The following is a 101,537-nucleotide window of genomic DNA, read 5'->3' as shown; positions in this document are numbered from 1 at the left end:
TTGGTTGCAAGCCATAAATACTTTATCACAAAGTGGTGTCCTCTTTTCATTTAATCCGAATAAAATTTTACGCTAGCACTACATAAGAGCATACAGCAAGGAGGCTTATCTTACAAACATAGGATAAGTCCCTTTTTGTATAATAATTGCTATGGTGTCTGAGGGAAGGAGGATGTAAAGAAAAAGGAGGTGGGTTGATGAAGATTGGAGCGGTTACAATCGGGCAATCACCTAGGGTGGATGTAACACCTGATATCCTGCCGATATTCGGCGAGGGGGTGGAATTGCTGCAGGCAGGTGCACTGGACGGGCTGACAAAGGAACAGATCCGGTCTATGGCACCTCTGGAAACAGATTATGTTCTTGTTTCACGTTTAAATGATGGTACGTTTGCCAAATTCGGAGAAAGTTTTATACTGGAAAGGATGCAGACCTGCATCTCAAGGCTGGAAGAGCAGGGGGCGGTTCTCATCATGCTGTTTTGTGCAGGAACTTTTCCGGACATATTTGAAGCAAAGGTACCGCTTGTGTATCCGGCAAAGATTTTGAATGGTTTGGCTCGGGCATTGAGCAAAAACTCCAACATCATAGTGATAACACCTGATGAACAACAGGTGCAGCAGGCATATGACCAGTGGGGGCCGATCATGGAGAAAGTTACTCCCATACCGGCAAACCCCTATGGAGATATGGCTGAAGTGCGGAAAGCTGCGGAAAAAGCAAGGGATATTGACGCGGATCTGATTGTGATGGATTGTATTGGTTTTACAAAAGAGGCGAAAAGCATTGTTTCATCCATCGCGAAGAAGCCTGTTCTGCTCTGCAGGACAACTCTGGCAAGGACCGTCAGCGAAATGTTAGACATTTAAGCAACACAGGTTTACAACTAACAGAGTTTAACACAAAGGAGGCGTTTTAATGAACGAACAAAATAACGGGACACAGGGACAGAAGCATCCGTTAGCGTTAAGTCCGGCGATCTTGATCCTGAACATTATACTTGCAGTTCTGGGTGCGATCATCGGGATGGAGCTGATCGTACGTGTCGGTATCAGCACGAATACGTCTATCGTAGGTGCACTTTTTGCAATTATCCTCTCCAGGATACCGCTTGCAATATTTAAAAAGTATAAGAATATCCATGCGCAGAACCTGGTGCAGACATCGATTTCAGGTGCAACTTTTTCTGCGGCTAACAGCCTGATCCTTCCCATTGGTATTCCATACCTGATGGGGGAAATGCAGCTGGTGGTTCCTATGCTGGTGGGTGTGCTTTTAGCAACCATTATTGATGCAACCATACTTTATAAGACCTTTGATACTCCGATGTTCCCTGCAGATGAGCCATGGCCGCCTGGAATTGCGGCTGCAGAGACCATTCTGGCGGTAGTCAATAAGGGCAAAAAAGCAATGCTGCTTATTGTAGGTATGGGCATCGGTATTGTCGGAAAAGCACTGGGAATTCCGACCGACCTTCTCGGCGTTACATGGATCGGTGATATGTGGGCGCTTGGTGCATTTGGAGTGGGTGCTCTTGTAATAGGTATCAGTAACGACAATCAGTTTAATATGTCCCAATACTATGTGCCTCACGGCATCATGATCGGTGCAGGCCTTGTAGCTTTGATCCAGGTTGGGATTATGCTGTTCAAAAAGGAAGATGGCAAGAATAGCGTTGCCGGCAGGTTTACAAGCAGTATTGCCGATATGAGAGGGGCTCTTGCCAAAGGCTATATTGCATATGTTGTAGTTGCGATCGGTCTTGCGGTGGTATCTGGCATGTATGCTGAGATGTCCGTTCCGAAACTGATTATCTGGGTAATATTTGCAGCGTTCTCTGCAATCGCATCAGAATTGATCGTAGGGATGTCGGCGATGCATTCGGGATGGTTCCCCGGATTTGCCACGGCCCTGATCTTCCTGCTTGTGGGTATGATGATAGGATTTCCGAAGATTCCGCTGGGAATACTGGCAGGTTATACGGCGGCCACAGGACCGGCATTCTCTGATATGGCGTATGACTTAAAGTGCGGATATATTCTCCGTGGAAACGGTGCGGATCCTGAGTTTGAGCGTGCGGGAAGAAAACAGCAGTATATCGCGGAAATTATTTCATTCTGTGTAGCGTTTGTTGTTGTTCTTGCGATGTTTAATACATACTTCGAACAGGACATGTTTGCACCGGTTTCTCGTACCTTCGTAACAACAATTGATGCTGGTTCTAGTCCTGAGATTGCGAAATGGCTGCTGATCTTTGCGATACCGGGTGCGATTATCCAGTTTATCGGCGGTCCGAAGAAGCAGCTGGGTGTCCTGTTTGCAACAGGTCTTCTTGTTGGTACCACAATTACGGGTATCACGGTTATCGTAGCCCTGATCTTCAGAATCATCGTTGTTAAGATGAAGGGGGAAGAAGGACAGAGTATCCTGTACATTCTTGGTGCAGGTTCCATTGCAGGTTCAGCCCTATATAGTTTCTTTACGTCCACCCTGCAGCTGGGAAAAGCGAAAAAATAGCCGGCAGACAGACGGCGTGAAAAAGAAACGGTCAGTTTTCTTCAGGAGGGCGAAGAAAACTGACCGTTATTTTGAAAAATGGAAGAATTCAGGACTTCTCTGCATACTTCCAGGAATTGCATGTTGCCGGGGGTAAAAAAGCTGTTTTTCATCCATGCAAAGTTGAACATGGAATGTGACGAAAAGTTGCGTATATGTATCTGGCTTAGAAGGCCTTTTTCCAGGTTCTCCTGCACGACAAAGCGGTAGATAAAAGAGATTCCAACGTTTTCCATGACCATTTTCTGCACAGTATTGATCGTGCCGATCTCAACATAAGAACGGAAGCTGTCGATATCCTGGTTGTGTGCATGGAGAATCTTCATCAGGTTCCGGTGGGAGTTGGTGTCATTTTCTCGGAAAATCAGCCGGTAACTATTGAGATCCTTGAAATCGACGGTCTTGCCGGCAAGCGGGTGCTCCGGTGAACAGACACAGATTGTGTCGGCTTCAAAGAGTTCGCAGCTCTCATATTCCAGAGGCGGACAATAGGTGTCTATAATACAGAACTGAATGCGGCCCGATTTGAGCTGCTGCAGAAGTGCATCCGCCTCCCCCAGATACATGTTGACCTTTTTGTCAGGGTACTTTTTCAGGTATTGGGCAACCATATGCGGAACAAGGGATTCCCCGGTCGTAGTCAGTGTTCCAAGTTTGAGTTCATCAGGCTGTTCGGGCTGATTTTTGAGCTTTCGTTCTATAATCCGGGAGTCTGATTTGATCGTCTGGGCGTAGGAGCGGAGCAGTTTCCCATGCTCGGTCAGGTGGAGCAGGCGCTTTTCATCGTAATACAGAAGTTTGGTCTTGTAATATCCTTCCAGAAATTTAATGTGCTGAGTGACAGCGGGCTGTGTAATATTCAGCCTGTTTGCCGTCTGAGTATAGTTCCTGGTCTCGCACAGGATGAGGAATGTGTCCAGTTTTTGATCTAACATTTTGCATAAATCCTTTCTGAATTTTCTGGTAATTAACCATATAATCGGAACTTATTAGGTCATAAAATTATGTGATTTCATTTTATACAAAAATTGTGGTAATATCAATATAAATGAAAGCCATCGTAAAAAATATTTTAAGATGGGGAAAGGAAGTGAGATATTGCTGAAACTGGGGATTGTGCAGATGGCAGTTTTGGAGGGAAAGGTTGAAGATAACCGCAGAAAGATTAGAAAGGCTGTAGAAAGCCATGCGGCCGGGGATATTGACCTGCTCTGTTTCCCGGAACTGTGCATCAGTGGTTATGATTTCGAAAGCGCTGTATTGTCTGACAGAGAGGCAGCATTTTTTTCAGAACTTGCAGCAGAGTATGGAATTGCGATTTTGGCGGGAATCCATGTGCCGGAGGGCGATAAACATTATGATACAGCCTGCATCTGGAATGAAAAGGGAGAACTGCTGGGAGAATACCGCAAGATCCACCTCTGGGACACAGAAAATGACTTTTTTGAGAAAGGGGATGAGCTTGTTACAGTGCCGTTCAAGGGCTGGAATATCGGTCTGCTGATCTGTGCGGATCAGGGATTTCCGGAGGTTTCCACACCGCTGGCGCAGAAGGAAGATGCGGATGTCATAATTTATCCGAGCGCATGGGGCGTTGGGTGGGAAGATTTATTTACCACGTGCAGCAAGATGAGGGCAGCGGAGAATCAGGTATATACAGTTTCTTTGAACCGGGCATCGGGAGATGCGCAGTACTGCGGCAATTCGACCGTGTCCAATCCGGACGGGAGTACACTGATGAGGCTTTGTACCACTGATGAGGCTTATGCGAGGGTCGTTTTGGAAAAAGAAAAACTTGAGCAGGCAAGGAAAGGTATTCCCTGGAGGAATATGAAGAGGTATGAAGTTTACAGCAAACTATAAAGAATGAGGGACTTAGGAGGATACTAGAATATGGGCAAGAAAAAAGAAGATAAGGCAGCAATCGTGGACGAGCCGATGACACCTGTGCCGCTGGATCAGCGGCAGAACTGGGTTACACCGGCGGTTATATTCGGCGGACTCGAGTTCTGTGTTCCGATTCTGATGATTGGTGCAACGCTGATCGGGGCGTTTGGAATCAAGGGTATGGTTCCGGTTGTACTGTTTACATTTTTAATACTTACTTGGGGCGGCAATACATTGAGCGGGTACATAGGAGCAAAGACAGGGCTGTCTTCTTCTGTAATTGCACGACAGGGATTTGGTGACAAGCAGGCGAAATTCATCATAGCGCTTGTAATCGGAGTCATCAGCATGGGCTGGTGGGCGATCCAGACATCGGTTACAGGAAATGCACTCTGTGTTATACTGGGGATAGATTATACAACGAACAGAATTGCATGGGCGATTGTTACGATTATCGTTGGATTTCTGTTTGCTATACCGTCTATTATCGGATATTCTTCCATGAAATGGACGGATTATCTCGCAGTACCCTGTGGATTGCTGTTATGCGTGGCAGGTATTTATCTGGCACTGAAGAATGTGGGCTGGTCCAACATTATGAACTATCAGGGCAGCGGGGATATTTCTTTTGCGGCAGGTGTTACTATGTTGCTGGGCATGAATGTTTCCCAGTTTGTAATCGCAGCGGACTATACCAGATATGCAAAACCAAAGTGGAAAGACAACATCCTGATTCCTCTCGGAATTATTGCAATCGGCATCCCGCTTGTATTTATCGGCGCTATTATGGCAGCAGGAAACGGAACTGCCGATATCGTGGCAGTCATGCAGAATCTGGGATTCCCGGTATGGGGATTCATCGTGCTGTGGCTTGCATCATGGACCAGCCAGCTGGTGAACAACTATACAATGGGTCTTTCTTTTTCAAACATTTTAAATGTGACGTCTAATAAAGGAAGAGCGACTGTAACACTGGTCGGTACCGTATTATCAATTATCCTCTCTCTGTGGGGAATCCTGGAGCACTTCCAGGACCTGCTGAGCCTGGCAGCACTGCTGTATCCGGGAATTGCAGGAGTTATGTTTGTGGATTTCTTTGCAAGAAAACAAAACTGGGTAGACAAACTTGGATGGAACTTTATGGCCACATTGGCTATGGTGGTTGGAACGGCAGTGGGTTATGTGACAACTTATGTAGTGAAGATCGGCATTCCGCCGCTTCAGTCCCTGCTGATCACCGGTATTGTTTACTATGCGGCAATGAAAATTAAGGCAAAAACTGCTCCGGATAAATTTACCGAGGGTATGTTTGAGTAAAAAAACAATTTAAAAGAAGGAGTGATGGAAATGGAATATCCAATCGGCGTTGAAATGACAGATTCGTATCAGTCTTATGAGGTGCAGCGTGCGGCCATGAAACTTGTGAAAGATGTCATGCTTGTAAAAGCGGGGGAATCCGTCGTGGTTACAGCGGACACTTCGACTGATATGAGAGTGGTCGATGCGGTGATGAGCGCAGCATACACCATCGGAGCCAATCCGGTCATGATCAAATACCCGACAACAGGCAAGGCGTTTGAAGAGCCATTCCTGCCAATTGCGAATGCGGTGGCTGTAGCAGATGTATGGATCGAGTTTGCATATTATTGTGTTATGCATACACCGTGCTTCCAGAAAGCTATAGCAAATGGGGCAAGGTATACCTGCCTCTGCGGTATGGATACGATCATGCTGGTAAACACTGTAGGTAGAGTAAAATACGATGTAGTGGTTGAGTTTGGCGAGTACCTGACGCAGAAGGTGCAGGCATCTAACGAGATCATTGTGCGTGATGCAAACGGAACAAATCTGAAGGCTTATAACCAGGGAAGAAAAGTAAAACATTCCGGACAGCTCGCAACAAAGAAGGGCTATCCTGTGATGCTCGGCGGACAGGTAAGCTGGTGCCCGGTGGAGGAGACGATCGAGGGTACGCTGGTATTTGACGCAGCGCTGTTCCCGCCGAGTGAGATTGGGCTTTTGAAAGATCCGGTAAGGCTCGAATTCAAGGAAGGCCGCGTGACAGAGATTACAGGCGGTGCACAGGCTGAGATTTTTAAGAAGTGGCTGGCATCGTTTAACGACCCGAATATGTACCGCCTGGCACATTATTCAATCGGATTTAACCCGGGTGTGCGCAAGGCCACAGGAAGAATTGTGGAAGACGAGAGAATCTTTGGATGCATAGAATTCGGCATCGGAAGCCAGGGGGCCAGCCTGATGGGGGCATTCTGGGATGCAGCATCCCACACGGACGGAGTGGTATCTAAGCCTACCATCATCCTGGATGGGGAAGTTCTTGAAGAGAACGGCATATACAAAGAAGAAACCTGTATATCATACTGCAAAAAGCTTGGCATTGCAGAGTATGAATAAAAAACCCGTGTATTCAGTTTAAAGGAGGACAAATAATATGGAATATCCAATTGGAATCGAAATGGCGCCGGAGTATTTATCTTATGAGGTTAGTAAAGCGGCTTATAAATTAGTAAAAGAAGTCATGCTGGTTGAACCCGGCGAGAACGTAGTTGTAACGGGTGATACATCCACGGATAAGAGAGTGCTGGATGCGATTATGAACGCAGCATATATTGTAGGAGCTAATCCTGTGCTTGTTTACGTTCCGACGAATGAGAATGCATACGCAGAGCCAATTGCTCCGCTTGGCAATGCTGTGGCAGTGGCAGATGTATGGATCGAGTTATCTTACTCCTCCATTATGCTGTGTGAGTCCTGGAGAAAGGCAATCGATTTCGGATGCCGCTATATCAACCTGACTGGTATGGATGTAACCATGATTGTTAACTGTATCGGCAAAGTGGATGTGGCGCGTGTTGTTGAACTCGGGGAAGCGCTCAAGGCAAAGATGGAAGCGGGCAATGAAATCATCATCAAGGATGAAAACGGAACCTATCTTACAGCCAGAAATGAAGGCAGAAAGGTCCGCCATTCCGGCCAGCTGGCTACATTTAAAGGATATCCGTTCATGATGTGCGGACAGATCAGCTGGTGCCCGATCGAAGAGACAATCAACGGCAAACTGGTCTTTGACGCAGCTATCTTCCCGCCAACAGATATGGGGATTTTGTCAGACAATGTAGAGCTGACACTGGAAAATGGAATCGTGACAAAGATTGAAGGCGGCAAAGACGCAGAGCGTTTCAGTTCATGGCTGCACTCATTTGACGATCCGAATATGTTCCGTCTGGCTCACTATTCACTTGGTTTCAATCCGGGAGTATCAAAGGCTACGGGACGTATCGTAGAGGACGAAAGAATCTTTGGCTGCATGGAATTCGGTATCGGAAGCCAGGGCAAGATGATACGCGGTAGTTACTGGACAGCTGCATCTCACACGGATGGTGTAGTTTCCAAACCATCCATTATTCTGGATGGAGTTGCAATCGAAGAAAACGGCAAATATGTAGATCCTGAGCTTGCTGAAATCTGCAAAAAAATGGGAGTGGCAGGTTACTAAAAGTAAAACAGGTCTGAAGTAAATGGGGACACCCGGCAGGCTTGTGCCAGGGTGTCCTCCTGTTATATAAAAAAAGAAGGGAATGCAGCGAATGGACATAGAAAAAGTAATTTATTATTTTAAAAAAGTCTGCTCGATACCAAGAGCATCGGGAGATGAGAAGGCGATCAGCGATTATATTGCTGATTTTGCGAGGGAGAGAGGGCTGGAGGCAGTACAGGATTCTCATTATAATATCATAATCCGTAAACCCGCCACAGTACCTCATGCCGGGGAGCCCGTGATTCTCCAGGGACATCTGGATATGGTATATGTAAAGGAAAATGACAGCGGCCATGTATACGCCGACGGGATCGAGGTGAAGGAAGACGACGAATACTTTTATGCGGACGGAACTTCTCTTGGGTCTGATAATGGCATTGCAATCGCGTATTGCCTGGCTCTTCTCGACAGTGATGATATCGCGCATCCCGATCTGGAAGTCGTGTTTACTGTACAGGAAGAAGTAGGTTTGATCGGCGCTGATGTGATTGACATTTCTTCTCTGAAGGGGACGCGGTTTATTAATCTGGATTCTGAGGAGGAGGGCGTATTCTACACTAGCTGTGCAGGCGGTCTGAGATGCCGTATGGCCTGGGATGTGGAGACAGAAACGCTAAAGGAGGCAAGAGTGCCTCTCAAAGTGGCCTTCCAGGGTCTTGCGGGCGGCCATTCAGGCATCAATATCGGAATGGGGCTGGGGAATTCTATTGTGCTGCTCGGAAGGCTCCTGTATGCCCTCAGAGATATGCAGATACGGATCAATGATCTGGATGCCCCCGGAAAGGCGAACGCCATTGCCAGCAATGGTGCGGTATGTTTCTATATAAAGCCGGAGGATCTGGATTCCGTAAAAGCAAAAATACGGGAAGCGGAAAAAACATTCCAGGCAGAACTTCAGTACACGGATTCTATTTCCTTCCAATTAGATGAGGGAAGTCTGCTGGAAGGTGCTGTTGTCTATACGGAAATGTATCAAAAGAAGATTATGAACAGCCTGATGCTTCTGCCCTACGGTGTAGCAGGATATTCTTTTGCGATAGAAGGCCTTATAGAGACTTCTATGAATATGGGGGCGCTGACAATGGAAGACGGAAGGCTTACCCTGCTGATGTCCCTGCGCAGTTCCGTGGAATCACAGAAATATATGCTGAGGGATAAAATCCAGATTATAGCGGATGAGTACTGCGATACCTGTATCTTTGAGAACGATTATCCGGGCTGGCAGTACAGGAAAGAGTCACCTCTTCGGGAGAAGGCAATTGCACTGTACGAAAAATTGTTTGATAAAAAAGCTGAGGTGGCTGCAATCCATGCGGGGCTTGAGTGCGGGTACTGGGATAACAAAAAACCGGGGCTGGATATTATCTCGACGGGGCCAAACCTTTACGATGTGCATTCCACAAAAGAAAAAGTATCAAAAGAATCTATCGCGCATATGTGGAGTTATCTGACTGAGCTGCTGAAAGAATTGGCGTAGTATCTTGGGGATGGGACGCGAAATGAAGGGATAGCCGCCAGCCTCCTAAGGGCACATATGCCGTTGCGAATTGCGGACACAGACCTAAGAAATTCTAAGAAGGAGCCAGCCGCGAAAGTGGGGCACGGGATGGCACAGCACAAGAAATCCGATGATTTCTCGCGCTGGGCCATCCGCATTTATGATTCGGAATCATAAATGCTCCCCACTTTCGCGGCTGGCTCCTTCTAAGAATTTCTAAGGGCTGCTTTAGCAGTTCACAACGGCATATGTGCCCTTAGGAGGCTGGCGGCTATCCCTTCATTTCGCTGGGGGCATCCAATCGGAAGGTGAGAGGCGTTTGTCAGGGGGCGCCAAACGGGGGGAGCGTATTGATTCGCTTGGGGGAACAGGATCGCTCCATACGTTCACAAGGCTGAAGCTTGTAAACTACCTTCGGATTAATTAGATTGGATGGGATGTGGGAAGTGCCCCTTAGGAATTTCTTAGAAAAATTTAAGGTTCTTCTACTTGGAATGAAAAGAGGTTTGTGTTATCCTAAGTGAAAGGCGTTTATTTGATAAGGTAGTGAGGATCCGATTACCTGTATGGGGGCGGATGAATCATGAAGCGCGGATTGAAACAAAAATGCAGATAGATGTCATGCATAAGTAGGAGGAGATAGACAATAATGACACGGATGGAATTCCTTCAGCAGCTGCGCCAGGCGCTTGAAAACGATTTGAGCGGCAGTGTGGTACAGGAGAATGTAGATTTTTATAATCAGTATATATCGGATGAAGTGAGAAAGGGAAAGAGCGAGGAAGAAGTACTTCAGATGCTGGGAGATCCCTGGATCCTGGCCAGAACTGTTATTGATGCCGTGGACGGAACCGACCGTTCCACAGTTTATGAGGCCGGCGGAAGCACTTACGATGACTTCGAGAAGGGGAGAAGCACCCAACAGGAGAATGGGGGACAAAAGATGCGAGGTTTTGGATTTGATACCTGGTGGAAGAAACTGCTGGCAGTTCTGGCAGTCATTATGGTAATTGTTGTTATATTTTCAATCGTAACCGGTCTTGTACGGCTGCTGGCTCCGATACTTATACCGATCATCGTTATTCTGATCATCATTCAGCTTATTAGTGGGCGGCGAAGGTGAGGTTTGGCTGGTATGGGGGCGCCTGTGGATGCGGAAAGACAGGAGTGGCTGGAAACGGGTTATGGTCTGTAAGCCGGAGTAGAGTAAAATAGAAGAAAAACCAGGGCAACCTGGCCACATCACGAGAAGCATGGATGGCTTCTCGCGCTGGGGCCAGGGAGTTTTTTTTGCTTATAAAAGTAAAAGACCGATGGGGGAGCCATCGGTCTTTTGAGGGGAGTATAAATAATTAATAAGGGGTTGTAGAAAGTAACCTTTCTACATTGATAAGTATAATATACAAAACTGGAAAAAGCAAGCAAAAATAAAAAAAATATTAAATAAAAAGATTTATCCGATTTTGTAAAATATGAATAAAAAAGTAGTTTGGCAGGAACAATATGTGTGTACCAAATAAATTTCTCAGGAGGAATACTCATGTCAAACAATTACAGTAACACAAACAACTCAAATAACTCTAACAACTCATCAAAGAACACAAACAGCAATTCATATTCATCTTATTCTGATGAACAGAGCAAGAACAAGAATTCTAACAAGAATTCTTCAAACAACTCTTCTTCTAACAGCAACAAGAATAACAACAACAATAACAACAACAAGAATTCTAACAGCCAGAGCAACAACTACTAATTAGAGCTCCTTTATGCAGGTCAAATTGTAAACTTATGTGACTGTTCACGGGTCTGAACAGTTATAAACTCATTTTGGTACAGGGAAGAAATATTTTGGGACGTGGTAAAGTTAAACTTTACTACGTCCCAAAATTGTATTTAAGAATTTGGAAATGAAAAGTGAAATGAAAGAAATGACGCAAACGGTCATTATTTGTATGCATTGGCTAAAAAAACAGCCAAAAATAGCGGAAATGTAGAAAAATACATATGAAAATTGTAAATAATGGAGATTGATTGTGAACGATTATGAAAGTATAATGATGCTAAGTTCATTGGAAGGGGGTGAAGGAATGATATATACGGTTACATTAAGTGCCTCTTTAGACTATATTGTTTCGGTTCATAATTTTGAACTGGGAGTGACCAATCGGACCACTTCAGAAATGATCCTTCCGGGAGGGAAGGGAATTAATGTCTCCATGATTCTGCAGTCACTGGGAATTGAAAACAAGGCGCTGGGATTTATCGCAGGATTTGTAGGTGAAGAGATCAGGAAGAGGGTCATAGAGATGGGATGCCAGCAGGATTTCATTTTCCTGCCGTCAGGAGTTTCCAGAATTAACATAAAGTTAAAGTCTATAGAAGGAACAGAAATCAACGGACAGGGGCCATATATTTCTACAGAGTACATAGAAAAACTATTTAAACAGTTAGACTCATTGAACGAGAATGACATTCTTGTATTAGCAGGCAGCGTGCCGTATTCTGTGCCGGATTCTATCTACAAGGTTATCATGAACCGTTTAAGCGATAAAAAGGTCTTGATTGTTGTTGATGCATCCAACGATTTGTTGGTTAATGTCCTGGAAAACCATCCGTTTTTGATTAAGCCAAATAGTTTTGAGTTAGGTGAAATATTCGGAAAAGATATCCATGACAGAAAAGATATTATGAAACATGCGAAATTGCTGCAGCAAATGGGCGCCCGTAACGTTCTTGTATCCATGGCGGGAGACGGAGCCATATTAGCAGCGGAAAACGGCCGGATATATGATGCACCTGCACCAAAAGGCAAGTTAAAAAATGGGGGGGGGGCAGGAGACTCTATGGTCGCCGGGTTCCTGGCTGGCTGGCTGGAAGCGGGCGATTATGAAAAAGCCTTTCGGATGGGAGTAGCATCCGGAAGTGCCAGTGCATTTTCAGAGCATCTTGCAACAAAGGAAGAAATATATAAAGTGTTAGAGCAATTTGATGAAAAGCAGTTATGAAAGGGGCGCATATGAGAGAGTTATTAAAACCGGATTACATTTTTGTGAACCAAAGGCCAAAGTCAGCCAGCTTAGACGCCGCATTAGAGCTAATAAGTGAAAAATGCAGTGAATATGCAGGGGTAAGGGCCTCGGAACTGAAGAAAATGTTTTTAAAAAGAGAAAAGATGGATTCTACGGGGTTTGGCGAACAGTTAGCAATCCCACATGCAAAAGTAAAAAGATTAAAAAATCCTATGATTGCAGTATTTCGCTTTGAGGATGGAATAGACTGGAAGTCTATGGATGGACAGCCTGTAAGGGTGGCAATCGCCCTGATTATGCCTGCCGGCGATGAGAATAATACCCATTTACAGGTGCTGGCAAAACTATCAAGAAAACTGGTGCATCAGGAATTTATGGAGATGCTGTTAAAGATTGAAGACAAGATGGAACTGTATAATTACATCATAGAAGAAATGGGGGATTTGGGATGAAATTTGTAGGAGTTACAGCCTGCCCTACAGGTATTGCACATACCTATATGGCAGCAGAAAAGCTGGCGGAAGAAGCAAAAAAAATGTCCATAGGCATCAAAGTGGAGACAAGAGGTTCTGTTGGAATAGAAAATAAACTGACGGAACAGGAGATTAGGGAAGCAGACGTGGTTATACTGGGGGTTGGTGTTTCGGTTGATAAATCCATGTTTAACGGGAAAAAGATCGTAGAGGCTACAGTTTCTGATACGATACATAATACGGATACCGTAATTAAAAGGGCCATTGAAGCAGCGAAAGACGAGAATTACCCGCTGTACACAGGGGGAGGCACAAAAGAAAAGGCAAGTGAAGAACAGGAAGCAGACACGTTTCTTAACTTGCTCAAGAGGATACCAAAGCATTTAATGACGGGCGTGTCCTACATGATTCCTTTTGTTGCGGCGGGCGGAATCATGATTGCCATCTCGTTTATGTTCGGCATTGATGCATCCGGAGTGGAGGGATCCCTTCCATTTTATCTGAATAAGATAGGCGGCATTGCATTCAGCGTTATGATACCGATTATGGCAGGGTTTATTGCATACTCCATGGCGGACAGGCCGGGTATTGCGCCGGGTATGGTAGCAGGCCTGATTGTTACGCAGCTGGATCCCAGCCCGGGATTTATCGGAGGCATCATCGGGGGTCTGCTGGCGGGTATCATAGCATGGGCAATTAAAAAGATTAAAATGCCTAAAGCGCTGGCAGGTTTAAAACCCGTTTTAATTATTCCTCTTTTTTCCACCTTTATCGTAGGCTTACTGATGTATTTTGTGGTTGCACCGCCTTGCGTTATGCTTCAGAGCGCGATGACAAACTGGCTGACCAATATGTCAAACAGCAGCGGCATATTACTGGGGGCCGTAATTGGAGCTATGCTGGCATTTGACCTGGGCGGCCCGGTGAATAAGGTTGCGTACATGTTTGGCGTGGGGCTGCTTGCAGAAGGTGTATATGGCCCCCAGGCAGCAAGTATGGCATCCGGTATGGTGCCATCTCTGGCGATGGCTCTGGCAACTGTCCTGAACAAAAATCTCTATACTCCGGCAGAAAGGGAGAGCGGAAAGACAGCATGGCTTTTAGGCGCATCATTTATAGCAGAAGGGGCAATTCCATTTGCCGGTGCGGATCCGCTTCGGGTTATCCCGTCTCTGATGGTCGGCTCTGCAGTGGCAGGAGGCATGGCAATGGCATTCAACCTTACATTGCAGGCGCCTCACGGCGGTATCTTTGTAATGGGGCTTGTGAATAAACCGTTTTTATTCCTGCTCTGTACAGCGGTTGGCATGGTTATATCTGCGCTAATGGTCAATTTCCTAAAAGGAATGAAGGTTAAGAAAAACAAAAAATAAGAAGGGAAAATTTTATGACATCAAAAGAAAGAGTATTATGTGCGGTGAATCATAAGCCTGTGGACAGGATCCCCCTGGATTTGGGGGGGACTGCCTGCAGCATGGTAGACAAGGCTTACTTTAAGGTCAAGGACTTTTTGGAGATAGAAGGAGAGATTGAGCCGTACAGAAAAGGATCCAATGTATGTTATTATGACGAACGGATTCTGGACAGATTTGATATTGATATCCGGAGAGTTTTTGCAAAGCAGTCGGAGGAATATCCCAAATATCACGATGACGGTACTTTTTCCAATGAATGGGGACTTGTTCAGAGGGACACCGGTTTATATGTAGAGACCGTAAAAAACCCGCTGGAAGATGCGGAACTGGAAGATTTGGATACCTATCCATGGCCGCAGCCGGAAGAGATGCTGGATGTAACAGGAATGAAGGAGAGGGCAAAGAAGCTGCATGAGGAGAACGAATATGCAATATCTCTTCGAATGCCCTGCAATGGCATATTTGAAATCGCCTGTTGGCTGAGGGGGATGGAGAATTTCATGGTAGATACGATAACAGATCCCGAATTTGCCCATGCCCTGATAGAAAAAATATTAACAGTTCAGATAGAGATGTATGGATATCTCCTGGATCAGGTTGGGGAATATATTGATATTGTAGAATCAGGAGACGATTACGGCAGCCAGCAAAGCCTGCTTATATCACCGGATGCATACAGGGAGTTTATCTTCCCGGCCAGAAAGAAGCTGAATCAGGCAATCAGGCAGAAGGCGCCGCAGGCGAAGATTTATCTGCACAGCTGCGGAGCTATTGCTGATATTATTGAAGATTTGATCGACTGTGGTGTTGATATACTAAATCCCGTTCAGACCTCTGCTGTAGGAATGGATCCGGTTACCTTAAAAGATAAATTTGGGGACAGGATTTGTTTCCATGGAGCGGTAGATACGCAGAAAGCTATGACAGGTTCGGTTGAACAGGTGGAGGATGAAGTAAAAAGGCTGATTGATATATTGGGCAGGGACGGAGGATTTATACTGAGTTCATGTAACCATATCCAATCAGATATACCGCCGGAGAATGTGGCCAGAATGTTTGAGTATGCAAAGGAATACTCAAAGCAGTAATTATGCAAATATATGCTTTAAGATTGAATTAGAAGATTCCTAATTGTATAATAAGTGGAAAGCGATAAGCAGGCAATTTGCAGGAGGTGGAGCCGAATGCTGCTCAGAAAAAGGCATCAGGAGATATTAAGGCTGTTGGAAAATAGAAAAAGTGTAACCCTCCAGGAACTGATGGAAGAGTTTTCAGCATCTGAATCTACGATCAGGCGGGATCTTACTGCCCTGCACAAAGAGGGGAAGCTGGTTAAAGTCTTTGGGGGCGCCGTATTGGCTGGGGATACGTTCCATACAAAGGACGAGAAGGTTTCCAACAGAGAAGAGGTTAACCGGACTGAGAAAATCAAGATTGCCAGGTATGCCGCCTCTATGATAAAAAAAGACGATTTTGTATATTTGGATGCGGGTACAACTACCGGGTACATGATAGACTATATCCAGGAGAGGAGTGCTACCTATGTAACTAATGGAGTCTCCCATGCACGGCGGCTTGCAGCCATGGGGTTTAAAACCATGATTATAGGCGGTGAACTGAAAGAGTCTACGGAAGCGGTGGTCGGAGGGGAAGCCCTGAACAGCCTGGAGAAGTTTCATTTTACAATCGGCTTTTTTGGGGCAAACGGGATTACGAAAAAGAACGGATATACTACCCCTGATGTCAGTGAGGCGCTGGTTAAGCAAAAAGCGATGGAAAAATCACAGAAGAAATATATGCTGTGCGATGCGGCCAAATTTGGAAATGTATGTTCGGTTACATTTGGAGAATTTTCAAGTGCCATTATATTGACTAATTATGTTCCTAAAAATATATATGAAAATTCAAGTAATCTTATTGCTATTCGCTAAAAGGACGTATGAAAATTCATTTTATTTTTCATTACTCCGGATAAGGCGTGGCAAAGATATAATTTTATAAATAATGAATAATAAGGCAAAATTCATCTAAAATAGACAATAAACAGGTTTGGGACGTAGTAAAGTTCAACTTTACTACGTCCCAAATTTATAGTAATATGTATACATATATTGAAAAATAAAGATATATTGATATTGTCCGATTGGAGGATTTGATGAATAATAAGCTTGAATTGATCGCACCTTGCCATTTTGGCCTTGAGGCGGTTCTGAAGAGAGAAATTCAGGATCTGGGGTATGAGATTGCACAGGTGGAAGACGGAAGAGTAACTTTTTATGGCGATGAGAAGGCGATCTGCAGGGCAAATATATTTTTGCGTACAGCGGAACGTATTTTGTTGAAAGTGGGGTATTTCAAGGCAGAGACATTTGACGAATTGTTTGAGAATACGAAGGCGATTCCATGGGAGACATTAATCCCGAAGGATGGGAAGTTCTGGGTGGCTAAGGCGGCCTCTGTCAAGAGCAAGCTTTTCAGCCCGTCCGATATACAGTCGATTATGAAAAAAGCCATGGTAGAGCGGATGAAAGTGCATTACCATATGAAATGGTTTGAGGAGAACGGCGCGTCGTATCCGGTCCGTGTATTTTTGATGAAGGATATGGTAACAGTGGGGATCGATACATCGGGCGTATCCCTTCATAAGAGAGGATACCGCCAGCTGTCCAGCAAGGCTCCTATTACAGAAACCCTGGCAGCAGCTCTGATTATGCTGACACCCTGGAGCAGGGAACGGATCCTGGTGGATCCATTCTGCGGCAGCGGCACGTTTCCTATAGAAGCGGCTATGATGGCTGCAAATATTGCGCCGGGCATGAACCGGTCGTTTCTCGCGGAGGACTGGACAAACCTGATATCCCGTCATGCCTGGTATGAGGCCGTCGATGAGGCGAATGATTTGATTGAGGATGACGTGGAAGTTGATATTCAGGGGTATGACTTAGATGCAGACGTGGTGAAGGCGGCAAGACAGAATGCGCAGGATGCCGGAGTGGATCACATGATTCATTTCCAGCAGCGTGATGTCAGGGATTTGAGACATCCTAAGAAATACGGATTTATCATTACCAACCCTCCATATGGAGAAAGACTGGAAGAAAAACAGGCATTGGCATCCCTTTACAGTGAATTTGGCGAGAGCTTCCGCAATCTGGACAGTTGGTCAGCCTATATGATTACCAGTTATGAGGATGCGGAGCGGTATTTTGGACGTACTGCGGATAAGAACCGCAAGATATACAACGGAATGATCAAGACATATTTTTATCAGTTTTTGGGGCCGAAGCCGCCAAAACCAAAAGAATAGAGGAATACGGTTATGGATAAGAGAATCATTTTCGCAACAGGCAATGAGCATAAGATGGAAGAGATCCGAATGATCCTGGATGATATTGGAATTCCGGTATACTCCATGAAAGAAGCCGGGATAGATATTGATATCGTGGAGGACGGGACGACTTTTGAAGAAAATGCGATGATCAAGGCGAAAGCAATCTCGGAGCTGCTGCCGCATGATGTGATCCTCGCAGATGATTCCGGACTGGAGATTGATTATCTGGACAAGGCGCCGGGGATTTATTCGGCAAGGTATGCCGGAGTTGACACTTCCTATGACATCAAAAACCAGATGCTTCTGGATCAGCTGGAGCATGTGCCTGATGAGCAGCGCACAGCGCGATTTGTCTGTGCCATAGCGGCTGTCTTTCCGGATGGGACTGCAGAGACTGTCAGAGGGACTATAGAAGGCATCATCGGGCATGAGATCATAGGGGACAATGGTTTTGGCTATGACCCTATCTTTTACGTACCCGAATATGGCTGTACGACAGCACAGATGGACCCGGAGAAGAAGAATGAGCTCAGCCACAGAGGGAACGCTCTGCGGGCGATGCGTGAGATTATGAAAAAGAAGTATACCCGCAGGGGCACCCCGTAATGTATGCCCCTGCGGGACAGATTTTGAGCTAAAGCTAAAAAATAAGGTATAATTAAAGGGCATCTCATAGTGTATGCCCTTAATAGCAGGAACGCAGCCTTCGGTATAGACATACGCATGAGTTGTCCCGCTGCATATCCTGCAGGCAGATTTTCGGCGGAGCTGTAAATAGTATATAAAAAAGAACAAGGATGAATGGAATGAAAGTATTGATAGTTAGCGATACGCATGGAAACCACTATAACCTGGACCGTATTCTGGATCAGGCCGGTACAGTGGATATGTTTATCCACCTCGGCGATGTAGAAGGCGGAGAGGAGTATCTTGATGCGGTAGTGGACTGTGAAAAACATATGGTAAAGGGAAATAACGACTTTTTTTCTGACCTTCCCAAAGAAGAAGAGTTCAGTATTGGGAATTATAAAGTCTTTATCACACACGGACACGGCTACTATGTATCGCTGGATCCGGAATATATAAAAGAAGAAGGAAAGGCCCGCAATGCTGATATTGTGATGTATGGACATACGCACCGTCCATACCTGGATCAGGGGAAGGAGATTACAGTCCTGAATCCCGGCAGTGTCTCATATCCGAGACAGGAGGGAAGGAAGGGGAGCTACATGATCATGGAGCTGAACGAGAATGAAAAGCCCTGTTTTCATCAGTATTATCTGGATTGAAGGTTTGAAATCAGGCATTTACTGGCCAAATTGGCTGCCTGCGAAAAAAATGTAAAAAAATAAAAAATTATTGTTGACATAAGCTGTGCCTTATTATATAATAACTATTGCGTCACGGGAAAAAGTGACAAGCACAACTACATCGGGGTGTGGCTCAGCTTGGCTAGAGCGCCTGGTTTGGGACCAGGAGGTCGCAGGTTCGAATCCTGTCACCCCGATAGTGCGGGTGTAGTTCAATGGTAGAACACCAGCCTTCCAAGCTGGATACGTGGGTTCGATTCCCATCACCCGCTTTCTTACAGCATCATGTTGTAAGGAGCCGTAAACAGGGGATAATTTCATAAGAGTCTGTAGCTCAGCTGGATAGAGCAACGGCCTTCTAAGCCGTAGGTCGAGGGTTCGAATCCCCCCAGGCTCGTTGTGGTGGGTGTGGTGCAGTTGGTTAGCGCGCCAGATTGTGGTTCTGGATATCGTGGGTTCGAGTCCCATCACCCACCCTTGTTTTATTAGTACTGGCAACGCAGTGTCAGATATAAGTCTTTATTGGGCTATCGCCAAGCGGTAAGGCACAGGACTTTGACTCCTGCATTCGCTGGTTCGAATCCAGCTAGCCCAGTTTGCCTGGGTGCAGGCGGGAATAGTTGAATAGTATGAGGGCGTGTAGCTCAGGTGGTAGAGCACTTGACTTTTAATCAAGTTGTCCGGGGTTCGAATCCCCGCACGCTCATTGAAAAAAATGCCGTAAACTCAGTATTAACTGAGGGTACGGCATTTTTAGTGTGCCTGACGAGCGTCGTTGTCCCAAGGGTATCCATCGTGTATTTGTTGCTTAAAAATGGTGTAAGAAGGAAGATATGATATTTTTAACATGGAGCCGAGACATATGGTGTCACTGTAACTGGTATGCTCAGGGCGGTGAAGAACACCCCTGCCGTCCTGCTTGCCAACGGGCTGTCAGGACACTATCCCTATGAAAATATTTTCATAGTTGTTTTATTTTATCTATTAATTAAAATAGAACCATAATATTGTACATAAATAAAACTGCCCATGACATGATTGAGTGCTACAGAAATAGACGGAACTGCTCTTAAAACTAATAACAAAATATCTGGATTCTGCCTGTTTTCCGGTATTTGAAGATCTGTCCGGACTGCAAAGGTTCCAGATATATTCCCTGCCCACCGTGTGGGGAAACCGGTTCGGTGCAGTGCCAGCAATGTGAGGGAAACGTCGGTACAATATGTGATTTCTGTGGCGGCGCAGGAGAACTGAACTGTGCATCATGTGATGGCATGGGAGAGAGTGACTGTGCAGCCTGCAATGGTAGCGGTGTGTTTGGTGACATGTATACCGGTGTGCGTTCTGAATGCAGCTTTTGCGGCGGAGACGGCCGTGATACCTGTGCGTATTGTGAGGGAACCGGGAAGAAAGAATGCATGTGTGGCGGGAAAGCCTACTGTGACAACTGTCAGGGGAAGGGATATAAGGACTGCGCCACTTGTACCGGTCAGGGTAAAATCTTGTGTAAGACCTGTGGCGGATCGGGCAGCAGACCAGACAATAATTCAACGGCACCGGCAGATACGGCACCCGGCAGTGCATCACCTGACAGCACGCCGCCTGATGGTACTGCAGCTGCGGCTGCTGATGAAGGAATCCATCCCTGCCCCAACTGTGAGGGGGAAGGCCGGGTAGGCAAATGCTTGAATTGTGACGGGAAAGGATATGATAAAAAGACACAGCGGATTTGTCTGGAATGTATCAATACCGGTAAAAACCTTTGTGAAACTTGCGAAGGATATGGTATGCTTGACAGTAATGGCAATGGCGTCAGCGCAGATACCCCTTCGGCTGCACATCATAGCGGCCATACGGATAGTTTGCATGGTTCATCCGGCAGAACACTTGGGAGGAAATGTACGAATTATAAGTGTGAGGGAGGACGCTGTAAATGCGATGTTTGTAAAGGCGGCGGACAGGTGAAACGTATACAAAATGGGCCGTATTATGGCGGACGTAAGACAAAGGCTGCTACAACTTTTGAAAGATGCAGCGGATGCGGCGGGCAAGGGTATTATGACTGCAGCGTATGTGGAGGAGATGGCCGGATGGACAATTAAATTTTGTCTGATTATCATTGTTTTTCTAAGTATTTATAATAGAGACATATATTATTTGACAAAAACCAGCAGATGTATTAAAATACATTTGCTGGTATGCGGATATGGCGGAATTGGCAGACGCGCTAGACTTAGGATCTAGTGGGGTACCCCGTGCAGGTTCAAGTCCTGTTATCCGCATTTGGGAGCCGTAACTCTTTAAATATAAGGGGCTGCGGCTTTTTCATGTTCAGAAATTTAATACGGGCAGCCCCTTAGAGAATATACATTACTTGCAAATGCAGACATTCACACGAATACTGCGGTTGTTATTCAGGATTTTCCTGATTGTGCGTCCGCTGTAGGCGTTCCGCAAAGACTAGGATGGATTATGCCGCTTTTTCAGAATAATTATTATTGCTGTCATTGCGGAAGCCGCTGCTAAAAGGAAGAAAATTTCCAGCGAAGTATCATCCCCGGTTCTTGTTTTATTAAGTGGCAGATATGAAGCGTTTTGTTGATCCGATGCGTCATTCGGGATACCCGGTTTGTCAGGAGTATCCGGTGAATCATCCGGGATGTCCGGTCTGTCAGGAGTATCCGGTACATCTGGGTCATCAGGACCAGATGGGTCCGGTACCTCTTCCTTCTTCTTATATTCAAAGACTGCGAATGTGGACAGACCTTCGGAATCGGCAATATAGGTATTGTTCTCTTCCGTCCAGTTCAGTGTCTCGTATTCCCCGGCCCGTATTCTGTGGAGGACCGCTATTTTGCTGCTGTTCCACTTTCTGTCTGATGGCAGATGGAGCCGAATTATATGCTCTGTGTCAGAGCTGTAGCCGTCCTGGAACATGTAATTGATGTTCCAGGCTCTTCTTAACACCGCGCCGTCTTTTTTGGCCTTTTCCTGCATTTCCTTGTACCTGCCGCTGTCCGGATCAAGTTCAGTGACACGAAGTTCAGATGCCGGATGAACCTTAAGCGTTTGAACGCTGATGCCTTCGGAAGTGGAAGTGTCCGCCGCTAAAATATTACTTAAGATACGCGGATATCCGTCATTTTTTACATTCAACTGTTCCCATATATTATAGCCTGCACTTTGGGCTTCTGTGTTTAAGAGGTCTTCAAAGCCCTTTGACTTCATCTCTGAGCCTTTCTTGTACTGGGCGTCCACCGTCTGTCCGGGGATGGGTTCCAGGGAAGAATCATTGTAATAACATGCCCGTACCGAACCGTCTGTTCCCTGGGAGGCGATGGCTCCCTTTTCCATGCCTGACACGGCGCCGCTGTTGTATAGATTTGCCAGCTTACCGTTTTCATTACTGCCAGCGATTCCTGCCGCCTTTCCCTGGGGTGCATCCACCCTGCCTGTGTTGTAGCCATTTTCGATACTGCCTGTATTTTTTCCTGTGATTCTGCCTGCCTGGCCCTGCACTTCCTCTGTTCTGACAAGTGCGTTGGAATGGCTGTTACGGATGCTGCCTGTATTTTCGCCTGCTACACCGCCTGCCAGACTTTTTGCATTGATTCTATTATTATATTCCTCTGTGTCCTCAATTTCATTGCCGTGAATAAATGGCGATGTGCCCACATTAAGGCCGCTGCCGCATTTATCTATGGCGCCCTGGTTTACTGCGGCGATCCCCCCTGCTTTGAGAGCATTTCCATCGGTGCTTAAGTTGATGGTCTGAAGGTTTTTCACTTCTCCTTCTTCTTTGATTACCCCGAAGATTCCCTGGTATGGGCTGCCTGTCATGACAAGCCCGTCTATGGTATAATCATAACCCTCGAACCTTCCGGCAAATGGGGTCTGATCTGTTCCGATAGGGGCATTCCAGGCGGCCCCTTCTCCATAGATATTGGAGCAAAGCAGATAATGGTCTGCGGCATAGGTTCCCTGGCCGCTGTTGACCAGATCCCGCATCAGCTCGAACTCCTGCAGATTATGAATGAGCCAGACGCCGTCTTTGTCTTTTTCGAAAGGCTCCATCTCCTTCTGGCCAGCCCAGCGGGCATATAGTGTGAGATTCCCGGCGCTTCCTTTGGAAATGGTATCTGACTTATCTGCATCTGCAAACGAGGCGTTTCTATACCATCCTGCAAATTGTGCCCCGTCTTTTGCCGGGTCTTTTAGTGTAATGTTCTCATCCTGGGAAGTATAGGCATCCGGGTTCTCCGGGTGGTTCGTTCCGCCATTTAAAATATATGTGATGGTATACGTCAAAGGCTCCCACTTCGCATATACGGTAACGGCATCCGGAGCCATCGGATTATGATTCGCATCGTAGAGGGGAAGCGCTGTGATCTGGTCTGTGTATTGTTCCTGCGCATACCACCCCTGGAACTGGTATCCGGCTCTTTCGGGATTCTTTAGTATTACCGTGTCATAGACGGTATAAGTATCCGGGTTCTCCGGATGGTTCGTTCCGCCGTCCAGCTCATATAGAATCGGATATGTGGTATCTGCCCATTTTGCATAAAGTGTCAGGTGATGGTTCTCATCACTCAGGGCATTCAGCGCAGCTGCGTCAAGGATGGTGATGGGCCCTTCCGTAAAATGCGGGTCCGAATACCACCCATCGAATATGGAATAGGATTTAAAGGGGTCTTTTAGTGTAACCGGCTGCGGCGCCATTCCCATTGCCGACGGGTTGGCCGGATGGTTGCTGCCGCCATTCATCTCATAGTCAATGCTGTAGTAATCCTTCTGCTCAATGCCTGCATGGAGGACGGATGCCGGAGACTGTCCGGACCGGAAAGTGTCGTTCCCATCAAACTCTGCTACGACTGTATAAGTGCCCACAGCTTCTGCTATAAATTCGACAAGATCTATCCTCCCGTTATCGAAAGGCATCTCACCTAGCGAGATTTGAGTACCGTCTTTCATATAGTAGAATTTTATGTTCCCGTATGCTACGTTGTGACCTGCCGAATCAAGTACGTTTGTCAAAATCTGCACCGTTGTTCCGGCTGCAATATAGTACTCGCCCATATAGTTAGGAAGAGAACTGCCCTTAGTATCTATTAATGTAAGCTCGATATTTGCTGCCTGCTTTGTCCCTTGCGCATCTACATATAAGGACGCGGTTCTGGATATTAGGGTCTCTTTTACTTCGGAGCTGCCGCCAGGCATCTGTTCCTTAATATCAACTCTTACCCGGTATCTTGACACATCCTGTCCCGGATCTTCTATCTGCACCTCGTATGTATCGCTATTGGCGTTTTCTATATCTTCCCAGGTCCCAGTATAGCCGTCTGCACCTATCTGTAATTTCTGCCAATAATATTCCACTTCTAGTCCTGCCGGCGGATTAATTATCCCTGTTGTAAATGTTACGGTGTCCCCGACCCTTCCGCTCTGATCCTGAGGCTGGATTAAGAAGTAGATGTTCGTATCCGGACGGGTTTTGACGGATACGGGGGCTGCCTTCTCGCCCTCAATATTATGTTTGATTCCGGCAAACTGAAACGCATATTCTGTGTCAGGATTAAGGCCGGTGACCAAAAAGTGCTGCTGCCCGGCCTCTACAGGGGCATCTTTATTCAGCGCATTTGTCTCATTTTTCTTGTAGATCAGATAGGAATCTGCACTGCGGGGGTTATCGGGATCCGGGGCATCCCACGCAAGCATCACCCAATCTTGTCCGGCTTCATATACGTATGGCCGAAATGGGGGGAGCGGAATCTCTTCATTTTCTCCGTGTACGATGAAGCCCATCGCGGCGGGGACATTTGTATATGTGGCCCAGGTGGCCATCTGTGCCTCGAATCCATAGTTAGGATTATTCGTTTCCGGAGTGTTGACGGTGGCACCCATTTTTCCTGATGTCCCTAATGAAAGTTCTACACCTGTTTCTCCAACAGTTCCCACATGAACGCCTGCCTGCCCGTCGGGGTCTGCCTGCGCAATCAGGCCGAGCTGGATGCTTCCTTTTGCATACCGGCTTTCGCTGTATTCTAATCCAACAGACACACCGCCGGCTTTTGTTTCTTCCTGTAGTCTGTCAAAGGAAACCGTCTGTCCTGTTCCCGGGGTAACAGGCGCCATCTTAGAAAGCTGTGCCAGAGACGCGCTCCCGTCTGGGTTCCAGGTCTTAATGGAAGCTTCATCTTTTGGATAGGTAAGCGGGTCACCGCTCTTGTACTCATAGAACAGTTCCTTCATATCTGCCTTTACAGCCTTTTGGTCCTTGTACTTTTCATAGAGGCGGGAATAGGTATCCATATCCATCATCGTAAAGGCGCCGGTGCACTGTTTGGTAAGGAAATAGTCATACCAGCCCTCTTCAATGACATCCCCTGCCGCTAATTTTGTGCCGTCATTTCTTGCCGGCTGCTGTCCGGTCTGTGATTCATAGCTGTCAATCATCTGCTGTGTGACGTTTATTTTTGGTACGTATTTTTTATAATGATATACAATGGAAGGTTTGGCGTAGACGAATACCTGCTCTGTGCTGCCGACTGCTTCTACAGTTACCTCTCTGGCTGCGCCCTGGCCGAATCCGCCCTTTAAAGCAGCGTTAAGCCCTGCATCGATACCTCCTTTTGCACCGAGCTTTCCTTCTTCCCGGAAGATTTCCATCCCGGTTTCCATAGACAGGTCCAAATTGACCCCGGCTTTTAAGGACACCTGGGCATTTCCATTCTGGGAAAATGTTTCTGCGAATCCAAACCGGATTCTTCCCGGTTCACCGGAATAATAACCAAGTTCGTTGTAATAAGGAACGGCGGCAGATGCAACAATTGGAGCCGGCATGGACCAGCCGTAATTCTTGCCCTGATAGTCATAATAATCTGCCGTCCCCGTATTTGATACGGGACAGAGGATGACAGAGGTTCCGCAGGAATTGACGTCTCTCTGTTTCACATATTCTGGATTGGTGGACTGCTGTGCCACATTGCCGCCTTCCATCCAGAGCCAGTTGATGCTTAGGGATATTTCATTGTGGTTAGCGGAAGCCGCAGGGCAGTCTGCAAGTACAAGGGCAATCTGCTCTCCGGATTCGGACCCTGCTGCAAAGCGCCCTGAGACAGCCTGAACGATGTAGCTTCCGCCTCCCTGCTTATCCGAATTGTTGGAAGATACCTCTTTTTTTATCTCAAAGCTTCCTGACCGGAGCTCCGCGTATTTATCCCTGGGATTAGCGTCTGTCTGGGTATCCTTCGGTTTGAATGCAAGGACAGCGTTTTCTAACAGCAGATAGTCTTTATCTGATGCGGCGCTTAATCTGGCACCTGTAAGTGCAGCGGGCCCGGTCATGGCAAATTGTTCACGGGCTGTCTTACCCGGCATATTTCCGGAACTGAAAAAGAACGGTGTATTATAAAGCAGATGGTAGCTGTCGTTCTCCCAGATAATAAAATTCAATGCATAATCTGATAGCTGGCCGGCGGATACATCCGCATTATAGCCGCCTAATGCCAGTTCCTTTGTTCCGTTGCCGTCGGCATCCACTTCCTGTGCAGATACATACCGCATACAAAGAGCTGCCCCGGAGGTTTCATCCGCATACTCCAAATGGGTAAGAAACTGGTTTTCGGATACTTGTTCTGCGGAAAGACGTTGGCAAAAAGAAATAAGCTGTGTCAGAGCTTCTTTCTGTGCTGGAGCTGATGCAGCCCTATGGCTTTGTAAGGGTGATTGCTGATGAGGGTGCTTCCATCCTTCCTGTGCTTAAGAGAGTGGCTTCCTATGTAAGCAGTGCAGATTACAAAGGTGCACTCTCTCAAAAATATCTGAATGACATTCTGCTTGCAGCTCACGCGGCGGCAAAGCAGTATAAAGGTGTTACGGCCAATTTTACATGCACTGACAAGCCGGTGAAGCTGTCAAAGCAGCAGGTGAGGATGGTTGAGCTATTGTCCCAGGGCTATAGAAACGCACAAATTGCAGAGATTACAGGGCTTGCAATACCGACAATCAAAACCCATACTTCCCTTGCATATCAGAAATTAGGTGTCAATAACGCACTGGATGCAGTATTACGTGCAAAGGAGCTTGGAATTATTCAGTAAAGTTTTTTAGCTTTGCGTAAGGGTAAAAGTCCCATTGCCTTGCCGTATAAAGCTCATTACCGGCATAAGGAATAAGAGTGTCCTGATACCCTTTGGTTTTATCCTGAATGGCAGCCTCCTGATAATTATCAAAGATCTTGCCGCTGCTGAACGGCCCCATTACGGCAATAAATTCTCCATGCTGTACCTCCATATCGACTCCCTGCTAAACAGGATAAGTATTTCCTTTTGTAATATAGGATTTTTTTAAGTCCGCGACAGTTAAGATCCTTTTTCTCATTCTGATATCTCCAATTAAAATAATTCTTTTGCTGAGCTTTTACTGGTCTTGCTTATAAATGGATCTCAACGCCAGACCCAGGCTAAAGCTTTTTCTGTAATGTAAAGTGAGTTCTGCGTAACAAAAAAGTATACGAAATAATACCGCCGGTTGATCCGGCGGTATATATTTTGGGGTGATTTAAATTGATTATAAATGGTTTCTCTACTATATTAAATGTTTTTTCAAAGGTATCCCTTTTTAAGAGCGTATCTTAGATACCCACCGTGTCTTCAATAGCCTGGTTAATGACTGCCATCTCATCCTTGGACAGTGACCAGTCGAATGCAGAACAATTTTCCAGCGCCTCTTTTGGATTTCTGACTCCGGTGAGTGAAGCGCCTATGTATGAATGCTGAGTCGTCCAGTTGACTGCTACCTGCGCTACAGGGACCTGATGTGATTCTGCGATCTGATCCAGTGTCTTCAGAAGTTCCATTACCTTAGAGAATTTCGGTTCCTCAAAGAAATCATAGAATCCAAGTCTTGCATCTCCGGCTTCGAACTTCGGCAGTTCGCGAATCGCGCCTGTAAGTATCCCGGCGCCTAAGCCGCCGTATCCCATTGTATACACGCCCTTTTGCGCGTATCTCTTCAGGACTTCTTCTTTAGAACGATTGACCATAGAATAAGCGAACTGTACCACATCAATTGCGCCCAGGTCATAAAGCTTGGAGAGGTCATCATCTTCAAAATTAGAAATTCCTGTATAAAGGATCTTTCCCTGCTGTTTTAGCGCATTTAAAGCCTCAACGGTTTCTTCAAACGGAGTATTCACATCCGGCCAGTGTATCAGATAGATGTCGATGTGGTCGGTATTCAGTCTGGTCAGTGATTCTTCACACTGCTTAATGATCGCAGCCTTGCTGCTGTCACGAATGGGCTGAGAAGAGCCGTATTTAGCTTCTTCGGGCCAGCGGATTCCGCATTTGGTCAGCAGAGTGACCTGATCCCGGCAGGAAGCGATTGCTTTTCCGACCACTTCCTCGGAATGGCCGCGTCCATAGCTCGGGGCGGTATCGATTAGATTGACGCCCTGTTCTACCATAGTAAGGATTGCATCGATGGAATCTTTTTCGTTAACATCTCCCCAGCCAGTGCCTCCGATGGCCCATGTCCCAACTGCCAGCTCAGACAGCCTTAAATCTGTGTTTCCAAATTGTTTGTAGCGCATAATATCATCCTTTCTTTGTTTGCTAGATTGTTTTCACATTTGTATTGTATACTTATTGTATTATTATTGTCAAGTGTTAACAGATAAAATAAATAACAAAAACAATACAATATTATTGACAAAATGATATCGTGCAGATATAATGCATATATAATATAAGTCTAAGGAGGAAAAAAGATGCTGAAAGTATTGTGTACCGCAGAGTTTGATGATATGTGGGAAAAGAAGATGAAAGAATACTGTGATATAAGAAGGGTTGGCTTCAGCCTTACAAAGCAGCCGAAAGACAGATTGAATGAAGAACAGCTGATAGAAGCCCTTAAGGGGGTGGACGTATTTATCGTAGGTTATGAGAAGGTGACAGAAAATGTCCTGTATCATGCACCGGATGTGAAGCTTCTGCTCAGTGTCAGGGACGGCCCGGAAGAAAACATTGACATCAAGGCCTGCACGAAGCTTGGAATCCCGGTTCTTTTCAGTGCCGGAAGATGTGGACGTTCTGTACCTGAATTTACGTTCTTATTGATCATGGCACTGGCGAAGCCTTTGATTAAAGTCGTAGAAGAGGTAAGAGCGGGGAACTGGATCAAAGAGAATGATCTGAAGTTCAGACGGATCAACGAAAATTCCACCGAGGTCTATGGAAAGACGCTTGGAATCGTGGGACTTGGAAGAAACGGCCTGGGTCTTGCTGAAAGAGCAAAGGCTTTCGGGATGCGGATTATCGGTTTCGATCCATTCGTAGATCGAGAGAAGATGAAAGCGATGGATATCGAGGTATATGACTTAGATGAGGTGATGAGGCAATCAGATTACATCGTTCTTCTTGCACGTGTCACAGAAGAGAATAAAGGGATGATCGGGGAAAAGGAAATCGGACTGATGAAACCTACGGCCTGCCTGGTAAATACAGGACGGGCGGCGCTGCTTGATATGGAAGCTTTGTTCCAGGCTCTGAAGGAGGAACGGATCAGAGGGGCGGCGCTGGATGTCCTGGATGAAGAGCCGCCAAGGGTGGATCATCCAATTTATCAGATCGATCCGGACAGGTTGATTGTCACGCCGCACACTGCGGGAGTAAGCGTAGAGCGGATTACATTCCAGTCAAGGGTGTTGAATGAGCATCTCCAGAATTATCTGAAGGGGATTCTCCCGCAGTCATTTTGTAATCGGGAAGTGCTTGAGCTGCCTCAGTTTAAAGAAAGAGGAAAGAAATTGTTTGGAGTCAATTGAAAGTAAGATGACTTTTATGATACAATCTAACAGTAATGTATACACAAGGGTAACGTGTAACTCATACCCTTGGGGAGCGGAGTTTTAGCTAAAGCTGAAAAGTAATGAATACCCAAAGGGCATCCCGTAATTCATGCCCTGCGGGCGGGGTTTCAGCAAAAGCTAAAAAATAAGGTGTGATTAAAGTAAATTATAGGAAGGTAGAATATGGAAGAGAAGAAAGACAGCAGACCTGATTTGGAAAGTGGGAAAGAAGCAATTCCTCTGTATCACCAGATCGTTGCGGATCTGAAGGATCAGATCAATAGGAATGAACTGAAGAAAGGTGATAAACTGCCTACCGAAAAATGGCTGAACGAACATTATGGCGTCAGCCGGGTTACTGTGCGGAAGGCTTTGGAAGATCTGACGGAGCAGGGGTATCTCGAAAAAAGGCCGAATAAAGGCTGCTTTGTATCACAGCCAAAGTTTGAAAAGGATCTTTCCAGGATGAGGAGCATGCATCAGGAACTGCTTGCATCGGGGATCACCCCCACCTCCAAGATCATTTCTTACCAGGAAGTGCAGGCGGATCCCTGGATCTTAAGCCACCTGAAATGTGCAGAAGATGAGACTGTGCTTGTGATCAAGAGGATTCGGTTTGCCGATGAAAGGCCTTTTGCAGAGCAGACGATCTATCTCCCTAAATCCTTATTTGGAGATTTTAACCCGTGGCTGTTAAGAGATCATTCTCTGCACGATGTCATGCAGGAGCAGTATGGAGTGGAGATCCGTTATTCTACGCAGAGCGTGAATGCTACGACTCCTACCAAGGAGAGAATGAAAGAGTTGGAGCTGTCTAATGAGAAACCGATCCTCCATATTAGGAGTACCGTATATACAACAGATGATAAGGTGTGTGAGTATTCGGATACATATCATGTCACAGATGTGGTCAGATACTCATTTACATGGTATAAATAGAGACGTACTTAAAATAGGAGCCGGATATTCCAGCCGGGTTGCAGAACATGTCCTGTAATCCGGCCGGGATATCCGGCTCTTTTTGACAGCTGTCCTGAGAAACTTGCATTGGTTATTAAGATATACAAAAATAATACAAAAATAAAATAAAAATATTGCAAAAACAAACATCATATGATACAATACAAATACAATAAAGAAAGGGAGGAGCGAAATGAAAAAAAATGGGATTATTAATCCTGAATTAATTCGAGCGTTAACAGATCTGGGTCATTTTGACAGTTTCGTAATCTGTGACATGGGTTTTCCGATACCGCCTGATGCTGTCAGGATCGATCTTACATTTGTGCCGGGGGAGCCTGAATTTCTCAAGGTGCTCAAGGCATGTCTGAATGAAGTGGCAGTACAGGAGATGACGATGCTGGAAGGGATTTCGGAGGCGAACCCGGAATTACATACAGAGATTCTGGGAATGGTACATAATCAGGAACTGGAGTATATCAGCCTGCCGGATTTCAGGGAAAAGGCAAAAGGAGCGAAGTTCTATATCAGGACAGGTGAGACGAAGCCCTGCTCTAATATGTATCTGGTCTCGGCTTCCGGAGTCAAAGAGCGGGTTGACAAATATAATATTGAATTTGGAATGGAGGAAGATTCATGAAAGCATTAGTGTATGAAGCGCCGGGAAAAGGAAAGATAACGGATATTTCGATGCCGGTCTGCGGGGATGATGATGTGATCATCAAAATCGAGTCCTGCGGAATCTGCAAGTGGTCGGAGCTAGCCCATAATTCCAGCGGAACCAGCCTTGCAAAGTATCCCTGCACTCCGGGACACGAATTTGCGGGAACTGTATATGAAAAGGGAAAGAATGTAACGGCTGTAGAGATCGGCGATGCCGTGACCGTTGATAATGCAACCAATTGCGGTGACTGTTATTACTGCAGAAATGATCAGTCTCTGTATTGCGAGAACTTTGCATCGATCGGACATAACATTCAGGGCGGTTTTGCGGAATACGTGAAAGCCTCTAAGGATAAGGTGTTCTTGATTCCTGAGAATCTCTCATTTGATGAAGCGACTGTGGCGGAGCCGGTAGCCTGTGCCGTCCACTGCATGGATGTATTAGACGCAAAGACAGGGGAGAATGTTCTGGTTCTGGGAGTAGGACCTCATGGCCTGATTCTTGGACAGTTGTGTCATCACTCCAATGCGCAGAAGGCGGTTACGATCGGGGGGCTGGAAAACAAGCTTCAGATCTTAAGAGAATGCGGCGTACCGGTCATAAAAATGGACCGGAAGGATTACAGTATCCATGAGGAAGCCATCAAAAAGGAATTTCCTCATGGGGTTGACGCCATTATAGATACCACCGGATACTGGCCGCTGGTTCAGAGTGTATTCAAGTTCCTGAAGAAAGGAGGGAGATTCATCCAATATGGAAGCTATCATTCCAGCGAAGATTTTGTGATTCCACCAAGCTGGTTCAATGAGATTCATTATAATGAACAGAAATATATAGGTGTCTCCTGCCAGACCTTCTGTTTTGACCGTGCACTGGCTTATATGGCGAGCGGAAAGGTAAAAGTAGATCAGTTCATCACACATAAATTCAGTCTGGATGATTATTTTAAAGCGTTGGAGGTCAACCGTACCGACAGAGAAGCGATCAAAGTCATCATCAACCCATAAAAGGAGGAAATAAGATGTTAGTTACATTGACAGAAATACTGAAAGAGACAAGAACGAAGAAGTATGCCGTAGGAGCGTTTAATGCCACAGATTATCTGCTTGCGGAGGCAGTGATCAAAGCGGCTGAGGAAGAAGGGGTTCCGGTGATCATGATGGTACCTACTACAGCCTTCAAAGTGAAACAGACACCGTATCTGATGCAGTTCATCCTGGACCGGGCAAGAAAGGCAAGCGTACCGGTGTGTATGCATCTGGATCATGGAAAGGACTTCGATATCGTGATGCAGGCGATTCATTATGGCTGTTCCTCCGTTATGTTTGACGGGTCACTTCTTTCGATGGAAGATAATGTGAAGCAGACCAGAGAAATCGTGAGGATTGCTCATGCGTGCGGGGTATCAGTGGAGGCTGAGATCGGCCACGTGCCGGGTTCCAAGAATACACCGGCCACTGGAGCGCCGGATGAGAGTATGTACACGAAGCCGGAGGACGCCGTGACTTTTGTCAGAGAGACGGGCGTCGATGCACTTGCAGTGTCTATAGGGACCGTGCATGGGAAGTTCGTTGGAACTCCAAAACTGGATTTTGACCGGCTGAAGACGATCCGTGATCTAGTAGAGGTTCCTCTTGTATTGCATGGCGGATCAGGACTTTCGGACGAGGATTTCAGGAAATGTATCGAGCTTGGAATCAGTAAGATTAACTTCTTCACGGGACTTGCAATGGCGATCTCAAAGGCGGCATATGAAGCGATGAAGGAATCGGAAGGGAATATCATGTGGCCGGAGATCTCTCCGATCGCGGAACAGGCAGGAATCGATGCAACGAAGGAACAGTTCAGAATTTTTAATACGCAGCCACTGAACAGATAATCATTCTTGAGTGAAGTGAGAAAGGGGCATACTATGGAAAAGATAAAACAAACGCTGGAAGCGGCTAATATCAAACTGTCTTGGAGAGAGCGGTTCAGTTATGGGGCGGCAGACGTATATGGAACTTTATTCGGAAATTTTCTCTCAACTTTTATTTTATACTATTATACCGATATACTTGGAATCAGCGCAGCAGTGGCTGCCAATATCTTCCTTGTGTGTAATCTGGTCGATGCCTTTACCGCGATATCAGCCGGTCCCATCGCAGATAAGGTGAGAACCAAATGGGGGACATACAGGCCGTTCTGTCTGTTCGGTGCCATTCCACAGGCCATTGCTCTTGTGCTGTGTTTCACAAAGATACAGGCAGGAGAAGGTACGAAGGTGATCTGGGCAATGGCTACATATCTTCTTGTAAATGTATGCTATGCATTTATTAATACAGCGTACAGTACGCTCTGCTCTGCAATGACTACGAATGTAAACGAGAGAGGGGTGCTGAATGTTTTCAAGATCGGCGGTTCTGCAACAGGTTCCTTAGTTGTATCTCTCCTGGCACTTCCGCTTGTGGCAGCAATCGGTGCAGGCAATGAGGCGCGCGGCTATCAGGGAGCAGCAGCGGTCATGGGAATTTTATCTGCGGTCATGCTGCTCATTGCCTTCTTTGGTACGAAGGAGCGTGTAGTCGTAGAAAAAACGGAGAAAGTAAAAGTCATCGACAGCTTCAAGATGGTCTTAAAAAATAAGCCTTGTATTTTAATGATTTTTCTTTTAATGTTTATAGCATGGACATTTAACTTCCGATTTGCGGTGGTGATGTATTACTGCAAATATTATCTGGGAGATGCCGGACTGCTGACCGGATTCAACAGTTTAGTATCATTGGTTGGAATTCCGGCGATTATACCGATTCCAGGCCTGTACAAAAAACTCGGTAAAAAGAACACAATGGTATTAGTGGCAATTCTGACGATCCTGAACGGCATCGTATTTTTACTCGCACATCAGAACTATTACATGGTAGCATTCGGGTTCATATTATTCGGTGTTACACTGAATGCATCCTTCTCTGTAGTCTGGGGAATGATTCCGGACACGATCGAGTACGGAGAGTGGAAGACAGGAGTCAGGGCTCCGGGAGCCGTCGTATCTGCGTGTGCTTTTGCCAGGAAGATCGCCATTGCGGTTGCGACCTGGTCTGTAGGACAGGCGCTTTCCCTCATCCACTATTCTGCTGAGCTGGAGGTACAGACTGCAGCAACCAATACCGGTATATACTACCTGAATGCAGTGCCGCTCATCATCGGCGGAATCCTGATGCTGATCGTTATCTTGCCATATAATCTGACTCAGGAAAAATTTGAGAGCATTCTGAAAGAAATTGATGCCAGAAAAGCATCCTCCGGCAGCCTGGGTTAGATAGAAAGGGGAATCTTATGAAAGAATGTATCATGGTAGTGGATTTTGGGACTTCAAATGCCAGGACCAACCTGGTAGATATCACGGACGGGAGTATCGTAACGGGACATAGTAAGCAGGTATTTTATCACAGCCCGAAGACGGACTTTCATGAGATTCCGGCAGATGATTACTGGCTGGCATCCGTAGAGACGACGCAGCGTGTCATAGAAGAGGCTGGAAGCAGATATCATATAGCGGGCCTTGTATTCTCCTACATTGGAGACAGTCTAGTCCCTGTAGATGCAAAAGGGAATCCCACCTATCCCATGCTGGCATCTTATGATCTGAGAGCAAAGAATGACATGGAACTTTATACAGAGCAACTCGGCACAAGAGAGTTCGAAAAAATCAGCGGCTGCCCGCTGACACCCAGAAATACTGGGGTGAAGATCCATTGGCTGAAGAAGTATATGCCGGATGTGGCTGAGAGAACCGCACAGTATCTGACTCTGCAGCAGTATGTTAATCTCAGGCTTGGCCTGGGACCGGTCAGTGATTATTCTGTGGCGAACAGGAAGCTGATGCTGGATGTTCGCACAAAAAAGTGGTCGGCGAGATTGCTGGATCTGATTGGAAGCAATACAGAAGAGATGGGGCCGGTGATCACGGGAGGGGACGAATGCATCGGCAAGATCACGTATTACGGCCCCGTAAAGCTTCCGTACGAAATACCGGTATTCCCAGGTGGGCATGACTCGGCGGTGGGTTTTATCGGTCTCGGACTGGACAGCAATATCCGTGGGATTCTCGGCAACGTGGGCGGTACATTCGACCATTACGGATATCTGAAGTCAGAGTACCAAGACACCTTGCCTGTAGCAGGAATCCAGACGGTGGCAGGACCGACAAAGGACAGCTTTGTTACGATCAAAGCACATCCGGCAGGAAAAGACTTGCTGTGGTTTATACATCAGATCGTCGGAAAGAAAGACATGAGACTTCTCGACGGCTATTTCAGGGCGGCTCATTTTGGCGGAGAGAACGGCTCCTATTATACAACGGGGCTCGACACATCGGAAGGTTCCTTTGTGTATCTGAATAATTTGGCGGGAGTGCAGAAGATTTTTGATACCCTGGTCGAAGGAATGACATTCCTGTCAAAAGATATCGTGGAACAATTCAAGCTGCTTCATTACCCGTTTGAGACGATCCGTGTAGGCGGCGGCAGCGGAAAATCCGATGAATGGCTTCAGCTGAAGGCGGATGTCTTTGGAGTACGGATCGAAAAAGTAAAGAATCTGGAGGTGTCTTCGACAGGTGCGGCAATCATCGGAGCCGTAGGATTGGGAATATGCACTTACCAGGAAGCCTTTCGAAGCATGGTGGCAGTGGAGAGATATTTTAAGCCTGATGAGACATTAAGCAGTAGATATCAGGAAAAGTACGGGAATTGGAAAAGAATATGCAGGCAGCTGGAGAGAGGGTAAGGGAAAGCGCAGCTAAAAAAGAGAGAACATAGCACAAATGTGCCATGACTCTCTTTTTTTATAATATAGGAAATTCCTTTGTGATTTCCTAAAAATGTTTTACCAGATGCATTTTATTGCTTTCAAAACGAAATTATGTTAGGATTCAAACGTAGATGTTAACGTTTCGAAATCTTTCAATATCAACTTCATAAAATCATCATTCATATTCATCGGAGGGAGATAATAATAGTTCTCCGTTATCATCCATCCCTGGAAGCCGATTTTTTTGATTGTTTCAGCTGTCTGTATGTATCCGGCATCGCCTGTGCCCAGAAGTACGCAGCCACGCTGTCCAGGTGTGAATAGAGAGCGCAGGCTGTCTTTCATATGAAAATGGCTGATTGTTTCTGTTCCAAACGCCTGGATCTGTTCAATCGGATCGCCGGTACCGAAACGAAGGGGATTCAGGATATCCATACAGACTTTCACCCGGCCCTTCAGCCGATCGAGCAGCACCTGTATCAGCGGAAGAGGAAGTGCAGATTCGACAGCAATTTCAACCTGAGAGATTTCGGCCAGGCGGCATGCATATTCCAGATGACTCAATGCATTGCTGTATGCATCTTCGGTCTTAGGACTGACCGTGATGACGAGTGTACGGATATCGAGTGCCCTGCAGGCTCGTATTCCATTACGGATGCTGGCTCTTGCAGCGTCTCCTTGAGGTGTATTGACAGGAAAATCAATGGTTCCTTCTGCAAGCAGAGCTCCAAGGTTCAGGGAATGAAGACGGATTTCGTAGTGTCTGGCCGTCTCATTGTAGATTTGTTGTATTTCTGGGTGGTTCAGCGGGAAATTGAGGCTTCGGCCGCCGGCTTCACCAAGCTGCATCCCGTCAAATCCGGCTGTGCCGGCAAGTATGATCGCAAGGGGGCCGGAGACCGGCATGGACCACTCACATATTCCATAATAATTCTTCATAGTGTTATCCTCCATAAATAAAATGTAATACAATAACAATACAAAGTCAACATAAATAATGATAATATAATACAAAATTAGACCTAAATAGATTGACAATAAAAATACAATATGATAAAATCATGAGTAAGAAAAAGAGGATAATAGAAGGACGGAGGAACAGCTATGGTAAAGATTAATACAGTGTTGGGAAAACTAAGTACGGAAGATCTGGGAATGACTCTGATGCATGAGCATTTGGGAACCGTGGACGCAAATGTATGGAAGGCATTTCCGGATTGGCTGAATCGGTCGGAGTTCATTGATTATGCAGTGGGGCAATATAAGAAAGTAAAAGACAGAGGAATCGATACGATCGTAGATGTGACACCATTGGATCTGGGAAGAGACATCCATATGATAAAAGAGGTATCGGAAAAGTCCGGTGTTAACGTCGTGGCATGCACAGGTATCTATGGAAACAGTTATGGCTGGCACCTGTATAAGGATCCGGATTATATTGCTTCGTTATTCATAAGAGAAGCTGAAACCGGAATCGAAGGGACAGATATCAAGGCAGGAGTCATCAAGTGTGCCACCCATGAGGATCATATCAATCAGGATGATGAGCGGATGCTGAAGATCATCGCAAAAGTACATAAGGAGACAGGTCTTCCCATTATCACGCATTCTATCGGGCATTCAGGATATGAACAGCAGGATGTGTTCGAGGCGGAGGGGGTGGACTTAAGCAGAGTCGTTATCGGACACCTGGGAGACCTCGATGAGGTGGAATATATCGTGAAGGTGGCGGAAAGAGGAAGTTATCTTGGTCTGGACCGTTTCAGCATTGATACAATCCAACCGCTTAAGGTTCGTGCTCAAGTCCTGAAAGAGCTCTGTGAGAGAGGATATCGTGACCAGATCATCGTAAGCCATGATTGTATGTGCTTTATGGACGGACGGGACAGCCTGAATATCTTCGGCAGTACCTGGGATGACTTTTATAAAGAGAACCATGAAGACATGGAATATCAATATACCTATGTATTTGATTATATCTGGCCGGAACTTGAGAGACTCGGGATGACGCAGGAGGATTTTGACCAGTTCCTGATCCGTACTCCCCGGACATTTTTTGAACGATGAGCGGAGGACAATATGAGAGCATTAGTATATGACAGACCCGGAAGAAAATATGCCAGTATCCGTGAGATCGATATGCCGGAGTGCAGTGACGGGCAGGTACTGATCGAGGTTATGTCCTGCGGAATCTGCAAGCCGGCAGAAAAGTCACATGACCAAAATGGCTCTGTCCTTGGAAGATATCCGGCGGTGCCGGGACACGAACTGGCAGGCAGGATCGTCAAGACCGGCAGGAACGTCGTATCTCTCCAGGAAGGGATGAGGGTGACAGTAGATAATGGCGTACCGTGCGGGACATGCTATTACTGCAGGAGAGGAGAAAGCGCTTTTTGTGAAGCGTTTGGTTCTATGGGGCATAATCTGCAGGGCGGGATGGCGGAATATATCGCGGTGGATGAGAGGAATGTCTATCGGATACCAGATGCTGTCACCTATGACCAGGCAGCCCTGTGCGAATTGATTGGCTGCTGTCTGAGGGCTGTAGAGAGAAGCCAAGTCAGGTACTGCGATGATGTGCTAGTTCTGGGCGCCGGAGCCAGCGGGAATATACTGACACAGTTATTTTTAAATTCCTGTGCGCAGAATACAGCAGTGATAGATCTGGTGGAGAGTAAATTGAAGATCCTGAAGGAAAAAGGGGCTCTTACCTATCTTGCCGAGCCGGGAAAAGAGGCGGAGATATTGGTGGAGACTGCGGCCGGTTTTCCAAAAGGTTTTGATATCATTGTGGATGCATGCGGCAGCGCCGAAATGAGCCGTGCCTCTTTGAAATACCTGAAAAAGGGCGGGACTTTTGTAGGATATTCCTTTCCGAACGGTGAGCAAAAAGAACTTCCACTGCCGATCGCTCAGTTCATCATTAATGAATGGACCTATGTCGGTTCCACTTTTAACAGTGAGTTTGATAAATGTATCGAGATCATCAGCGGTAAAAAAGTGGACTGTGATTGTCTGATAACAGGACATTATAAGCTGGAAGAATATTTTGAAGCGCTTGATGAAAGCCTGGAAGATAAAGAATCCATCAAAGTGATGATTCATCCTAAGGGGACAGCAAAATAGAGGTGGCAAGATATGAAGAGAATAAGAATTCTGGCGGTTCTGGTTTTGACGGTATTTCTGATGACGGGATGTGATGCTCTGATAGAATTGCCGGAAGAGCTGAAGGAAGAAGAGGTACAAAAGACAGATTTGAAAGAAACAAAGTTTGAGGGCCCGGCTGAGAAAGCGAAGGCGCCAAAAGGCGTAAAAGTGGCTTTAGTACCGGCACAGGCCTCTTTGTCCGGCTGTATCGTTCCATGTGAAGCCATTCAGGAGGTGGGAGAGCGATATGATTGGGATATCCAGATGTTCGACGGGAAGGGGACGCCGGATGAGGAAAATACCGCGATTATGAATGCGATTGCATGGCAGGCAGATATCATTATTACGATCTCGCTTGATGCGAGAAGCGTCCAGCAGGGAATCCAGGCGGCGAATACGGCTGGAATCCCGATCGTGAGCGGTTCCAACGGTACGGATGACCCCAACCCGCGTTTGGATCTGGAGGAGGCGGGACTGGTTGATTTTCTGTATGATGTCGGACCTGATTACCGGGCGCTCGGAACGGCAATGGCCGAATGGATGGAGTCCCATAGAGAACTGAGCGGACATGTCGTCATCTACAGTTGTCCGGGATCTTATTCCGTGGAATATTTTGAAGATGGTCTGCTGGCGGGGCTGGAACAGACGGAACTGTCAGTTGACAGCCAGCTTCAGAAGTTTACATTCGAACAAATGGGGGATGAATTGAACCGCATGGTTATCGGTTATGTGACCGCCAACCCGGAAACAGAATTTATCTTTCTGCCCTTTGACCCGGCAGCGGTCAGTGTGACAGAAGCGCTTGAGACAGCAGGGATACAGGATGTGAAGGTATGCGGAGTATTAGGAAATCAGGAGATGATCTCCCTGATCAGACAGGGAACGGTTGCGTCATGTACAGCTGCCTACGATAACGTATATTTGGGCTACGCAACGGCAGACCAGGCCATACGTGTCTTAAATGGACAGAAACTTGCAGCGCCTAGAGGCGAAAATCTGCCTTATCAGATCATAGACATTCAGAGCCTGCCCAAAGAAGGGGAAGCGTGGGCGCCGAATATGAACTACAAAGAACGTTATTATGAGCTTTGGGATTAAAAGAGGGTACGATATGAAGGAAGCTGATATTCGAAATGAGAGAAATACAATACTAGAAAAATATGGAATGCTGGGCGTTTTGCTGATCATTATTTTGATCTTTGGGTCATTATCCGAATCTTTTCTTACAGTACAGAATTTCAGCAATATATTCATCAGTGAATCCGTGGTAGGATGTCTGGCCCTGGGGGGATTGTTCATTCTTGTAGTAGATGAATTTGATCTTTCACTGGGATACATCTTGTGCTTCTGCATGGTGCTCGGTGCCTTCCTTTCAGGGAAAGGCTTTCCGGGGGGCGTGGTGGTTTCCGTGATGATTGCAGCAGGTGCCGCATGCGGAGCTCTGAATGGCTTGATCGTCACCAAGCTCAGGATCAATTCCTTTATCGCGACGATGAGCGTGGGACTTTCACTGGCCGGGATTACACAGGCATTGTCGGGAGGGGGAATCCTGAACACCAATATTCCGCAGTCGATGATTCATTTTGCAAGAGGAAAGGTATTCTATGTGGGATATAGTGTAATCTTTCTCCTGATGCTGTGCGCGATCATTCATTTTGTCCTGAATCATACGGAATTCGGCAGGCATCTGTACGCCGTGGGTACGTCAGGGCGCACGGCAATATTCGCCGGGATCAAGGCGGAGAGAGTCAGGCTCACCGCATTCACTGTGGCCGGATTCTTTTGCGGGATATCGTCAATCGTGATGCTGGGACAGCTGGGTGCCGCCAGCTCTGCCTATGGCACCTCTCTTTTGCTTCCGGCATACTCCGTCGTATTCCTGAGCAAGGCGTCTTTTCATCCCGGGCGGCTGAATGTACCTGGTCTGGTCGTAGGAGTGGCCCTCTGTGCTCTGGGACAGAATGGAATCGAGATCGCCGGCGCGCCGGTATGGGGGAGCTATGTTTTTCAGGGAGTGCTTCTGATCCTGTCGATCTGGATCTCGGTACTTCTGACTCAGAAAGCAGGACGGAAAGTGAAGTAACGAAAGGAGAAGGCAATGTCTGTTGAGATGGAACATATTTCAGTATCATTTGCCGGTGTTACAGTACTAAAAGATATAAGTCTTTCGGTGAAGGATGGAATCATTTGCGGTGTGCTCGGAGCTAACGGCAGCGGCAAGTCCACGTTGATCAAGGTACTGACAGGGATCTATCATCCTGATAAGGGATCAGGTTCTGAAATTACGATTGCCGGTCAAAAATGCAGTGATATTCCCGATTCGAATGAAGCGTACCGCATGGGTGTGCGCGCAGTACATCAGGAGAGCCCGCTGATAGACGATTTTACAGTGGCAGAATGTATCGCCGCATTCAAAGGGTACCCGAAAAAAAATGGACGGATTGATTGGAAAGGAATCAAAGAATATGCGGAAAGATTGCTTTTGACGTATGAGATCTCATTAGAAACAGAACAGATGGTGAGAGAATTGAGCGCCATGCAGCGCAATATGCTGGCAATAGCCATCGCAATAGGCCAGGAGGAAGAACAAAAGCAGACGAAGCTGCTGATATTGGACGAATCAGAGGCTTCAATTCCCGAAAATGAAGCGGAATTCTTTCTTCAACGAATGAAGATGCTGGCTGCAAAGGGAATACCGATCATTATGATAAGCCACCGGCTGAAAGCCGTGCTTAAATATTGTGACACTGTGGTGATATTGAACGATGGGGAGATGGTATTTCATGGAAACGTGGGAGATATTACGGAAGAGATCATCGTCAGCCAGATGCTCCGCAGAAACGGTGAGGCACAGAAGGAAACAGAAGCAAAGAGGGAGTATACCCTTTCCTCTTTGTGGGATTTGCTCAAGTGCAAAACGCAGTATCAGATAGGCGCGGAAGTGCTGCGGGTCGAGAATCTTAAGTATGGAAACCTGAACGGATGTTCTTTTGAGTTGTATGCGGGAGATATACTTGGAATCGTCGGCGTAGCTGACAGCGGGATATCCGAGCTGCCCTGGCTGCTGTCTGGAAGATGGTCCAGGGAGGAGGGGGAGATCTATGTCGGGGGCAGCCTCCTTCCGCGCCATATGAGCACAAGAAAGGCCATCAGGAACGGTCTTGTACTGCTTCCCAGCGACCGTCCGAAATCCGGAGGCGTTATGGAATGCTCTGCGAGAGAGAATCTTTTTATGCCAAATGAAAAGAAATACTGGAGGCGGAAAAAACTATCCAGGCGAACCCTTCAGATGATGCAGGAGATATTCGATATACAGCCCCGTGATAGTTTTGAAAAGAAATTCGGGACATTCTCGGGGGGAAATCAGCAGAAAGCGATTATGGCTAAATGGATGAGCTTAAAGCCCAAGGTATTCGTCCTGGACGACCCGACCTACGGAGTGGACCCCAATTCACGGCAGAGGCTGTTCGCATTACTGAAAGAAGCGGCCTCTCAGGGAATGGGAATCATTGTCTTTTCTACAGAACCGGAGCAGCTCGCAGACTTATGTACCAGGATTGTAGTGATACGGGAAGGAAAGGCGGCAGGACAGATTCAGAAAAAAGACGGCATTCCGGAAAGAGAGACGATTGCGAGGTGGAGCTATCTATGAAGAATAGGAAGAGTATGGATCTCAGTAAGAACGGTCTTGCTGTGATAACCGTAGTATTGGCAGTCATATTTGCGTTAGCGGTTCCACAGTTCGCGAATCTCAGAAATATAAATGTGATCGGTATCGGCAGAGTCCCCGTCGCGATGTTCGCTATGGCATCTCTGATACCTCTGGCGGTTGGGGAATTCGATATTTCACTGGGATATATGATCGGCTTACTGCTGATGCTTGGCGGCAAGATGGCATCGGCCGGGGGGACGGCCCTGGGTGTATTTGTTGTGATTATGCTGGGCAGTGTCGTACTGGGAGTTTTAAACGGTCTGATCACGGTGGTGTTTAAGATTCCCTCCACGATCTCTACATTGGCCACCGGCATGATCATGTACGGGGGCTCATTGGGGTTGAACGGCGGCAAGGCATTTACCGGTGTGACACCGGATCTGCTGATGTGGATCAGTAAAATTAAGATCGTGAAGCTCAATATCTGCATTTGGGTATGCCTGGCAGCAGGTATCGCTGCCTGGCTCATACTGGAGCATTCGCCTCTGGGGAAATATATCTATGCGATCGGACATTCTGAACGTGTAGTCTCTCTTGCGGGAATCCGTACGAAGATAGTGCGTTTTGTTTCTTTTATCATGGCATCTGTTCTGATTGGCCTATGCGCCGTCGTATTGATGAGCCAGTCAAAAAATGTGTATCCCGATACAGGACAAAGCTATCTGCTTCCAGGACTGGCTGTTACCTTTTTGAGTACGACGGTTCATACACCAGGTAGATATAATATACCGGGGGTGCTGTGGTCTGCGGTATTCCTGGGAATGGTCTTCAATGTGATCAGCATTCTGGGGGCGCCATTCTGGGCCGAGGCAGTGATAAACGGAATCGTTCTTCTGGGCGTAGTGCTGGTGATGAATTTCAGAGGACAGAAGTGAGGGTGAAAGAGGTTTGCCTATAAGATACAAAATCCTTCCGGTAGGAGGAGTAAGAGACAGATGCCGTTACTGTGCACGCCCAAAGGATGTGCACAGTAACCCTCCGCAGAGACAGTTATTAGCACTAAAATATTGACAATTGACAGTAAAAAAGTGATAATAGTTGAACCACTGAAAACGCGAATGCGTCGTAGGTGGTGTTTTATTTGGGATAGATTACAAATTCAAATTTTTCCGGGCTGGCTTTCAGATTAAGAATATTATTTTCCTTGAATGTTGTAAGGACGCTTCCGATTCAACTCTTTTCTTTTCCAAGCTCTATTTCTCAGAACAGCATATTGCTTTATCTTATGGCTCCGGATACCCACAGGATGACAGTACCATATCCATAGCCTCAGCGACCCCAATTGAAAATTCATGGCTGACAAGGGGCGTCTCCCCATTCAGTATACAGGCACCAAGCTGTTCTACTTCCAACATATAATTATGTGGGGCATCGACACAGAATTCGGTGCGCTTTTCATCTTGTACCAGATACCACTTCTGTTTTCCTTCCGCGTTAAATCTGACCGGTACTTCTAAGACTCCACGATCTCCATAGACAAAGGATCGGTCCCCGCGCTGATAAGGGAACATGCCGCAGGAGAACACCGCGCGCCTGCCGCCGGAATACATCAGGTATCCGATGGTCAGGTCATCAATTTTCTCCCCGGTAAAATGGGAAACAGCCTGCCCGGAAAGCGGAGCTGAACCAAACAGGCAGGAAGCAAAGCTGATGGTATAGCATCCAAGGTCATAGACGGAGCCTCCCAGAGTATCTCGGCGGATGCGGATATCATCTTCGTAGCCGGGCGTAAAGAAGACAGATTCTATCATATTCACATTTCCAATCAGACCGTTGTCGATCTGCTTTTTAAGCTCCTTCATGACCGGAGAGTGAAGGTAGGCAAATGCCTCCATAAAAATGACGCCCGCAGCGTTGCATGACTGGATCATTTCTTTCGTATCTGCGGCGCTTCCGCTCGCCGGCTTTTCGCACAATACATGCTTTTTACAGGCAGCCGCTTTGAGGACCCATTCCTTATGAAGGTTATTCGGGAGCGGTATGTAGACAGCCTCCACTTCCGGATCCTCCAGCAGATCATCATAACTTCCATAGGCTTTTTGAAAATGAAATTCATCACGGAATTGTTCCGCCTTTTCCAGTGAACGTCCTGCTATGGCATACAACTCGCAGTTTTTCGCCATCTGCATACCAGGGATAGTCTGTTCTTTCGCAATTTTGGCAGTACCGAGAACGCCCCAACGTATTTTTTTCATAGATAGTAAACTCCTTTCAGGTATGTTTAATAAAGCTTAGAAACTGTCCAGAAACTCATGCCCTTTCGCCAGAACAGCGGAAGAGCTGTGGATTAAGGTTATTATAACATATTTATCAAAAAATGATAAATTCTTTTCCGCAGCGCATACTATATGCAGGCAGTTAGCCTTAAAAAATAAAAGAAAAGAGATAATTATGAAATTTGATGCTGTTTACTATGAACCGGACTCTCTGTCTTATACATTAGGAGAGCAGCTGAAGGAACAATTTGGCAGCCTCCCCTGGATACCGATTGAGAGCCACAACTCCATCAAAGAGATGCAGGAAAAGCCCAATTCCGAATTTGGCCGAATGAAGAGGAATTTGATTATTGGGATACGCAAGACGCATAAATATGTGGAGAATCATAAAGTATCCGATTATCTGGTGCCTTATACCTCCTCCGGCTGTACGGCCATGTGCCTGTACTGCTATCTTGTGTGCAATTACAATAAATGCGCGTATCTCAGATTATTTGTGAACCGCGAGCAGATGCTGGACCGTCTGATAAAAAAGAGCATGAAGAGCGAACAGCCGCTGACATTTGAGATCGGCAGTAACAGTGACCTTGTATTAGAAAACACCATCACGCAGAATCTGCTCTATACCATTCCTCGTTTTGTAGAGGAGGGAAGAGGAAAGATAACATTTCCAACTAAATTTGATATGGTGGAGCCGCTTCTGGGACTGGAACACGGCGGCAGGGTGATCTTCAGAATGAGTGTGAACCCACAGCCAATTATCAGCAGGATTGAATTGGGGACGTCCAGTCTTAAGCAGCGGATCCAGGCTGTGAACGAGATGTGTGAAGCAGGGTATCCCTGCGGCCTTCTGATTGCACCGGTGATTCTGGTTGATGACTGGAAGAAACTGTATACGGAGCTTCTGGAAGAGCTGGAGAGCGGTCTGTCTGTTAAAATGAAAAGAGAGATGTTCCTGGAAATTATTTTGATGACCTATTCCTATGTCCACCGTGCCATTAATCAAGATGCCTTTCCGGGGGCGGAAGACTTATACGATCAGGAGAGGATGACCGGGCGCGGCAGAGGAAGATACTGCTACCGCCCGGAAGCGCGGGCTGAGGCAGAAAATTTTCTGAGGGCGGAGATAAAAAGAATCCTGGGGGATGTGCAGATCCTTTATATCAGCTGACCGTAAGGCTGAGGGCAGTGACTTCTTAGTCCAGAGCAGGAAAAGTCGTACGAATCAGACTTCTTTGGTTGTACATTTTCACTAAGAATGTTAAAATAACCCATATGAATACAGAGTATCAATGCGGGGAGAAAGCATACCCAAAGGGCATCCCGTAATGCATGCCCGTTGGGTATAAGGTATTGAGACGATCTGAGTGAAAATAGGAGTTCAAATGAGTACAATTTATGATGTCGCAAAATTGGCCGGGGTGGGGAAATCAACGGTTTCCCGTGTGATTAATAAAAACGGGGCCATTAAAGAATCTACAAGGCTTAAGGTGGAAGCCGCCATGAAGGAACTGAACTACCGCCCAAGCCTGTTCGCACAGGGGATTAAGACGGGCAGGTCCAAGACGATCGCTTTAGTCGTTCCGGATTCCACGAATCTTTTCTATAGCATGCTGTTGTCAGGAATAGAAGATATTGCCAGAAAATATGGTTATTTTGTTATGCTGTGCAATGGGGAATATGATTCACAAAAGGGAAAAGTATATCTGGAGCAGCTTCAGGAGCGTAACATTGACGGCATCATTTATTGTGTATACCGCAAGGATGAGGTGTTCAAAGATGTATTCGAATTGTCGGAGACGGTTCCGGTAGTATTTACCGATGACCCCTACCTGCGCGATCCTACCGTGTCAGTGGTTTATACAGATGGAAAAAAAGCGGTGCGCGAGAATGTTGATTATTTATATAAAAAGGGCTGTCGGAATATCGCCTTTATCGGCCTGGAAGAGATCTGCGCAGTTATGTACCGGTTTGAGGGGTATAAACAGGGATTAAAGGATCATGAAATCCGGTATTCCCGGGATCTGGTATATCAGGCGCCTTATAACTGGTGCAGGATGTCACATTTTATGCTTGGAGCAGAAGGGATTTCTCAGATCATGCAGTCAGGGAAACAAGTGGATGCCGTGATTGCCGCTACGGATATGCTGGCGATAGGCGCGATATCCTGGATACAGGAAAACGGATACAGCGTGCCCGGGGATATCCGAGTGATCGGATACGATAATATCGAGATCAGTTCCATTATCCGTCCCAAATTGTCGACGATCTCCCAGCCCATACGTATGATGGGAAATGAAGCGGCAGAGTTGCTGTTTCGGAAAATCGAGGAGAACAACGGGATTAATGAGACCATTGAAATGAATACCACCTTTATAGAAAGAGAAAGCACGTAGTATATATGGAAACATGTTTCGGACAATGATTCTGGAACATGTTTTTTTATGATATAGGAAATTCCTCTGGAATTTCCTATATCATAAAAACCCTCCGGGAGGATGCACACGCCGCGATAAGGTATATAGCCGCAAAGCGGCATCGCGGCGGCGCCAAAGTGTGCAAGCCCCTCATGAGTGAGGGGCTTGCACACTTTGTTCTGATTTAGGAATTAGAGAAAATTTGCTGTTTAGTTTTATAGAAAACCAAATATAGTAAATATGAACAAATGAAAAATAAAAATATAGTAAAAACAACGAAAATGAATTGCAAAAATATAAAAACTTACAAGTTTATTGACATTAATTTTAGTATATGTTATAAATGAAATAAGAAATGGGATCAATCCCAATTAAGCCGGGAAACAACGGCTGTTTTTTACCGCATAGAGTGGGATCAATCCCAATACTGAAGGGAAGGAGAGAAATATTGGAGAAAAAAGATAGTTTATTAAGCGCTCAGAAGATATGTAAATCCTTTGGAAAAAATAATGTTCTTAAGTCTGTAGACTTTGATTTGGAAGCCGGGGAGGTACATGCGCTGATCGGTGAGAACGGAGCAGGAAAGTCGACGCTTCTGAAAATATTATTCGGAATTTACCAGCCAACCTCAGGTGAGATTTATCTGGAAGGGAAGGCCGTGCGGATGAAACATCCGGTGGACGCCATCGGGCACGGTATTGCCATGATTCACCAGGAACCTTCCGTCTTTGAGGATCTGAGTATTGCGGAGAATATATTCACCGGACATTTTGATACCCGGAAGATCAAATGGGAGGACCTGAACAGGAAGGCATCGGAGGCGATGCTGGAAGTGGGGCTTGAGTTTTCACCGGGCAGGATGATGAAGGGCCTTTCCGTTGCAGAGCAGCAGCTGATAGAGATTGCTTCCGCACTTTCTTCGGATGCGAAGATCATTTTTATGGATGAGCCTACCGCATCGCTCACGCCTTCCGAGGTGGATAACCTGCTGGAGCTCATCGATAGCCTGCGTAAAAAGGGAAAGACGATCGTCTATATCAGCCACAGGCTTGAGGAGATTAAGGCAGTTTCGGACAGAATTACGGTTCTGCGGGATGGAGAGATCGTAGGTACATATCTGAATGCAGAAATCACCAAGGACCAGATTATCCAGAAGATGATCGGCAGGGAATTCAGGGCAGGGGGCAGAGAGTCAGAGAGCAAGACCTTTGGGCAGCCATTTTTGGAGGTAGAAGATATCAGTATTCCCGGCATTTTTGAACATGTCAGCTTTCAGATTGCTAAGGGTGAGATCATGGGGGTTGCGGGCCTTATGGGGGCAGGGCGGACAGAAGTGGCCAGAGGTATATTCGGGATTACGCCGGTGAAGTCGGGGCGGATCAGAATCGGAGGAAAAGAAGTAAAGATTGAGTCCCCAGAGGCAGCTATCAAAAATAAAATTGCGCTGGTGCCTGAAGACCGGCAGGGCTTGGGACTGTTTGTTTCGGAACCAATTGCCTTTAATACCACATTTGCAATTATTGACAGTATGAAAAAGAAGTTAGGTTACATTGATACGAAGAAAGAGAAAAAGATCTCTGAACAATACGTGGAGGGTCTGAAAACAAAATGCAGGTCTGTCACGCAGAAAGTGGGAGACCTGTCCGGCGGAAACCAGCAGAAGGTCAGTCTGGCAAAGTGGATCAGTACGAACCCGGATATTCTGATTCTGGACGAGCCCACGAGGGGAATCGACGTGGGGGCTAAGGAAGAAGTCTACAGGCTGATTAGAAAATTGGCGGAGGAAGGAAAATGCATTATGATGATCTCCTCCGAATTGAGTGAGATCATATCACTGAGCGATAAGGTCATGGTTATGTATGAAGGAAAACAGACGGGAATGCTGCGAAAGGACGAGATCACAGACGTTAAGATCCTGTCCGCGGCGCACGATTGTCTGGAGGAGGCGCAATGAAAAAGAAAAAGCTGAATTTAAGTTCATTTCGTGAATTAGGCGTGATTGCTATGATCGTGATTATCTATGCAGTCGTATGCATCGTAGAGCCCCGTTTTTTTTCAACCACTTCGCTGGTCAACATCCTGCTGTTTTTTCCATTTTTGCTGATTGTATCCCTGGGGGAGATGATCGAGATAGTGAGCAGAAACGTAGACATGTCATTGGGCGCGATCCTGGCGTGTTCCGGGTATGCGGCGGGACTGCTCTTTAAAACATACAGCGGCCTGCCTATCGCAGTTGTTTTTATCGTGGCGATTGCACTGGGATGTGTACTGGGGCTGATCAATGGGTTTATCGTGACTAAGTTTCAGATTCCATCAGTCATTGTTACACTGGGAACTATGAATGTATACCGTGGCGTGATTTTCATTCTGGGCGGTAAACAGATCGATAATTCGGTGATACCGCAGTCCTTAATGGCGCTTTCCCAACCAAAGCAGTCCGTCATCGGGATTCCATATTCTGTACTGATTGCGCTTCTGGCGGCAGTTCTTCTTGCATTATTTTTAAAATACTTCCGGGCAGGACGGCAAATATATGAAATTGGCTGTAACCCTGCGGCGGCAAGCCTGCGGGGGATTTCGAACAACCGGGTACAGTTGTTTGTCTTCACACTGGCCGGCGGGTTAAGCGGTCTGGCTGGGATGATCTTTATATCCAGAATCGGCTATATGGATCCGGGAGCCGCGGGGCGGGGCCTGGAATTCACGGCTATTGCCGCGGTTGTGATCGGCGGGACCAGTATGAACGGCGGAGTCGGCAAAGTGACGGGGACTGTACTGGGATGCCTGCTTCTGGGAGTCATACAGAATGCCATTTCAATAACAGGCATTTCCGGATATTGGCAGGAGGCCATTTATGGAATTATCATCGTAGTCTCTGTCATTATCGATAACTTAATTAAAAACAGGCTGGCAGTCAGCGAAGCGAGATAAGGGGGTCAATGATGAAGCATAAATTAAAAATGAACCGGATGATCCGGCCGGAACTGACGGTGTTTGTGTTCATGATTTTAAGCCTTGTGGTCGGGGTCCTGCTGTCGCCAAACTTTCTGGATATCAGATTTCTGCTTGGTTCCACGATATTCTACTGCGAACTCGGGCTGATGGCGATTCCGTTTACCCTCCTTCTGACATCGGGGGAGATCGATCTTTCCATCGCGGCAAACATGAGTCTGGTGGCCTGCCTGGTGGCCGTACTGTATCAGGCGGGGATGAGTATGCCAGTGTTAATTGTGATCGGTATTGCGGCAGGGACACTGCTTGGATTTTTTAACGGCCTTCTGGTGACGGTAACGAAGCTGCCCTCATTAGTGATAACAATCGGCATTATGTCAGTCTATCAGGGATTTTCACAGGTTCTGGTTGGTGACGCGGCGATTTCGGGATTTCCGGAATGGTTTATAGGCCTTGATCAATACACAATTTTGGGATTGATACCACTGAATCTGATTATCTTGATTGTAATCGCCCTTATTTTCTCCTTTCTGCTGAAAAAGACGGTATGGGGCAGGAAGATAACGGCCATTGGCCTGAACCGCGGCACAGCATTGTATTCCGGCGTTGCTGTTGAAAAAACAAAGGTCCTGCTGTTTACAATTCAGGGTACATTTTGTGCAATCGCAGGAATTATGACAATGTCCAGGCTGCAGATGGCGAAGTATACGATAGCGGGCGACGGACAGATGGACGTCATTACCATGGTCCTGCTGGGTGGAACCGCATTTGCGGGAGGCCGGGGGAGTGTCCTTGGAACACTGGCAGCATTTTTTATCATTGTATTTATCAGAACGGGCATGCGGCTGGCGCTTCTTAGCAATTACGCACAGATGGCGATATTGGGGCTGCTGTTGATTCTTGTAATAATTATTTCAAACGGGTTAGAAAAAATGGCTAAAAAATATGAATAGGAGGTGCAGCAGTATTAAAAAAATAATTAGCCATGAGAAACAAATAAATAAAAAAATCAGGAGGATTGCTATGAAAAAAAGAACATTATCAGTGGTATTGGGGATCTGTTTACTGGCTGCGGCGATGGTAAGCGGATGTGAGAAAAAGGGCGTGGAGCAGAGCCCGAAAAGTGACAGCAGCAAACAGGAAGAGGAGCAGGGAAGTACGGACGATAAGGCAGAAGGCAGTGCGAAAAGCGCTTCCGATGTCACAGTCCGCTATATCTGCCTGACAAAGGGGATTCCTTATTTTGACCCGATCATTGAGGGGATGAAAGATAGCGTGGAAAAGGCAGGGGCAACATTCCAGGATACGGCTCCGGATACAAGCGACGCGACGGCTCAGATCCCGCTGATTGAGGCAGCCATCCAGGATAAGGTCGATGTGATCTGTATTTCACCAAGTGATCCGGATGCTCTGTGCGCTACCTTTGATAAAGCGCGGGACGCTGGAATTATCGTTCTCTGTGTGAATGATGACGTCACCGGAAACGAAGACAGAAGAGACGGTGCGGTAATGTCTACGGATTATGATGTGCTTGGAAAGGAGAACTTCGAGGCGTTTGCAGAGAGCATGAATTATGAGGGCAAATTTGTTGCATTGAGCTCTAAGACCGGCACCCCGTTCCAGGAGAATCAAATGCAGATATACCGGGATATGATGGCGGAAGACGAGAAATACGCGAAAATGGAATTTGTAGATGTTCTTTATGGAGACGATGAAGCTACAAAGAGCCTGACAGAGGCAGAGGCTGCCATCCAGAAGTATCCGGAACTGAAAGGCATTATTTCTCCGACAACTGTAGGAATTGTAGCCGCAGCTTAGGCAGTGGAAAATGCAGGGCTGACTGGCAAGATCATGGTAAGCGGAACCGGAACCCCGTCCCAGTGCAAGACATACCTGGAAAATGGCACCATGCCAAATGCATTTCTCTGGGATACCAGGCTCTGCGGAAATGTAGCAGGAACACTTTCCGTTAAGCTTGCAACAGGGGAAGTCGCTCTGGAGGCAGGAGCGGAAATCGATCTGGGTGAGTACGGGACGGTAAAGGCGAATGATGTCTGCTTAGTACCGGCCGGCGATCCGCTGAAGTTTACTAAGGAGAATGCAGGAGAGTATGATTATTAGTCACTAAAAAATAAATAGACTGTGCTGTAAGGGGGCAGTCCCTTCTGCAAGGAGAACAGACCCCTCTGCCAAGGGGGACAGACCCCTCTGTCAAGAGGGACAGTCCCCTTTGAAAAGGGAACCTGCACAGTCTGCAGGAGGAGGTACGCGTATATGAATGCAAGAGAAAGGGTACTGGCGGCTTTAAAGGGGGAGGGGAAACCCGACCGGATGCCATTTGAGATCAGTTGGGGCGCGTTTACCCCGAGACTGATGCAATGTTATCATGAGCAGGAACAAACAGAGGAAGCGCCGGAAGAATACTTTGACTTTGACGTCAGGTCAGTAAATATCGGCGTAACAAACAAGAAAACGGATTTTACAAAATATTTCAAAGAGAAACTTCCGGATAACGTGATCTTCGATGAGTGGGGAGTTGGGGCCGTGCCCGGGTCACAGGAACATTTTCTGGAATTCAAGTATCATCCCCTCGCGTGGTGTGAGACCGCCGAGGATGTATATGGCTACGAGTGGCCGGATGTGGATGCGGATTACCGTTTTGAGGGCATGAAAGAAAAAATTGAAGAATATAAGTCCCGGGGCTATGTGGTAATGGGAGAGCTGTATCAGACGATCTTCGAAACCGCGTGGATGCTGCGTGGGATGGAAACTTTTTTGATGGATTACTATGAAAACGAAGAAGTGGCTATGGCTATATGCGATAAACTGGAAGAATTGCGGATCAAGCAGGCGAAGAAATATGCAGAGCTGGGTGTTGATATCATCCGCCTGGGAGATGACGTAGCGACACAAAAAGGGCCGCTGATGAGCCGTGAGATGTACGGCGCTTTGATAAAAGAACGTATGAAAAGAATCGTTCAGGCAGGGAAGGCTGTGAATCCGGAAGTACTTTATTTCCGGCACTGTGACGGGAAGGTGGAAGATATTGTGGATGATTTTATCGAGGAGGGCATCGATATCCTGAATCCTGTACAGCCGGAGTGTAATGACCTGACGCTTATATATGATAGATTTGGGGACAGACTGGCATTCTGGGGCGGAATCGGGACACAAAGTACGATGCCTTTTGGAACACCGGAAGAGGTGAGGGAAAAAGTAAAGGAAGTTCAAAAGATCTTAGGAAAAAGAGGCGCGCTTGTGGTGGCCCCTACGCATATACTGGAGCCGGAAGTGCCGTGGGAAAACGTATTGGCATTTGTGGACGCTGCGAGGCATTCCTATTACGAATAAATAAGACAGTTACGAATAAATAGGGTAGTTACGGATATATAAGATCGTTATGAATAAAGGTGAAGACAGTTATGAATAAAGGGGAAAATAGATACAAATAAAGGAGAAGTCAATGAAGCGATATGAAAAGAGATATGAGATTTTAAAAGAAGAATTAGGTGAAAAGGGTTTTGACCTGGAGAAAATTAAAAATTTACTAAAGGCGCAAGTCATTGAACTGCCCTCCTGGGCAGTGGGAAATTCGGGAACCCGATATGGTACATTTAAAGATAAAGGGGCAGCCGTTACGATCTGGGATAAGATCGACGACTGTGCGGAAATCCAGAGGTGCTTAGGGATCACGCCGGTAATGGCTAGCCATGTGTGCTGGGACAAGACTGAGGACGGAAGATTCGGCCCGGTCAGGGAATATGCCGAGGAGAAAGGCATGAAAATCGGTACCGTGCATCCGAATACATTTTCCGGGCAGGAGTTCAGGTATGGTTCCATGTGTTCGCCGTTGGACTGGGTACGTGAACAGACGAAGGAACACTTTAAAGACTGCGTCAGAATGGCGCGGGAGATGGGGTCCCGGACAATCGGGATGTGGGTGGCGGACGGAACCAACTATCCGGGGCAGGATAACCTGAGGGAGCGGAAGCACCGCCTGTATGAGGGCCTGAAGGTTCTGTATGATGCGATGGATCCGGATATGACTCTGCTGCTGGAATATAAACCCTTTGAACCGTTCTATTACACAACCGACGTGCAGGACTGGGGCACCTCCTATCTGATGTGCAGCAAATTAGGGCCTCAGGCAAAGACGCTGGTGGACCTGGGGCATCATCTGCCGGGGACCAATATTGAGCATATTATATCCACTTTGCTGGATGAAGGAAAACTGGGAGGGTTCCATTTTAACAACCACCGGTATGCGGATGATGACCTGATTCTGGGAACCGTGAACCCGCTGGAGATCTTCCTGATTTTCAAAGAAATCATCGATGCGGGGATGGAAGGCGTTGATAACCAGATTGCCTATATGCTGGATCAGTCCCATAATATTGAAAACAGCCTGGAAGGCATCATTTACTCAGTCATGAATATCCAGACCGCCTATGCAAAGGCATTGCTGATTGACCGTAAGGCCCTGAAAGCTGCCCAGGCAGAAAATGATGTAGTAAGATGTAACCAGATCATCATGGAGGCATTTGAAACGGATGTGGAGCCGCTGTTATCCGTTGTTCGCATGGAACTGGGGCTCACGGATACCAATCCGCTGAGGAACCACCGGGAGAGCGGTTATCATATAAATGCGGCTGAAACCCGAGAGGAAGGAATACTGACACTGGGAGGAGGATGCTGATGAATGGAAGAGAGAGAATTCTGGCAGCTTTAAACCGGCAGGAGCCTGACAGAGTTCCCACCTGTGAGTGGGTGCTCAATCCAAAGGTAATGGAGCAGATCTGCAATACCGCAAGTGACATGGAATTCGTACAGAAAATGGATCTGGACGGGATTGCCGTTGGACTGGATTCAAAAAATACAGTAATAGACGACCGGCATTTCATCGATGAATGGGGAATTACCAGGGTTTCCTATGACGAATATCCGAATCCGGTAGGATTTCCGATCCAGGAATTGTCCGATCTGGATACCTATGAAATGCCTGATCCCGATGCGCCGTACCGCTTCAATAAGATTAAAAAAGCATTGGATCTCTTTGGACAGGAAAAATGTGTGATTGCCAGGGTGCGGGACGTATTTTCACAGCCCAGGGATCTGATGGGATTTGAAAATTTCCTGGCGGGCTTTTATGAAGAACCAAAGCTGGTTCAGCGGCTGATGGAGATGAGCGTGGAATACTCCGGCAGAATCTGCGAAAATCTTGCCGGGCTTGGGATCGAGGTCATCGTTGTGGGCGATGATATTGCCAACGACCAGGCGCTTCTCATGAATCCCGACATGTACAGGGAACAGGTACTGCCTCACTTTGAAGCACTGGTGAAGAAGGCGAAAAGTCTAGGGCTCAAGGTGATCAAACACAGTGACGGAGATTTAAACAGCGTAGTAGAAGATCTGGTAAACACAGGAATAGACTGTTTGGATCCGATAGACGCCAGAGGAAATATGGATCTTGCCGCATTAAAGGCAAGGTATGGTGACAGGATTGCATTCAAGGGAAATGTGGACTGTGTAGAAACACTTGTAAATAAGACAGAAGACCAGGTGCGCAGGGAAGTGGCGCGCTGCCTGCTCCAGGGAAGCGTGGGAGGCGGACACATTATCTCCTCCTCCAACTCGATCCACAGCGGAATAAATCCGCAGAATTACAAGGTCTTTTTGGATGCGTTAAAGGAATTGGGGACGTATCCCTTAGATATTGAAAAATTAAAGCAAATCGCAGAATAGGGGTGTGCAAATGGGCAGATATTTTGCAGTTGATCTGGGGGCGGAAAGCGGTCGCTGTATCGCAGGAACCCTGGAAAACGGCATCATAGAACTGGATGAACTGTGTAGGTTTCCAACACAGGGACTTAAAATCCGGGGAGAATGGAAATGGAATGTTTACCGTTTTTATGAAGAAATATTAAAAGGACTCCGGATCTATGCAGACCAATACGGCCCTAAACTGGATTCCATCGGCGTGGACACCTGGGGCGTAGATTTTGGCCTGCTGGATAAAAACGGGACACTGATGGGAATCCCATATACATACAGGGATAAACGGACTGAGGGCACGGATGCCCTGCTGGAACCAAGAAAAAAAATGCTTTACCGAAAGACAGGAATCCAATTTTTGGAGTTTAATACTTTGAACCAGCTTATTGCAGCAAGGAAGCAGAAAGATACACAGCTTGACCATGCCAGGGAGCTGCTGTTTGTGGGAGATATTCTGCATTATCTGCTTGGAGCCAAACCCGTCTGCGAATATACGGCGGCCTCGATCTCCATGATGGTAGATACAGTCAACCGCAAATGGGATGATGAAATCTTCGAGGCCTACAATATCCCGGTAGAACTGCAGTCCCAGATCTCGTTTGCAGGGGACAAAGTAGGAACCCTCCGGGACGATATTGCAGAACAAGCGGGACTAAAACGCGGGATTCCGATCATAACGCCCGCCGTACATGACACGGCAAGCGCGGTAGTAGCGACTCCCGCAGAAGGTGAAAACTTCGCCTTCATCAGTTCCGGTACATGGTCTCTGGCAGGAATGGAGCTGAAACAGCCCGTAAATAATGAAAAAAGCTTCGCACTTAATATATCCAATTCTGGCGGAGTACTTGGAAAATCCCTTTTCCTAAAAAATATCATGGGACTCTGGATTATTCAGCAATGTAAGAAACAATGGAATCGAAAAGATCCGGGACTGGACTACTCCAGAATCGTAGAAGAGGCAAAAAAAGCCCCCCAATTTATGGCGTTTATAGACGTAGACGACAACAGCTTTTTCGCACCGGATAATATGCCCCAAGCGATCGTCGAATACCTGAAAAAAACAAATCAGATCCACCTCAAAGAAGATGACATCGGTGCAATCAGCAGGCTGATCTATGAGGGCCTTGCACTGAAATACAGATATGTGTTAGGGAAGATAGAAGATGCCGCAGAGAAAAAAATCGATGTCGTGCACGTAACCGGAGGCGGTGGAAAAAATACACTATTAAATCAGTTTATAGCCAATGCGCTTCACAAAAAAGTAACGGCAGGCCCGGAAGAATGCACAGCAACCGGCAATCTCCTGATGCAGGCTTACGGTTGCGGACACGCCTCCTCATTAACAGAAATACGCAGAATAGTGAGAGATTCCTTCCAGGTGAGGGAATATGTGCCGGAAGATGAAGCGGAATGGAATCTGGCATATAAAAATTTCTCAAAGTATTGTTTTTAAAAATGAGGAATATTCTTACTTTCAAGGGGATATACAGAGTTGGGGCGGGATAAACTAATATAGGAGCAGTATAACGTGCATCATCTGTGCTGCTCCTATAAACATTATTAAATTAGGAAAATGCAGGTAAAAGAGTATCTCATCCAACGCCGGGATACCCCATCCTGAATAAGTTACCTGTTAAGGCACTATACTGCATAGTTTCATTATACTGAGCCGGGGTGTATAGATTTTCCAGTCCATAGACTTCCAATACTTTGTAGGAGGCTACAGCCAATAGTACAGCAATAAACTTTTTATACATTGTAATCCCCCCTCTCTATCTAAGTTCTATTAATATCTTACGCATAAAGGTAAATGTATTTTGTAAATTAATGGGTTAATATTGTTATCCATAATTTAGCAGTATTTAAACATTTAAAACTTTGGAATGTTGAGTAGTTTTATAAGGGTATGACATGCCATACATTATATCCTTCTTACGCTTCTGCTCTTTAGCATAAATTGTTTGACTTTTGTCCGAAAATATATTACAACTAGAATTAAGCAGAGCTTAAAATACGAGGAAAGGAGGTCTGATTATGGCAAATATCAGAGATGTTGCAAAAAAGGCAAACGTAGGTCCGACAACGGTTTCACGGGTTCTGAACAACAGCGGTTATGTATCCGATGAGACGCGCCAGAAGATTGAAGCAGCCATGCGTGAACTGGACTACACGCCCAACGAGCTGGCGCGCAATTTATTTCACAAGAAAACAGGGATCATCGCCGTATTAGTTCCCACGGTTGCACACCCGTTTTTTGCTGAATTTGTAGAATATGTGGAAGCAGAGCTGTATAACTGCGGCTACAAGACCATGCTGTGCAATACCGTGAAAGAAGAAAATGCAGAACTCGAATATCTGGATATGTTGAACCGTCATATTGTAGACGGCGTGATCACCGGCGTACACTCACTTGATGTGGAAGAATACCTTAAGATCCACAAGCCGATTGTGGCGCTTGACCGCTACCTGGGCGAAGATATCCCTGTGGTGGCAGTGAACCATAAAAGAGGCGGCAGACTGGCGGCAGAGGAGCTGATCAGAAGCGGCTGTAAGTCCGTACTGCATTTTCGGGGAGCGCAGGAAGTTGAGTCACCATACCATGACAGGCATTATGAATTTGAAAGGATTATGAAAAAGAACCATGTGAAGACATATGCCTATGAACTGGAATGGAACCGTTTTGACGCCGTATATTATAAAAAGGCGGTGGATTCAGTTTTTGAGATGGGAATAGATTTTGACGGAGTATTCGGGGTTGACCAGCTGGCGATCGGTTATATGAATGAAGCGATCAGAAGGCATAAAAAGGTACCGGGGGATGTGAAGATTGTGGCTTATGACGGTACCTACCTGACGGGAATCGTAGAACCACAGGTGACGGCCGTTGCACAGCCTATGGAAGCGTTGGCCAGGGAATCCGTGCGCCTGATGGCAAGGCTGGTAAATGGAAAGACTTACAAAAACAAGCAGGTCTTATTAGAGGTGGAACTTAAAAAAGGAAAGACAACTTTATAATCAGTTCATTGTGAAAGGTGTACAAAATAAAATCAAAATCTTTTGTAGTTATAAACAAAAAAGCAGTAAATTTAAAAAATAAGGTTGACTTTTTTAAATGGAGTTATATAATGGGCTTAAAGTAATCAACAGGTGTACATCCTAGAAAACTTATTTTTTTTGCCGCATTGTGGAACGGGTTCCATGATGCGGCGCGGAACAAGCTGAGGTATTTTTTTTAAACAATGTGGAACGGGTTCCACATTGGGAACAACAAAACAGTATTCGTAATACAAGGAGGAGCATTATGAAGAAAAGAACTTTAAAAAAACTGTTGTCAGCTGTTATGGCCGGTACGATGGCTGTGGGATTGCTAGCGGGATGTTCAGGCGGCAAGGAGCCGGAGCCGAAAGCAGAGTCAGAGGGAGGAGCAACGACGATTAAGTTCGGTATCCATGTGGCAAACCCCCAGGAGCAGGAAGCGGTTACATACAACATTGTGCAGGCATTTAACGAAAAGTATGACGGAAAATATAAGGTGGAGTTTGAGGCTTCCGATAAAGAGTCCCATTCCAAGAATATGAAGCTGGAAGCTTCCGACGGAACACTTCCGCAGATCTTCTGGCTGGATGCCAGCGAGGCTCCGGAATACAGCGACTCCGGCGTACTGATGGACTTATCGGATTTCTTATCCGAAAATTCCGATATCCAGACAGCACTTGGCGGCATGGAAAATGCATTTCAGGATGACAACGGACAGTACGGTCTGCCATACCAGTGTAATGTCCAGGGAATCTTTTACAACAAAGACCTGTTTGATAAGGCAGGGATTGAGTATCCTACGAACGACACTACATACGAAGAATTCATTGAGATGATCAAAAAGCTGAAAGAGAGCGGCGTGACTCCACTGTCAATCGGAAGCAAAAACAGTGCATACGCAATGTGGGAGTTCAATGAGACGCTTGCCAGATATGGATGGGCGGAGAATATCGACAGCATTCTTTCAGGAGAAAAGAAATTCAACAATGAAGACCTGAACGCCTGCTTTGAGAAATTAAAAGGAATTGCGGATGCAGGGGCATTCCCGGAAAATATGGCTACGATTGAATACTTCGACGCGAAGCAGCTCTTTATCGAAGGCAAGGCGGCAATGTTCGGCACCGGCCAGTGGGACTGTGCGGAATTTGATGAAAATATCGGCGAAAAGGTAGGTTTCTGGTGGGGGCCTAAATTTACAGATACGAATTACAACCAGGATATTGCAATGAAGGTTCCGTCCGCACCGATCGTTGTGAATGCAGAGGTTGCAGACGATGACGCAGTGAAAGAGGCAGTTTACGAATTCCTGAAATTCTACTACGGAGAAGATGCTGCAAAGATTTCCTATGAAGGTTCTATTTTCCCGGCAACAAACTATTCCGAAGTTGCAGCAACGGACACACAGTATTCTATGAATGCGATGCTGGAAGCCCTGGCTGCAGGATGGGAGAGCCCGGAGGCAGCGCCGGATCTGACTGTGGTATCCGCAGTACAGGAGGCACTTTACAATTCCATGTTTGGCGTGATGCAGGGAACATATGAGCCGTCCGAAGCTCTGGATAAGATTGACGAGGCTCTGTCCTACAGTAAGTAAAGAGACAGGTTAATACGCAGAAAGCCGGAGTCCCCTCCGTGAGTGCGGAGGGGCTGCGGGTGGATTGTTGACAATGTACTGGTAATGGTTCAGGCATGCCTGAGCTGTTGCGGATTCTATGATTGGAGAAGGATATGCGCTGGTTAAGTAAAAGAAGATATAAAATAGGCCTTCTGATCCCGACACTGCTCGTCTATAGCGTGTTCATCGTCCTGCCGATTGTGATTGCGGTCGGATACAGCTTTACAAAGTATTCCGGCATTGGTAAGGCAAGGTTCCAGGGATTTCAGAATTATATCAGGCTGTTTCAGGATAATGTGTTTTGGATTTCACTGAAGAATACGATGATTATTTTCATACTGGCATTTATCCTGCTGCTGACATTATCATTTCTGATAGCACTGCTTTTAAATAACCGGTTGAAAGGAACCGATTTTTCGAAAGCACTTATATTTTCCCCTGCAATTATTGCGCCCATTATTGTAGGTATTATATGGGTATATATTTTGGATCCGAATATCGGCGTTATTAATAATATTCTGGACGCGGTGGGAGCATCGGCGCTGAAGCACAAATGGATCGGCGGGGAGACATTTTCACCATACAGCATTGCAGTCATTTATTTCTGGCAGCAGCTCGGATATCTGGTGACCATTTTTATTGCCGGACTGAAAATGATTCCGGAAGACGTGCTGGAGGCAGTGAAAATTGACGGAGCAAGCGGTGTGCAGAAGGTACGCTATGTCATCATTCCCATGATGCGCACGACAATCTCGACGGTATCTGTCCTGATTATTACCGGCGTATTCAAAATCTTTGAAATCGTTCAGCAGACAACAGGCGGAGGCCCGAACCACCTGTCAGAGACACTGGTAACCTACAGTTACTCTATGACATTCTCCAGCAGTGATTACGGCTATGGGATGTCTTTGGCTACGATTACCTTTTTGCTGTCGCTTTTGATTACGGGGATTTACTCATTCCTGACCAGAGAGAAAGAGAGGTAGCAGGATTATGATAAATAAAAAGAAGAAGACAGCCATGTATATCCTGATGGTATTGATTACGCTGATGGTTGTATTTCCGTTTATCTGGATGCTGGTGCTTTCCTTTAAAACAAATTCGGAAATATTGTCAGCACCGCTTTCTCTGCCGAAAAGCCTGAACCTGGAAAACTACAGCAATGCGTTTAAAACTTTGGATTTTCTGCAGCTGTATGGAAATACATTATTTGTATGTGTGATATCACTGGTTATCGAATTAATTATTACCTTTTTCAGTTCCTTTGTGATCTCCAGAATGGAGTTTAAGAATAAGAAAATTGTTTCCTTAATATATGGGTTTCTGATTATGGGACTTTCAATCTCACCCTTTATTCTGCTCTTTCCGGTGTATAAAATCAATGTATTCTTTGGATTAAGGGGTAAGCTGGCGCTGATATTCCCATATGTGGCAACATCCATATCCTTCAACACGCTGCTGCTGGTGGGCTACCTGAAGGCGCTTCCTACAGAGATTGATGAGGCCGCCGTGATTGACGGATGCAGCATCTGGGATCTGATGCTGAAGGTGATTCTTCCCATGGCAAAACCGGTCATTGCAACGATTGTAATTTTTAACGTGTTGTATATCTGGAATGAATTCCCATTCGCATCTGTTATGTTGAGAGACATCTCAGATTATACGCTTTCCATGGGGGCGTCCTTCTTTAAAGGAACCTATACGGTGGATTATGGCGGGATTGTAGCGTCCAGTGTGCTGATTATCATACCGGAACTGATTTTCTACGGCATCTTCCAGAAGAATATTGTAGAGGGTATGACGGCCGGGGCCGTAAAAGGCTAAGCCGGGAGCGTTAAATTATAGGCTTCTGCACTTATACACACGTTTTGTACTGAGAACGGACAGATCTGTGTGGACTGTTGTGAATAAATATAACATTGTAAAAGAATTAGGAGGAGATATCATGAGTAAAGTATCAGGATTATTTCAGGATCTGACAACCATAAAAGAGGCCAGAAACGGAAGGCTGGCGAGTTGGGATCAGAGAGGCAAGAACCAGGACTACTGGGAAATTCCTGCAAAAGAAAGCATAACACTGGGAGAGATTGAAGGCCCCGGCTGTATTACGCATATCTGGATGACCTCATCCTGCCGAAGGGTAAAGGCACCCAGCATCCTGGATCCGGTGCAGAATGCATCCGCAGCTCCGGTGATGGAAATCCATCCGGCTCTGGGGGTAATCTGGGACGATTATGATCCGTTTTATTATAGGAAGGCATTGATCAAAATTACATGGGATGACCAGGATACGCCGAGCGTTCTGGCGCCTTTCGGAGATTTCTTTTGTATCGGGAACTGCTATCCGGGGAATTTTTCCTCCCTTCCATTTAATGTATCGCTGAAACCGGAGGAGGCAGGACGCTACGGCGCACCATGTTCTGTATCCTGTTATTTCCCAATGCCATTTAATAAGGAGGCAAAGATTGAGATTATCAATGAAAATGAGCTGCCGTTTATTTTATATTTTAACATTGACTATGAAATGTATAAAAAACCGTTGGATGAAAATACCGCTTATTTCCATACAAGCTGGCACAGAGAGAATCCGTGCGACGGATGGGGACCGGATATTCAGGTGAATTCACCGGAGGTCAATAATGTTACTAATTTGAAAGGGGAAGGCAATTACACCGTCCTGGACGTGGAAGGAACAGGCCATTACGTGGGATGCAACCTGACCGTGAAGCATTACCAGGGCAGTTGGTGGGGCGAAGGAAACGACATGTTTTTTATTGACGGGGAAGAGTATCCAAGCCTCAATGGCACCGGAACGGAGGATTACTTTAACCATGCATGGGGTATGCAGCGCAACGCATTCCCATTCTTTGGAACCATTGTGCACGAAGGGGATACGGACGGATTCCATGTATCCTACCGGTTCCATATTACAGATCCGGTCAGATTTGAAAAGCGCCTTCGCGTAACGATTGAGCATGGTCATGCAAACCATTTGTCGGACGACTGGAGTTCTACGGCTTACTGGTATCAGACCCTGCCGACCGCAAAGCCGCTTACGATCCTTCCAGTGGAGGAGCGTCTGCCGAATGTGCCTGTGCTTCCCGAAAGAGACCTGAAGATGCCACAGTTAACAGAAGAAATGCAGGCGGCCAGGGATTCTTACGAGAAACGCTGGGAAGAGTACTCTCCGGCAAGGCAGGAGCAATTCAGAATCAAGGAGAACAAAGCACGCCGTGAGTCGGCGCTCAATACGGAGTTTGCAAAAAAACTGCGTGAAGAATACAAGTAATGGGAGAACTGGAGGCGTTTTATGTCTAAGGAATTAATGCAGCAAAATATCGAGAAAGCCCAGAGGGAGATTGATGCGAAAAAGGAATGCGTGAGAAAGGGCAAAATGCGCCAGCACTACCACTTTATGCCGCAGACCGGCTGGCTCAATGATCCGAACGGGCTGATTTACTACAAGGGAAAATATCATTTTTTCTACCAGTACAACCCATACGAGGGATTCTGGTCCTGCATGCACTGGGGACATGCGGTGAGCGGAGATCTGATACACTGGGAATACCTGCCCCTTGCGCTGGCTCCAAGTGAAAGCTATGACGACCATCACCAGGGCGGATGTTTCTCGGGAAGCGCGATCGAGCATGACGGGAAACTATTCCTGATGTATACGGGGACAACGAATAATGGGAAGGGCTTTGAGCAGTCCCAGTGTATTGCATACAGCGAGGATGGGATCCATTTTGAAAAATACGAGGGAAACCCGGTTCTGACCGCACCTGAGGGGATTCCGGGAGACTTCTTCCGTGACCCGAAGCTCTGGAAGCACGAGGACACCTATTATGTGGTCTGTGGGGCGAACAAAGACGGTATGGCCCAGGCGCTTTTATACAAGTCACAAGACATGTTTCACTGGGAATTTGTGAATATCCTGGCCGAAAGCCGGGGCGAGTGGGGATATATGTGGGAGTGCCCGGATTTTTACCCCATCGGTGACAAATACGTCCTGATGTTCTCCCCTATGGGGGCAAAAGAAAGAACCAGTGTATATCTGGTAGGTGATTTTGACTATCAGACCGGAAAATTCTACTATACCGTATCCGGGGAAATCGACTGGGGATTCGACTACTATGCCCCGCAGTCATTCCTGTCCCCGGACGGCAGGCGGATCATCGTCGGATGGGCCAATGCCTGGGACTGGATGCCGTTCTGGAAGGACTGGGGGCCCACCTACAAGGAAGGGTGGTGCGGATTCTTCAATCTTCCGAGGGAGGTCGTGCTCTGCAAGGACAATACCCTGCAGTTTTTGCCGGTCAGAGAACTGGAACAGCTCAGACGGGATGAGCAGATACAGCGAAATGTAACATTAAAGGCGGAAACCCCCCTCCTGTTCCGGGAAGGCAGCGTATACGAGGCAAAGCTCAAAATTAACCTAAAAGAATCAACCGCAAAGAAGATCTGTATGGAATTGCGCTCCTCAGACGAAAAGAAAACGCTGGTAGTCTTCGATTTTGAAAAAGCAGAGATCAGCTTTGACAGAAGTCAGGCAGACGGCTGGAGCAAGGGCATTGCCAAAAGTCCATTGAATCTGCTGGGAAAGGACTACTTGGATATCCATATATTCTCAGACCAGAGTTCAGTAGAAATGTTCAGCAATCATTACCAGAATAACATATCATGCAATATATTCGCCCCGGAAACAGCGTGCGGGAATTACATAACGGCACAGGGGGGGGAACTAAGTATTGAGATTATGGAAACTTGGGATTTGGAGGGCGTGATGTAGGGGACGCTTGCCGAGAGCCGGGACGTGCTGTGAAAAGCGCCTATCCTGTTGGAAATACTGGCCGCTGCGCCAAGCAGCAGTAAGAGGAAATCCGCAAAATCAGCCGGAACCGAACACATTCACCGCTTAATCTGATGATTAAACGGCTCAGGTGTTCTGGAAAGTTGCTTCGGAAGCAACTTTCCTCCGGCTGATTTCGCGGATTTCCTCTAACTGCTGCTACGCTCGCTTGAAGCATTTCCAACAGGATAGGCGCTTTTCACAGCACGTCCCGGCTCTCGGCAAGCTGGTTCATCAGGCCGGCAGGCAAAAGACAGTTCCCTGTTGGGGCACGGACGGGGGCGCCGGATATTTCAAGCATAGTTACAAAACTATTTCAGTACATTTAAGGAAGATGTAAGCCACGCATAGACATATCCATCCGCCTCCCCGGTCTGGTTCCCCAATCAGGGGAACCAGTCTTTACTGCCGGTCGGATGAACCAGCCTGGCGGGGAACGGGACGGGATGCAGACGTAAGCATATATCTGTCTGGAGTACATAGAGCGAGCTTAGCAGCAGTTAGAGGAAACGGAAAAAATCAGCCGGACAAAAGTTGATTCCGAATCAACTTTTGAATACGCCTGAGCCGTCTGCTCATCAGAGCAGGCGGTGAATGCGTATGGTGCCGGCTGATTTTTTCCGTTTCCTCTTACTGCTGCTTAGCGCAGCGGGCAGTATTCCAGACAGATATATGCTTACGTCTGCATCCCGTCCCGTTCCCCGTCAGGCGTCCCCTTTCATCCGCTCCCAAGCCTAAAACTCGTAAGCCACAAACCTACTTCCTGTATGCGAACATGGGTACCCCGTCCTCCATTGGAACATGGACTTCCCCCTGGATCAGAGGCTTTGCATAGTCGATAAATGCATCGCCCACATCCGTGCCTTCTCTCGTAATCCATTCTGCCGGAACTGTTTTTTCCCTGTTGCAGACATGGTTGACATCGGTTGTTACGTAATCAATTGTATAGGGCTTGTCCTGGATTCTTTTGAAAGCAATCATCTTTCCGGTTTCGCCTTCCAGCGCACACTTTACGCCAAAGGCGCCGGAGGCGATGGCCTCTTTTTGGTCTGTGCCGGAGAGCATGGTGCTGGAGCAGCGCTGGGATACGTTTAGTTCTACGGAACGGACTTTGATGCCCAGCCGTTCCTTGATCAGATTCTCCAGATATTTTCCCGAGCCGGCCAGCATCTTGTGGCCAAAGGCGTCTACGCCTACGTCGCTGGCAAACTCGCAGATGAAGGTGCCGTCTTTGTCATGAATACCTTCGGATATACATACAACCAGGTTGGGAGTTTGTTCCAGGGCTTCCTCCACTTTTTGAAGGAATGCTTCCTGGTCAAATGCAGCCTCAGGAAGATAGATCAGAACCGGATTGTCTCCCTCGAACTTCCGGGCCAGAGCGCTGGCGGCGGTCAGCCAGCCGGCATGGCGTCCCATGATTTCTACGATGGTAACGGATTTTTTATTGTCATATACGGAGGCGTCCAGGGTGATTTCTCTGACCGTAGATGCAATGAATTTGGCGGCGCTGCCGAAGCCCGGGGTGTGGTCGGTCTCCACCAGATCGTTGTCGATTGTCTTGGGAATCCCGATGAATTTGATATCGCTGCCGGTTTTAGCGGCATAGCGGGAGAGTTTGCTTACGGTATCCATGGAGTCGTTTCCACCGATATAGAAAAAATATCCGATATTTAATGCATTAAGCTTTTCCATTAGCTCTGGATATACCGGATCGTCCAGATCCTCGGGAAGTTTATAGCGGCAGGATCCCAGATAGGATCCGGGAGTCGTCTTGATCAATTCCAGTTCGCCGGAGCGTTCCAGAGGCTCCATATCCATGTAATGCCCGGCGAGGAAGCCCTCGATTCCGTTGATCATTCCATATACAGCGCCAAAAGAATCTTCCCGGTTCAATGCCTCATATACAACGCCGTAAAGGCTGGCATTGATGACTGCGGTTGGTCCGCCTGACTGGCCCACGATAACATTTTTCTTCATAAATAATCCCTCCAAAGCTATTTTCGTTTTTGTCATACCTATAACTATAATGGAAAAAGACATATTTTACAATAGGTTACTATGTGCGGCCCCGTGGATAGTAACTGTAACAGGTACAAAAACGGATTTTGTGATAAAACAGTTGGAAATTTGGTGAATGTGCAGTATAATTGCTGTATCTGAGTAAAGAGGTGTTCTTATGAAATTTATATCATTTGCAATTCCATGCTATAATTCTGAAGCGTATATGGAAAAGGCGATACAATCAATATTAAAGGGCGGGGAGGATGTGGAGATCATCATTGTGAATGACGGCTCCAAGGACGGTACAGAAGAGATTGCCCGTCATTATGCAGATTTGTATCCAACGATTATTAAGGCGGTAAACAAGGAGAACGGGGGACACGGCGATGCTGTCAATGCGGGATTGGCTCATGCCACAGGTCGATACTTTAAGGTGGTGGACAGCGATGACTGGGTAGATGAGGAGGCCCTCAGGCAGATCCTGGAAGCAGTCAGGGGCTTTGTGCAGACGGAGACGGAAGTGGACATGATTGTTTCAAATTATGTGTATGAAAAGGTTGGGGTTGAGCATAAGAAGGTCATCCATTACCGCAATGTGCTGCCGCAGAACCAGATATTCCATTGGGACGATATCGGGCATTTCCGGCTGGACCAGTATATCCTGATGCATTCCGTCCTCTACCGGACCGAAATGCTGAAGTTATGCCAGCTCAGGCTGCCGAAGCATACATTTTATGTGGATAACATTTACGTGTATTACCCCCTGCCGCATGTGCGTACGATCTACTATATGGATGTTGACTTCTACAGGTATTTTATCGGGCGAGAGGATCAATCCGTTAACGAAAAGGTGATGATCAGCAGGATAGACCAGCAGATATTCGTAAACAAGTGCATGATAAATATGTATGAACTGCGGATGATTTCCAGTAAAAAGCTGCGTAAATACATGATTAATTACCTTGCAATTATGATGACTGTATCCTCGATTTTGTGTATCCGTTCCAAGAAAAAGGCGAATCTGGAAAAGAAGGCGGAACTGTGGCAGTATCTGAAGAAAAAGGATTACGGCACTTACTTTAAGATTCGTTACGGAATCCTGGGCCAGACGATCAATCTTCCCGGCAAGTCCGGACGAAAGGTATCCTCCATGGCTTACAGCGTGGCAAGAAGGCTTATCGGGTTTAATTAGCTGATACGGTACGATTGGATATTACGAAACGTTTTATGATTTACGGTCCGGCAAAAGTTATGGAACAGAATCTGCACAGCCGCATGTGCGTAAAGAAAATATTTTAACTGAAAAGAGAATATTTTACCAGCCATGGTACATACTAGTAATAAAAAAAGGAGTGTGTATTATGGCTGTTAATTTTTCAGAAAGTAAAACAAAAGAAAACCTGATGAGAGCATTTGCCGGGGAGAGTCAGGCAAGAAACAGATATACGATCGCTGCAGATAAGGCAAGAGAGATGAAAATGTATACGATTGCCGACATCTTTTTGTATACGGCTGATCAGGAGCGCGCCCATGCGGAGAGATATTACGAGCTGCTTAAAGATCTGTCCGGTGAGACAATCTTTATTGACGGCGGTTATCCGGTAGATCAGCAGACGACTTTGGCTGAGCTTCTGAGAGCTGCGGAGCACAACGAAAAAGAGGAATATGAGGATGTTTACCAGGAATTTGGTGATGTGGCTAAGGAAGAAGGCTTTTTAGAGGCTGCGTCTGCATTCTATCAGATCGCAGAGATTGAACACATCCACCAGGTTCGTTTTGGTGAAATAGCCGGCATGTTGGAGACCAACCAATACTTTGCTTGTGAGAATGAGAGCAAATGGATCTGTACGAACTGCGGATATATCCACGAGGGAAAACAGGCTCCGGCTGTATGTCCGGTCTGCCGCCATGCGCAGGGGTATTTTCTGCCATATGCATATGCTGCATATAAGGGAGAAGGAAGATAGCCAGAAAAGATATACCCAAACGGGTAAGAACCATCTGTTAACTGAATAGTCAAAAGGAGCGGGATATGAGCCAGAAAGTAGAGAATCTGCTGAACCTTGCATTAGATGCTACGGAAGAAGAACGCGTCAAGTCACTGGAGCTGGAGGTGGGATATAACCCGATTGACAGAGAATGGGATCTGGTGATTAAGTATTCGGGTTCCCTTGATCCGGTGAGAGCGCTGGCAACGTCTGTGACGGAACTGACAAATGAGTATGCTGTTATCACAGTACGGGAATCTGTGATTGACAGGCTGGCATCCATTCCCCAGATAGAGTATATTGAAAAACCAAAGAGGCTGTTTTTTCAGGTGGCGAACGGAAAGAGAGTTTCCTGCATCAATCCGGTGCAGCGAACTCCTTTTTCTTTGTTCGGAAACGGCGTGCTGACTGCCGTAATAGACAGTGGAATTGATTATGCCAACGAGGACTTCAGAAATCCGGATGGAACCACCAGAATACGGGCTCTGTGGGATCAGACGATTCCGGGCAGCCCGCCGGAAGGCTATGCCATCGGCACGGAATATACACAGGAGCAGATCAACGAGGCTCTTGCACAGGACTCCAGAGAGGCGCGGGAGCGAATTGTGCCAAGCAGGGATACTTCGGGCCATGGGACCGCGGTCGCAGGAATTGCAGCGGGCAACGGCGCCGGGAGTCCTGGCCGCCAGTATGCGGGGGTGGCGTCGGCCAGTGATTTGCTTGTCGTTAAGCTGGGAATTCCCCGGGATGAAGGCTTCCCCAGAACAACGGAACTGATGATGGGGGTAGATTATGCGGTTCGCAAAGCTCTGGAGTACCAAATGCCTGTGGCCGTGAATATTAGTTTTGGAAATACATATGGTTCCCACGACGGAACTTCCCTGCTGGAGCGCTTTCTGGATGATATTTCTAATTACTGGAAGTGTGCAGTTTGTGTGGGCAGCGGAAATGAAGGAACCAGTGCCGGCCACACCTCCGGCAGGCTGACAGTGAATGTGGAAGAAAGTGTGCAGCTGGGGGTACAGGCTAACGAGCCCACGGTCAATGTGCAGCTTTGGAAATCCTATGTGGATACAGTGGATATTTCCCTGATCAGCCCATCGGGAGTGCGGGTGGGCCCGATTCAGGAGATCCTTGGCTCTCAGCGATTTATCCTGGGTAATACGGAGATACTTCTATATTATGGGGAACCGAAACCGTACAGCGTCAAGCAGGAAATATTTATTGACTTCCTGCCCAGACAGACCTATATAGACAGCGGCGTATGGCAGATTATCCTATCGCCGCGCAGGGTGGTGACAGGAGAATATGAGATGTGGCTGCCCAGTCAGAGCGCACTGAATATAGGGACCGGGTTTTTATTTCCAAAGAGTGATACGACGCTCACCATACCCTCTACGGCACTCCGGGTGATAACCGTGGGTGCATATAATAGTCTGACATTCAGTTATGCAGACTTTTCGGGCCGGGGGCCGGCGGCGCTCTATGAGTATGCTGCGGTGCCAAAGCCGGATCTTGTGGCTCCGGGGGTAAACGTAACGACTGTGGTGCCCGGCGGGGGCTATGCACAGTTCACCGGAACTTCATTTGCCGCGCCCTTTGTGACCGGAAGCGCGGCACTGCTGATGGAGTGGGGGATTGTGAAAGGGAATGACTCCTATTTGTATGGGGAGAAGGTGAAGGCCTATCTGCGGAGAGGGGCGAGAGAACTTCCGGGATTTGATCGGTGGCCGAATAACCAGATGGGGTATGGGGCGCTTTGTGTGCGGGATAGTATTCCGGTATAAGGTTTACATGCTGCCGAATAGGTTGTTTTAACAGATTTTTAAATAGACATCTAAATAAATGGTCGAATATGCTCTTTTTGGGAGCGTTATTAATAACTATTGGACAATCGTCAATGATATAATAAACCACAACTACAAGACGAGAATGTTCAGATCGAATCATTTTCAGACACAGAAACATACTTACCTGACAAAACAACGAACCAGAGGTACAGTAAAAATAGATAAGGAGACAACAAATGAGATATAATTTTGACAGAGAATGGAAATTTTCACTGGGGGACTTTGGTATTTTACCGGAATCCATGTCGCATGGAGCCGTCTATGGCTTTTCAAAAGCCGGCGGGATTACAGGCGCTGCGGCTCTGGAATTTGATGATTCGATCTGGGAGACAGTGGATCTCCCCCATGACTGGCAGCACAGCCAGGAGCTTGACCTTACTGCCCCCGCAGACCATGGATACCGCAGGGGGCTCAAAGGCTGGTACCGCAAAAAATTCTGTTTAGATGAATGTGACAAATACCGTTCACTTAGCCTGGTTTTTGACGGAATTGCAGGCATAACTGATATATACCTGAACGGATGTAAGCTGTACCATAATGAAAGCCGCTACAATAGCTTTTGTGTGAATATTACAGACATTGCAAATTACGGGAAGAAGCCGAATATTCTTGCAGTAGAGATTGACTGCAGTATCTGGGAGGGCTGGTGGTATGAAGGCTCGGGGATATACCGGCATGTCTGGCTGTTGAAGGAGCCTCTGGTACATCCGGTTTACAGCGGTATCTTTGTGCGGCCGGAACGGGTAGATGACGGCTGGAAGACGCATATAGAGGCCGAACTTGAAAATGCATCCGGGGAAGAGCAGCGGTATCAGTGCATCGTAGAACTGTGCGATGAGGATGGGAATGTACTGCCGGATATGCAGTACAGCACAGAGGGAACGGCAAAAGCGTTTGAGAGATTCAAGGTATGCTGTGAAATGAAAATAGAGGATCCCTTTTTGTGGGATATTGACCGCCCATATCTCTACCACTGCAAGGTGCGGCTGAAAGCTGGGGAAACCACAGATGAAACAGTCATCCCCTATGGTTATCGGACAATAAAAGTTGATGCAGACAAGGGCTTTTGGCTGAATGGACAGAGGGTGAAGCTTCTGGGGACATGTAATCATCAGGATCATGCCGGAATCGGGGCCGCACTGCCCGATGAGGTTCAGAGATACCGTCTGAAAATTCTGAAGGATATGGGCTGTAATGCCTATCGGTGCGTTCACCATAATCCCACGCCGGAACTGCTTGACCTATGTGACCGGATGGGCATTCTGGTGATGGATGAAAACCGGACATTCAGTACGGCGGAGGACGCAATGCGGCGGCTTAGGGGGATGGTGCGGCGGGACAGGAACCATCCGTGCGTTGTCATATATTCCGTATTTAATGAAGAGCCGCTGCAGGGCACCGCAAAGGGAAGAAAGATAGCAGAAAGGATGACGGCCCAAATAAAAGCGCTCGATCCGGACCGCCCTGTTCTGGGTGCATTTAACGGCGGTTATATGGAGGAAGAAGGAGCTGCCACAGTATTTGACATCACAGGTATCAATTATTATACGGACAGTTACGATGCTTTTCATAAAAAATATCCGCATCAGCCGGTTGCAGCCTCTGAATTAGTGTCCGCATTTTCTACAAGAGATACTTACAGAGATAATGAAGAAGAACAGGTATTCAGCAATTATGATGAAAAAACGGCACCCTGGGGAGAAACAGTGCGGGCAGCCAATGAGTCCGTTTTATCCAGAGACTTTATTATGGGGATGTTTGTATGGACCGGATTTGATTACCGGGGGGAACCCTCTCCTTATGAATGGCCGAGTGTAAGTTCTCATTTCGGAATAATAGATACCTGTGGATTTCCCAAGGATACTTATTATCTATATCAGGCCTGCTGGAAAAATGAGACAGTACTCCATCTTCTGCCGCATTGGAACCACAAAAGAGGGGAGACAGTACGGGTAATGACTTTCAGCAATTGTGAGGAAGTGGAACTCTTCTTGAATGGGCGGTCTATGGGCAGAAAGAAAAATGAGATATATGAACAGTGCGCCTGGGATATTGAATTTGAGCCGGGAACGCTGCGCGCGGCAGGCTATATCTCAGAAAAGCAGGTTATAGAGGCAGCACGTAAAACTGCAGGGGAAGCTGTTTCAATCCGGGTAGAATCCAATCGCAATTATGTGAATTACAGTACAAAGGATGCGCTGATACTAAACATATCGGTGGTTGATGCGAAAGGGGAAGTCCAGCCTTTGGAGGAGGGATATATAAAGGCTGCCGTTTCGGGGGCGAAGCTGCTCGGGGCAGGTAACGGCGATCCGAACAATCATGACCGTGAGGAAGACGGGCGGGTCAGGTTATTCCGCGGACGCTGTCAGATCATACTGCAGGCCGAGGATCAGGAGTACCTGCAGGTAACATTAGTTTCTGAGAAATTGGGGGAGTACACCGGAAAGTGGGAGATCCGCAGAGCGGAAGACGAAAAAGAAATATTGAGTGTGGATGCGGTGTTTGTGGGCGGCTGGAGGATGTCTCATAAAGCAGTGAGGGAAAAACCGGATCTGCACCTGAGTATGGATAAGTCTGATATGAACACGCTGGAACCTGTTGAATTCGAGGGAAAGGCACAGTCACAGTTATCCGGAAAAGACGGTTGGCACTGCCTATACCGGTCGACAGAGATTTCGCAAAAGGACGCTGGAAAAACCCTATGCTTTCACAAGGTGGCAGGCGATGTTGAAGTGTATCTGGGAGAGGAATGCCTGGCCCGAAATTCCTTTGTAATGCCCGGTGAATTGACGGTAACAATTCCAAGTCGAGCCGGGGAAGACTGTGTGCTGTCCGTGATTGTAAGAAATACGGCGGCGGACCGGAAAGCGGGAATCTTCGAACCGGTGTTATTGATTCCATGACTGATATACAGAAGCTCCAAAAAACTGCAAAATTCCATCTGACTGTGTTAGAATAGAAAAAGATAAAAGTTACTATGCACGGCCCATGGTGCGTGTATAGTAACAGATAAAATCAGATGGGAGATGGAAAAATGTTTAAATTGAGTACATTATGTTATATTGAAAAAGATAACCGTTACCTGATGCTGCACCGGACCGTGAAAGAGAATGATGTGAATAAGGATAAATGGATCGGTGTGGGCGGGCATTTCGAGGACAGGGAGTGCCCGGAGGAATGCCTGCTCAGAGAGGTTTGGGAAGAGACCGGCTTTATCCTGACCTCCTACAAATACCGTGGACTTGTTACCTTTGTGTATGGTGAAGACACGGTTGAATATATGTCGTTGTATACTGCGGACGGCTTTACAGGCGAGCAGACTGCCTGCGATGAAGGGGAGCTGGAGTGGGTAGATAAGAAAGAAGTCCTGGGCCTGAATCTATGGGAAGGGGACAAGATTTTCTTCCGCCTTCTGGACGAGGGCAGAGAATTCTTTTCTCTTAAGCTAGTATATGATGAGACGGATACGCTCCAATATGCGGCGCTGGACGGAAAAGAGATGGAATTATTCGATATACTGAATCCCGACGGCAGTAAGACAGGGATTGTCAGGGAGCGGGGCGTTGCCCACAGAGAGGGCAGCCTTCATGCTGCCTCACATATATGGGTAGTGCGGAAAAAGGAAAAGGGCGGTTATGATGTTCTTCTGCAAAAACGCAGCGCTGTCAAAGATTCGAATGCCGGATGCTACGATATTTCATCTGCAGGACATGTGGCGGCAGGGGATGAATATTTGACTACTGCGGTAAGAGAGCTTAAGGAGGAGCTTGGACTCCGGGCAGCGCCTAAAGATCTGAAGTTTATAGGTATTCACCATGGCGGGTTCGAGGACGTATTCTATGGCATGCCCTTCAAAGATGACGAGCTCAGCGCCGTGTATGTGTACAGTGAACCTGTGGACGTCGAGGGACTGAGGCTGCAGGAGGAAGAGGTGGAAGAAGTGATATGGATGGATTATGGCGATTGCCGCAGGGGGATTCTGGACGGAACACTTGACAACTGTATTTATATAGAAGAGTTTGAGATGGTAGGAAAATATCTTGGGGTGCTGTAGCTGCCGGGGACTCCGGCCTCTGTCAGACCGTACCGTGCAGCGGCCTGACGGGGGATGATACCCGCATGATCCGTTTCGTTCTAACAGAGAATCAATCCCGGATTGATCTTTTCTAATTTTTCTTTTTTATCTGGATCCAATTCATTATCAGTCAGAATGTAGTCAAAATCTGAAAGCTCCGCGTATTTTACAAAGCTGTTTCCGGCAAATTTTGTGTGATCCGCCATAAGAAAGGAGCAGCTGCTCTGCTCACGGAAGGTTCTTTTTAGCGCAGCATCCAGTTCATCTGTAGTGGTGATGCCAAAATCCAGTGAACAGAACATCGTGCCTACAAAGCTCTTATCCACATGATAATGCCTGCAGAATTCTATGGTCGAAAGGTCGAGAGTACCGCCGATCTGCTCCTGATAAGTTCCAGGCGCAACAAGGAGCCTGATTTTCCGGTTGGTGCTGAGCTGTTGGATGGCAGAGAGGGAATTCGTAATCAGCGTGGCGTGGATGTCGGGAAAGTATTTTATAAGCTGAATGGTGGTGGTGCCTGAATCCAGGAAAATGGTGTCGCCTTCTTTTATAAAGCTGGCGGCTTTTTTTCCGATTGACTGTTTGTACTGCCTCATTTTTTCATTGCGGGACGAAAAATTCGGAACCACTGCTCTGTTTTTACTTAGATGGGCGCCGCCGTAATGGGTCTCTAGGATTCCCTGCCTGGCAAAGAAGTGAAGGTCCCGACGGATTGTCATGGGAGAAACGGAAAATGCCTGTGCCAGTTCATTGACAGACACCTCCCCATTTTCCTCCAGGATCTGCAGAATTTTCTGGCGTCGTCCGATTCCGTCAAGATTTGTTTGATCTGGTTCGTTTTGATGATTCATGGCACATAATCTCCTTTGAAAATGGGTAAATAAAACATAAATAAACATTAATAAATGTTCCTACATGTGTTATTATAAACCTGTAACAAACAGAATGCAAGGCAGGGGGAATAGGAGATTTGAAATATGACGCAGTGATTTTTGATGTAGATGGAACTTTAATTGATACGGAGAATACGATTTTGCTGTCTTTACAGCACATGCTGCTGCGGATGACGGGGAAAATGTACCGGCCTGAGGAACTCTATTTTGCTTTGGGAATTCCAGGCGCCAGGGCCCTGGAGCTGCTTGAGCTAGAGGAGGCGGACAAAGCGATGAAGATGTGGCTGGACTACAGCGCCAGATATGAATTTCTCCAAAAACCTTTCCAGGGAATTCCTGAAACACTGCAGCGCCTGAAAGACGCAGGCCTCAGATTAGGGATCGTAACTTCCAGAACCAGGGAAGAGTTTAAGAAGAGCGTGGAAAGATATGATTTTGTCCGGAAACTTGAAGTCATCATCTGTGCGGATGACACGAAAAAACATAAACCGGATGCGGGGCCACTTCTTGCGGCGCTGGAAAAGCTTGATCTTGCACCCTCCCGTGCGCTGTACGTGGGAGATTCCACGTACGACATGGCTTGTGCCAAGGCAGCAGGGGTCCACGGGGCACTGGCGCTTTGGGGGGCTCACGAGACGGAAAAGATCCCTTCTGTATACCGTCTGGCGGATCCGGTGGACATTACAAGGATTTTGCTGCAGATGAAGGAAGTTTCCTAATACACCTACCTGGATGGAGGCGTCTGCCGGAATGTGTTGCAAGAAGTGTCTGTTCTGTAGGAAATACGATCCATTGTGCGGAGAAGCAGTGAGAGGAGATCTGTAAAATCAGCCGGAGCCGAACACATTCACCCCTTAATCAGATGATTAAGATCCTCAAGTGTTTTGATAAGCTGCCCTGGCAGTACTATTATTCCGGCTGATTTTGCAGATTTCCTCTTACTGCTTTTTCGCACAGCGGATTGTATTCAGAAAAAATTTATGGATAAAATTTATCAAAAAATATGTTGCATTTTATTCGACTTTGTGTTTATACTGAAAGTACGACATAAGTATTCAGGCTTCGTGGAAAACTGAAATGTTCTATGTGACTGACGGAAAAGTGGAGTATACCACATGGGAGCATAGGATAGAACGCCGACCGTCTGGGCAGCTCAATGATTTGGGCTGTCTTTTTTGTTTTTAACTTAGTGTGCATTGGAATTGTCTCCATGGCATCAGAGGGAGGAACGAGAAAGGCAGCGGGATGATTGGGAGAAATTTAATGACCTTGATAAATGGAGGATAATGTCATGGAACAGAAAAATTTTGAGCAATGGAATGGATTTGCAGCAGGAGATTGGCAGAAAGAGATTAATGTCAGGGATTTTATTCAGAAGAATGTAACCCCATATGAAGGCACGGACGAGTTCCTGGAAACGAAAACGGAGAGGACGGAGCGCTTGATGGAGCGTCTTAATAGTCTTTTAAAGCTGGAACAGGATTTTGGCGGCGTGCTGGATATCGACACGCAGTCAGTATCGTCTCTGACTGCATACCAGCCAGGTTATCTGGATAAAGCGGAGGAACTGATTGTAGGTCTGCAGACGAACCGGCCATTAAAGAGGGGGGTGAATCCCTTCGGTGGAATCAACATGGCCAGAAAGGCCTGCAAGGCTTACGGCTATGAGCTTTCTGATAAGATCGAACAGGAATTCCAGTACAGGACAACCCACAATGACGGTGTATTCCGCGTGTATACGGAAGAGATGCGCAAAGTCCGGCACGCAGGCATACTGACGGGGCTTCCGGATGCTTATGGGAGAGGACGAATTATCGGCGACTACCGCAGGGTGGCCCTGTACGGAGTGGATATTCTGATAGAGGAGAAGCAGAATGACAAGAGAATCATCGGCGAGGGGGATTTTGATGTCGAGTCCATCCGTTTATCGGAAGAAGTGTTCCAGCAAATCAATTTCCTTAATAAGATGAAGGAAATGGCACAGATGTACGGTTACGATATTTCAGAACCTGCACATAATGCCAGGGAAGCTGTCCAATGGACTTATTTTGCGTATCTCGCAGCCATCAAGGAGCAGAACGGCGCCGCCATGTCACTGGGGCGGACCAGCAGTTTTCTGGATATTTATATTCAGAGAGACATCGATGCGGGACTGCTGGACGAGGTGCATGCCCAGGAGCTGATTGATGATTTTGTGATGAAGCTGCGCATGGCAAGGCATCTGCGCACGCCGGAATATAATGAATTGTTTGGCGGGGACCCCATGTGGATTACAGAGTCCATTGGCGGGATGGACGAACAGGGCCGCACGCTGGTGACAAAGAACAGCTTTCGTTTCCTGAATACGCTTTACAACCTGGGACCGGCTCCGGAGCCGAACCTGACGGTGCTGTGGTCCGAAAAGCTGCCCCGGGGCTTTAAGGATTTCTGCGCAAAGGCTTCCATTGATACAGATGCGATCCAATATGAGAACGATGATCTGATGAGACCGGTATATGGGGATGATTATGGAATTGCCTGCTGTGTATCTGCGATGAAGATCGGGAAGCAGATGCAGTTCTTTGGGGCAAGGTGTAACCTGCCGAAGCTGCTTCTGCTGGCGCTTAACGGCGGATATGATACCTATACCAAGTCTCCGGCTGGACCGGAGATGCCGGTATATGAAGGAGATATACTGGACTTTGATACTGTAATGCAGCGGTTTGAAAAGTACAGGGAATGGATCTGCCGTCTCTATATAAATACCCTGAATGTGATCCACTATATGCATGATAAGTACGCCTATGAGAAGACACAGATGGCGCTTCATGATACCGAAGTGGAACGTTTTATGGCATGCGGGGTTGCGGGGCTGTCTGTACTGACAGATTCCCTGAGCGCCATCAAATACGCAAGGGTAAAGGTTATCAGAGATGAGAACGGATACATAGTGGATTTTGAAACACAGGGAGAATTTCCAACCTATGGAAATGATGACGACAGAGCCGATGAAATTGCAAGGAACATTCTGGCCGATATGTCTGCGGAGCTGAAGAAGACGAAGACATACCGTGATGCAGTACACACGCTGTCTGTCCTGACCATTACCTCCAATGTCATGTATGGGAAGAAGACCGGCGCAACCCCGGATGGGCGCAAGGCGAAAGAGCCGTTCGCACCCGGAGCAAATCCGATGCATAACCGGGAGAAGAACGGAGCGCTGGCATCCCTGAATTCTGTAGCCAAGCTCTCCTATGAAGACTGCCGTGACGGGATATCCAATACCTTTTCCATTACTCCGGATACGCTGGGCAGGACAGAAGAGGAACGGCTTGAGAATCTGGTGAATATCCTGGATGGATATTTCCGGCAGATGGCGCACCACGTGAATGTAAATGTAATAAACCGTGCAATGCTGATGGAGGCTTATGAGAATCCGGCAAAATACCCGAATCTGACAATCCGGGTTTCCGGATATGCGGTAAACTTCCACAAGCTGTCCAGGGAGCAGCAGAAGGAAGTAATTATGCGTACTTTCCACGAAAAGATGTAGAATAAAAAGAGAGCACTCAAAGAAAAGAAGGGACAACTATGACATATGAGATCGTATTTGACAGTGCAACCGGCAATACAAAGCTGCTGGCGGAGAAGATAAAAGAGAGCATGGAGCGGGGGGAATGTGCCTATTTCGGCGGCCCAACGGAGGCTCCTGCACAGTCTGAACTGATATTTGCAGGATTCTGGACGGATCGCGGAAACTGCAGTGAGGGAATGAGGAACTTTCTGGAGAGGCTGAATGAGAAAGAGGTATTTCTGTTTGGTACAGCGGGCTTCGGCGTCATGCGGGAATACTTTGACAGTATTCTGGAAAGAGTAGAATCATATCTACCGGATAGTTGTACTGTGAAGGGGACATTCATGTGTCAGGGCCGGATGCAGGAGAACGTAAAGAAGCGTTACGAGGCCATGCTGGAGAACGACCCGGCGGATGCACGGATAAAGGCAATGCTGGATAACTATGAAAAGGCGCTGCTGCATCCCAACAGTGAAGATTTGCAGGAATTAGAAGAAAGACTGAAGAAGCTATGAATATGACAGAACAGGTAAGCCACGAGTTTGAACCCGTATTTGACAAGAATTCCAGGGTGTTGGTCCTGGGCACATTCCCATCCGTAAAATCCAGGGAAAACCAGTTTTATTACGGTCACCCACAGAACCGTTTTTGGAAGATTATCGCACGTTTAACTGAAAGCGAAGTGCCGGAGACGATTGCAGATAAGAAAAAGATACTGCTGGATCATGGCATTGCAGTCTGGGATGTCATCGCCAGCTGTGAGATCCGGGGATCTAGTGACAGCAGTATCCGAAATGTGGTGCCCGCAGACTTATCCAGGATACTGGACAACTGCAGCATCAAACAGATCTATGCCAATGGGGGAACTGCCAAAAAACTATATGAAAAATACAGCAGGCCGAAGACCGGCAGGCCAATAACCGGCCTGCCCTCCACAAGTCCGGCGAATGCCGCTTACTCAGCAGACCGTCTGATGGAAAGCTGGGGAGAAATAAAAAAGTTTATTTTTTAGCTCAAAGGGGTCAGACCCCTTTGAGTTCTTTTCTGTTTACAGGAGTTTAATACAATATTAACATCCGCATGCTGGAGGTATGTTCCGCAGGCTGCTAACATATATTAGTAAAAGACTCGTTATTATTCACGGCCCATAGGCCGTAGATAGTACAAAGCCCCTATTATGAGGTCTTATATGAAATATAAACAGAGAGAAGCATCGTTTGAATGAAAAAGAAAAATAATAAGTTGAAAGCGAATTTGGTTAACAGTGATTTTAGTATTAAGGGCGAGTGTGCGATCAGCCTGCTTCTGACAAAACTGGATATCATTAATATCGAGCTGTCGATGGAGCTGGACCGCAATGTGATTCAGATGAAGACAGGGCGTATGAAATCCTACGAGAGCACCTGCAAGAAAATGGACAGAAAGGGGATTGAGAAAACCTTTTCGAATGCGCTGGAAAAAGTAAATGACCTGATCGGGGTGCGTGCGGTCTGCTCTTATATGGATGATATTTACCGAATCGCAGAGATTTTTTCGGAGCAGAAGGACGTTAAGATTGTAAAAGTAAAGGATTATATAAAAAATCCGAAGACATCCGGATACCGGAGCCTTCACTTGATTATGGAAATCCCCATTGGATTCCAGGGCGGCACCCAGTGGATGAAGGCAGAGCTTCAGCTGCGCACTGCGGCCATGGACTACTGGGCGAATCTGGATCATCAGCTGAGATACAAAAAGGGCAGGCGCGAAGCGGAACTAATCGACAATGAGCTGCAGAAATGTTCGGAAACTATTGGAAAACTGGATCAGACTATGTTGGAAATCCGAAAAAAAATAGATAAAATATAAAGCCCAGGCCTAAATAATAACAGGACAGTCATATTTGCTTTCTTAGAAAAACTGTATTATACTGATACTATGCGGGATATGAGCCAAGAAAAAGCGGATGTGCCATACCCCCAGAATACGGGAGAGGAGCCGGGAAAATGGTCGAGACAGGGGTTATACATGGAAGATTTCAGATCTTTCATTTAAAACATATGGAGTATTTGCTGGCAGCAAAAATGAGATGCAAAAAGCTTTTTATAGGGATTACACATCCTGATATCTCATCATTCGCAGCTACATCGGATTTGGATCAGCACGGAACAACGAGAAGAGATAACCCGCTCACATATTTTGAGCGTCTGGAAATGATAGAAGGAGCGCTGGCTGACTTTGGAGTAGGTCGGGAAGAATACGAGATCATCCCGTTCCCCATCAGCCATCCAGAACTCATTCTCCAGTATGCACCGAAAGATGCAACCTACTATATGAGTATCTGCAGTGACTGGGACGAAGAGCGCTGCCAAACACTCCAGGGCCTGGGGCTGGAGGTCGAGGTACTGTGGAGAAAAAGCAGAGAAGAAAAAGGAATCACAGGAGACGAAATCAGAAGACTAATTGCTGCTGATAAAGAATGGCAGCAGTATGTACCAAAGACCGTGGGTGAATACCTCACCAGCCATTCTATCACCGAGAGGATACGTGGGGTGCAGTATTTGTATGAGTAGGGGGGCCGCTGCCGGAGCCGGACATAGGGATGGTTGGAAACGGGATGGGGGCTGTAAGCTGGAGTAGAGGAAAAAAGACGGCAGACAGGGGGAACCTGGACACATCACCCAAAGCCTTGATGGCTTTGCGCGCTGGGTCCAGGGAATATTGTAATTCGGAATTACAATATTCCCCCCTGTCTGCCGTCTTTTTTCCTCAACTCCACCTAACAGCCCCCAAGACGCTTCCAGCCATCCCTATGTCCGGCTCCGGCAGCTGGGTACATCAAATCGGAAATAATGCACATGTGGGACGTATACGGTAGAGGCGGATCTGCGCGGCGGAAGCGGTTAATTGCTACTCCTAAAAACTGTATACACAACCCCGTATATTAAGCTCCCGCTTATCCAACTCCATCCGCTGCTACCGAATTGCCCCCCACCATAAGGCATGCCTTCAAATCCGGAAGAAGCCCAGCCTGTCTGGAATGGGGAACGGGAGGGCGGCGGGAAAGAAGGGATGGTTCCTGGAAGTATAGAGTGCGCGGTTTAGAAGTACTTACACAAAAGAAACTGCCCACGAGGGATGGCAAGTGATTTACCAAATCACTTGCCAGTACAACCTAAGACGAGAAAGCATCAAGCTTTCTCGTTGCATGTTGTACGTGCCCTCGTGGGCAGTTTCTTTTGTGTTAGTACTTCTCCGCAAACGGGTGACTTCCAGGAACCATCCCTTCTTTCCCGCCGCCCTCCCGTTCCCCATTCCAGACAGGCGGACTATTTCCCATGAATCCTGCCTTAAGGAAGCAAAAAAGCATACATCAATACGAAGTGGCAGGCGCTTCCCCCCATTACGAACAAATGGAAGATTTCGTGGCTTCCGAAATTTTTATGTTTGTTATCGAAGATGGGCACTTTCAGTGCATAGATGATTCCTCCGATTGTATAGATAATCCCTCCTGCAAGGAGCCAGAAGAATCCGGCTCTGGACATGTTATTCAAGATCTGCGTGAATGCCAGTACGCAGGTCCATCCCATTCCGATGTACAGAACGGAAGATACCCATTTTGGACAGAAGACCCAGAATGCCTTGATGAGGATTCCTACAATTGCTATGCCCCAGACAAGTGTCAGAAGGATCCGGCCGGTTTTACCGGGCAGAACAAGGAGACAGATCGGGGTATAACTTCCTGCGATCAGAATAAAAATCATCATATGGTCAATCTTTTTCAATATGGTATTGACCTTTTCTGATAAATCAAATGTATGATAAGTCGTGCTTGCTGCATATAATAAAATCAGGCTGGCTGCGTATATTGCCAGGGAAACCACATAGACACTGCGTGGTTCATGTGCCGCCTTTATCAACAACGGAATAGCGGCAAAGATTGCCATTAACATTCCTATAAAATGTGTAATTGCACTGCCCGGGTCTTTAATATGCTGCGTCTTAGTCATAATATCATGCCTCCTAAAAATGAAAACTTTTACATGTAGTTTTTAAAACTATGTTTAGTATATGCTTATATTACAACTATTATTACAAAATTGCAAGCGTTTCAGAGATTTTATTTTTTTAGAAACGGACATATTCCGGACGATTTTCAGGCTGCATGGGAAGCCGATCGTAACAATTCCGGCCTTCCTGAACTGTAACAGCCGATTACTGGCGGAAAATACAGGCAGCCTGTACTCAAAATTGACAATTGGCGCCAAGTCTGCTATGATAGCAACTGAGACTATGTGTATATCCTTTACTTGGTGTCCGGTAAAGGGTATTTTTTTGAGATTTTAAAGGTCTGTAAAAATGACACAGAATTAAGAATAAGAATAAAGGAGATTTATGGAAGAAGTAAAATTTGAAGATTTGGGGCTCTGCTCCGAGATAGTTAAGGCAGTTAAAAAAATGGGCTTTGAGGAAGCGTCACCAATTCAGGCCAAAGCAATTCCCATCATGCGGTCGGGAAAGGATATCATCGGCCAGGCACAGACAGGAACCGGTAAGACGGCTGCTTTTGGAATTCCTCTTCTGGAGAAGCTAGAGCCTAAGAATAAGAAACTGCAGGCAGTTGTTTTATGCCCCACAAGGGAATTGGCTATTCAGGTGGCGGAAGAGATCCGCAATCTTGCAAAATATATGCACGGCATTAAAGTGCTGCCCATTTATGGAGGACAGGAAATTGTCACACAGATCCGTTCTTTAAAGAGCGGCACACAGCTGATTATCGGGACTCCGGGGCGTGTGATGGACCACATGCGAAGGAAAACAATTAAGATGGATGAGGTCAGCACCATCGTACTGGACGAAGCGGACGAAATGCTGAATATGGGATTCCGCGAAGACATCGAGACTATTCTGGAAGGGGTTCCCGAAGACAGGCAGACGGTTCTCTTTTCTGCGACGATGCCACAGGCAATTCTGGATATCACGAAAAAGTTCCAAAAAAATGCGGAGATCGTTAAAGTTACAAAAAAGGAACTGACGGTACCGAATATTGAGCAGTATTATTATGAAGTAAAACCAAAGAGCAAAGAAGAAGTTCTTGCCCGTCTGCTGGATATCTATTCACCAAAGTTATCGGTGGTATTCTGTAATACGAAAAAACAGGTAGATATCCTAGTCAATGGACTGCTGGGCAGAGGTTATTTTGCCGCGGGACTGCACGGCGACATGAAACAGCAGCAGCGTGACAGGGTAATGCAGGGATTTCGTTCCGGTAAGACAGACATTCTTGTGGCGACAGACGTGGCCGCGAGAGGGATCGATGTGGATGAGGTAGAAGCCGTGTTCAATTATGACCTACCGCAGGACGATGAATATTATGTACACCGTATCGGAAGAACTGGAAGGGCAGGGCGCGAGGGACGTTCTTTCTCATTCGTTTCAGGAAAAGAAGTCTATAAGTTAAAAGAGATCCAGCGCTACTGCAAGACCAAGATCTATGCGCAGAAGGTTCCTTCCTTAAATGATGTGGAAAGTACAAAGATCGAAAATATACTCGGAGAGATCGACAACATCATCGAGACAGAGGATCTGACAAAGTATCTTCAGGCCATTGAAAATAAGGTAAACGAATCCGACTATACGGCGATGGACATGGCGGCAGCCTTCCTGAAGCTCAGCTCCGGACAAAATGAAGCTGGACCGGAGGATATAGAATTCGGAGATACCGGGGCAGAGGAGGCAGGCATGGTTCGCCTTTTCATTAATATAGGCAAGAAAAACAAGGCAAAACCGGGAGATATCGTCGGGGCAATTGCCGGAGAGAGCGGAATTCCGGGTAAACTAATCGGATCTATCGATATGTACGATAAGTACACTTTTGTAGAAGTGCCGAAAGAATATGCAAGAGAAGTGCTCGGTGCGATGGATCATGCAAAGATAAAAGGCAAAAATGTGGCTGTTGAGCCGGCTAACCAGAAATAAAGCGGGCAGCCCCGCGGTTAATAAAGTGTGTCATACAGCGCCAAATGAGCAGGCGCTGCCGAATTGCAGACAGAGAGAGCAGGAAAAAGGGGCAGGAGTGATTGTATTTTATCACACCTGTCCCTTTAGATTTACAGGAAAGAAAAAAGACGGCTGACGACAGCCGTCTTTTTTCTGTTAAAATATATTATCTTTTTATGAAGCTATAAGCATCCTACTTATCACAGAAAATGTCAGCAGATAATCGTTCCTGCTTTTCTTTTCATTCCCTCGCTGACTTTATCAAATGAAGTGATAAGGGCGCTGCGTCCTTCACGCTTTTCGATAAACTCCACTGCGGCCTGGAACTTAGGAAGCATATTATAGATGCCAAAATGGCCCTGCTCCATATATTCCCGGGCCTGGGCTGCAGTAATCTTTCCAAGCTTTTCTTCATCCGGCCTGCCCAGGTTGATGCATACCTGTTCCACACTGGTAAGGATGATCAGTTCGTCCGCATCGATCCCTTCGGCCAGCTTGCCGGCTGTCAGGTCTTTTTCAATTACCGCGCTGGCTCCTTTTAGATGATTGTCCTGTTCCAGGACGGGGATTCCGCCTCCCCCACAGGCGATGACAACCTGTCCCGCATCCAGCAGGGCAGTTACTGCATCCAGTTCTACAATCTTAACCGGATGAGGAGCGGAGACTACACGACGGAAGCCCTTTCCGGGTTCCTCGATGACATAATTTCCTTTTTTGCGTTCTTCATTGGCCTCCTCGGCTGTCATGTAACGTCCCAGTACTTTTGTGGGAGTATAGAATGCTTCATCGTAAGGGTCAACGATCACCTGGGTCAGTACCGTACTGACTGTCCGGTAGAGCCCACGGTTCAGAAGCTCTTCTCGGATGCCGTTCTGCAGGTCATAGCCAATATAGCCCTGGCTCATGGCGGAACACACAGACATGGGGGCAGCGGTATAATCATCATGGGTTTTGCCGAATTCATTCATGGCAGTGTGGATCATGCCGACCTGCGGCGCATTGCTGTGCGTAACGGCAACCTGGTATCCTTCTTCGATTAAATCAGCAATAGATTTGGCTGTATTTTTTACGGCGACCTTCTGCTCCGGAAGCGTAGTTCCTAAAGCACGGTGTCCTAATGCGACAACAACTCTTTTTTTCATAATCTGGTCCCTCTGTTTCGTAATTAGATTAGTATCTGGCACATCGCCTAATCATTAACGGCACTTCAACTGGCTTACATGTTCGATAGCGCTGTGCCCAAGTCTCAGTGCAAGCATCATATCTGCGTTTGTAAAGCAGCATTCTCCGAAATTGAACTGAGCTTAAGGGTCAGCCGCCTTTTTTACGATGTACTAGTGAATATATAAGATTATATTATTTTTTCTGTAAAAAAGCAACGGTGAACTGCCTGAAAAAAGACGGCCATTCATTTCGCGCCCCTCATCAGAGCGATACAACACGGTAGCGATGGCCGGTATATTTTAAAAACTTCTTCAATATGTCCCCGGTTTTAATTTTCAGGCTTGTGGTATTCATACAAGGATGGCATCCCATATACTCCTGATCCAGGAGTTCCTTATCAACCAGCAGATCAACATACCAGTCTTTGTCATTCATAAGTCCGAGCACACTGACTGAACCGGGTGTAAGTCCCAGATACTGCTCCATAAATTCCGGCTCCGCAAAGGAAAGGCGTGAGATGCCCAGTTGCGCAGACAGGTCTTTTGTGAAAAACTTTTTTTCTCCGGGCATGAGAAGAAGAAAAAATGTGGTCTTTTGTCGGTTGCGCAAAAACAGATTCTTGCAGGGGAGAATACCGAGTTCCTCCTCCACGGCCCTGCAGGCTTCAATCGTAGGTGCAACATCATGGTCAACGCCCTCGTAGGTAATATGCAGCTGATCCAACAGGTCATAAACGCGGGCTTCTTTGTCAGTCCGGCCGGAGCAGTCGGGTTTCCCCGTAAAATGCTCCTTGCTTACATAGATTTCACTCATAATCATAGTCCTTTCTTAATTCAAGTATGTAACACATCCCGTGTATAAAGCAGAGGATCTTAAAATCACTCACACACTCATAAAAATCGTCCCCGGATTCAAAAGCCGGGAAATCAGCTCCGGATGCAGCGCGGCATAGATGAGATCGGTGACAAAAAGTATGCACAGTACGATGCACAGAGCTATGCGGAGATATAAAGGCAGCCTTAAAAACATTTCTTCCCATCTGGGAGCCAGATAATACAAAAATGCACAGCCCATCATCGCGAAGAACACGGCTCCGCCTAAAAATGTGCGGCCATTTAGGTTTATAAAATAACCGGTGTAATCCGATTGTATGATATCCAATTCGTATTCCAGCAGCCAGCTCATCAGGTATTCAATGGCCATGTAAGCCGCCATCATCATTGTAAAAGATAAGATCGGCCTGTGTGCAAACTTCTTAATAAAGATCAGCAGTATCAGTGCGCAGACGCCATAGAGCGGAATCCACGGGCCGAATAAGAATCCCCGGTTTAGAAAGACTCCGTCGCGTATGAGGTGAATTGCGCTCTCCACAATCCAGCCTAAGATGGAAAAAGCGAAGAACAGGAATACGCAGGACACAAAGCTATATTTTTTGTCGGCCTGTATGGGGGCTTTGACAGCCCTTTCAGGCGGCTGGATAGAATACAGGAACACCGGATACTGGTCCGGTGCAAAATATGAAATCTTGGTATAGGGACCCTCTGAGTCATCGTAAAGCGCCTTGCTGATCAGAAGCTCATCCTCGGAGGGAACACGTTCCAGCATGGGATCATTGAATGCCTCGTAGTGCGGAGCCCTTGACAGCACATAGCTGCGTCTCAATTCCATATATAGTTCAGTATCTGTTCCGGTCATATAGGGATTCACATAGAGAAAATCCAGTACTCCCAAAGTCAGGAGCGAAAGAATCTCCCAGCCTAAAAACGAAAAGTGCAGCAGGAACATTCTCCATTTATTTCCGTGCATCAGCTGCCGGGACAGCTGAAACGCATCTTTACGTGAAATGGCCGGATTCTCTGCGAGAATAAAGGGAATCATGCTGTATTCGTAGTGCTTGATGATACCGCCTATGACGGTAAGGTTCCAGAGCCACTGGAACACATTACGGCAGAACATAATCCAGGCCGGATTGCGTATGTATCTCAGTTTATATAGGAAGAAGATTTTACTGATTCTGGTCTGATGATAGTTCCGTGCCTCCAGGAAAAATCTTCGTTCGCCAACCAGGATCAGGTTTGCAATAAAAAACTGAAAGAGTATGGCTGTAACAGCGCCGGCGGCCAGAAAGAGCGAGGAGAGATAGGAGTGATCGGTAAAAATACTGTTCACGGTCTTTAATATGGAAAAGAGTACGGACTTTCCGCTGGTATACATGTCGATAAGCAGCTGTGCAGCAGTCCTGACAGGGGGCGTAAGAATCGTTTCCTCCTGATCCGTATCGGCAATCTGCTCTACGGTATCCGTTATGACTGCAGAGTTAGACTGGCCGCCGGTGACGGCTGGTTCGGTATCCGCATGTACTTCAGTTTCCGGATCATACTGGTTGAGAAACGTAGTAGAGGAAGTGTAGGCAGTCGTCAGCATTGCAGCCAGAAAACAGACTGCAATCATACGCCAGTAGTTAATTTTCACAGAAAACCGTGCCTTTTGCTTCAGTACTTTTCTCTTCCACATAAAATGGAACCTCCATAGAAAGTGATTATTATCTCCATTATAGTAAAGAAGTAAAAATAACGCAATCGTAAAAGGGAAGAAACCCCAGATTGTATTTTATATAAAACCATTTAGATTTTCCATGTTTATTCAGCCGCAGATCCTGTACTATTTTTATAAACTAGTACATCGTAAAATCAGTTACTTATTTTACAATGTACAAGGAAGGAGGAGACAGCATGGGGCAGACAATATTGGAGCTGCATGATATTGTAAAAACATTTCCTGGAGTTCTGGCGTTGAACGGCATTAATTTTAATCTGCAGAGCGGCGAGATACATGCAATCTGCGGCGAGAACGGGGCCGGGAAGTCCACCCTGATGAAAGTGGTTTGCGGCGTACACAAGGCCGACAGCGGAACAATGGTGGTAAACGGCAAAACAGAAGACTTTGCCAATCCGATGGAAGCCTATGGGAAAGGCGTATCCATTATTTTTCAGGAAACAAGTCTGTTTGAAGAAATGACAGTGCTCGATAACCTGTTTCTTGGACATGAGATGACTAAGAAAGCAGGAATCATAAAGGTGCTGGATTACAGTGCAATGAGGAAAGAGGCGGAGAGGATCTTCCAGCGTCTGAATACAAAGATAAGCCTGGATGCACAGATAAAAACACTTGGCATGGCACAGAAACAGATGGTTGAAATCGCAAAGGCGCTGACCTTTGATGCGAACATTATCATCTTCGACGAGCCTACTGCATCCTTGACACAGCGGGAAGTAACGGCACTGTTTAAGATCATCAATGACCTCAAATCAAGCGGGCTTGGAATCGTATATATCAGCCATCGTATGGAAGAAATTTTTGAACTGTGCGACAGAGTGACGGTTGTCCGGGACGGACAGTACATTTCTACAAAAAATATTGCAGAGACAAATAAAGACGAATTAGTGGCCGATATGGTCGGACGAAAGATGGGGAGCTATTATCCCAAGTCAGAGACTGTCATCGGCGGGGAAATATTCCGGGTAGAGGGATACTATGATGAGGGTTTTCTGGAGAATATCAACTTCCATGTAAATAGAGGCGAGATTCTGGGATTTGCCGGCCTTGCAGGGGCAGGACGCACAGAGCTGATGGAATCAATCTGCGGGTTCACCGGCAGGGCGGCCGGCAGTGTCTGGCTGGAAGGAAAAAAGCTGAACATCCACAGTTATAAGGATGCCATGGCAGACGGAATCGTGTATGTGTCGGAGGACAGAGGAAAGTACGGCCTGATTGTGGATATGAGCATTCAACAGAACATTTCACTCCCCCAGCTGGAAAACTTCAGCAAAGGTCCTGGCTTTCTGGATGAAAAAAAGGAGAGAGCGAAAGGGGAAGCGTACATCAAGGAGGTTGGAATCAAAGCTCCGGCCCCGGATTTCCTGGTTGCGAACCTGTCCGGGGGCAACCAGCAGAAGGTATCCGTATCCAAAGCGCTGGCAATGGGGCCGAAGCTTTTGATTCTGGATGAACCAACCCGGGGGGTTGATGTCAACGCAAAAGCAGAGATACATAAGATCATCAGTGAACTGACGCAAAAGGGCCTTACGATCATTATGATTTCATCCGAGCTGCCCGAACTGATCGGCATGTGTGACCGGATCTATGTTATGAAGGACGGCTATATTGCAGGATGCTTTGACCGGGAAAATGTAACACAGGAAAAGATCCTGACGGTTGCATTGGAATCTAAGAAAGACAGGCAGGAGGGCTAACAGATGACTGAGAAGAAAAAGAAAGCATCCTTTCTGACAACAGAATTTTATCTTGCGGTATTTTTGGCAGCGGTACTGCTGCTTCTGGGCGTGCTGGCAAGAGATTTTTACTCGATTAATAATATGATGAGCCTGCTGAATACATTCAGCTACATCCTGATTTCAGCCATAGGCATGAATATGATCATCATCACCTCCAATATCGATGTTTCCACGGGCGCGCTGATCTCGGTGGTCTGCCTGTTTACCGCCGCTCTGGGGAAAGCAGGAGTTCCCTTTGCAGGGCTCCTTCCGGCGGCGATGCTGATGGGAGCAGGCTTAAGCACCCTGAATGGCCTGTTCATAACCAAGATGAAGATACCGGCCATCGTGGCAACGCTTGCGACAACTCAGATCTTCCAGGGAGTGCTTCCGCTGCTGGTGGAGGGCTCGATTTACGATCTGCCCGCAAGCTTTACCTGGCTGGCGTTTGATGCCAAGATCTTTAGAATCATACCTGCAAGCGTACTGATCTGTCTGATCGTGACAGTGTGCGCGCTGCTGTTTATGAAGTATTCCAAGTTTTCCAAGAAGATTTACGCGATTGGGAATAATGCCAACGGCGCAAGGCTCGCCGGGGTAAATGTAAACCGGACAGTGGTAATTACCTATGCCATTGCAGGCGCGCTGTTTGGAATCTCGGCCATCATCATTGCCACGGCAGGACAGCGCGTGACAAACACAATGGGAACCGGGCTGGAGATGACCTTTATCGCCGCTGTCGTACTCGGAGGAACCAGTACGGCCGGCGGATCCGGAAAGATCATTGGTACGGTAATCGGGGCCTTTATCCTGGCTCTGATTGCACCGGCGATTAACTATTTGGGAATCAGCCCCAACTGGTCAGATGCGGTAAAAGGCGCAATCATCATTATTTCCGTCGTTGTGAGCGGAGCTAAATATCTGAAGAAAAAACGGGTGATTCCGGCAGAAAAGCTGATAAAAACAGGAGGTGAGAGAGCCTAATGAAAAAAGTACTGAAGTTTTCATTTAATAAAGCCCTGTTTTTGATCTGGCTGGTCATATTCAGCGGAATCGCGGTCAAGAGCCCGTCGTTTCTGACCGCGCCATATATTATCAACGTAATGCTCAGAAACATTGTGGAGATCGGTATGGTTGCGCTGCCTATGACGCTTATCATCATCACAGGGGGAATCGACCTGTCTGTAGGCAATACGATGATCCTTTCCGCCATGCTGGGAGGAATCGCCTATACAAAATGGGGGACCGTGGCAGCGGTTGCGGCAACCCTGCTGACAGGAGCGGCCTGCGGGCTGCTGAATGGGGTGATCATCGCAAAGGCGAAGATTTCCGCCATGGTCACCACGCTGGCAACCATGTACCTGTTTCTGGGGCTCGCGAGAGGAATTTCAAAGGGAGACAGTGTTTACTCCTACGGTTTTGCAGAGTTTATGGGTAATATATCGATCTCCGGTCTCCCGATACAGATCTGGTTGTTTATCATACTGGCGGTTGTGTTCACGCTGCTGCTGGGGAAAAGCATTTTCGGAAGAAAACTCTATGGGATTGGGCTGAATATCAATGCCACAAAATACTCCGGCGTCAATACAGACCGTATGCTGATTATTATCTATACATTATGCGGAATTGTCTGCGCCATTGCTGCATTCATTTTCCTGGGAAGATTTACAAGCGTGAAATACGATGCGGGAACCAGTTTCAATCTGAAGGTCATTACGATCGTAGTTCTCGGAGGCACAAGCATCATGGGGGGCGTCGGCGATATGAAAGGAACGATTCTCGGCACACTTATTATTGCAACTCTGAACAGCGGCCTCACGGTCATGAATATACCGATCGATGTACAGACCATCGTGCAGGGGGCGGTACTGATTATTGCCCTGATCGCATGTGCAATTGTAACAGAACGTACGAAGAAAAAGCGGATTATTAAAGTGGATTCACACGGATAAAGTTCAGGCCGTGCCGTGCACAGTAACTTCTCACGAGAGGGCCAAGTCGGACCCGTTATAAAAAGATTGTAATACGCAAGTATTATATATACAATAAAAAGGAAAGGAAAGAGGATGTATGAAAGCAAAAGAGTTAATGAAAAAGGTAACTGGCGGAGCGCTGATTGCAGTTATGGCAGTCACGATGCTGGCGGGGTGCGTATCTAAGACGGAGACGCCGCCGGCGGACACCAAGACGGAGGATTCGGACAGTAAGGATGCGGAGGGAGATATGACGGTCGCAATGCTGCCGAAGTTCAAGGGAGAGAATTACTTCGATGCATGTAAGACAGGCGCACAGGAGGCTGCAGACGAACTGGGGATTACGCTTCTGTATGACGGGCCTTCCCAGGACCAGGCGACGAACCAGAAACAGGTAGATATTCTGGAGGGATGGATTGCACAGGGGGTTAATGTCATCGTTGTATCACCGAACGATCCCACCGCGATTGCTCCGACTCTGAAGAAAGCGCAGGATGCGGGAATCAAGGTGGTTACCTTCGATGCAGATGCCCAGGAAGATTCCAGGGACATATTTGTAAATCAGATCACGGCGGAGAGCGCAGCCAAAGGACTTCTGGACGGCGCTGCAAACGACCTGAAAGATAAGGGCTACGGAGACAGCAAAACTGCCAATATCGCACTCGTATCAAGTTCAGGAACGGATGCAAACCAGAAGGCATGGGAAGATGCAATCAATAAACTTCTTGAGACAGACGATTACAAGTTCATGAAGATTAAAAACAAAGAGACCGACGTATATTATCCAGGAACCGATGAGACAAAGGTGAACAGCGAATGTGCAACTTTGATCGGACGTATGGGCGAAGGCGAGGATAAGATCCAGGCGGCAATCGGACTCTCATCCATGGCCACACCTGCACTTGGGGCACAGTACCAGTCTGCATCCAGTAAACCGGACGCAAAAGTCGTTTCCATGACAGGGCTGGCAACACCGAACGCACTCAAGACTTACATCAAAGACGACGAGAATCCGTTGAATTCTGGTGTACTCTGGAACTGTATGGATCTTGGATATCTTGCAGTACAGACGGCATACCAGCTTTCAGAGGGAACAATTACACCTGATTCAACATCCATCGACGCAGGAAGGCTTGGCGCAAAGGATATTGTTGATTCACAGTGTGTACTGGGAGATGCTCTTGTATTTGATGCATCCAATGTAGATGAATTTGATTACTAAAATATAGGATAGATAAGGAGGGGGCTGCGGACGGCGGCGGCCCTCCTTAAGTGCTAGGGACGGGAGATGGGCGAAGGACATGAGAAAACAGAAGGCGGGGACGAAACTGTCTATTACATATGCCGTATTTGTCATTCTGATGATTACCGCGGCGGCTGTCATATTTTTCCGGTACAGCAGAGACACCGTCCACAACGACGGTGTCAGCAACCTGATACAGACAACGGCTGCTACAATGGAACAGATCGATAACAGGCTGACAAATATGGAACAGGCTTCGGTAGACGTCCTGACAAACGCCCATTTTCTGGAGCTGTGGGTGGAATTTACGGAGAGCTGGAACCAGGAGACCGGGCGGAACGTAAAGCGGATTCTGGTTAATGCCTATAAAAATAAGTCCGATATCCGCCGTGTTGCCGTGTATGACAAGACGGGCAGCTTTATCTGCACCGGAAACACAGAGGCAGAACGGGAAGAGGTGGCTTCAAGGGTTGCCTACATTGAGGACAAATACAGCTTTAATGTGGCGGACAGCCGTGTATTTCTGGGTCCGGCGGCGGATTTCTGGGAACCATCCACAAAGGGAACAGTCATAACGGAGATTAAACCCATTAAAACCCCGTCCAAAGAAATCGTAGGATATATTGAGGTTCAGCAGAACTATTTTTACCTCAGGAATATATGCGATGTAAAATGGAGCGGTTATGATCTGAATACGATGGTTTTCATTGGAGATCAGGCGGATCTCTTTTATGCGGATGTGACATGGAAGCAGCCGAAAGAGAAGATCAGATATTTTGCCGAGCTGACGGAGCAGTATGTGAAGGCCCAGGATACGGGGGAAGAGATCGTGACCATGGCCAGTTCTAACTATTATCCCTGCCGGACAGTGATCGTGCTGCCCGAGAGCATTTTGTATAAATCACTGCGGAATACCATTCAGGGAATCAGTCTTGTGGCGTTGCTGCTGATTGCATTTACCATCTTGTATATTCTGTTTGTGACGAAGAAAATCATGCGGCCCATTGATACCTTTGTAAAAAGGATGCAGGGGACAAAACTGGAAAACTTTACAGAACATCAGGCCACCCGGGACATGGACTGGGAGACTATGATTCTGGTTACGGCCTTTGAGGATATGGCGGCCCGTCTGCGGGAATCCATGGAGCGGGAGAAGCAGATGGCAGATGTGCAGACCAAGACGCTGTTCGGCATACTGCAGTCCGAGATCAGCCCCCACTTTATGTATAACACACTGGGCAGTATCGCAAACATGTGCGAGAACGGAGAGCGGGAGGAGGCGGCGAATGCTTGCTATTGTCTGTCCGAGATCATGCGGTATGCGTCCGATTATACAACGGTGGAAGTGACCTGGCAGGAAGAACTGGAGAACCTGAAGGCATATATGGCGATCATAAAAAGCAGATACCGCCAGAGGCTGGATTATGAGATCACAGTGGACGGAAATCTGGACTATTTTATGCTGCCGAAAGTGACATTCCAGCCCATTGTGGAAAATGCAATCAAGTACAGTCTTCTGGAATCCGAACACGTATTTATCCAGATCTATGTCGTCGAATTTGACGGATATGCGATTGTGGAGATCAAAGATAATGGCTGCGGGGTAACCAAGGAGGCTGTGGAACTGGTAAGAAGCAGAATTGAGACCTTTTACCGGGATCACGGCTCCCAAGAAATCACAGACAATCTCCAGTTCGGCGGCATGGGGCTGAGCGGGACGCTGATCAGGCTTTCTATTTTCTTCGGAGAAGGCTTTTCCTATGAAATACTGGGGCAGAATGATACCGGAGGTACAACGATTGTACTGAAAATGAAACTCGAGTAGTTTAGGGAGGTTAACATGTATAAAGTGCTTTTAGTAGATGACGAGCCGGCGATTCTGGAAGCAGAAAAACGGGCGATTTCGCAGCGCATAAGGGATTTTGAAGTAATCGCAGAAGCTTATTCCGTGGACCGGGCAATTGAGATCTTCGAAGAGATCCACCCGGAAGTCGTGCTTACGGATATGAAAATGCCAAGAAAAAGCGGGATTGAACTGATAAAATACATTGGGCAGCAGGAAGAGAAACCTGCGGTCTGCATCGCAGTCAGCGGCTATTCGGACTTTCACTATGTTCACGATGCATTTCTGTACGGAGGCTTTGACTATCTGCTCAAACCAATAGAACCGGCCAAGATCGAGGACTTATTTGACCGGATTCAAAAACTCCTGGCATCAATGAAAAAGGAGCAGAGCAGAGTGTACCTGTCTTCTGAAAAGCCCTCAGGCCGGGAGCTGGTGTCCATGATCGAGCACTATGTTAAGCACCATTTATCGGAGGACAACAGCATCATCAGAATCTGTAGCAGATTCATGATAAGCCAGCCGTATCTGAGTAAAATTTTTAAGAAATATGAGGGCTGTACTTATAACGAATACATTATAAATCTGAAGATCACGGAGGCGAAAAAGCTGCTGGAATGCCATGACTGCCTCATTGGAGAGGCGGCAGAAGCGCTGGGGTTTACAGATCAGTTTTACTTCAGCAAAGTATTCAAAAACGCGGTGGGATGCACGCCTCGTGAGTACAGAAAACAATTCCTGGTTTAGTATATGAATGCGGCGAGGGGAAGTCCCTTTACAGTGCATCTTCACATCATGTATCTTTCCTGGTCCTGAGGCTTTAGAGAGAAAGGTTTGGTTTTGGATTTTACAAAAGAATGTTTTACATTTCCATGTTTTTATTACAGGCTGCCTTTTATAATAAAACTATCATAATGACAGTGGAGGAATGAAAGATGACGAATAGAGAACGGGAACAGGCTACACTTAATTTTCAGAAACCCGAAGGAAGAGGCACAGTCGCGGAGACATTCTATCCATGGGTATTGACCACGAACCGGTTTAAAGAAGAGGGAATGCCCGCCGAGATTGCAGACGGAGCCAAGGATATTACAAACAATATTGTCGGAAATAAAGCAAATCAGACCGAAAAGTATCTTGCAGCAGAGTGGGGCCAGGGAGTTATGGAATATGAGCAGTATCTGGGCTTTGACCCAGTCAGAAGAATCCATTTTGTACTTCCTTTCCGCCGCTTTGAAGAGAAGATCATAGAAGAGACACCGGAACATATCATCAAGCAGGATATCTACGGCCGGCAGGTGCTCAAAAATACCGGTTCAGACCTGGAGCTAGACTATAAGCCGGTCATAGAAACCATGGAAGACTGGGAAAATCTGAAATCGCACGCAGAGAAAGAACTGGAAGCATATTTCTCAGATAAGCAGATCGAAGCCGCTTACGGCCATCTGGCAGAGGGGCACGACAGAGGGGACTATTCTATCCGCCTTAACATAGAGGGCTTTTTCTGGGTACCCCGGGAACTGCTTGGAATAGAAGCCCATATGTATGCATTCTATGATGAACCGGAACTGCTGCACGCCATCAATGATTACATACTGGAGATTTACCGTACAAAGTTATTAAAAGTAATAGACCTCGTACAGCCGGATGTCATCTATTTTATGGAGGACTTAAGCGGAAAGAACGGCCCAATGGTATCCCCGGACTGTTTCGAGGAATTCGTGGCAGACTATTACAGAGCGCTGATTCCGCTGTTCAAGGAGCATGGCGTTGGAAATGTTTTCGTAGACACCGACGGAGACTTTGCCCGTCTGATCCCCAACTTTATGGATGCCGGAGTTGACGGATTCCTGCCAATGGATGTTAATGCGGGAATGGACATCGTAGAGGTAAGAAAACAATTTCCAAAGCTGAAATTTATCGGAAGCTTCAACAAACTGGAGATCGCAAAGGGCCCCGCGGCCATTGACAAAGAATTCGACCGTATCCTGCCTGTCATCAGGGGCGGCGGCTATATCCCGGGATCCGACCACCAGGTGGCGCCATCCACCTCACTGGAGAACTATAAATACTACATAAAAAAACTCAGAAAAATAATGGAACAGGCGGGGGCGGATTTATAAGGGGACGCTTGTCTGTGCTGATGACTGCGGGGCCGGAGGGGATGCCCACGGGGGCTTTCTGATACCGGTCGTTTATCCTTACGGAAACACGGCACACTATGAGGCATCAGAAAGCCCCCGTGGACATCCCCTCCAGTGCCGCAGTCATCGGCACAGACCGCTGGTGCATCCGACGGGAGACAGGCGGATGGAATTGGATATGCGGAAAAATTTTCTTCAGTAGGTATGGTGCTATAACCTTTGGAATAGGTCGTACTGGGAAGAAGGCAAGACATATGTAGTTCGGATGATCCACTACCACCGTCCGGATTCACCAAACGGTTTTTGTCCTTCCGGCCGAATGCGTCCCCCCATTCCAGGCAGGCGCCCCCCCCCCAGTCAAATCACATCAAAAACCGCAAAAAATCCTCCTCTGCGAGAGGTTTTGAGTAGTAGAAACCCTGTATCTGATCTATGCCAAAGTCTATGACGAGCTGCTTCTGTTCTTCGGTTTCTACTCCTTCTGCGACTACTTTCATTCCAAGCTCTTGGAACGTGCGCACCATGTTTTTGACGGCCAGGGCGGAGGTGCTGTTTTCCATGGATGCGCAGATAAGACTGCGGTCCAGCTTTACGGTACCGAAGGGGAGGCTGATGACGGTGGCGATGTTGGAATAGCCGGTGCCAAAATCATCCAGGCCCATCATGATGCCGTGTTTTTCCACTTCCAGCGCGAATTCTCTTACGATCTCCGGATTCTCTGCCAGGGTGCTTTCTGTAAACTCGATCTTGAGTGTATGTGCCGGAGTGTGGCAGCCGTGAATGATATCCAAGACCTTTTCCGCCAGGTTTGGCTGGGAAAACTGAATTGCTGAAAAATTCACATGTATACATTCGATGGGTATCTTCATATCCAGAAGCCGATTGATGAAGCAGCACACTTTCTTTATTATGACGTATGTAATATCAATGAGAAGCCCTGTCTCTTCGGCGATTGGTATAAACTCGGACGGATAAACAGGTCCGATGGGAGTGTCATTCATCCGCATCAGAGATTCGGCATAGAGAAATTTACCTGTTTTGACTTCATATATGGGCTGATAGAACATCTCAAAACTCTCGTCGGCCAGTTTGTCTTTTAGAATCTGTATGATACGGCGTCTACGCTTCAGCTTGGACAGCATCTCTCTGTCACAATAGCAGATTTGTCCATATCTGCCGGTTTTAGCCTGCACAACGGCGTACTCAATGGAGGTTATGACCTCCTCCAGCGTCTGTGCGGCCTCTGTATGGCGGATCACCCCTATGACTGCCGACAGATTGAATTGATAGTCATTGACCTCCCATGGGTGGGTCATGTGGTCTTGTATTTTCACGATGCAGCTTCGTATCCTGCTGTCCTCTTCTTTAGGAAACAAAAGCGCAAATTCATCCCCGCTGAAACGGTAGACATTCTGGGACGGACCAACGGAATTCAGAAATTGAGAAAGTGATTTCAGTAAAGCATCTCCGTTATGCTGCCCCCAAGCGTTGTTAATCAGCCGGAAATCGCGCAGCGACACGACTACAAGTGTAAAGGGCCTGTCAGGATAGCGGGTGAGCAGCAGGGTAAGCATATTCAAAAGTTCCTGCCGGTTTGGAAGATTAGTCAGGTAATCCAGAGAGATCTGTTTATTCTGCAGGTGAAGGTAAATGATAAGAAGAGCACATGTGGCGGCGGTACCTGAAAGAATAATTTGAGGATATGCCTGTTGAAATATAATTACCAGAAACGCAAGCACAGGAAATGAAGCTAAAATCCGTGAAATCTCCTTGTCTATCTTTTTGTAATTTACTAGAGTAATAACAAGACATGCGAGGCAGTAAAGATAGAAAATCAGATAAGTTGTGATAATCAGGTTTCCACGTGTATAACCTTCCACTGCGGTCAGATCGAAAATATTCCTGGTAAACGGATTCAGCAGAATCAATACAGCATACCCAAGCCCGGGAATGGAACAAAATAGAAAAGACTTCTTTAACCCCGGGCTTTCGACATAAATAATGGCCATAGTATAAAGAAAATAAGCCAGGCCCATAAGAGGGGTAAGAAGAAAATAAAGAGTCGTGATGATCCAGATGCTCCACAGAGGAACAATCTGATCATCGCATACTCCTCACAGGAAAATCCTCATCTGTCATCATCGTAACATAATACCGTTTCCCCACCGGAACCAGAATAACTACAGACGTTTTCACCACACACAGAACCCACGTATTTATTATTATAAGTACAAACCCTCAATAATACAACAATCTTGTAAAAAATAACCAAGCAATAAATAAAAATTCCAATTCTATGCCTGTTTAAACGTCCCTTCCCTATCTCCTGACTAGTCAACTGATCACCTATACCAACTCCATCCCCATTCCCCCGTAAGAGTCCCTCCACCAGTAACACATTCCCATCCGCCTGGATGCACCAGCTGAGTGGAAGTGGAATAGGCCTCTTTCCGATGGGGGCGCGAAGTAATGGAACAGCCGTAAGCCTGACAAATGCACATATGCCGTTT

Annotated in this window: 82 protein-coding genes, 7 tRNA genes and 1 riboswitch; of the genes, 74 read left to right on the top strand and 15 right to left on the bottom strand. The window is 46.8% G+C overall.

Going from position 1 to position 101,537, the window contains the following annotated elements:
- Positions 1 to 197 precede the first annotated feature (197 nt).
- Complete coding sequence (locus GKG43_RS04500; protein ID WP_050641777.1) at positions 198 to 869, top strand: AroM family protein; 672 nt, start codon at positions 198 to 200, stop codon at positions 867 to 869.
- A gap of 49 nt (positions 870 to 918) precedes the next feature.
- Complete coding sequence (locus GKG43_RS04495; RefSeq protein ID WP_129878788.1) at positions 919 to 2,517, top strand: OPT/YSL family transporter; 1,599 nt, start codon at positions 919 to 921, stop codon at positions 2,515 to 2,517.
- 41 nt (positions 2,518 to 2,558) lie between these two features.
- On the opposite strand, the gene GKG43_RS04490 is transcribed toward GKG43_RS04495, so the two are convergent.
- On the bottom strand, positions 2,559 to 3,491 hold the full coding sequence (locus tag GKG43_RS04490) for a LysR family transcriptional regulator (RefSeq protein ID WP_129878786.1): 933 nt from the start codon (positions 3,489 to 3,491) through the stop codon (positions 2,559 to 2,561).
- A gap of 142 nt (positions 3,492 to 3,633) precedes the next feature.
- Here GKG43_RS04490 and GKG43_RS04485 point away from each other — a divergent pair, with 142 nt between their 5' ends.
- The 22 genes from GKG43_RS04485 (at position 3,634) to GKG43_RS04380 (ending at position 21,343) form a co-directional block, all read left to right on the top strand.
- Positions 3,634 to 4,419 carry a carbon-nitrogen hydrolase family protein gene (locus tag GKG43_RS04485; RefSeq protein ID WP_055149950.1) on the top strand — a complete coding sequence of 262 codons (786 nt, stop codon included), beginning with the start codon at positions 3,634 to 3,636 and terminating at the stop codon, positions 4,417 to 4,419.
- A 30-nt stretch (positions 4,420 to 4,449) separates the two neighbouring features.
- Entirely contained in the window at positions 4,450 to 5,760 is a 1,311-nt protein-coding gene (locus GKG43_RS04480; protein WP_050641773.1) for a cytosine permease, read from the top strand.
- A 30-nt stretch (positions 5,761 to 5,790) separates the two neighbouring features.
- Positions 5,791 to 6,858: a hypothetical protein gene (locus GKG43_RS04475; protein WP_050641772.1), complete on the top strand. Its 1,068-nt coding sequence runs from the start codon at positions 5,791 to 5,793 to the stop codon at positions 6,856 to 6,858.
- Between the two features lie 37 nt (positions 6,859 to 6,895).
- Entirely contained in the window at positions 6,896 to 7,960 is a 1,065-nt protein-coding gene (locus GKG43_RS04470; RefSeq protein WP_050641771.1) for a hypothetical protein, read from the top strand.
- 91 nt (positions 7,961 to 8,051) lie between these two features.
- The gene (gene pepD, locus GKG43_RS04465; protein WP_243125818.1) at positions 8,052 to 9,479 is read left to right on the top strand and encodes a beta-Ala-His dipeptidase; all 1,428 of its coding nucleotides are present in this window, start codon (positions 8,052 to 8,054) and stop codon (positions 9,477 to 9,479) included.
- Positions 9,480 to 10,149: 670 nt separating this feature from the next.
- Positions 10,150 to 10,623, top strand: a complete 474-nt coding sequence (locus GKG43_RS04460; RefSeq protein WP_050641769.1) for a hypothetical protein — start codon at positions 10,150 to 10,152, stop codon at positions 10,621 to 10,623.
- 967 nt (positions 10,624 to 11,590) lie between these two features.
- Complete coding sequence (gene pfkB / locus GKG43_RS04455) at positions 11,591 to 12,508, top strand: 1-phosphofructokinase (RefSeq protein ID WP_129878782.1); 918 nt, start codon at positions 11,591 to 11,593, stop codon at positions 12,506 to 12,508.
- A gap of 11 nt (positions 12,509 to 12,519) precedes the next feature.
- Positions 12,520 to 12,984 (top strand): PTS sugar transporter subunit IIA, encoded by a 465-nt coding sequence (locus GKG43_RS04450; RefSeq protein WP_157355568.1) that lies wholly within the window; start codon positions 12,520 to 12,522, stop codon positions 12,982 to 12,984.
- The gene (locus GKG43_RS04445; protein ID WP_050641766.1) at positions 12,981 to 14,378 is read left to right on the top strand and encodes a fructose-specific PTS transporter subunit EIIC; all 1,398 of its coding nucleotides are present in this window, start codon (positions 12,981 to 12,983) and stop codon (positions 14,376 to 14,378) included. Before GKG43_RS04450 ends, GKG43_RS04445 begins: the two co-directional genes overlap by 4 nt.
- A gap of 14 nt (positions 14,379 to 14,392) precedes the next feature.
- Positions 14,393 to 15,508, top strand: a complete 1,116-nt coding sequence (locus GKG43_RS04440) for a uroporphyrinogen decarboxylase family protein (protein WP_129878780.1) — start codon at positions 14,393 to 14,395, stop codon at positions 15,506 to 15,508.
- 96 nt (positions 15,509 to 15,604) lie between these two features.
- Positions 15,605 to 16,351, top strand: coding sequence for a DeoR/GlpR family DNA-binding transcription regulator (locus GKG43_RS04435; RefSeq protein ID WP_050641764.1), 747 nt, complete (start codon positions 15,605 to 15,607; stop codon positions 16,349 to 16,351).
- 224 nt (positions 16,352 to 16,575) lie between these two features.
- Positions 16,576 to 17,727: a class I SAM-dependent RNA methyltransferase gene (locus tag GKG43_RS04430; RefSeq protein WP_050641763.1), complete on the top strand. Its 1,152-nt coding sequence runs from the start codon at positions 16,576 to 16,578 to the stop codon at positions 17,725 to 17,727.
- Positions 17,728 to 17,739: 12 nt separating this feature from the next.
- Positions 17,740 to 18,357: an XTP/dITP diphosphatase gene (locus tag GKG43_RS04425; RefSeq protein ID WP_129878778.1), complete on the top strand. Its 618-nt coding sequence runs from the start codon at positions 17,740 to 17,742 to the stop codon at positions 18,355 to 18,357.
- Between the two features lie 200 nt (positions 18,358 to 18,557).
- A complete protein-coding gene (locus tag GKG43_RS04420; protein WP_050641761.1) occupies positions 18,558 to 19,040 on the top strand; it encodes a metallophosphoesterase in 483 nt (160 codons plus the stop codon).
- Between the two features lie 143 nt (positions 19,041 to 19,183).
- Positions 19,184 to 19,258, top strand: a tRNA-Pro gene (locus GKG43_RS04415).
- A gap of 4 nt (positions 19,259 to 19,262) precedes the next feature.
- Positions 19,263 to 19,333 (top strand) — tRNA-Gly (locus tag GKG43_RS04410).
- Positions 19,334 to 19,384: 51 nt separating this feature from the next.
- Positions 19,385 to 19,458 (top strand) — tRNA-Arg (locus GKG43_RS04405).
- Positions 19,459 to 19,463: 5 nt separating this feature from the next.
- A tRNA-His gene (locus GKG43_RS04400) sits at positions 19,464 to 19,537 on the top strand.
- A gap of 47 nt (positions 19,538 to 19,584) precedes the next feature.
- A tRNA-Gln gene (locus GKG43_RS04395) sits at positions 19,585 to 19,656 on the top strand.
- A 38-nt stretch (positions 19,657 to 19,694) separates the two neighbouring features.
- A tRNA-Lys gene (locus GKG43_RS04390) sits at positions 19,695 to 19,767 on the top strand.
- A 478-nt stretch (positions 19,768 to 20,245) separates the two neighbouring features.
- A complete protein-coding gene (locus GKG43_RS04385; RefSeq protein WP_129878776.1) occupies positions 20,246 to 21,163 on the top strand; it encodes a hypothetical protein in 918 nt (305 codons plus the stop codon).
- A 98-nt stretch (positions 21,164 to 21,261) separates the two neighbouring features.
- Positions 21,262 to 21,343: transfer RNA gene (locus GKG43_RS04380), tRNA-Leu, on the top strand.
- Between the two features lie 178 nt (positions 21,344 to 21,521).
- Here the strand turns inward: GKG43_RS04380 and GKG43_RS04375 are convergent.
- A complete protein-coding gene (locus GKG43_RS04375; protein WP_129878774.1) occupies positions 21,522 to 26,624 on the bottom strand; it encodes an InlB B-repeat-containing protein in 5,103 nt (1,700 codons plus the stop codon).
- A 104-nt stretch (positions 26,625 to 26,728) separates the two neighbouring features.
- On the opposite strand from GKG43_RS04375, the gene GKG43_RS23555 reads away from it, so the two are divergent.
- A complete protein-coding gene (locus GKG43_RS23555) occupies positions 26,729 to 27,160 on the top strand; it encodes a LuxR C-terminal-related transcriptional regulator (RefSeq protein ID WP_243125817.1) in 432 nt (143 codons plus the stop codon).
- Here GKG43_RS23555 and GKG43_RS04365 read toward each other — a convergent pair.
- Entirely contained in the window at positions 27,150 to 27,353 is a 204-nt protein-coding gene (locus tag GKG43_RS04365; protein ID WP_129878772.1) for a hypothetical protein, read from the bottom strand. The two genes, GKG43_RS23555 and GKG43_RS04365, sit on opposite strands and share 11 nt — an antisense overlap.
- Before the next feature lie 340 nt (positions 27,354 to 27,693).
- A complete protein-coding gene (locus GKG43_RS04360) occupies positions 27,694 to 28,653 on the bottom strand; it encodes an aldo/keto reductase (protein ID WP_050641757.1) in 960 nt (319 codons plus the stop codon).
- Between the two features lie 177 nt (positions 28,654 to 28,830).
- Between GKG43_RS04360 and GKG43_RS04355 the strand changes: the two genes are divergently transcribed.
- The 7 genes from GKG43_RS04355 to GKG43_RS04325 all read left to right on the top strand — a co-directional run bounded on the left by GKG43_RS04355 (position 28,831) and on the right by GKG43_RS04325 (position 36,301).
- The gene (locus GKG43_RS04355) at positions 28,831 to 29,886 is read left to right on the top strand and encodes an NAD(P)-dependent oxidoreductase (RefSeq protein ID WP_050641756.1); all 1,056 of its coding nucleotides are present in this window, start codon (positions 28,831 to 28,833) and stop codon (positions 29,884 to 29,886) included.
- A gap of 207 nt (positions 29,887 to 30,093) precedes the next feature.
- Complete coding sequence (locus GKG43_RS04350) at positions 30,094 to 30,849, top strand: GntR family transcriptional regulator (RefSeq protein WP_049915424.1); 756 nt, start codon at positions 30,094 to 30,096, stop codon at positions 30,847 to 30,849.
- A gap of 214 nt (positions 30,850 to 31,063) precedes the next feature.
- Entirely contained in the window at positions 31,064 to 31,510 is a 447-nt protein-coding gene (gene rbsD, locus GKG43_RS04345) for a D-ribose pyranase (protein WP_050641755.1), read from the top strand.
- Complete coding sequence (locus tag GKG43_RS04340) at positions 31,507 to 32,541, top strand: alcohol dehydrogenase catalytic domain-containing protein (protein ID WP_129878770.1); 1,035 nt, start codon at positions 31,507 to 31,509, stop codon at positions 32,539 to 32,541. The genes rbsD and GKG43_RS04340 overlap by 4 nt, the downstream gene beginning before the upstream one ends.
- A gap of 14 nt (positions 32,542 to 32,555) precedes the next feature.
- Positions 32,556 to 33,413: a class II fructose-bisphosphate aldolase gene (locus tag GKG43_RS04335; protein WP_129878768.1), complete on the top strand. Its 858-nt coding sequence runs from the start codon at positions 32,556 to 32,558 to the stop codon at positions 33,411 to 33,413.
- 33 nt (positions 33,414 to 33,446) lie between these two features.
- Positions 33,447 to 34,832, top strand: coding sequence for an MFS transporter (locus tag GKG43_RS04330; RefSeq protein ID WP_050641752.1), 1,386 nt, complete (start codon positions 33,447 to 33,449; stop codon positions 34,830 to 34,832).
- Positions 34,833 to 34,849: 17 nt separating this feature from the next.
- Positions 34,850 to 36,301, top strand: coding sequence for an FGGY-family carbohydrate kinase (locus tag GKG43_RS04325; RefSeq protein WP_129878766.1), 1,452 nt, complete (start codon positions 34,850 to 34,852; stop codon positions 36,299 to 36,301).
- 138 nt (positions 36,302 to 36,439) lie between these two features.
- Here GKG43_RS04325 and GKG43_RS04320 read toward each other — a convergent pair whose 3' ends face one another.
- On the bottom strand, positions 36,440 to 37,264 hold the full coding sequence (locus tag GKG43_RS04320) for a sugar phosphate isomerase/epimerase family protein (protein WP_173020074.1): 825 nt from the start codon (positions 37,262 to 37,264) through the stop codon (positions 36,440 to 36,442).
- A 165-nt stretch (positions 37,265 to 37,429) separates the two neighbouring features.
- Between GKG43_RS04320 and GKG43_RS04315 the strand changes: the two genes are divergently transcribed.
- The 6 genes from GKG43_RS04315 to GKG43_RS04290 are packed head-to-tail and all read left to right on the top strand — an operon-like array spanning position 37,430 to position 44,059.
- The gene (locus GKG43_RS04315; protein WP_050641749.1) at positions 37,430 to 38,392 is read left to right on the top strand and encodes a phosphotriesterase; all 963 of its coding nucleotides are present in this window, start codon (positions 37,430 to 37,432) and stop codon (positions 38,390 to 38,392) included.
- A gap of 12 nt (positions 38,393 to 38,404) precedes the next feature.
- Positions 38,405 to 39,451 carry an alcohol dehydrogenase catalytic domain-containing protein gene (locus GKG43_RS04310; RefSeq protein ID WP_129878762.1) on the top strand — a complete coding sequence of 349 codons (1,047 nt, stop codon included), beginning with the start codon at positions 38,405 to 38,407 and terminating at the stop codon, positions 39,449 to 39,451.
- A gap of 12 nt (positions 39,452 to 39,463) precedes the next feature.
- Entirely contained in the window at positions 39,464 to 40,570 is a 1,107-nt protein-coding gene (locus tag GKG43_RS04305; RefSeq protein WP_129878760.1) for a sugar ABC transporter substrate-binding protein, read from the top strand.
- 13 nt (positions 40,571 to 40,583) lie between these two features.
- Entirely contained in the window at positions 40,584 to 41,555 is a 972-nt protein-coding gene (locus tag GKG43_RS04300; RefSeq protein WP_173020073.1) for an ABC transporter permease, read from the top strand.
- A gap of 15 nt (positions 41,556 to 41,570) precedes the next feature.
- Complete coding sequence (locus GKG43_RS04295) at positions 41,571 to 43,124, top strand: sugar ABC transporter ATP-binding protein (protein ID WP_129878756.1); 1,554 nt, start codon at positions 41,571 to 41,573, stop codon at positions 43,122 to 43,124.
- A complete protein-coding gene (locus GKG43_RS04290) occupies positions 43,121 to 44,059 on the top strand; it encodes an ABC transporter permease (protein WP_050641744.1) in 939 nt (312 codons plus the stop codon). The genes GKG43_RS04295 and GKG43_RS04290 overlap by 4 nt, the downstream gene beginning before the upstream one ends.
- Positions 44,060 to 44,407: 348 nt before the next feature.
- Here the strand turns inward: GKG43_RS04290 and GKG43_RS04285 are convergent, their stop codons facing one another.
- A complete protein-coding gene (locus GKG43_RS04285; RefSeq protein ID WP_129878754.1) occupies positions 44,408 to 45,379 on the bottom strand; it encodes a Gfo/Idh/MocA family oxidoreductase in 972 nt (323 codons plus the stop codon).
- A gap of 196 nt (positions 45,380 to 45,575) precedes the next feature.
- On the opposite strand from GKG43_RS04285, the gene GKG43_RS04280 reads away from it, so the two are divergent.
- The 11 genes from GKG43_RS04280 (at position 45,576) to GKG43_RS04230 (ending at position 57,994) form a co-directional block, all read left to right on the top strand.
- Positions 45,576 to 46,571, top strand: coding sequence for a spore photoproduct lyase family protein (locus GKG43_RS04280; protein WP_050641742.1), 996 nt, complete (start codon positions 45,576 to 45,578; stop codon positions 46,569 to 46,571).
- Positions 46,572 to 46,785: 214 nt separating this feature from the next.
- On the top strand, positions 46,786 to 47,796 hold the full coding sequence (locus GKG43_RS04275; protein ID WP_050641741.1) for a LacI family DNA-binding transcriptional regulator: 1,011 nt from the start codon (positions 46,786 to 46,788) through the stop codon (positions 47,794 to 47,796).
- 469 nt (positions 47,797 to 48,265) lie between these two features.
- Positions 48,266 to 49,771, top strand: a complete 1,506-nt coding sequence (locus tag GKG43_RS04270) for a sugar ABC transporter ATP-binding protein (RefSeq protein ID WP_173020072.1) — start codon at positions 48,266 to 48,268, stop codon at positions 49,769 to 49,771.
- Positions 49,768 to 50,748 carry an ABC transporter permease gene (locus GKG43_RS04265; protein WP_050641739.1) on the top strand — a complete coding sequence of 327 codons (981 nt, stop codon included), beginning with the start codon at positions 49,768 to 49,770 and terminating at the stop codon, positions 50,746 to 50,748. The genes GKG43_RS04270 and GKG43_RS04265 overlap by 4 nt, the downstream gene beginning before the upstream one ends.
- 11 nt (positions 50,749 to 50,759) lie before the next feature.
- A complete protein-coding gene (locus GKG43_RS04260; protein WP_055150001.1) occupies positions 50,760 to 51,722 on the top strand; it encodes an ABC transporter permease in 963 nt (320 codons plus the stop codon).
- Between the two features lie 70 nt (positions 51,723 to 51,792).
- The gene (locus GKG43_RS04255) at positions 51,793 to 52,587 is read left to right on the top strand and encodes a substrate-binding domain-containing protein (RefSeq protein WP_173020071.1); all 795 of its coding nucleotides are present in this window, start codon (positions 51,793 to 51,795) and stop codon (positions 52,585 to 52,587) included.
- A gap of 3 nt (positions 52,588 to 52,590) precedes the next feature.
- Positions 52,591 to 52,890, top strand: coding sequence for a hypothetical protein (locus GKG43_RS04250; RefSeq protein WP_129878746.1), 300 nt, complete (start codon positions 52,591 to 52,593; stop codon positions 52,888 to 52,890).
- Between the two features lie 153 nt (positions 52,891 to 53,043).
- On the top strand, positions 53,044 to 54,120 hold the full coding sequence (locus tag GKG43_RS04245) for a uroporphyrinogen decarboxylase family protein (protein ID WP_050641736.1): 1,077 nt from the start codon (positions 53,044 to 53,046) through the stop codon (positions 54,118 to 54,120).
- Positions 54,121 to 54,232: 112 nt separating this feature from the next.
- Positions 54,233 to 55,465 (top strand): TIM barrel protein, encoded by a 1,233-nt coding sequence (locus tag GKG43_RS04240; RefSeq protein WP_055150007.1) that lies wholly within the window; start codon positions 54,233 to 54,235, stop codon positions 55,463 to 55,465.
- Positions 55,465 to 56,511, top strand: a complete 1,047-nt coding sequence (locus GKG43_RS04235) for a uroporphyrinogen decarboxylase family protein (RefSeq protein ID WP_055150010.1) — start codon at positions 55,465 to 55,467, stop codon at positions 56,509 to 56,511. The genes GKG43_RS04240 and GKG43_RS04235 overlap by 1 nt, the downstream gene beginning before the upstream one ends.
- Before the next feature lie 10 nt (positions 56,512 to 56,521).
- Positions 56,522 to 57,994, top strand: coding sequence for a rhamnulokinase family protein (locus GKG43_RS04230; protein WP_055150013.1), 1,473 nt, complete (start codon positions 56,522 to 56,524; stop codon positions 57,992 to 57,994).
- A gap of 139 nt (positions 57,995 to 58,133) precedes the next feature.
- On the opposite strand, the gene GKG43_RS04225 is transcribed toward GKG43_RS04230, so the two are convergent.
- Positions 58,134 to 58,298, bottom strand: coding sequence for a hypothetical protein (locus tag GKG43_RS04225; RefSeq protein WP_154253258.1), 165 nt, complete (start codon positions 58,296 to 58,298; stop codon positions 58,134 to 58,136).
- Positions 58,299 to 58,575: 277 nt separating this feature from the next.
- Between GKG43_RS04225 and GKG43_RS04220 the strand changes: the two genes are divergently transcribed.
- The 6 genes from GKG43_RS04220 to GKG43_RS04195 all read left to right on the top strand — a co-directional run bounded on the left by GKG43_RS04220 (position 58,576) and on the right by GKG43_RS04195 (position 65,981).
- Positions 58,576 to 59,556: a LacI family DNA-binding transcriptional regulator gene (locus tag GKG43_RS04220; protein ID WP_129878744.1), complete on the top strand. Its 981-nt coding sequence runs from the start codon at positions 58,576 to 58,578 to the stop codon at positions 59,554 to 59,556.
- A gap of 286 nt (positions 59,557 to 59,842) precedes the next feature.
- Positions 59,843 to 61,171: an extracellular solute-binding protein gene (locus GKG43_RS04215; protein ID WP_055150016.1), complete on the top strand. Its 1,329-nt coding sequence runs from the start codon at positions 59,843 to 59,845 to the stop codon at positions 61,169 to 61,171.
- Positions 61,172 to 61,305: 134 nt separating this feature from the next.
- Positions 61,306 to 62,178, top strand: a complete 873-nt coding sequence (locus GKG43_RS04210; RefSeq protein WP_050641730.1) for a sugar ABC transporter permease — start codon at positions 61,306 to 61,308, stop codon at positions 62,176 to 62,178.
- A gap of 7 nt (positions 62,179 to 62,185) precedes the next feature.
- Entirely contained in the window at positions 62,186 to 63,016 is an 831-nt protein-coding gene (locus tag GKG43_RS04205; protein ID WP_050641729.1) for a carbohydrate ABC transporter permease, read from the top strand.
- Positions 63,017 to 63,137: 121 nt separating this feature from the next.
- Positions 63,138 to 64,481, top strand: coding sequence for a glycoside hydrolase family 172 protein (locus GKG43_RS04200; protein WP_055150019.1), 1,344 nt, complete (start codon positions 63,138 to 63,140; stop codon positions 64,479 to 64,481).
- Positions 64,482 to 64,502: 21 nt separating this feature from the next.
- Positions 64,503 to 65,981, top strand: a complete 1,479-nt coding sequence (locus GKG43_RS04195) for a glycoside hydrolase family 32 protein (RefSeq protein ID WP_055150022.1) — start codon at positions 64,503 to 64,505, stop codon at positions 65,979 to 65,981.
- A gap of 816 nt (positions 65,982 to 66,797) precedes the next feature.
- Here the strand turns inward: GKG43_RS04195 and GKG43_RS04190 are convergent.
- Positions 66,798 to 68,021: a 6-phosphofructokinase gene (locus tag GKG43_RS04190; protein ID WP_055150025.1), complete on the bottom strand. Its 1,224-nt coding sequence runs from the start codon at positions 68,019 to 68,021 to the stop codon at positions 66,798 to 66,800.
- A gap of 199 nt (positions 68,022 to 68,220) precedes the next feature.
- Between GKG43_RS04190 and GKG43_RS04185 the strand changes: the two genes are divergently transcribed.
- The 5 genes from GKG43_RS04185 (at position 68,221) to GKG43_RS04165 (ending at position 75,940) form a co-directional block, all read left to right on the top strand.
- A complete protein-coding gene (locus GKG43_RS04185) occupies positions 68,221 to 69,237 on the top strand; it encodes a glycosyltransferase family 2 protein (RefSeq protein ID WP_050641725.1) in 1,017 nt (338 codons plus the stop codon).
- Between the two features lie 169 nt (positions 69,238 to 69,406).
- The gene (gene rbr / locus GKG43_RS04180) at positions 69,407 to 70,012 is read left to right on the top strand and encodes a rubrerythrin (protein ID WP_129878742.1); all 606 of its coding nucleotides are present in this window, start codon (positions 69,407 to 69,409) and stop codon (positions 70,010 to 70,012) included.
- Between the two features lie 65 nt (positions 70,013 to 70,077).
- A complete protein-coding gene (locus GKG43_RS04175; RefSeq protein ID WP_055150028.1) occupies positions 70,078 to 71,820 on the top strand; it encodes a S8 family peptidase in 1,743 nt (580 codons plus the stop codon).
- A gap of 239 nt (positions 71,821 to 72,059) precedes the next feature.
- Positions 72,060 to 74,789, top strand: a complete 2,730-nt coding sequence (locus tag GKG43_RS04170; protein WP_129878740.1) for a glycoside hydrolase family 2 TIM barrel-domain containing protein — start codon at positions 72,060 to 72,062, stop codon at positions 74,787 to 74,789.
- A 131-nt stretch (positions 74,790 to 74,920) separates the two neighbouring features.
- Entirely contained in the window at positions 74,921 to 75,940 is a 1,020-nt protein-coding gene (locus tag GKG43_RS04165; protein WP_167702507.1) for an NUDIX domain-containing protein, read from the top strand.
- Between the two features lie 80 nt (positions 75,941 to 76,020).
- Here the strand turns inward: GKG43_RS04165 and GKG43_RS04160 are convergent, their stop codons facing one another.
- Positions 76,021 to 76,812, bottom strand: a complete 792-nt coding sequence (locus GKG43_RS04160; protein WP_055154338.1) for a DeoR/GlpR family DNA-binding transcription regulator — start codon at positions 76,810 to 76,812, stop codon at positions 76,021 to 76,023.
- A gap of 119 nt (positions 76,813 to 76,931) precedes the next feature.
- Between GKG43_RS04160 and GKG43_RS04155 the strand changes: the two genes are divergently transcribed.
- The 6 genes from GKG43_RS04155 to GKG43_RS04130 all read left to right on the top strand — a co-directional run bounded on the left by GKG43_RS04155 (position 76,932) and on the right by GKG43_RS04130 (position 82,959).
- Positions 76,932 to 77,573 (top strand): HAD family hydrolase, encoded by a 642-nt coding sequence (locus GKG43_RS04155; protein ID WP_055154340.1) that lies wholly within the window; start codon positions 76,932 to 76,934, stop codon positions 77,571 to 77,573.
- A 357-nt stretch (positions 77,574 to 77,930) separates the two neighbouring features.
- Positions 77,931 to 78,011, top strand: a riboswitch (ZMP/ZTP riboswitch).
- Positions 78,012 to 78,145: 134 nt separating this feature from the next.
- On the top strand, positions 78,146 to 80,386 hold the full coding sequence (gene pflB / locus GKG43_RS04150; protein ID WP_055154342.1) for a formate C-acetyltransferase: 2,241 nt from the start codon (positions 78,146 to 78,148) through the stop codon (positions 80,384 to 80,386).
- A 38-nt stretch (positions 80,387 to 80,424) separates the two neighbouring features.
- Positions 80,425 to 80,922, top strand: coding sequence for a flavodoxin family protein BilS (bilS, locus tag GKG43_RS04145; protein ID WP_025654833.1), 498 nt, complete (start codon positions 80,425 to 80,427; stop codon positions 80,920 to 80,922).
- On the top strand, positions 80,919 to 81,419 hold the full coding sequence (locus GKG43_RS04140; protein WP_025654834.1) for a DNA-deoxyinosine glycosylase: 501 nt from the start codon (positions 80,919 to 80,921) through the stop codon (positions 81,417 to 81,419). Before bilS ends, GKG43_RS04140 begins: the two co-directional genes overlap by 4 nt.
- Before the next feature lie 209 nt (positions 81,420 to 81,628).
- The gene (locus GKG43_RS04135) at positions 81,629 to 82,255 is read left to right on the top strand and encodes a GTP pyrophosphokinase (protein WP_025654835.1); all 627 of its coding nucleotides are present in this window, start codon (positions 81,629 to 81,631) and stop codon (positions 82,253 to 82,255) included.
- Positions 82,256 to 82,392: 137 nt separating this feature from the next.
- Entirely contained in the window at positions 82,393 to 82,959 is a 567-nt protein-coding gene (locus GKG43_RS04130; protein WP_025654836.1) for a nicotinate-nucleotide adenylyltransferase, read from the top strand.
- A 777-nt stretch (positions 82,960 to 83,736) separates the two neighbouring features.
- Here the strand turns inward: GKG43_RS04130 and GKG43_RS04125 are convergent.
- Positions 83,737 to 84,396 carry a hemolysin III family protein gene (locus tag GKG43_RS04125; RefSeq protein WP_025654837.1) on the bottom strand — a complete coding sequence of 220 codons (660 nt, stop codon included), beginning with the start codon at positions 84,394 to 84,396 and terminating at the stop codon, positions 83,737 to 83,739.
- A 385-nt stretch (positions 84,397 to 84,781) separates the two neighbouring features.
- On the opposite strand from GKG43_RS04125, the gene GKG43_RS04120 reads away from it, so the two are divergent.
- On the top strand, positions 84,782 to 86,365 hold the full coding sequence (locus GKG43_RS04120; protein WP_025654838.1) for a DEAD/DEAH box helicase: 1,584 nt from the start codon (positions 84,782 to 84,784) through the stop codon (positions 86,363 to 86,365).
- Between the two features lie 233 nt (positions 86,366 to 86,598).
- Here GKG43_RS04120 and arcC read toward each other — a convergent pair whose 3' ends face one another.
- The 3 genes from arcC to GKG43_RS04105 form a co-directional block, all read right to left on the bottom strand.
- Positions 86,599 to 87,531, bottom strand: a complete 933-nt coding sequence (arcC, locus tag GKG43_RS04115; protein ID WP_347561958.1) for a carbamate kinase — start codon at positions 87,529 to 87,531, stop codon at positions 86,599 to 86,601.
- Positions 87,532 to 87,811: 280 nt separating this feature from the next.
- On the bottom strand, positions 87,812 to 88,363 hold the full coding sequence (locus tag GKG43_RS04110) for a prolyl-tRNA synthetase associated domain-containing protein (protein ID WP_055154363.1): 552 nt from the start codon (positions 88,361 to 88,363) through the stop codon (positions 87,812 to 87,814).
- 69 nt (positions 88,364 to 88,432) lie between these two features.
- The gene (locus GKG43_RS04105; RefSeq protein WP_025654841.1) at positions 88,433 to 90,064 is read right to left on the bottom strand and encodes a DUF975 family protein; all 1,632 of its coding nucleotides are present in this window, start codon (positions 90,062 to 90,064) and stop codon (positions 88,433 to 88,435) included.
- A 218-nt stretch (positions 90,065 to 90,282) separates the two neighbouring features.
- Here GKG43_RS04105 and GKG43_RS04100 point away from each other — a divergent pair, with 218 nt between their 5' ends.
- From GKG43_RS04100 to GKG43_RS04070, 7 genes are all read left to right on the top strand, one after another.
- A complete protein-coding gene (locus GKG43_RS04100) occupies positions 90,283 to 91,803 on the top strand; it encodes a sugar ABC transporter ATP-binding protein (protein ID WP_044926439.1) in 1,521 nt (506 codons plus the stop codon).
- Between the two features lie 3 nt (positions 91,804 to 91,806).
- On the top strand, positions 91,807 to 92,808 hold the full coding sequence (locus GKG43_RS04095; protein WP_129878734.1) for an ABC transporter permease: 1,002 nt from the start codon (positions 91,807 to 91,809) through the stop codon (positions 92,806 to 92,808).
- Positions 92,808 to 93,776: an ABC transporter permease gene (locus GKG43_RS04090; protein ID WP_129878732.1), complete on the top strand. Its 969-nt coding sequence runs from the start codon at positions 92,808 to 92,810 to the stop codon at positions 93,774 to 93,776. Before GKG43_RS04095 ends, GKG43_RS04090 begins: the two co-directional genes overlap by 1 nt.
- A gap of 118 nt (positions 93,777 to 93,894) precedes the next feature.
- Positions 93,895 to 95,019: an autoinducer 2 ABC transporter substrate-binding protein gene (locus tag GKG43_RS04085; protein ID WP_025654845.1), complete on the top strand. Its 1,125-nt coding sequence runs from the start codon at positions 93,895 to 93,897 to the stop codon at positions 95,017 to 95,019.
- 79 nt (positions 95,020 to 95,098) lie between these two features.
- Positions 95,099 to 96,865: a histidine kinase gene (locus tag GKG43_RS04080; protein WP_129878730.1), complete on the top strand. Its 1,767-nt coding sequence runs from the start codon at positions 95,099 to 95,101 to the stop codon at positions 96,863 to 96,865.
- 15 nt (positions 96,866 to 96,880) lie between these two features.
- The gene (locus GKG43_RS04075; protein ID WP_129878728.1) at positions 96,881 to 97,630 is read left to right on the top strand and encodes an AraC family transcriptional regulator; all 750 of its coding nucleotides are present in this window, start codon (positions 96,881 to 96,883) and stop codon (positions 97,628 to 97,630) included.
- Between the two features lie 188 nt (positions 97,631 to 97,818).
- Positions 97,819 to 99,006 carry a uroporphyrinogen decarboxylase family protein gene (locus GKG43_RS04070; RefSeq protein WP_025654848.1) on the top strand — a complete coding sequence of 396 codons (1,188 nt, stop codon included), beginning with the start codon at positions 97,819 to 97,821 and terminating at the stop codon, positions 99,004 to 99,006.
- A 383-nt stretch (positions 99,007 to 99,389) separates the two neighbouring features.
- On the opposite strand, the gene GKG43_RS04065 is transcribed toward GKG43_RS04070, so the two are convergent.
- Both GKG43_RS04065 and GKG43_RS23085 read right to left on the bottom strand, forming a co-directional pair.
- Complete coding sequence (locus GKG43_RS04065; protein ID WP_347561956.1) at positions 99,390 to 100,955, bottom strand: EAL domain-containing protein; 1,566 nt, start codon at positions 100,953 to 100,955, stop codon at positions 99,390 to 99,392.
- Positions 100,956 to 101,155: 200 nt separating this feature from the next.
- The coding region (locus tag GKG43_RS23085) for a hypothetical protein (protein WP_206672029.1) at positions 101,156 to 101,537 on the bottom strand (382 nt) is incomplete at its 5' end.

Source organism: Eubacterium sp. BIOML-A2 (genome assembly GCF_009680135.1).
Classification (GTDB): Bacteria; Bacillota; Clostridia; order Lachnospirales; family Lachnospiraceae; genus Faecalicatena; species Faecalicatena contortus_B.
This window is presented reverse-complemented; position numbering and strand designations above follow the sequence as displayed.

Excerpts from the sequence above, each read along its gene's own strand:
- GKG43_RS04200 (WP_055150019.1), top strand. The coding sequence starts at position 63,138 with ATGAGTAAAGTATCAGGATTATTTCAGGATCTGACAACCATAAAAGAG.
- GKG43_RS04365 (WP_129878772.1), bottom strand. The coding sequence starts at position 27,353 with ATGGAGGTACAGCATGGAGAATTTATTGCCGTAATGGGGCCGTTCAGC.
- GKG43_RS04300 (WP_173020073.1), top strand. The coding sequence starts at position 40,584 with ATGAAGGAAGCTGATATTCGAAATGAGAGAAATACAATACTAGAAAAA.
- GKG43_RS04290 (WP_050641744.1), top strand. The coding sequence starts at position 43,121 with ATGAAGAATAGGAAGAGTATGGATCTCAGTAAGAACGGTCTTGCTGTG.
- GKG43_RS04305 (WP_129878760.1), top strand. The coding sequence starts at position 39,464 with ATGAAGAGAATAAGAATTCTGGCGGTTCTGGTTTTGACGGTATTTCTG.
- rbsD (WP_050641755.1), top strand. The coding sequence starts at position 31,064 with ATGAAAAAAAATGGGATTATTAATCCTGAATTAATTCGAGCGTTAACA.
- GKG43_RS04330 (WP_050641752.1), top strand. The coding sequence starts at position 33,447 with ATGGAAAAGATAAAACAAACGCTGGAAGCGGCTAATATCAAACTGTCT.
- GKG43_RS04470 (WP_050641771.1), top strand. The coding sequence starts at position 6,896 with ATGGAATATCCAATTGGAATCGAAATGGCGCCGGAGTATTTATCTTAT.
- GKG43_RS04235 (WP_055150010.1), top strand. The coding sequence starts at position 55,465 with ATGAATGGAAGAGAGAGAATTCTGGCAGCTTTAAACCGGCAGGAGCCT.
- GKG43_RS04190 (WP_055150025.1), bottom strand. The coding sequence starts at position 68,021 with ATGAAGAAAAATGTTATCGTGGGCCAGTCAGGCGGACCAACCGCAGTC.
- GKG43_RS04285 (WP_129878754.1), bottom strand. The coding sequence starts at position 45,379 with ATGAAAAAAATACGTTGGGGCGTTCTCGGTACTGCCAAAATTGCGAAA.
- GKG43_RS04140 (WP_025654834.1), top strand. The coding sequence starts at position 80,919 with ATGAATATGACAGAACAGGTAAGCCACGAGTTTGAACCCGTATTTGAC.
- GKG43_RS04350 (WP_049915424.1), top strand. The coding sequence starts at position 30,094 with ATGGAAGAGAAGAAAGACAGCAGACCTGATTTGGAAAGTGGGAAAGAA.
- GKG43_RS04080 (WP_129878730.1), top strand. The coding sequence starts at position 95,099 with ATGAGAAAACAGAAGGCGGGGACGAAACTGTCTATTACATATGCCGTA.
- GKG43_RS04160 (WP_055154338.1), bottom strand. The coding sequence starts at position 76,812 with ATGAATCATCAAAACGAACCAGATCAAACAAATCTTGACGGAATCGGA.
- pepD (WP_243125818.1), top strand. The coding sequence starts at position 8,052 with ATGGACATAGAAAAAGTAATTTATTATTTTAAAAAAGTCTGCTCGATA.
- GKG43_RS04275 (WP_050641741.1), top strand. The coding sequence starts at position 46,786 with ATGAGTACAATTTATGATGTCGCAAAATTGGCCGGGGTGGGGAAATCA.
- GKG43_RS04230 (WP_055150013.1), top strand. The coding sequence starts at position 56,522 with ATGGGCAGATATTTTGCAGTTGATCTGGGGGCGGAAAGCGGTCGCTGT.
- GKG43_RS04430 (WP_050641763.1), top strand. The coding sequence starts at position 16,576 with ATGAATAATAAGCTTGAATTGATCGCACCTTGCCATTTTGGCCTTGAG.
- GKG43_RS04085 (WP_025654845.1), top strand. The coding sequence starts at position 93,895 with ATGAAAGCAAAAGAGTTAATGAAAAAGGTAACTGGCGGAGCGCTGATT.
- pfkB (WP_129878782.1), top strand. The coding sequence starts at position 11,591 with ATGATATATACGGTTACATTAAGTGCCTCTTTAGACTATATTGTTTCG.
- GKG43_RS04325 (WP_129878766.1), top strand. The coding sequence starts at position 34,850 with ATGAAAGAATGTATCATGGTAGTGGATTTTGGGACTTCAAATGCCAGG.
- bilS (WP_025654833.1), top strand. The coding sequence starts at position 80,425 with ATGACATATGAGATCGTATTTGACAGTGCAACCGGCAATACAAAGCTG.
- GKG43_RS04360 (WP_050641757.1), bottom strand. The coding sequence starts at position 28,653 with ATGCGCTACAAACAATTTGGAAACACAGATTTAAGGCTGTCTGAGCTG.
- GKG43_RS04265 (WP_050641739.1), top strand. The coding sequence starts at position 49,768 with ATGAAAAAGAAAAAGCTGAATTTAAGTTCATTTCGTGAATTAGGCGTG.
- GKG43_RS04125 (WP_025654837.1), bottom strand. The coding sequence starts at position 84,396 with ATGACTAAGACGCAGCATATTAAAGACCCGGGCAGTGCAATTACACAT.
- GKG43_RS04240 (WP_055150007.1), top strand. The coding sequence starts at position 54,233 with ATGAAGCGATATGAAAAGAGATATGAGATTTTAAAAGAAGAATTAGGT.
- GKG43_RS04090 (WP_129878732.1), top strand. The coding sequence starts at position 92,808 with ATGAAAAAAGTACTGAAGTTTTCATTTAATAAAGCCCTGTTTTTGATC.
- GKG43_RS04070 (WP_025654848.1), top strand. The coding sequence starts at position 97,819 with ATGACGAATAGAGAACGGGAACAGGCTACACTTAATTTTCAGAAACCC.
- GKG43_RS04120 (WP_025654838.1), top strand. The coding sequence starts at position 84,782 with ATGGAAGAAGTAAAATTTGAAGATTTGGGGCTCTGCTCCGAGATAGTT.
- GKG43_RS04215 (WP_055150016.1), top strand. The coding sequence starts at position 59,843 with ATGAAGAAAAGAACTTTAAAAAAACTGTTGTCAGCTGTTATGGCCGGT.
- GKG43_RS04435 (WP_050641764.1), top strand. The coding sequence starts at position 15,605 with ATGCTGCTCAGAAAAAGGCATCAGGAGATATTAAGGCTGTTGGAAAAT.
- GKG43_RS04175 (WP_055150028.1), top strand. The coding sequence starts at position 70,078 with ATGAGCCAGAAAGTAGAGAATCTGCTGAACCTTGCATTAGATGCTACG.
- GKG43_RS04450 (WP_157355568.1), top strand. The coding sequence starts at position 12,520 with ATGAGAGAGTTATTAAAACCGGATTACATTTTTGTGAACCAAAGGCCA.
- GKG43_RS04485 (WP_055149950.1), top strand. The coding sequence starts at position 3,634 with ATGGGGAAAGGAAGTGAGATATTGCTGAAACTGGGGATTGTGCAGATG.
- GKG43_RS04425 (WP_129878778.1), top strand. The coding sequence starts at position 17,740 with ATGGATAAGAGAATCATTTTCGCAACAGGCAATGAGCATAAGATGGAA.
- GKG43_RS04110 (WP_055154363.1), bottom strand. The coding sequence starts at position 88,363 with ATGAGTGAAATCTATGTAAGCAAGGAGCATTTTACGGGGAAACCCGAC.
- GKG43_RS04185 (WP_050641725.1), top strand. The coding sequence starts at position 68,221 with ATGAAATTTATATCATTTGCAATTCCATGCTATAATTCTGAAGCGTAT.
- GKG43_RS04170 (WP_129878740.1), top strand. The coding sequence starts at position 72,060 with ATGAGATATAATTTTGACAGAGAATGGAAATTTTCACTGGGGGACTTT.
- GKG43_RS04340 (WP_129878770.1), top strand. The coding sequence starts at position 31,507 with ATGAAAGCATTAGTGTATGAAGCGCCGGGAAAAGGAAAGATAACGGAT.
- GKG43_RS04375 (WP_129878774.1), bottom strand. The coding sequence starts at position 26,624 with ATGCGGTATGTATCTGCACAGGAAGTGGATGCCGACGGCAACGGAACA.
- GKG43_RS04245 (WP_050641736.1), top strand. The coding sequence starts at position 53,044 with ATGAATGCAAGAGAAAGGGTACTGGCGGCTTTAAAGGGGGAGGGGAAA.
- GKG43_RS04355 (WP_050641756.1), top strand. The coding sequence starts at position 28,831 with ATGCTGAAAGTATTGTGTACCGCAGAGTTTGATGATATGTGGGAAAAG.
- GKG43_RS04500 (WP_050641777.1), top strand. The coding sequence starts at position 198 with ATGAAGATTGGAGCGGTTACAATCGGGCAATCACCTAGGGTGGATGTA.
- GKG43_RS04460 (WP_050641769.1), top strand. The coding sequence starts at position 10,150 with ATGACACGGATGGAATTCCTTCAGCAGCTGCGCCAGGCGCTTGAAAAC.
- GKG43_RS04495 (WP_129878788.1), top strand. The coding sequence starts at position 919 with ATGAACGAACAAAATAACGGGACACAGGGACAGAAGCATCCGTTAGCG.
- pflB (WP_055154342.1), top strand. The coding sequence starts at position 78,146 with ATGGAACAGAAAAATTTTGAGCAATGGAATGGATTTGCAGCAGGAGAT.
- GKG43_RS04095 (WP_129878734.1), top strand. The coding sequence starts at position 91,807 with ATGACTGAGAAGAAAAAGAAAGCATCCTTTCTGACAACAGAATTTTAT.
- GKG43_RS04490 (WP_129878786.1), bottom strand. The coding sequence starts at position 3,491 with ATGTTAGATCAAAAACTGGACACATTCCTCATCCTGTGCGAGACCAGG.
- GKG43_RS04420 (WP_050641761.1), top strand. The coding sequence starts at position 18,558 with ATGAAAGTATTGATAGTTAGCGATACGCATGGAAACCACTATAACCTG.
- GKG43_RS04445 (WP_050641766.1), top strand. The coding sequence starts at position 12,981 with ATGAAATTTGTAGGAGTTACAGCCTGCCCTACAGGTATTGCACATACC.
- GKG43_RS04225 (WP_154253258.1), bottom strand. The coding sequence starts at position 58,298 with ATGTATAAAAAGTTTATTGCTGTACTATTGGCTGTAGCCTCCTACAAA.
- GKG43_RS04210 (WP_050641730.1), top strand. The coding sequence starts at position 61,306 with ATGCGCTGGTTAAGTAAAAGAAGATATAAAATAGGCCTTCTGATCCCG.
- GKG43_RS04310 (WP_129878762.1), top strand. The coding sequence starts at position 38,405 with ATGAGAGCATTAGTATATGACAGACCCGGAAGAAAATATGCCAGTATC.
- GKG43_RS04135 (WP_025654835.1), top strand. The coding sequence starts at position 81,629 with ATGAAAAAGAAAAATAATAAGTTGAAAGCGAATTTGGTTAACAGTGAT.
- GKG43_RS04320 (WP_173020074.1), bottom strand. The coding sequence starts at position 37,264 with ATGAAGAATTATTATGGAATATGTGAGTGGTCCATGCCGGTCTCCGGC.
- GKG43_RS04195 (WP_055150022.1), top strand. The coding sequence starts at position 64,503 with ATGTCTAAGGAATTAATGCAGCAAAATATCGAGAAAGCCCAGAGGGAG.
- GKG43_RS04205 (WP_050641729.1), top strand. The coding sequence starts at position 62,186 with ATGATAAATAAAAAGAAGAAGACAGCCATGTATATCCTGATGGTATTG.
- GKG43_RS04255 (WP_173020071.1), top strand. The coding sequence starts at position 51,793 with ATGAAAAAAAGAACATTATCAGTGGTATTGGGGATCTGTTTACTGGCT.
- GKG43_RS04480 (WP_050641773.1), top strand. The coding sequence starts at position 4,450 with ATGGGCAAGAAAAAAGAAGATAAGGCAGCAATCGTGGACGAGCCGATG.
- GKG43_RS04220 (WP_129878744.1), top strand. The coding sequence starts at position 58,576 with ATGGCAAATATCAGAGATGTTGCAAAAAAGGCAAACGTAGGTCCGACA.
- GKG43_RS04130 (WP_025654836.1), top strand. The coding sequence starts at position 82,393 with ATGGTCGAGACAGGGGTTATACATGGAAGATTTCAGATCTTTCATTTA.
- GKG43_RS04440 (WP_129878780.1), top strand. The coding sequence starts at position 14,393 with ATGACATCAAAAGAAAGAGTATTATGTGCGGTGAATCATAAGCCTGTG.
- GKG43_RS04075 (WP_129878728.1), top strand. The coding sequence starts at position 96,881 with ATGTATAAAGTGCTTTTAGTAGATGACGAGCCGGCGATTCTGGAAGCA.
- GKG43_RS04315 (WP_050641749.1), top strand. The coding sequence starts at position 37,430 with ATGGTAAAGATTAATACAGTGTTGGGAAAACTAAGTACGGAAGATCTG.
- rbr (WP_129878742.1), top strand. The coding sequence starts at position 69,407 with ATGGCTGTTAATTTTTCAGAAAGTAAAACAAAAGAAAACCTGATGAGA.
- GKG43_RS04475 (WP_050641772.1), top strand. The coding sequence starts at position 5,791 with ATGGAATATCCAATCGGCGTTGAAATGACAGATTCGTATCAGTCTTAT.
- GKG43_RS04260 (WP_055150001.1), top strand. The coding sequence starts at position 50,760 with ATGAAGCATAAATTAAAAATGAACCGGATGATCCGGCCGGAACTGACG.
- GKG43_RS04335 (WP_129878768.1), top strand. The coding sequence starts at position 32,556 with ATGTTAGTTACATTGACAGAAATACTGAAAGAGACAAGAACGAAGAAG.
- GKG43_RS04165 (WP_167702507.1), top strand. The coding sequence starts at position 74,921 with ATGTTTAAATTGAGTACATTATGTTATATTGAAAAAGATAACCGTTAC.
- GKG43_RS04105 (WP_025654841.1), bottom strand. The coding sequence starts at position 90,064 with ATGTGGAAGAGAAAAGTACTGAAGCAAAAGGCACGGTTTTCTGTGAAA.
- GKG43_RS04295 (WP_129878756.1), top strand. The coding sequence starts at position 41,571 with ATGTCTGTTGAGATGGAACATATTTCAGTATCATTTGCCGGTGTTACA.
- GKG43_RS04280 (WP_050641742.1), top strand. The coding sequence starts at position 45,576 with ATGAAATTTGATGCTGTTTACTATGAACCGGACTCTCTGTCTTATACA.
- GKG43_RS04100 (WP_044926439.1), top strand. The coding sequence starts at position 90,283 with ATGGGGCAGACAATATTGGAGCTGCATGATATTGTAAAAACATTTCCT.